This is a genomic window from Pseudomonas sp. NBRC 111119 (assembly GCF_001320125.1).
Taxonomy (GTDB): domain Bacteria; phylum Pseudomonadota; class Gammaproteobacteria; order Pseudomonadales; family Pseudomonadaceae; genus Aquipseudomonas; species Aquipseudomonas parafulva.
On the sequence record NZ_BCAV01000019.1, the window covers coordinates 115,344 to 204,571 of the forward strand.

82 protein-coding genes, 3 tRNA genes and 2 pseudogenes (1 of these 87 only partly in view) are annotated in these 89,228 nt (G+C 62.3%); 37 read left to right on the plus strand and 50 right to left on the minus strand.

The genetic code is table 11. The features are described from left to right. The 7 genes from APH25_RS07985 to APH25_RS08015 all read right to left on the minus strand — a co-directional run. Positions 1-1,346 carry the 5' portion of a bifunctional enoyl-CoA hydratase/phosphate acetyltransferase gene (locus APH25_RS07985; RefSeq protein WP_034033023.1) on the minus strand. It extends 70 nt beyond the left edge of the window, so the window shows 1,346 of its 1,416 coding nt (coding positions 1-1,346); it begins with the start codon at positions 1,344-1,346; its stop codon lies beyond the left edge, outside the window. Positions 1,347-1,475: 129 nt separating this feature from the next. Next, on the minus strand, positions 1,476-3,320 hold the full coding sequence (locus tag APH25_RS07990; RefSeq protein ID WP_235440670.1) for a triacylglycerol lipase: 1,845 nt from the start codon (positions 3,318-3,320) through the stop codon (positions 1,476-1,478). A gap of 135 nt (positions 3,321-3,455) precedes the next feature. Further along, entirely contained in the window at positions 3,456-5,000 is a 1,545-nt protein-coding gene (locus APH25_RS07995; protein ID WP_050159454.1) for an efflux transporter outer membrane subunit, read from the minus strand. A 14-nt stretch (positions 5,001-5,014) separates the two neighbouring features. Next, positions 5,015-6,130, minus strand: a complete 1,116-nt coding sequence (locus APH25_RS08000; protein WP_034033026.1) for an ABC transporter permease — start codon at positions 6,128-6,130, stop codon at positions 5,015-5,017. 5 nt (positions 6,131-6,135) lie between these two features. After that, on the minus strand, positions 6,136-7,266 hold the full coding sequence (locus APH25_RS08005; RefSeq protein ID WP_034033027.1) for an ABC transporter permease: 1,131 nt from the start codon (positions 7,264-7,266) through the stop codon (positions 6,136-6,138). After that, positions 7,263-9,056: an ATP-binding cassette domain-containing protein gene (locus APH25_RS08010; protein WP_034033029.1), complete on the minus strand. Its 1,794-nt coding sequence runs from the start codon at positions 9,054-9,056 to the stop codon at positions 7,263-7,265. Before APH25_RS08010 ends, APH25_RS08005 begins: the two co-directional genes overlap by 4 nt. After that, entirely contained in the window at positions 9,053-10,057 is a 1,005-nt protein-coding gene (locus APH25_RS08015; protein ID WP_034033031.1) for an HlyD family efflux transporter periplasmic adaptor subunit, read from the minus strand. Before APH25_RS08015 ends, APH25_RS08010 begins: the two co-directional genes overlap by 4 nt. A gap of 123 nt (positions 10,058-10,180) precedes the next feature. On the opposite strand from APH25_RS08015, the gene APH25_RS08020 reads away from it, so the two are divergent. Both APH25_RS08020 and APH25_RS08025 read left to right on the plus strand, forming a co-directional pair. Then, positions 10,181-10,840: a TetR/AcrR family transcriptional regulator gene (locus tag APH25_RS08020; protein WP_050159456.1), complete on the plus strand. Its 660-nt coding sequence runs from the start codon at positions 10,181-10,183 to the stop codon at positions 10,838-10,840. A gap of 93 nt (positions 10,841-10,933) precedes the next feature. After that, positions 10,934-11,824 (plus strand): LysR family transcriptional regulator, encoded by an 891-nt coding sequence (locus tag APH25_RS08025; RefSeq protein ID WP_034033034.1) that lies wholly within the window; start codon positions 10,934-10,936, stop codon positions 11,822-11,824. Positions 11,825-11,841: 17 nt separating this feature from the next. On the opposite strand, the gene APH25_RS24895 is transcribed toward APH25_RS08025, so the two are convergent. Next, positions 11,842-12,135 (minus strand): helix-turn-helix domain-containing protein, encoded by a 294-nt coding sequence (locus APH25_RS24895; protein ID WP_034033038.1) that lies wholly within the window; start codon positions 12,133-12,135, stop codon positions 11,842-11,844. Between the two features lie 104 nt (positions 12,136-12,239). Between APH25_RS24895 and APH25_RS08035 the strand changes: the two genes are divergently transcribed. Continuing rightward, complete coding sequence (locus APH25_RS08035) at positions 12,240-12,884, plus strand: substrate-binding domain-containing protein (RefSeq protein WP_034033039.1); 645 nt, start codon at positions 12,240-12,242, stop codon at positions 12,882-12,884. Positions 12,885-12,937: 53 nt separating this feature from the next. Here APH25_RS08035 and APH25_RS08040 read toward each other — a convergent pair whose 3' ends face one another. The 3 genes from APH25_RS08040 to APH25_RS08050 form a co-directional block, all read right to left on the minus strand. Then, positions 12,938-14,881 carry an integrase arm-type DNA-binding domain-containing protein gene (locus APH25_RS08040; RefSeq protein ID WP_034033041.1) on the minus strand — a complete coding sequence of 648 codons (1,944 nt, stop codon included), beginning with the start codon at positions 14,879-14,881 and terminating at the stop codon, positions 12,938-12,940. Between the two features lie 226 nt (positions 14,882-15,107). Then, positions 15,108-15,183 (minus strand) — tRNA-Gly (locus tag APH25_RS08045). Positions 15,184-15,187: 4 nt separating this feature from the next. Then, positions 15,188-15,263 (minus strand) — tRNA-Glu (locus APH25_RS08050). A 324-nt stretch (positions 15,264-15,587) separates the two neighbouring features. Between APH25_RS08050 and APH25_RS08055 the strand changes: the two genes are divergently transcribed. Continuing rightward, positions 15,588-16,355: a hypothetical protein gene (locus APH25_RS08055; RefSeq protein ID WP_028634787.1), complete on the plus strand. Its 768-nt coding sequence runs from the start codon at positions 15,588-15,590 to the stop codon at positions 16,353-16,355. 53 nt (positions 16,356-16,408) lie between these two features. On the opposite strand, the gene APH25_RS08060 is transcribed toward APH25_RS08055, so the two are convergent. After that, positions 16,409-16,891 carry a GAF domain-containing protein gene (locus APH25_RS08060; protein WP_028634786.1) on the minus strand — a complete coding sequence of 161 codons (483 nt, stop codon included), beginning with the start codon at positions 16,889-16,891 and terminating at the stop codon, positions 16,409-16,411. Beyond that, positions 16,888-17,778, minus strand: a complete 891-nt coding sequence (locus tag APH25_RS08065; RefSeq protein WP_028634785.1) for an ATP-binding protein — start codon at positions 17,776-17,778, stop codon at positions 16,888-16,890. The genes APH25_RS08060 and APH25_RS08065 overlap by 4 nt, the downstream gene beginning before the upstream one ends. A gap of 81 nt (positions 17,779-17,859) precedes the next feature. Between APH25_RS08065 and APH25_RS08070 the strand changes: the two genes are divergently transcribed. Then, entirely contained in the window at positions 17,860-20,214 is a 2,355-nt protein-coding gene (locus APH25_RS08070; protein ID WP_060481553.1) for a response regulator, read from the plus strand. Here APH25_RS08070 and APH25_RS08075 read toward each other — a convergent pair. Together APH25_RS08075 and msrB are read right to left on the minus strand one after the other, a co-directional pair. Continuing rightward, complete coding sequence (locus APH25_RS08075; RefSeq protein WP_060481554.1) at positions 20,204-20,692, minus strand: glutathione peroxidase; 489 nt, start codon at positions 20,690-20,692, stop codon at positions 20,204-20,206. The two genes, APH25_RS08070 and APH25_RS08075, sit on opposite strands and share 11 nt — an antisense overlap. A 14-nt stretch (positions 20,693-20,706) precedes the next feature. Continuing rightward, positions 20,707-21,102: a peptide-methionine (R)-S-oxide reductase MsrB gene (gene msrB / locus APH25_RS08080; protein WP_028634782.1), complete on the minus strand. Its 396-nt coding sequence runs from the start codon at positions 21,100-21,102 to the stop codon at positions 20,707-20,709. A gap of 167 nt (positions 21,103-21,269) precedes the next feature. On the opposite strand from msrB, the gene APH25_RS08085 reads away from it, so the two are divergent. Together APH25_RS08085 and htpX are read left to right on the plus strand one after the other, a co-directional pair. Next, entirely contained in the window at positions 21,270-22,481 is a 1,212-nt protein-coding gene (locus APH25_RS08085) for a pyridoxal phosphate-dependent aminotransferase (RefSeq protein ID WP_060481555.1), read from the plus strand. A 246-nt stretch (positions 22,482-22,727) separates the two neighbouring features. Further along, positions 22,728-23,615, plus strand: coding sequence for a protease HtpX (gene htpX, locus APH25_RS08090; protein WP_060481556.1), 888 nt, complete (start codon positions 22,728-22,730; stop codon positions 23,613-23,615). Positions 23,616-23,737: 122 nt separating this feature from the next. Here htpX and APH25_RS08095 read toward each other — a convergent pair whose 3' ends face one another. Further along, positions 23,738-24,388: a thiopurine S-methyltransferase gene (locus APH25_RS08095; protein ID WP_060481557.1), complete on the minus strand. Its 651-nt coding sequence runs from the start codon at positions 24,386-24,388 to the stop codon at positions 23,738-23,740. 101 nt (positions 24,389-24,489) lie between these two features. Here APH25_RS08095 and APH25_RS08100 point away from each other — a divergent pair, with 101 nt between their 5' ends. After that, positions 24,490-25,257, plus strand: a complete 768-nt coding sequence (locus tag APH25_RS08100) for a class III extradiol ring-cleavage dioxygenase (RefSeq protein WP_060481558.1) — start codon at positions 24,490-24,492, stop codon at positions 25,255-25,257. Between the two features lie 59 nt (positions 25,258-25,316). Here the strand turns inward: APH25_RS08100 and APH25_RS08105 are convergent. Continuing rightward, positions 25,317-27,030, minus strand: a pseudogene (locus APH25_RS08105) (DEAD/DEAH box helicase). A gap of 452 nt (positions 27,031-27,482) precedes the next feature. Next, positions 27,483-28,238 (minus strand): spermidine synthase, encoded by a 756-nt coding sequence (locus tag APH25_RS08110; protein WP_060481560.1) that lies wholly within the window; start codon positions 28,236-28,238, stop codon positions 27,483-27,485. Positions 28,239-28,353: 115 nt separating this feature from the next. Between APH25_RS08110 and APH25_RS08115 the strand changes: the two genes are divergently transcribed. Further along, positions 28,354-29,700, plus strand: coding sequence for a class II 3-deoxy-7-phosphoheptulonate synthase (locus APH25_RS08115; protein WP_060481605.1), 1,347 nt, complete (start codon positions 28,354-28,356; stop codon positions 29,698-29,700). 11 nt (positions 29,701-29,711) lie between these two features. Here APH25_RS08115 and APH25_RS08120 read toward each other — a convergent pair whose 3' ends face one another. Further along, complete coding sequence (locus APH25_RS08120; protein ID WP_060481561.1) at positions 29,712-29,930, minus strand: DUF1127 domain-containing protein; 219 nt, start codon at positions 29,928-29,930, stop codon at positions 29,712-29,714. A 96-nt stretch (positions 29,931-30,026) separates the two neighbouring features. On the opposite strand from APH25_RS08120, the gene APH25_RS08125 reads away from it, so the two are divergent. Next, entirely contained in the window at positions 30,027-30,878 is an 852-nt protein-coding gene (locus APH25_RS08125; protein WP_042141622.1) for a LysR substrate-binding domain-containing protein, read from the plus strand. Between the two features lie 10 nt (positions 30,879-30,888). Here the strand turns inward: APH25_RS08125 and APH25_RS08130 are convergent, their stop codons facing one another. Beyond that, positions 30,889-31,638 carry a sulfite exporter TauE/SafE family protein gene (locus APH25_RS08130; protein ID WP_028634772.1) on the minus strand — a complete coding sequence of 250 codons (750 nt, stop codon included), beginning with the start codon at positions 31,636-31,638 and terminating at the stop codon, positions 30,889-30,891. Positions 31,639-31,884: 246 nt separating this feature from the next. On the opposite strand from APH25_RS08130, the gene APH25_RS08135 reads away from it, so the two are divergent. Further along, positions 31,885-32,340 (plus strand): MarR family winged helix-turn-helix transcriptional regulator, encoded by a 456-nt coding sequence (locus tag APH25_RS08135; RefSeq protein WP_060481562.1) that lies wholly within the window; start codon positions 31,885-31,887, stop codon positions 32,338-32,340. A 69-nt stretch (positions 32,341-32,409) separates the two neighbouring features. On the opposite strand, the gene APH25_RS08140 is transcribed toward APH25_RS08135, so the two are convergent. Next, a complete protein-coding gene (locus tag APH25_RS08140; protein WP_028634770.1) occupies positions 32,410-32,982 on the minus strand; it encodes an elongation factor P in 573 nt (190 codons plus the stop codon). Positions 32,983-33,030: 48 nt separating this feature from the next. Beyond that, on the minus strand, positions 33,031-34,164 hold the full coding sequence (gene earP / locus APH25_RS08145; protein WP_060481563.1) for an elongation factor P maturation arginine rhamnosyltransferase EarP: 1,134 nt from the start codon (positions 34,162-34,164) through the stop codon (positions 33,031-33,033). A gap of 127 nt (positions 34,165-34,291) precedes the next feature. Here earP and APH25_RS08150 point away from each other — a divergent pair, with 127 nt between their 5' ends. The 4 genes from APH25_RS08150 (at position 34,292) to APH25_RS08165 (ending at position 38,594) form a co-directional block, all read left to right on the plus strand. Next, positions 34,292-34,672, plus strand: coding sequence for a hypothetical protein (locus APH25_RS08150; RefSeq protein WP_060481564.1), 381 nt, complete (start codon positions 34,292-34,294; stop codon positions 34,670-34,672). 2 nt (positions 34,673-34,674) lie between these two features. Continuing rightward, positions 34,675-35,145: a GreA/GreB family elongation factor gene (locus APH25_RS08155; RefSeq protein WP_060481565.1), complete on the plus strand. Its 471-nt coding sequence runs from the start codon at positions 34,675-34,677 to the stop codon at positions 35,143-35,145. A 55-nt stretch (positions 35,146-35,200) separates the two neighbouring features. Further along, positions 35,201-36,379, plus strand: coding sequence for an MFS transporter (locus tag APH25_RS08160; protein ID WP_028634766.1), 1,179 nt, complete (start codon positions 35,201-35,203; stop codon positions 36,377-36,379). Positions 36,380-36,461: 82 nt separating this feature from the next. Then, a complete protein-coding gene (locus tag APH25_RS08165; RefSeq protein WP_060481566.1) occupies positions 36,462-38,594 on the plus strand; it encodes a TonB-dependent siderophore receptor in 2,133 nt (710 codons plus the stop codon). A gap of 167 nt (positions 38,595-38,761) precedes the next feature. On the opposite strand, the gene APH25_RS08170 is transcribed toward APH25_RS08165, so the two are convergent. After that, a tRNA-Ser gene (locus tag APH25_RS08170) sits at positions 38,762-38,851 on the minus strand. Positions 38,852-39,050: 199 nt separating this feature from the next. Here APH25_RS08170 and APH25_RS08175 point away from each other — a divergent pair. From APH25_RS08175 to APH25_RS08185, 3 genes are all read left to right on the plus strand, one after another. Next, the gene (locus APH25_RS08175; RefSeq protein WP_028634764.1) at positions 39,051-39,740 is read left to right on the plus strand and encodes a crotonase/enoyl-CoA hydratase family protein; all 690 of its coding nucleotides are present in this window, start codon (positions 39,051-39,053) and stop codon (positions 39,738-39,740) included. Positions 39,741-39,809: 69 nt separating this feature from the next. Next, positions 39,810-40,523, plus strand: a complete 714-nt coding sequence (locus APH25_RS08180) for a 1-acyl-sn-glycerol-3-phosphate acyltransferase (RefSeq protein WP_060481567.1) — start codon at positions 39,810-39,812, stop codon at positions 40,521-40,523. 69 nt (positions 40,524-40,592) lie between these two features. Then, on the plus strand, positions 40,593-41,564 hold the full coding sequence (locus tag APH25_RS08185) for a magnesium and cobalt transport protein CorA (RefSeq protein ID WP_028634762.1): 972 nt from the start codon (positions 40,593-40,595) through the stop codon (positions 41,562-41,564). A gap of 31 nt (positions 41,565-41,595) precedes the next feature. On the opposite strand, the gene APH25_RS08190 is transcribed toward APH25_RS08185, so the two are convergent. Further along, a complete protein-coding gene (locus APH25_RS08190; RefSeq protein ID WP_060481568.1) occupies positions 41,596-42,327 on the minus strand; it encodes an amidotransferase in 732 nt (243 codons plus the stop codon). A 526-nt stretch (positions 42,328-42,853) separates the two neighbouring features. Between APH25_RS08190 and APH25_RS08195 the strand changes: the two genes are divergently transcribed. After that, on the plus strand, positions 42,854-43,654 hold the full coding sequence (locus tag APH25_RS08195; protein WP_060481569.1) for a cytochrome c: 801 nt from the start codon (positions 42,854-42,856) through the stop codon (positions 43,652-43,654). A gap of 36 nt (positions 43,655-43,690) precedes the next feature. On the opposite strand, the gene APH25_RS08200 is transcribed toward APH25_RS08195, so the two are convergent. The 4 genes from APH25_RS08200 to APH25_RS08215 form a co-directional block, all read right to left on the minus strand. Continuing rightward, positions 43,691-44,023, minus strand: coding sequence for a ribonuclease E inhibitor RraB (locus tag APH25_RS08200; RefSeq protein ID WP_060481570.1), 333 nt, complete (start codon positions 44,021-44,023; stop codon positions 43,691-43,693). Positions 44,024-44,198: 175 nt separating this feature from the next. Then, entirely contained in the window at positions 44,199-44,435 is a 237-nt protein-coding gene (locus APH25_RS08205; protein WP_028634758.1) for a hypothetical protein, read from the minus strand. 123 nt (positions 44,436-44,558) lie between these two features. Next, positions 44,559-46,616, minus strand: coding sequence for an LTA synthase family protein (locus tag APH25_RS08210; protein WP_060481571.1), 2,058 nt, complete (start codon positions 46,614-46,616; stop codon positions 44,559-44,561). 160 nt (positions 46,617-46,776) lie between these two features. Further along, entirely contained in the window at positions 46,777-46,968 is a 192-nt protein-coding gene (locus APH25_RS08215; RefSeq protein WP_028634756.1) for a PLDc N-terminal domain-containing protein, read from the minus strand. Between the two features lie 129 nt (positions 46,969-47,097). Here APH25_RS08215 and APH25_RS08220 point away from each other — a divergent pair, with 129 nt between their 5' ends. Then, the gene (locus tag APH25_RS08220) at positions 47,098-48,033 is read left to right on the plus strand and encodes a ZIP family metal transporter (protein ID WP_060481572.1); all 936 of its coding nucleotides are present in this window, start codon (positions 47,098-47,100) and stop codon (positions 48,031-48,033) included. A gap of 22 nt (positions 48,034-48,055) precedes the next feature. On the opposite strand, the gene APH25_RS08225 is transcribed toward APH25_RS08220, so the two are convergent. After that, positions 48,056-48,586 carry a hypothetical protein gene (locus APH25_RS08225; RefSeq protein WP_060481573.1) on the minus strand — a complete coding sequence of 177 codons (531 nt, stop codon included), beginning with the start codon at positions 48,584-48,586 and terminating at the stop codon, positions 48,056-48,058. A 59-nt stretch (positions 48,587-48,645) separates the two neighbouring features. Next, positions 48,646-49,170, minus strand: coding sequence for an ankyrin repeat domain-containing protein (locus tag APH25_RS08230; RefSeq protein ID WP_028634753.1), 525 nt, complete (start codon positions 49,168-49,170; stop codon positions 48,646-48,648). A gap of 270 nt (positions 49,171-49,440) precedes the next feature. Between APH25_RS08230 and APH25_RS08235 the strand changes: the two genes are divergently transcribed. Continuing rightward, a complete protein-coding gene (locus tag APH25_RS08235; protein WP_028634752.1) occupies positions 49,441-49,713 on the plus strand; it encodes a DUF3509 domain-containing protein in 273 nt (90 codons plus the stop codon). A 76-nt stretch (positions 49,714-49,789) separates the two neighbouring features. Here the strand turns inward: APH25_RS08235 and APH25_RS08240 are convergent, their stop codons facing one another. The 3 genes from APH25_RS08240 to aroC form a co-directional block, all read right to left on the minus strand. Beyond that, entirely contained in the window at positions 49,790-50,326 is a 537-nt protein-coding gene (locus tag APH25_RS08240) for an oxidase (RefSeq protein ID WP_060481574.1), read from the minus strand. A gap of 6 nt (positions 50,327-50,332) precedes the next feature. After that, positions 50,333-51,481: an MFS transporter gene (locus APH25_RS08245; RefSeq protein ID WP_060481575.1), complete on the minus strand. Its 1,149-nt coding sequence runs from the start codon at positions 51,479-51,481 to the stop codon at positions 50,333-50,335. 67 nt (positions 51,482-51,548) lie between these two features. Further along, positions 51,549-52,634: a chorismate synthase gene (aroC, locus tag APH25_RS08250; RefSeq protein ID WP_060481576.1), complete on the minus strand. Its 1,086-nt coding sequence runs from the start codon at positions 52,632-52,634 to the stop codon at positions 51,549-51,551. Between the two features lie 249 nt (positions 52,635-52,883). On the opposite strand from aroC, the gene APH25_RS08255 reads away from it, so the two are divergent. Both APH25_RS08255 and APH25_RS08260 read left to right on the plus strand, forming a co-directional pair. Continuing rightward, the gene (locus APH25_RS08255; protein WP_060481577.1) at positions 52,884-53,843 is read left to right on the plus strand and encodes an alpha/beta hydrolase; all 960 of its coding nucleotides are present in this window, start codon (positions 52,884-52,886) and stop codon (positions 53,841-53,843) included. 63 nt (positions 53,844-53,906) lie between these two features. Further along, complete coding sequence (locus APH25_RS08260) at positions 53,907-54,689, plus strand: hypothetical protein (RefSeq protein ID WP_028634747.1); 783 nt, start codon at positions 53,907-53,909, stop codon at positions 54,687-54,689. 34 nt (positions 54,690-54,723) lie between these two features. On the opposite strand, the gene prmB is transcribed toward APH25_RS08260, so the two are convergent. Continuing rightward, positions 54,724-55,632, minus strand: coding sequence for a 50S ribosomal protein L3 N(5)-glutamine methyltransferase (prmB, locus tag APH25_RS08265; protein WP_060481578.1), 909 nt, complete (start codon positions 55,630-55,632; stop codon positions 54,724-54,726). A 181-nt stretch (positions 55,633-55,813) separates the two neighbouring features. Between prmB and APH25_RS08270 the strand changes: the two genes are divergently transcribed. From APH25_RS08270 to APH25_RS08290, 5 genes are all read left to right on the plus strand, one after another. Further along, the gene (locus APH25_RS08270) at positions 55,814-56,404 is read left to right on the plus strand and encodes a cysteine hydrolase family protein (RefSeq protein ID WP_028634745.1); all 591 of its coding nucleotides are present in this window, start codon (positions 55,814-55,816) and stop codon (positions 56,402-56,404) included. A 61-nt stretch (positions 56,405-56,465) separates the two neighbouring features. Continuing rightward, complete coding sequence (locus tag APH25_RS08275) at positions 56,466-56,786, plus strand: hypothetical protein (protein WP_060481579.1); 321 nt, start codon at positions 56,466-56,468, stop codon at positions 56,784-56,786. 54 nt (positions 56,787-56,840) lie between these two features. Further along, positions 56,841-57,401: a Smr/MutS family protein gene (locus tag APH25_RS08280; protein ID WP_060481580.1), complete on the plus strand. Its 561-nt coding sequence runs from the start codon at positions 56,841-56,843 to the stop codon at positions 57,399-57,401. A 69-nt stretch (positions 57,402-57,470) separates the two neighbouring features. Then, positions 57,471-58,016, plus strand: coding sequence for a GTP cyclohydrolase I FolE (folE, locus tag APH25_RS08285; protein WP_060481581.1), 546 nt, complete (start codon positions 57,471-57,473; stop codon positions 58,014-58,016). A gap of 61 nt (positions 58,017-58,077) precedes the next feature. Next, positions 58,078-58,449 (plus strand): glutaredoxin, encoded by a 372-nt coding sequence (locus tag APH25_RS08290; protein WP_060481582.1) that lies wholly within the window; start codon positions 58,078-58,080, stop codon positions 58,447-58,449. Positions 58,450-58,464: 15 nt separating this feature from the next. Here the strand turns inward: APH25_RS08290 and APH25_RS08295 are convergent, their stop codons facing one another. Continuing rightward, positions 58,465-59,067, minus strand: a complete 603-nt coding sequence (locus APH25_RS08295; protein WP_060481583.1) for a glutathione S-transferase family protein — start codon at positions 59,065-59,067, stop codon at positions 58,465-58,467. A 147-nt stretch (positions 59,068-59,214) separates the two neighbouring features. Between APH25_RS08295 and APH25_RS08300 the strand changes: the two genes are divergently transcribed. Next, positions 59,215-60,405 (plus strand): benzoate/H(+) symporter BenE family transporter, encoded by a 1,191-nt coding sequence (locus tag APH25_RS08300; protein ID WP_060481584.1) that lies wholly within the window; start codon positions 59,215-59,217, stop codon positions 60,403-60,405. A 6-nt stretch (positions 60,406-60,411) separates the two neighbouring features. Here APH25_RS08300 and APH25_RS26230 read toward each other — a convergent pair whose 3' ends face one another. The 3 genes and pseudogenes from APH25_RS26230 to APH25_RS08310 form a co-directional block, all read right to left on the minus strand. Further along, positions 60,412-61,293 carry a methyl-accepting chemotaxis protein gene (locus tag APH25_RS26230; RefSeq protein ID WP_371262500.1) on the minus strand — a complete coding sequence of 294 codons (882 nt, stop codon included), beginning with the start codon at positions 61,291-61,293 and terminating at the stop codon, positions 60,412-60,414. Next, positions 61,273-62,358 (minus strand): annotated as a pseudogene (locus APH25_RS26235) (HAMP domain-containing protein); the annotation flags it as partial. The pseudogene APH25_RS26235 and the gene APH25_RS26230, both read right to left, overlap by 21 nt. A 197-nt stretch (positions 62,359-62,555) precedes the next feature. Continuing rightward, positions 62,556-63,317 carry an SDR family oxidoreductase gene (locus APH25_RS08310; protein WP_060481586.1) on the minus strand — a complete coding sequence of 254 codons (762 nt, stop codon included), beginning with the start codon at positions 63,315-63,317 and terminating at the stop codon, positions 62,556-62,558. Between the two features lie 175 nt (positions 63,318-63,492). Between APH25_RS08310 and APH25_RS08315 the strand changes: the two genes are divergently transcribed. Next, positions 63,493-64,494: an NADP-dependent oxidoreductase gene (locus APH25_RS08315; protein ID WP_082428240.1), complete on the plus strand. Its 1,002-nt coding sequence runs from the start codon at positions 63,493-63,495 to the stop codon at positions 64,492-64,494. A 43-nt stretch (positions 64,495-64,537) separates the two neighbouring features. Here APH25_RS08315 and pyrF read toward each other — a convergent pair whose 3' ends face one another. After that, a complete protein-coding gene (gene pyrF, locus APH25_RS08320; protein WP_028634735.1) occupies positions 64,538-65,239 on the minus strand; it encodes an orotidine-5'-phosphate decarboxylase in 702 nt (233 codons plus the stop codon). Between the two features lie 183 nt (positions 65,240-65,422). Here pyrF and APH25_RS24900 point away from each other — a divergent pair, with 183 nt between their 5' ends. Then, positions 65,423-65,590 carry a DUF2897 family protein gene (locus APH25_RS24900; RefSeq protein ID WP_082428242.1) on the plus strand — a complete coding sequence of 56 codons (168 nt, stop codon included), beginning with the start codon at positions 65,423-65,425 and terminating at the stop codon, positions 65,588-65,590. A gap of 138 nt (positions 65,591-65,728) precedes the next feature. Here the strand turns inward: APH25_RS24900 and APH25_RS08325 are convergent, their stop codons facing one another. From APH25_RS08325 to APH25_RS08375, 11 genes are all read right to left on the minus strand, one after another. Beyond that, positions 65,729-66,064, minus strand: a complete 336-nt coding sequence (locus APH25_RS08325; protein WP_060481588.1) for a ComEA family DNA-binding protein — start codon at positions 66,062-66,064, stop codon at positions 65,729-65,731. Between the two features lie 255 nt (positions 66,065-66,319). Next, positions 66,320-68,338, minus strand: a complete 2,019-nt coding sequence (locus APH25_RS08330; protein ID WP_060481589.1) for a nucleoside-diphosphate sugar epimerase/dehydratase — start codon at positions 68,336-68,338, stop codon at positions 66,320-66,322. Positions 68,339-68,440: 102 nt separating this feature from the next. Continuing rightward, positions 68,441-69,445: a glycosyltransferase family 4 protein gene (locus APH25_RS08335; protein ID WP_060481590.1), complete on the minus strand. Its 1,005-nt coding sequence runs from the start codon at positions 69,443-69,445 to the stop codon at positions 68,441-68,443. Further along, complete coding sequence (locus tag APH25_RS08340; RefSeq protein WP_060481591.1) at positions 69,442-70,413, minus strand: SDR family oxidoreductase; 972 nt, start codon at positions 70,411-70,413, stop codon at positions 69,442-69,444. Before APH25_RS08340 ends, APH25_RS08335 begins: the two co-directional genes overlap by 4 nt. Before the next feature lie 69 nt (positions 70,414-70,482). After that, entirely contained in the window at positions 70,483-71,592 is a 1,110-nt protein-coding gene (locus tag APH25_RS08345) for a glycosyltransferase family 4 protein (RefSeq protein WP_060481592.1), read from the minus strand. Beyond that, positions 71,589-72,731, minus strand: coding sequence for a glycosyltransferase family 1 protein (locus tag APH25_RS08350; protein WP_060481593.1), 1,143 nt, complete (start codon positions 72,729-72,731; stop codon positions 71,589-71,591). Before APH25_RS08350 ends, APH25_RS08345 begins: the two co-directional genes overlap by 4 nt. Further along, positions 72,728-73,624 carry a GDP-mannose 4,6-dehydratase gene (locus tag APH25_RS08355; RefSeq protein WP_060481594.1) on the minus strand — a complete coding sequence of 299 codons (897 nt, stop codon included), beginning with the start codon at positions 73,622-73,624 and terminating at the stop codon, positions 72,728-72,730. The genes APH25_RS08350 and APH25_RS08355 overlap by 4 nt, the downstream gene beginning before the upstream one ends. Continuing rightward, positions 73,624-74,655, minus strand: a complete 1,032-nt coding sequence (gmd, locus tag APH25_RS08360) for a GDP-mannose 4,6-dehydratase (RefSeq protein ID WP_060481595.1) — start codon at positions 74,653-74,655, stop codon at positions 73,624-73,626. The genes APH25_RS08355 and gmd overlap by 1 nt, the downstream gene beginning before the upstream one ends. A gap of 371 nt (positions 74,656-75,026) precedes the next feature. Continuing rightward, on the minus strand, positions 75,027-76,442 hold the full coding sequence (locus tag APH25_RS08365) for a TolC family outer membrane protein (protein ID WP_060481596.1): 1,416 nt from the start codon (positions 76,440-76,442) through the stop codon (positions 75,027-75,029). Then, on the minus strand, positions 76,439-77,764 hold the full coding sequence (locus APH25_RS08370; protein ID WP_060481597.1) for an HlyD family type I secretion periplasmic adaptor subunit: 1,326 nt from the start codon (positions 77,762-77,764) through the stop codon (positions 76,439-76,441). Before APH25_RS08370 ends, APH25_RS08365 begins: the two co-directional genes overlap by 4 nt. A 12-nt stretch (positions 77,765-77,776) precedes the next feature. After that, the gene (locus tag APH25_RS08375) at positions 77,777-79,576 is read right to left on the minus strand and encodes a type I secretion system permease/ATPase (protein WP_060481598.1); all 1,800 of its coding nucleotides are present in this window, start codon (positions 79,574-79,576) and stop codon (positions 77,777-77,779) included. A 530-nt stretch (positions 79,577-80,106) separates the two neighbouring features. Between APH25_RS08375 and APH25_RS08380 the strand changes: the two genes are divergently transcribed. From APH25_RS08380 to APH25_RS08405, 6 genes are all read left to right on the plus strand, one after another. Continuing rightward, on the plus strand, positions 80,107-80,985 hold the full coding sequence (locus APH25_RS08380; RefSeq protein WP_060481599.1) for a hypothetical protein: 879 nt from the start codon (positions 80,107-80,109) through the stop codon (positions 80,983-80,985). A gap of 17 nt (positions 80,986-81,002) precedes the next feature. Next, positions 81,003-82,445: a DUF4214 domain-containing protein gene (locus APH25_RS08385; protein WP_060481600.1), complete on the plus strand. Its 1,443-nt coding sequence runs from the start codon at positions 81,003-81,005 to the stop codon at positions 82,443-82,445. Positions 82,446-82,590: 145 nt separating this feature from the next. Beyond that, positions 82,591-85,062: a glycosyltransferase family 2 protein gene (locus APH25_RS08390; protein ID WP_060481601.1), complete on the plus strand. Its 2,472-nt coding sequence runs from the start codon at positions 82,591-82,593 to the stop codon at positions 85,060-85,062. Continuing rightward, positions 85,059-87,470 (plus strand): glycosyltransferase, encoded by a 2,412-nt coding sequence (locus APH25_RS08395; protein ID WP_060481602.1) that lies wholly within the window; start codon positions 85,059-85,061, stop codon positions 87,468-87,470. The genes APH25_RS08390 and APH25_RS08395 overlap by 4 nt, the downstream gene beginning before the upstream one ends. Positions 87,471-87,537: 67 nt before the next feature. Then, complete coding sequence (gene galE / locus APH25_RS08400; RefSeq protein WP_060481603.1) at positions 87,538-88,581, plus strand: UDP-glucose 4-epimerase GalE; 1,044 nt, start codon at positions 87,538-87,540, stop codon at positions 88,579-88,581. A gap of 22 nt (positions 88,582-88,603) precedes the next feature. Continuing rightward, positions 88,604-89,228, plus strand: a 625-nt coding sequence (locus APH25_RS08405; RefSeq protein WP_156333147.1) for a hypothetical protein, incomplete at its 3' end; no start/stop codon positions are given.

Consider the following 89,228-nt stretch of genomic DNA (forward strand, 5'->3'; position numbering starts at 1 on the left):
CGGCTGTCGGCGCGGCTGGTCAAGATCACCGGAACCTTGGCACCAAGCACGATGCCGGCACTGGCCGCCTGTCCGAGGTAGATCAATTGCTTGGCAAGCATGTTGCCGCTCTCCAAGTCGGGGACCACCAGGATGTCGGCCTGTCCTGCCACTGCCGAGACGATGCCTTTGGTTCGTGCCGCCACGGCCGAGATGGCGTTGTCGAACGCCAGCGGTCCATCCAGCACACCGCCGACGATCTGCCCTCGGTCGGCCATCTTGCACAGCGCCGCCGCGTGCAGCGTCGCGGGCATGGCCGGGTTGACAGTCTCCACCGCCGCCAGAATGGCGACCTTGGGATCGGCCACGCCGATGACGTGGGCCAGCTCGATGGCATTGCGCACGATGTCGGCTTTCTGCGCCAGGTCCGGTGCCAGATTGATCGCGGCATCGGTGACGATGAAGGGCCGGGGGTAACCAGGCGTTTGCAACACGAAACAGTGGCTGATGCGTCGCTTGGTGCGAAGCCGGCTGGCCGGTGCGAGGATGGCGGCCATCAGCTCGTCGGTGTGCAGGCTGCCCTTCATCAAGGCCTCGACCTCGCCATTGCCGGCCATCTCGACCGCGCGTTCGGCAGCTGCGTGGCTGTGCGGTACGTCGATGACCTCGATGCTGGTCAGATCCAGCCCGTGTTGCTGGGCAACCACGTCCAGCTTGGCGCGCGGGGCCACCAGGACAGGCTCGATCAGTCCGGCCCGGCGTGCATCCAGCGCGGCTGACAGGCTGGCTTCGTCGCAGGGATGTACGACCGCGACACGGATGGCGTCCAGCGTCTGAACGTGAGACAGCATGCGCTGCATGCTGCCGCCCACATCCACGCTCAGCCCGATATCGATCTGATCGTCGCCGCCGGGCACATCGCTGGGTGCCACCTCCACTTCGCCGTCGGCGACCGATATGCCGTCCTGGTTGGAGCAGGCACAGTGCAGGACCATGCGACCCGTTGCCGGATGGTGCTCGGTGACGGTTACCTCGGCCCGAAGGCGATCACCCAGACGGACCGGCGCCAGAAACCGCAGGCGCTGTCCACGGCAGACCAGACGGGTGCCGGACAGGCACTCGCCGATCGCCGAGGCGATCAATCCCCCGAGCCAGGTGCCGATGCCGACCCAGGCACTGCCACGCATGGAGGCCACGGTTCGCGTGTTCCCCTCTGCGGGAACGGTGTCACTGGCAAGCGCCACACCCAACTGAAGGTTGTCCAGGGTGAGCACACGCTCGACGCGCGCGGAGTGGCCCACGGAGATGCCGTCGGTACCGCGCTGCACTCCAGGCGGCGGGGATTGTTTGCTGGGATCGTTTGTCATGGTGTCGCACTCTGGTTGGCATATGGAGCAGGAGGATCTGTCGCCGGCGCGGCACCGCGCCCTGAGCACGGATCCCCCGAAGGCTCCCGTGCAACGGGGAACGGCTGTCTGGCCGACGTCTGAACAAGATCACTCACGCGTTGTGCTCCCTGGCCCCGGAATCGCCCGCTGGTGCTCGCGAAGAATGCGTCGCACCTCCAGGATCGCCTCCGGGGTCTCTTGCACGCTGTGGGAAAACGGGATGACCAGCTCCGATTGCGCGCCGGCAAGATGTGCGCTGCGGTATGGCACGAGGCCGTCATCGGAATCGACGAGGGCCCTGTCCGGCGTGTGGTTCGCAACGATGCTGTGGTAGCGCACGCTGGCAGAAATCGGGAGCTCGGCTGCGGCGCGGATGAAGGGGTCAGAATCCCTCAGGTTGTCGACCCCGTTGGGTAAGTAGGTCGGCAAGCTGGCTGGCGTGACCTCCTTGTCACCGATGACCTGCTGCAGTCGTACCGCCCGATTGACCACTTGTGCCGGCAACGTGATGAGTCCGGAGAGGAACCGCGAGAGCCGGTTGCCCGCGAATGGGGTCCCTCTGTGGGGCGCCGCAATGAAGATCGCGCGCGTCACGCCCGGGTATGGCTCGAAGCTCAAAAAGCCCTCGACCGCGGTTCGGAATCTCTCGAACCGCTCGCCCTCCAGTTGGCGGCCCGCCTTGACCGTATCGAGCAGCACACTGCCGGAGGACGAGACCAGCAATCGGCCCAGCACTCCGCCCATGCTGTGGCCGACGACGACAATGTCGCGCGAGGCGGCGGTGGCGCCCGAAGGATCGAAATGCTGGAAGGTCGCGGTGAGCGCGCTCCGAATCGCCGCGTGGTTGTACGCAAGAGGCGCATTGGTGGGGTAGTACACCTGCCAGACCTGGTAGCGCTGGCGCAACGCTTCATCGCCCATGATGTCATTGGCGACGTTGATCCAGGCCTCGGGACTGCTGGCCAATCCGTGCAGCATGATGATGACCCGGCGGTTGGGGTCGAAGGGCTGCATCAGATAGACATGCGGGGCGTCCAGGCTGCGGCTCCTGCCCAGGACCGTGCGCAGGGCCTGCACGGAAAACCCCGAGCGCGCCAGCCACAGACCGTAGGCGGAGGTGAAGTTGGCTGCGAGCGGCACCGAGGTGCCCTGGATCTGCAGGCCGTCGTGCCGGTAGGGGTCGTATCCGACCAGGGTGACTTCGCGAGCGCGAAGCACCTGCTCCAGCGTGCTTCCCGGAAAGGCCAGGATGGCCGTGACCGGCCGATATGGTGTCTCGCTATAGGCGTGCGCCGAAGCCGCGCGGTCCTCGTCCCCAGCACCGGTCGCCACCACGAGTTCGGCCCCGAAGCCGTCACGCCGGTAGATGCTTCGGATGCCCTGGAAGGTGAGCCGCGACGCCGGGAGCAGTTCGCTTGCACGTGGTGGGGGGCCGTTCTGGTACACGCCGGACATGTCTCCACGCAGCAGCCAATCGCCCACCTGGATGCTATCTCCGACATGCTGCCGCGCGTCGCGGTACTGCTCGAACAACAGCGCGGCCGCCTGCTGCGCCGCATAGTTGTAGTAGTCGCGAACTTGCGTCTGGCGATCCTCGAACGCCCGATCCCCCGGCAGGCGTGGGGTGAAGAACAGATAGGCGTAGGCATGGCGCGCCACCTGCAGATAGGCCCCCAACAGGCCCTCGAAGCGCTGGTGGCCGGTCACGCCTTGCCGCTCCTGGCGCATGGCTTCCTGCAACCACAGCTCCGCTGCCGTGGCGAGTTGACGTTCCATGCCAATGACATCGCTGCGCGTCAGCAACTGGGCGCAGTCGCTGACATTCTCCCGGCATCGCTCTGGCGAGATCGCAAGACTCGTGAGCACGTCGCGGGCCGAGGCGCTGAGCTTGCCGGTGGTCAGCACATCCCCGCGTCGCTGGGAGATGTAGTCCTCGGGGCTGACGGTTCCCACCTTGACACCGGCGCACCCCACACACAGCGACGCCATGACGGCCAGCAGGAGGCACCTGACGGGGCGTCTTTGCCTGCCAAGTACTCTCCTACGTGTCCGGGGCTGCGTCGCCAGTGTGTTGTGTGCCACGTCGTGTCATTCCCCTGATGTCGCAGCCGCCGTCGGCTTCTCAACCTGGGGGGCGTTGCCTACCACCTTCTGGATCGTCACGTAGCGGGTGTTCAGCCGCCCTTGGCTGGCCGTCAGGTCGCGGCGCGCCTGCAGGAAGCTGCGCTGGCTGTCGAGCACCGTGATGAAGTCGGCCGTCCCGCCGTCGTAGCGCGCCTGGGCCAGTTGATAGGCGTCTGCCGCACTGCGCACCCGGGCTTGCAATTGCTGCGCTTGCTGCTGCTCCGCGTTGTAGGCGCTAAGCGCGTCATCGATCTCCTGCCACGCCTGTAGTACCGTCTGTTGGTAGCTCACGGCCGCTTCCTGCTGCTCCAGCTCGCGCAGTTGCACCACGCTCCTGCGCCGGCCACCGTCGAACAAAGGCAGGTTCAGGCTGGGCCCGACCGACCAGGCGCGGCTGCCCCAGTCGGAGAACTCGCCACTCAGGTAGGACTCGTAACCAAAGCGCGCGCCAAGCCGGATGCTGGGGTACAGGTCCGCCCGCGCCACGCCGATGCTCGCGGTCGCCCGATGCAGCCGGGCTTCGGCGGCTCGGATGTCGGGTCGGCGCAGCGCCGCTTCCGAAGGCAAACCCAGCGCGAGATCGGGAAGCGCCGTCGTGCCGTCGCTGGCAGGGGGCGCTGCCAGCGTCTCGCGCAGCGCGCCGGGGCGCTCGCCCAGCAACAACGCGATCTGGTTGGCGCTCGCGCCTTCCTGGGCCAGCAGGCCGGGCAACTGCGCCTTGATGGCCGCAAGCTCCGCGCGTTGCTGCTCCAGGTTCAGGTGGTCGATGACGCCGCCATCCACCCGGGCCTGCAGGATGCCCAACCGATCCTCCAACGCCGTGATGTCCTCGCGCGCCAGGAGGATCTGGCGCTGCGTGGTGCGCAGTTCGAAGTAGTTGCGGGCCACATCGCTGACCAGTGTCAGCCGAGCAAGGTCCAGCAGTGCCGCCTGGCGGTCCACGTCGGCATCAGCGGCCTCGATGGAGCGCCGCACGCGCCCCCACAGGTCTACTTCCCATGATGCGTCGAAGCCGGCCTGATACAGCGTGAACGGCTCGCTCAACACATTCACCAGGCTCTCGCGATCGCCGCCGATCGCGTCGATCATGCGGGTGCCGGCACCGTACTCGCTCTGGCGCTGGCGATTGGCGCTCCCGCTGACACCTACCTCCGGCCCGCGCTGGGCGGCCGTCGTGCTGCGCTGGACGCGGGCCTGCGCAAAGTGCAGCGCGGCGGTCTGCAGGTCCGGGCTGGAAACCAAGGCCCGCTGCGTCAGGTTGTCCAGCACCGGATCGTTGAAGGCCTGCCACCAGTGCGGGGGCAGGGGCTGGTCGGCAGCGCCCAACGCGCGCAGGGAATCCTCGGCGCTGCGCCAGCTCGTCCAATCGTCCGGGGCCACGGGCGTCGGTTTCACGAAATCCGGCCCGACCGCGCAGCCGGCCAATGCCGCTGCCAGGGCCACCGCCAATGCGCAGTTCGCCAGGCCGCGGCGTGTTGGATGAGGAATGTGGCGCTGCAAATCGAACATACGGGTACCCGTGATCAAGAGAGACGGTTGCGGAACAGCCACGCCGCCAGCGGCAGCGTGATGGCGGCCAGCACGAGCAAGGGGATGAACTCCAGCGCCACGTCGCCGAAGCCCGCGCCTTCGAGATAGACGCGGCGCACGATGCTCATGCCGAACCGCAGCGGATTGACATAGGTGGCAAGCTGCAGCACTTGCGGCATGTTGCGCACCGGCGTGAGCAGGCCGGACAGCAGCATCAGCGGCATGATCAGCAAGAACGTGTAGAGCATCGCCTGCTGCATGGTCAGCGACAGGGCGGAGATCGACAGTCCGACCCCGACCGCCGCGATGGTGAAGGTGATGAGCCCGAGGTACAGCAGCCACACCGACCCGTTCATCGGGATCTCGAACCAGAACCGGATGATCAGGAAGATGACGGTGGACTGGATGAGCCCGACCAGGATCGCCGGGAGCGCCTTGCCGATCAGGATCTGCATCGGCGTGAGCGGCGTGACCAGCAACTGGTCGAACGTGCCTTGCTCGCGCTCGCGGGCCACCGACAGCGCCGATAGCAGCAGGGTCTGCATCATGCTCAATGCCGCGATCAGCGCCGGCATGAGGTTCCAGCGCGATTCCAGGTTGGGGTTGTACCAGGCGCGCCGCTCGATCGTGACGCCTTGTGCGCCGCTTCCGAGCGAGGCGTTGTAGTCGGCCACGATGGAGCCGACGTAGCCGGCGGCCGAGCCCGCGGTCGACGAATTGCGCCCGTCCAGGATGATCTGCAGAGGTGCCCGCTGTCCGGCCGCCAGGCGCGTATGGAAGTCCGAAGGAATGCTGACCACCATCAGCGCCTTGCCGGCGTCGACCTGGCCGGCGATCTGCTCGGGCGAGGTCAGCGTGGCCTCGCGTTCGAACACGCCGGTGCCGTCCAGCCGCGACAGCAGTTCGACCGACGCCGCGCTGCGGCTCTGGTCCAGCACGGCATACGGAACGTACTTGAGGTCGTAAGTCGCGCCGTAGCCGAACAGCAGGGCCTGCAGCAGCGCGGGCAGGAACAGGATGGCCCGGCTGGAGGGCTCCTTGACCAGCGCCAGGATCTCTTTTTTGACCAGGGCGCCGATCTGCGCGAGGGTGGCAATAAAGGACGTCATGGCGGTCAATCCAATGTCTTGCGCAGCGTGCGCCGCGTCGCGTAGGTCAGCACCACGGCGTATGCCGAGAGGATCAGCAGGCTGCGCACGATGGTGGGCCAGTGGTCGCCCGCTAGGAACAGCGTCTTGATCAGGCCCATGAAATGCGTGGCCGGCAACAACTGGCTGATCACCTGGATCACCACCGGCACGTTGCGCAGGTCGAACACGAAGCCCGACAGCATCATGGCGGGCATGAAGCTGGTCAGCAGCGCCATCTGGCTGGCCTGGAACTGGTTGCGCGTCTTGCCCGAGATGAACAGCCCCAGCAGCAGCGACACGGCGAGATACAGCATCGACGCCAGGACGATGATCCACAGCGAGCCGCGCATCGGCACCTCGAACAGGAACCGGGCGGCCAGCAGGCACAGCGTCAGGTCGATCGCGCCGATCGCCAGATAGGGCGTGAGCTTGGCGAGCACGAGTTCGGTCGGACGCACCGGCGTGACGAACAGCGATTCCAGCGTGCCGCGCTCCCACTCCCGGGCGATCAGCAGCGAAGTCAGGAAAGCCCCCACCAGCGTGAGCACGAGCACGATGAGGCCGGGGACCAGGTACCAGGAGCTGTTGTTGGCCTCGTTGAACCAGGTGCGCTGCACCACCTCAACGCTCGCGCCCGCTGGGGCCTTGCCGCCTGCGCGGTCTCCCTGGCGCTGCGCCCAGACGCCGATTGCACCGCTCACGTAGCCCTCGACAGCCGACGCGGTGGTCGACTCCACGCCGTTGAGCACGATCTGGATTGTCGCGTCGCCGGTCGCCAGGCGACGCGAGAAGTCCATCGGAATGCGCACGATCGCGTCGATCTCGCCGGCCCGCATGCGGGCTTCGGCCTGCGTCATGCTGGTGGTCAACGTCGGAGACAGGTAGGCGGAGCCTTGCAGGCCTGCGACGACCTCGCGTGCGGTGGGTGAGCTGTCTTCGAGCACCACCGCGATCGGCGCATTCTTCACGTCGAACGACAAGCCGTAGCCGAACAGCAGGATCAGTGCGACCGGAAGCAGCAGGCCGACGGCCAGGTTGCTCTTGTCGCGCAGCATCTGGCGCACTTCCTTGCGCAGCAGTGCGGTGAACCGCCTTGCGAAGCCGGAGGTGGTCACTTGTCCCCTCCTTGCGCGTGCCTGCTTTGGGCGCGGCCCTGTTCGACGACGGCGATGAAGGCACTGTTCATGTCGCCACCCGCTTCGCCGCCGGCTTGCTCTCGCACCTCTTGCGGCGTGCCGAGTGCCAGCATCTTGCCGGCGTCCTGGATCGCGATGCGGTCGCAGTACTCCGCCTCTTCCATGAAGTGGGTCGTGATGATGACGGTGACGCCCGACTGGGCGAGCGAGGTGATGGTGCGCCAGAACGAGCGGCGCGCCAGCGGATCGATGCCGCTGGTCGGCTCGTCCAGGAACAGGATCTCCGGCTCGTGCAGCAGGCCGGCCGCCATCGCCAGGCGCTGCTTGTAGCCACCCGGCAGTACCCCGCTCACGGCAGCGGCGTCCAACCCGAACTGTTCGATGGTCGCGGCCACCCGATCACGCATGGCAGCACCGCGCAGTCCGTAGGCGCCAGCGAAGAACTCCAGGTTCTCGCGCACGGTCAGGTTGCCGTACAGCGCGAACTTCTGCGACACATAGCCGATCCGTGCGCGCGCCTGGGCGCGTGCCGTGCGCAGGTTCAGGCTGGCCACTTCCAGGTGGCCGCTGGTGGCCGGCAGCAGACCACAAAGCATGCGGAACGTGGTGGTTTTGCCCGCGCCGTTCGGGCCGAGCAGCCCGAAGATCTCCCCGCGCGCAACCTCGAAGGATGTGCTGGCGACCGCGGTGAAATCGCCAAATTTGCGCACCAGGTCGCGCACGACGATCACCGGCTTGTCGTCGCTGCGCGCCGGCGCGACCTGCGGCGACGGCGCGGGCGCCTCGGCAGGGGCCTCCTTGTCCGCACCCTCGGCCTGCTGCTGGCGCAGCATCATCATGAACGCGTCTTCCAGGTCCTCGCTGCGCGGCCGGTGATCCAGGTCGCCGAGCAACGCATCGACGGCATCCGCCTGCGCCTCGGGCTGGCGAATGAACCACACCTCGCCGGCCTTGGGCACGGCGTCAATGATCAGCGCATCCTCATCGATCAGCCGCGCCTGCAGATCGCGCGCGGGCGTACCGGGTCGCGGTGTGGCGACGAAGGTGAGGCCGCGTGCGCGGCTGCGCAGCGCGTGCGGCGCCCCTTCGGCCAGCAACCGGCCCTCGTGCATCACGAACACCTGCGCGCAGCGCTCGGCTTCATCCATGTAGGCCGTGCTGACGATCACGCTGAGGTTCTCGTCCTCGACCAACTGCTGCACGATCTTCCACAGGTCGCGGCGCGACAGCGGATCGACGCCCACGCTGGGCTCGTCCAGCAGCAGCAAGTCCGGCGAGCGCACCAGCGTGCAGGCAAGACCGAGTTTTTGTTTCATGCCGCCCGACAGCTTGCCGGCCGGCCGTTCGGTGAAACGGGCCATGTCCGTCATTTCCAGCATGCGCCCGAAGCGCTCGCGGCGCACCTCCTGGGGCACCCCGTGCAGGTCGGCATACAGGTCCAGGTTCTCCTGCACGCTCAGGTCCTCGTACAGGCCGAATCGCTGCGGCATGTAGCTGATGCGGTCCTGGACCGACTGCGGATCCTTGGCGACGTCGCAACCCAGTACCTGCAACGATCCACCGTCGGGCGTGAGCAGTCCCGCCATCATGCGCATGAGCGTGGTCTTGCCGGCACCGTCCGGGCCGACCAGGGCGGTCAACTCGCCCGCCCTTATCGTCATCGACACGTCGTTTACCGCGCGCAACGGGCCGCCGCCCGGCGCATCGAAGGTCTTGCACAGGCCCTGAGCGTGGACCGGTGGGTGAACCGTTGCATTGCCCTCGTTCATCGCGCAGTGCCAGCCACCGCCAGATGGACCGTTGCCGGCTGCCCCAGCCGCAGCACGTCCTGAGGGTCGTCGACCAGCACTCGCACCTCGTAGACCAGGCTGGTGCGCAGTTCTTCGGTCTGCACCGATTTGGGCGTGAACTCGGCCACCGAGGAGATGTAGCCGATCTTGCCGGGGATAGGCTCGCCGGGGCGCCCATCGGCGACCACCTGTGCCTCCATGCCCGGCTTGACGCGGACCAGGTCGGGCTCGCCCACATAGGCGCGCACCCATTTGGGCTGGGTCAGCGCCAAGGCCAACACCGGACGTTGCGGCGTCGCCATGTCGCCGGGCTCCAGCAGCCGCGACCGCACCACCGCATCCGCGGGCACCTTCAACTCGCCCTGCGCGATCTGATGCTGAAGGAGCGCCAACTGTGCCTGCGCCGCTTTGAGCTGCGCCTGGGCGCCCGCGACTTCCTCCGCCCGGGGACCCAGTTCGGTCAGACGCAAGGCTTCGCGCTGCTCGGCGACCTTGGCCTGGGCGACCTGGTGATTACTCCTGGCGCGATCCAGGTCCTGAGCGCTGACGCCGCGCCCTTGGGTGTTGGCTGCGATGCCTTGCAGACGCTTGAGATCCTGCTCGGCTTGGGACGCATCCGCCTGCGCCGCGGTGACCCGACTGCGGGCCTGTGCGATCTCCTGGGGACGCGAGCCGGTCCGCAGCCGCAGCAGGGTCTGCTGCTGAACCTCGATCTGCGCCTGCGCCTGCTCCGCCTGCAGGGCCAGCGTGCGCGTGTCCAGCAGGCCCACAACCGCACCGGCCTTCACCCGGTCGCCTTCTTCGGCTCGCACTTCCGCCACGCGGCCACTGCCATCGAAGGCCAGCGAGATCTGGCGGATGTCCACATTGCCGTGCAGCACCAGCCCATCGTCACCGTCGCGCTGACTGAAGTGCCACGCAGCCCACGCCACGAGACCAACAGTGACGGCAGCGGCAAGGAGGATAAAAGGTTTCTTCATGTCAAAGGTCTCAGGAATCAGGATCGGACGGCAGAAGACTGCGGCGGGAGCGCCTTCATTAATTTGATTTTAGTTTTAAATTGGGTGAGAATGCAATCCATATCTGCTCTAGAGAGTCAAGGGATGAACAAGCCCGCACGCGGTCTTCGCTCGGATGGCGAAGCGACACGAGCCCGAATCCTGGAGGCCACAGGCGAACTATTCGCCACGACGGGCTACGCCGAAACCACCAACAAGGCCATCGCCGCCGAAGCGCGCGTGGATCTGGCCTCCATCAACTATCACTTCGGCAACCGCAGTGGTCTCTACCAGACCGTGCTGGCCGAGGCCCATCGGCGGCTGTTGGGAGTGAACGATCTGCGCGAACTGGTCGAGAGCGAGCTGGCGCCAACGTCGAAGCTGCGTTTTCTGATCGAGCAATTGGTCCAACGTGCGACCGAAGAGCCTCAAGCCTGGCACCTGCGAATCCTGGCCAGGGAAGTGCTGGCGCCGAGTTCACATCTGCAGGTGCTTTTTCAGAACGAAGCACTGCCGAAGATGGTGCTCGTCAAGCGCATGCTCAGTGAAATCACGAAGATCCCGGCTGAAGACCCCGCACTGACCAGGTGCCTGCTGAGTGTCGGCGCGCCTTGCCTGATGCTGCTGGTAGGTGGGCGCAGTTTTCCTGGACCTTTGCAGGAAGTGTTTCAGATGCCGCCAGCCACAGTTGTGGAACACCTTTTCCACTTCGCAATGGGGGGCATGCAGGCAATCGTCCAAGAATACGAGCAGGCGAAAAGCTGAGTCAGTCGTGAAGCTAACGCTAGGCTTAAACGGTAGTCCAACGAGGGATGACAGCGCAGGGAATTGGCATCTGCAACTAAAAAGGCGCTACAGATGGAGTTACGACACCTTCGATGCTTCGTTGCTTTGGCCGAGGAACTACACTTCACACGGGCTGCCGAGCGACTGCACATCGAGCAACCCCCCTTGTCCCGAGCGATTAAAGAACTGGAAGACGAGTTAGGAGTCGTTTTCTTCGACCGGGATAGACGGGGGACCCGCTTGACCCCAGCCGGTGCCGCCTTCCTGCAAGACATCCGTCGACTATTCATTATCCTCGAGCAGGCGCAAGACAACGCAAGGGCAATCGCGGCAGGTTTGCGAGGGAGTCTACGCATTGCTATATCTGACGGCGCTATTGATTCACGGCTGTCAGCTTTCCTAGCGCGTTGTCGCGCAGAGGAACCGGAGATCGAGATTCGCTTATGCGAAGTCCCCTTGGCCGAGCAGGTGCGAGGCCTGCGGGCCGGCGATTTTTCAATTGGCTTCGCACACGCTGCAGATGTCGGCGATGGCATCACTGCCCAAGCTATCTGGCACGACCCATTGGTAGTTGCCGTACCCGCCCGGCATGAGCTCCTCATCCACAAGGAGGTGCCGCTCGATGAACTCGGCAGCCATCCGCTCGTCTTGTGCGACCCACAGATATGTGAGGGCTACTGCCGAGAATTAGCACGGCTGCTTGGCCCTTTGGAAAATCGGCAGAACGTTGTCGAGCACGCAACCTCGTTAGACATGATGCTTACGCTGGTCGGCGCCGGTTATGGTGTCGGCTTCATGGCAGCCACCAAAATTCCGATTAGCCAACGACCGGACGTCGTGATTCGTCCCTTGGCCGTGGAGTCGGCGATCATCACAACTTATCTGCTTCGGCCCGACAGCGGCGATGTGCCGGCCTCACTGGAGCGGCTTATCGTTCGTCTACGCGAAGGTTTGGACGGATAGCTTCTCAGAAGTCAGCCTCAAACCTCGGCAGTAGGGGCCATATTGCGCTCCGTTGCAGCCATCAGTTTGGTGCCACTGATCCTGAGTGCCGCAGCAATCTTAAGTACCAAGCCTAAGGAGGGCAAATGCTCCCCCCGCTCGATCTTGCCCATGTGCGAACGCTCAATTCCGGCCAGTGCCGCCAGTTCCTCCTGAGCAACACCCTGATCCACACGAAACGCGCGTACGGCCTTCCCGAATGCCAGGGCTGGCTCGGCTTCATACCTGGTGGTGCCTGGGGGACGGCCTCGTTGAACAGTACGCTTCTGCATCAACAGAAGCGTCGAGCAGTCACGATAATTTAACCACGTTAAATTTAACTCACGGGTATCATACGGGGCTGTTTTCTTACTCAATTCTCTTCTTGGGGGCTCTTATGCACGACGCCACGCGTCGCCACCCCCGTCTCAGACTTGCCGTAGCACTGGGCGTACCCTCATCGCATCTTTCAGCGCTTCTCGCGCGACAACGCGCGGAAGAGCCAGACGTCGCCCTCTCGTTTTTTGAGGTTGCAGATGACGTTCTGCTTCAGGGACTTCGTGAAGGCCGCTACGACGCAGGGATGTCGCTTCAGGGGGCCAGCGACCCAGCCCTCAAGACGCAACCTTTGTGGGCCGAGAGCATGGCTGTCGCCGTGCCGCCGCGGTTGTATTCACAACTCGACAGGGCAAAGCTCACCATCGCCGATCTTCAGGACTACCCGATCTATCGCTGGCAGGCCGAGGATTGCCCTCTGCTGGACGAAAGACTGGCCTCCGTCATGCCACTGGACCAGGAGAACATCCTGCGGGTGACTTCATTCGAGATGCTGGCGCTATGGGTTGCAGCCGGCTACGGCGTCGGGGTATCCGCGCAATCGCGCATCGACCAAGGTCAGGGATGGGGGATCACCATGCGGCCGCTCTCTGACGGTCCCTATGAGATGGTGACGTATCTGCACCAGCCCCACGCGCAAGCCGACTCCATTTCGGAGCGGTTCGAGCGCAGAGCGCTGCAAATCACCGCGGCCGGCGCCACGTAACAGCGCCCCTATGGCCGGGGCCATTGACCCGACCATAGGATGATGATTGTGGGTCAGCCCCCCTCAAACACCACCGCGTTGTCCACCAGCTTACGGACGCTCTGCCGCACATCCTCGGGGATAGGCTGCAGGGCAACGGCCTCGGACTCCTCCTCATGGCGAGGATAGCCGCCCATAATGATCCGGATGATCACGGGCACATTGGTCGGCATAACCACATCAATGGCCGCGCGATCACCCAGGTCGGGGTGCGGCTGGGTCAGCATGCGGTATAGGTCCCACGAATCCGCGTGCGGGCACTGGTTCATGAGCGCCTGGGCCAGCCTGTGCTTGAGCGGCAGCAACTGCCAATCGGGAACCCGCTGCCCCCGGTTGCCCAGGCTGATGGACAGTAGCTTGCCCGCTTTCAACTCGCGGTTGATCTGGTCCTTGGACTTCCCGGCCAGCTTGCCGAACAGCGGGACCGGCAGATTGTTCGGCGACTCGTAGATGGCCAGCATTTCCGCGCGCTCGCGCTGGATGGCGGACACTTCCGGCTCCGGGGCATGCATAGGGGGTGGCGGCACCTGCGACAGTCGTCGGAACGTGCCTCCACCGTTGTTCGGGGTCACGACGATCGGTGTGGCCACTACTGGCGGCACACCAGGGATAGCGGGCTCGGCCACCGAGGGAACCGCGCCCACCGCTTCCTCCACTTCTGCCATCGCCGGCACCCCATCGATACGGATGGTCAGGTGCGCGCTCGCGGCTTCCAATTCGCCCTGTTCGAGCAAATCGAGGCGATCAGCCCAGTCCTGCATCATCCGGCGGCGCGGCTCCACGTACTTGGCGTGGTTGTAGGCCGAACTCACCTTGTTCGGATCTGAGTGCGAAAGCTGCGCGTCCACCCAAATCTTCGGGTACCCGATCTCGTTGAGTGCTGTCGAGATGGTGCCGCGGATACCGTGGCCGGTCAGGCGTCCTTCATACCCCATGAGCTGCACGGCCTTGTTGAGGGTGTTCTCGCTGATGCGCTTCTTGAGTTCGCTCCGATGCGACAGCAGGTATTTCTGCGCCGGCCGCATCACACCCAGGAGATAACGCACGATCTCGATGGCCTGCAGCGACAGAGGCACGATATAAGGTGGCACGTCCTGCGGCCGCTTGCCGGCCTTGCGCATTTCGTCCTGGAGCTGCTTAACGACCTGCGGCGGGATGATCCACAAGCCGCGGTCGAGATCGAATTGCTCAGGCTCGGCCAGCCGCAGCTCGCCCGTGCGCACCCCAGTCAGGAACAGCAGCCGGACGCCAAGCTGGGTCTGCCAGCCCCGGGGGTTGTAAAGCCGGAGCTTCTGAAGGAACTCGGGCAGCTCGGGTAGGTGCAGATAGGGGTTGTGGGCCACCGGGGGCTTGGGTTCGGCCACCACGTCCAGGTCCGCAGCCGGGTTGACTTCCAGCCCCTCGGCGATGACCAGGGCATAGCGGAACATCTGGTTGAACCAAGTGCGAACCTTCTCGGCGGTGGTGAACGCTTTGCGCTTCTCGATCGCCGCCACGACGCCCACGAGCTGGGGCCGGCGAATGTCGTAGATCGACATCTTCCCCAGGGTGGGCAGAACGTCCTTGTCGAAGATGCGCAGGATCTGCGAAAGCGTGCTTTGGCGGCCTTCCTTGAGTTCCTTGCGGCGATGCTCGACCCAGGCATCGAAGACATTCTTGAAGGTGTATTCGCCCGCCAGCTTGGCCGCGTGCCGGCGCTGGTCGCGTTCGATTTGGGGATCGATCCCCCTGGCGAGCAAGGCTTGAGCCTTATCCCGCTCGGCGCGAGCCTCGCGCAGGCTGAGGGCAGGATAGCCACCCAGGGACATGCGTTTCTGCTTGCCAAGCCAGTAGTATCGGAAGATCCACGACTTGCCGCCTGCGGCAGAGACCATCAGGCCCAAGCAGTCGTTGTCGGAGAGGGTGTAGCGCTTGCCGGTGGTCCGTGCCTGCCGGGCTGTCAGATCAGAGAGTGCCATTTCGAGGCTCCTAAGTTATGACTTAGGCCCTATGCTCGCCATGGTTCCCGCTCAGCCCCAGCAACTATCCGGTAACCGTCCCACCCGTATTCTTGTGCCTCAATTGGTCACTCAAAAATGGTAGCTGTGGGTGGATTTCCGTGGCGCTCGCTGGAATGAAAAAAGGGGCCGAAGCCCCTATTTTCAATGACTTACAGACGTCAGTAGAACTCTGTAGATCATAATTTGGAGCGGGAAACGAGACTCGAACTCGCGACCCCGACCTTGGCAAGGTCGTGCTCTACCAACTGAGCTATTCCCGCAATTTGGCGTCCCCTAGGGGACTCGAACCCCTGTTACCGCCGTGAAAGGGCGGTGTCCTAGGCCACTAGACGAAGGGGACACGCTGCTGGCATTGCTGCCTGCTTTCACTGCCTGCCGCGTTTCGCTGTGTGCTTTACGCTGCAAGTGGCGCGCATTCTATGGATGCTTCGGTGAGGCGTCAACCCCTTTGTAGAAATTTATTTAAATCAATGACTTCCGGGTTTCTACAATGCCCTTGAAGCAGGCCCTGATGCGTCTACGTTGATTTTTTGGCGTCAGGTCGGCGTTAATGTGCCAGCATGCAGTTCTGGGGCAGGCTGCCGATAAAAGGGAACCCGGTCAGGGGGCCTCGCGAGCAGCCTCGCCCCTACCCTAAGGCAACCTTTTTCATGAGGCATACACGGTGACACCACTTCTGATCACACTGCTCATCGTGGCGGGCATCGCGCTGCTGATCCTGATCGGCTACCTGAATAATGTCGTGGAGAACGGCAAGCTGGAGCGGGCCCGGATGAAGATCGAGCTGGCCGACCGCCTGCGCCGTTGCGGCGAGATCACCGAAACCTTCCCCGGCCAGTTCATGACGCCAGGGCTAAAACTGCTGCTGACCCGCCTTGAGCTCAACCTCAACCAGCGCCAACTGGGTGTGGACAAGCACAACGCCCAGCTCAAGGCCCGTATCGCCGAACTTGATGCCTTGATCGCACAGGGGGACAAGATCCCGGTCAACAACCCGCCCAACCCGATCCTGACCGAGGTCAAGGCCAAGGATGTGCGCTTTCTGCTCGAGGCACTGCACAACCAGATCACCCGCGCGGCGCAGGAAGGCTTCTTGCCCGCCCCCGAAGCCAAGCATTGGCTGAAGGAAATCCGCCACATCCTGGTGCTGCTGCATATCGAGTTCTTTAATAACCTGGGGCAACAGGCCCTGCAGAACGAACAGCCCGGCCAGGCGCGCCTGGCCTTCGAGCGCGGCGTGCAGTACCTGCGCAAGCAGCCAGAACCCAAGCTATACGAAGAACAACTGACGTACCTGGAGAAACTGCTGGCCCGGGTGAACGCCCAGGTGCTGGACCAGTTGGCGCCTGCCGAGAACGAAGAGAACGAGCTGACTGAAGGCCTGAAGACCGACGACGAGGAAACCTGGAAGAAGAAGGCCATGTACGACTGACCCCCATGCCCGCACGGGCGCTGCGCTAGCGCCCAGTACAGGCGATTGGCCGGTCAGCAGTCTGTCAATTCGAGGAAGATGGCGGCAAGGCGCTCAAGCCCCGCCTGGTCCGCTTCACTGAAACGCCCAATGGACGGGCTGTCCAGATCCAGCACCCCGATCAGGCGGCCGTCCTTGATCAGCGGGATGACCAGTTCGCTGTTGGAAGCGCTGTCACAGGCAATATGCCCCGGGAAGGCATGCACATCCTCCACCCGCTGGGTTTTACCGGTGGCCGCGGCCGCGCCGCATACCCCCTTGCTGAATGGAATGCGTACGCAGGCTACCTGCCCCTGAAACGGGCCAAGCACCAGTTCCTGGTTGCGGTTCAGATAGAAGCCGGCCCAGTTCAAGTCTTCGACCTGGTGGTAGAGAAACGCCGAAAACTGTGCGGCGTTGGCGATGAAGTCACGCTCGTCGGCAAACAGCGCCTGCACTTGCGCCGCCATCAGGGCATAGCCGTCCAGGCCAGTGCCAGTGGCTTTGAGGTCGATCATTTACTTTGCTCCAGCAATTGCAGCCCAACCCAGTAGCGGGCGAACTGATAGGCACAACGGCCATTACGGTTACCGCGGCCGGTCGCCCAGCGCACGGCGAGTATGTCGAGTTGTTCGTCACGCTGCCAGGCCAGGCCCGCAGGCCGCGCCAACTGCTCGATCCAGTGCTCGACCACATTCAGGAAGTGGTCCTGGGTAAACGGGTAGAACGACAGCCACAGGCCGAAGCGGTCAGACAGGGCAATCTTGTCCTCTACCGCTTCGCTGGGGTGCAGCTCCCCGTCCACGCGCTTCCAGTTCTCGTTGTCGCTCTCTTTTTCCGGCACCAGGTGGCGGCGGTTGGAGGTGGCGTAGAGCAGCACGTTGTCGGGTGCCTGTTCCAGCGAGCCATCGAGCACGCTTTTGAGCACCCGGTAATCGCCCTCCCCGGCCTCGAACGACAGGTCGTCACAAAACAGCACAAAGCGTTGTGGCAGCGCGTGCAGCAGTTCCACCACCCGAGGCAGATCGGCCAGGTGGTCGCGTTCGATTTCGATCAGGCGCAGGCCGGCCCCGGCGTGTTCGGCCAGCAGGGCACGCACCAGCGAAGACTTGCCAGTACCGCGCGAGCCCCACAGCAGCGCATGGTTGGCGGGCAGGCCCTGGATGAACTGATGAGTATTGCGGCCCAGTTGCTCGCGTTGCTGGTCGACGCCGATCAGGTCGCTGAGGCGGATGTCCAGGCTGACCTCAAGGGGCAGCAGGTAACCGCTGCGCCCGTCGCGCTGCCAGCGTGCGGCCAGGGTGGTAGACCAGTCGATAGCCGGGCGCTCGGCCGGCAACAGGGGTTCGAGGCGCGCCAGCACCGATTCGGCGCGGTCCAGGAAAGCGATCAAGCGGGCGTCCATGACGACTCCTGACAAAGGGGGGGACAGACCAATCAAGCCTGAATGGATGACAAGCCCACCAGCAGCCGGGGTTGATCGGCTATGCTTGCGCAGCGCAAGGCACGTAGAACCGGCTCGGGACCCATGGATATCAAGTTCACCAATCGCCTGTCATACAAGCAAGCCCGGTTGACAGTCCTGGTCGGCTTCATCCTGGGAACATTGCTCAGTCTCATCCAGATCGGCATCGATTATGCCAGTGAGGACGCGTCGATCAACCGTGAAGTGCGCGCCCTGCTGCAAATCAGCCACAACACCGCCTCGCGCATTGCCTACAACATCGATTCGGAACTGGCCCTGGAACTCACGCGCGGGCTGCTGCAGTCTCCGGCAATCATCCGTGCACGCCTGATCGACAACAACGAAACGGTGCTGGCCGACGTGGAGCGGCCGCGCCAGCAGGACCGTTACCGGCCGCTCAGCGACTTTCTGTTCGGCGAACAGCGCCAGCTGCGCGAGCGCCTGTTTCTGACCCACATGCCCGAGGAATACCTGGGCACGCTGTACCTGGACGTAGACACCTACACCTTCGGCCGGCGCTTTCTGGACCGGGCCGGCATCACTTTGCTGACCGGCTTTGCCCGTAGCCTGGTACTGACGGGCATTCTGCTGGCGCTGTTCTACATGATGCTGACCAAGCCCCTGGTCACGGTGATTGCTGCGCTCAGCGGCAGCGACCCGCGCAAGCCAAGGCAAACCCGTGTGCAGTGCCCACCCGGCCACGAGCACGACGAGATCGGTGTGCTGGTGAAAGTGGCCAACCAGCAATTCGTCAGCATGGCGACGGAAATCGAACAGCGGCGCACTGCCGAAAACCGCCTTACGCAATACCTGAACGAGCTGGAAGACATCGTCTCGGCACGCACCGACGAGCTCAAGGCCAGCAACAGCAGCCTGAGCCTGTCCAACCAGGAGCTGGAACAGGCGCGCCGCCGGGCACTGGACATGGCGCAGGCACGCGCGGCGTTTCTGGCCAACATGAGCCACGAGATCCGCACCCCGCTCAATGGCATGCTCGGCATGATTGCCCTGGCCCTGGATAACCCTTCCCCGGATGAACAGCGCCAGCAACTGGCCATCGCCCACGACTCCGGTAAAGTACTGGTGGAGCTGCTCAACGATATCCTCGACCTGTCCAAGTTCGACGCCGGGCAATTAGAGCTGGAGCGCATCGCCTTCGACCTGGCTTCCATGGTTGAGGACACGGCCAGCCTGTTGTCGCAGAACACTGCGCAAAGCGTAGAACTGACCTGCCTGATCGCCCGCGACTTCCCGGCCAGCGTGCTGGGCGACCCTACACGGGTAAGGCAGATCGTCAGCAACCTGTTGTCCAACGCACTCAAGTTCACCCGCTTCGGCCGCGTGGACGTGCACCTGGTGACCATCGTCGGCGGTGTACGCCTGGAAGTACGTGACACCGGCATCGGTATCCCCGAAGAGGCTCAGGCGCGGATTTTCCAGCCCTTCACCCAGGCCGGTGCCGGCATTACCCGCCAGTACGGCGGCACAGGCCTGGGGCTGGCACTGACACGCAACCTGTGCAAAGCCATGCATGGCCACCTGCATATCAAGTCCGAGCCGGGTTTTGGCAGCCGCTTTACCGCGGAACTGCCCTTGGTCGAATATGCCAGTGCCATCCAGCCGGCAGCTCTACACGGCAACGTGGCGGCACTCAGCGCGAGTGGCAGCGGGCTGCACGAACTGCTCGAGGGCCTGTTGCCCGGCTGGGGGCTGAGCTATCAACGGCATGACGATGCCGCCACCCTGCCAGGCAACATCGACCTGCTGATCGTCGACGACGTGCAGGCACTGGCTGCAGTGCGCAAGGCCATGCCAACCCCGATCCTGCTGGTGACCGCCTACGGCAACTTTCTACCCGGCGAGCAGGCCATTGCCCTCACCCCCCTGCACCAGTTGGCACGGCCACTGGCGCGGGCGGCGCTCTACCAGACCCTGCGCCGCATCCTGCAGGGGCAGGAGGCCGAGCACCCCCTGGCCAGCCCCGCCGCCACTCCGGCGCAAGGCCGGGCGCGCATCCTGTTGGTAGAGGACAACCCGGTCAACCAACTGGTGGCCAAGGGCATGCTGGCCAAGCTGGGCTGCCAGGTGCAACTGGCCACCCAAGGCGCCGAGGCGCTGACCCTGCTGGAACAGCAAGCCTTCGACCTGGTATTGATGGACTGCAACATGCCGGTGATGGATGGCTACGAGGCCACCCGCCACATTCGCCAGAGCGGACGCTGGCCCAACCTGCCGATCATTGCGCTTACCGCCAACGCCATGCCCGAAGAGCGCGAGCGTTGCCGTGCAGCGGGCATGGACGACTACCTGGCCAAGCCGTTCCGCCGCGAAGACTTGCAGGCACTGATCGACCAGTGGGTACCGCTCAACGGCTGAGCAGGCGTTCGATATCGGCTTCGAGCGCCTGAGGCTTGGTGGTGGGTGCATAACGCACCACCTGGCCCGTGGCCGGGTCCACCAGAAACTTGGTGAAGTTCCACTTGATCTTCTGGCTGCCCAAAATGCCAGGGGCACGCTGCTTGAGTTCGACGAACAGCGGGTGGGTGCCGGGGCCGTTGACCTCGACCTTGCGAAACAGCGGGAAGCTCACGCCAAAGTTGCGCTCGCAAAACTGCGCGATGTCCCGCGCCTCGCCTGGCTCCTGCTTGCCAAACTGGTTGCAGGGAAAGCCCAGTACCACCAGCCCACGGTCGCGATAGGCCTGCCACAGCTGCTCCAGGCCTTTGTATTGCGGGGTAAAGCCGCACTGGCTGGCGGTATTGACCACCAGCAGCGCTTTGCCAGGGAAGTCGCCCAGCTGCTTGTGCTCGCCGCCCAGAGTCACACAGGGAATGTCCAGCTTCAAAGCTGCCATGATCGGGGCTCCGTTCAGTCGCGGGGGCGCAGGTCGATGCACACCGAGTTGATGCAGTAGCGCAGGCCGGTAGGTGCCGGGCCATCGGGGAACACATGGCCCAGGTGCGCATCACAGCGGGCACAGGTGACCTCGGTACGGATCATGCCGTGGGACGTGTCGCGAATTTCGATCATGGCGCTGTCTTCTATCGGCGCGTAGAAACTAGGCCAGCCACAACCGGAATCGAATTTGGTCTGCGCGTCGAACAGCGCCAGCCCGCAGCAGATGCAGTGGTAGATGCCATCGCGGCGCTCGCTGTTGTACTTGCCGCTGAAGGGCCGCTCGGTGCCCTTGAGCCGGCACACCTGGTATTGCTCGGGGTCGAGCATCGAGCGCCATTGTTCCAGGGTTTTCTCGATCTTTTGCATGGGGGTACCTCGGCAGGCTTAATTTCACCGTACGCCGTCTTTTCCGGGGCGCGGGTGGCACGTATATTAGTTGGCTTCGTGTGCCAGGCGTTCAGTCTGGCACCCGCTTTGTGCCCTTACAAACCTTTCGGCAGGGCGTAGCGCGTTTTCTCAATCGGGATTCCATCATGCAGTTCAGCAAATCGAACAAGCTCGCCAATGTCTGCTACGACATTCGCGGCCCAGTGCTCAAGCACGCCAAGCGCCTGGAAGAGGAAGGCCACCGCATCCTCAAGCTGAACATCGGCAACCCGGCGCCGTTTGGCTTCGAAGCGCCGGATGAAATCCTTCAGGACGTGATCCGCAACCTGCCCACTGCCCAGGGCTACAGCGATTCCAAGGGCCTGTTCAGTGCCCGCAAGGCGGTGATGCAGTACTGCCAGCAAAAGGGCATCGAAGGCGTCGGCATCGAAGACATCTACCTGGGCAACGGCGTGTCCGAACTCATCGTCATGTCGATGCAGGCCTTGCTCAACAACGGTGACGAGGTGCTGATCCCGGCGCCCGACTACCCGCTGTGGACCGCAGCCGTGAGCCTGGCAGGCGGCAAGCCGGTGCACTACCTGTGCGACGAGCAGGCTGACTGGTTCCCCGACCTTGCCGACATCACGGCCAAGATCACCCCGAACACCAAGGCACTGGTCATCATCAACCCCAACAACCCCACGGGCGCGGTGTATTCCACCGAGCTGCTGCGCGGCATGCTGGAGCTGGCACGCCAGCACAACCTGGTGGTGTTCTCGGACGAGATCTACGACAAGATCCTCTATGACGAAGCGGTGCACATCAGCACCGCTTCGTTGGCCCCCGACCTGCTGTGCCTCACCTTCAACGGGTTGTCCAAGTCGTACCGGGTGGCGGGTTTCCGTTCTGGCTGGTTGATCATCTCGGGCCCCAAACACAATGCCCAGAGCTACATCGAAGGCATCGACATGCTGGCCAACATGCGCCTGTGTGCCAACGTGCCAGCCCAGCATGCCATCCAGACTGCGCTGGGCGGTTACCAGAGCATCAACGACCTGGTGTTACCGCCGGGGCGCCTGCTGGAGCAGCGTAACCGGACCTACGAGCTGCTCAACGACATCCCCGGGGTGAGCTGCGTGAAGCCGATGGGCGCGCTGTACGCCTTCCCGCGCATCGACCCCAAGGTCTGCCCGATCTTCAACGACGAGAAGTTCGTGCTGGACCTGCTGCTGGCTGAAAAACTGCTGATCGTGCAGGGCACTGCTTTCAACTGGCCGTGGCCAGACCACTTCCGCGTGGTGACGCTGCCACGGGTAGATGACCTGGAAGCGGCGATTGGGCGGATCGGGAATTTCCTCAAGGGGTATTCGCAGTAGGGTGTGACGGTTTTTTGGGGGTGGCGCGTGGATGGCGCGCCGCGCTCGACCTCGACCTCACAGCAGCGCCTCAGACAGGCAATGTTTCTTACATCCTGCAACGCTCTATCCCACAGCCACCACCCCCGCCTCTGCCATACTCCGCCATACACAGTTTGAAATAGTCCGCCGATTGAATCGGAACGGCAGGCCCCTTATATACCCCGCAGTAAGCGACAATTCATCCGTCAGGAGAACGTAACAACCATGATGCGCATTCTGTTGTTTGTGGCCACCAACCTTGCGGTGGTGCTGGTTGCAAGCATTACTCTGAGCCTGTTCGGTTTCAACGGGTTCATGGCCGCCAACGGGGTTGACCTGAACCTCAGCAGCTTGCTGGTGTTCTGTGCAGTCTTCGGCTTTGCCGGCTCCCTCGTTTCGCTGTTCATCTCCAAGTGGATGGCGAAGATGTCGACCGGCACGCAAATCATCAGCCAGCCGCGCACCCGTCACGAGCAGTGGCTGCTGCAAACGGTCGAAGAGCTGTCCCGCGAGGCCGGTATCAAGATGCCCGAGGTGGGTATCTTCCCGGCCTACGAGGCCAACGCTTTCGCCACCGGCTGGAACCGTAACGATGCCCTGGTGGCCGTGTCCCAAGGTTTGCTGGAGCGTTTCTCGCCTGATGAAGTGCGCGCCGTACTGGCCCACGAAATAGGCCACGTCGCCAACGGCGACATGGTCACACTGGCACTGGTGCAGGGCGTGGTGAACACCTTCGTGATGTTCTTCGCCCGTATCATCGGCAACTTCGTCGACAAGGTGATCTTCAAGAACGAAGAGGGCCAGGGCATCGCCTACTACGTGGCCACTATCGTTGCGGAGCTGGTGCTGGGCATCCTGGCCAGCATCATCGTGATGTGGTTCTCGCGCCGTCGCGAGTACCGTGCTGACGAAGCCGGTGCGAGCCTGGCCGGCACTTCTGCAATGATCGGCGCGCTGCAGCGCCTGCGTGTGGAGCAAGGCCTGCCGGTGCACATGCCCGATACCATGAAGGCCTTCGGCATCAATGGCGGCCTCAAACAAGGCCTGGCCGGGTTGCTGATGAGCCACCCACCCCTGGAAGACCGCATCGACGCCCTGCGCCGTCGCGGCTGATCCAGCGGCCAATGCATAAAGGGCGACTACGGTCGCCCTTTTTGTTGCGCCAGTGCCGGCCCATTCGTCCACCCTGTGGGAGCGGGTTCACCCGCGAATGGGCCGGCACAGGCAACCCTGCATTACCTCCTGACCTTGTACACCCGCTCAAGCAGACTCGACACCCCGGCCTGCTGAAACTTGAGGCTCCCCTCAATCACCTCAGCCTGTTCCAACGCTTCCACCTGCCAGCCAGCAAACCCCTGCCGCAACTCGTCATCCCCCACCGAGAACGGTGGGCCGCCCAGCAACGACTGGTCGTAATCCAAGGTCACGACCAAGCCACGACAGCTTTCCGGCAACAGCGCCGAAAGCGCCTGCAGGTAGGCCGTGCGCATGGCAACCGGCAGGGCAATCAGTGCGGCGCGATCATAAAATGCTGCACAGTCCCGAACGTCCTGGGCCTGCAGCGCAAAGAAATCCCCGCACCACAACTCGATCCCTGCATTGCTCCACACTTCAAAGCCATTGTGCTGCCGCACCTGCGGCTGCAGCCCATGCTCGTCAAAAAATGCCTGCACTGCCTGGCGTGACAGCTCCACGCCCATCACCTCATGGCCCTGCCCTGCCAACCAGGCAAGGTCGAGGCTCTTGCCACACAGCGGTACCAGTACACGGCTACCGGGCCTTAACTGCAGGCCCGGCCAGAACGCCTGCAAGTACGGGTTCACCTGCGCTTGGTGAAAGCCGATCTGATTGTTCGCCCAGCGTTGCTGCCAGAAAGCTGGCTCCATGATCACTCCCAGTTTTTAGATGGTTTACCGGTAAAACTTGGTTTGGAATTCGATCTGAAGTTGGTCGAAGATGATCGCATCTTACCCCTCAGGACCCCGCCATGCTCCCTAGCCTGTTCATTTCCCATGGGTCACCCATGCTTGCCCTGCAACCCGGCGCCAGCGGGCCGGCGCTGGCCGGCCTTGCCAACGCGCTGCCACGGCCGAAGGCTATTGTGGTGGTTTCGGCGCACTGGGAAAGCCGCGGGCTGCTGGTTACTGCCAGTTCACAACCAGAAACCTGGCACGACTTCCATGGGTTTCCACCGGCATTGTATGCCGTGCAGTACCCCGCGCCAGGCGCACCCGAGCTTGCAGACAGAGCCTGTGCCTTGCTGGAAGCAGCCGGGCTATCGGCACAACGGGACGCGCAGCGCCCGTTCGACCATGGCGCCTGGGTACCCCTGTCGCTGATGTACCCCGATGCACGCATTCCGGTGGTTCAGGTGTCGCTGCCCAGCCATGGCGGGCCGGCCTTGCAGGTCAAGGTGGGGCAGGCACTGTCGCGCCTGCGTGAGGAAGGCGTGCTGCTGGTAGGCTCAGGCAGCATCACCCATAACTTGGGCGAGCTGGACTGGCACGCCGGGCCCGAGGTGATCGCGCCCTGGGCATTGGCGTTTCGGGATTGGGTGGTGCAAAAGTTGGAGGCTGATGACCAACCTGCATTGCTGGGCTACCGCCAGCAGGCGCCATTCGCCCAACGCAACCACCCCAGTGACGAACACTTGCTGCCCCTGTTCTTCGCCCTTGGCGCAGGGGGCGAGTTCAAGGTGGTGCACCAAGGCTTCACCCTGGGGGCCCTGGGCATGGACATTTACCGGTTCGGCTGACCCCCACCGCAGGCAAAAAAATCCCCGAACCAAGTCGGGGATTTATCACAGCGCCAGGATCAGTCTTCGCGGTAGCGACGCAGCTTCAGCTGCTTGCCGGCTACGCGGGTGTCCTTGAGCTTGGCCAGCAGCTTCTCGAGGCCGTCTTCCGGCAGCTCGACCAGGCTGAAGCTGTCACGCACCTGGATGCGGCCGATGGCATCACGCGCCAGGCCACCTTCGTTCAGGATCGCACCCAGCAGGTTCTTGGCGGCGATACCATCACGGGCACCCAGGGCGGTACGGCAACGCACACGGCCTTCGGCCAGTGGCAGCGGTGCACGGCGCTCGCGCTCGCCGCGTTCACCACGGTCGCTGCGCTCACCGCGCTCGGTACGCTCACCCCGTGGGGCGAAGCTCGGTACCAGCGGTTGCTCGCGCTCTACAGCACCCAGGTCAAGCGCCTGGCCGTTGGTGGCCTTGCGCAGCAGCGCAGAAGCCAGGGCGCGGGCGCTGCAGCCCAGGTCGGTGGTCAGGCGGTCGAACAGCTCACCGTGGGTGGCTTCTGCTTCGGTAACCAGCGGTGCCAGGCTGGTGGTCAGCTTCTTGATGCGGGCATCCAGCACGGCCTGGGCGTTAGGCAGACGCGCTTCGGCAACCTTCTGCCCGGTCACGCGCTCGATCACCTGCAGCATGCGGCGCTCACGCGGGGTGACCAGCAGCAGGGCACGGCCATCGCGACCGGCACGGCCAGTACGGCCGATACGGTGAACGTAAGACTCTGGGTCGTACGGCATGTCAACGTTGAACACGTGGGTGATGCGCGGTACGTCCAGGCCACGGGCCGCAACGTCGGTGGCCACCACGATGTCCAGGCGGCCATCCTTGAGCGAGTCGATGACGCGCTCACGCTGGTTCTGGGCGATGTCGCCGTTCAGCGCGGCAGCCCTGTAGCCCTTGGCTTCCAGCGCAGCGGCCAGGTCCAGGGTGGCTTGCTTGGTGCGCACGAAGGCGATCAGCGCGTCGAACTCTTCCACTTCCAGCAAACGCAGCACAGCCGGGATCTTCTGGTCGGCGTGCACCATCAGGTGGGCCTGGTCGATCGCGGTGACGGTCTGGGTTTTAGTCTGGATCTTGACGTGCTTGGGTTCGCGCAGGTGACGCTCGGCGATCGAACGGATCGACGACGGCAGGGTGGCGGAGAACAGCACGGTCTGACGGGTAGCCGGGATGGCATCGAAGATCACTTCGAGGTCGTCCATGAAGCCCAGCTTGAGCATCTCGTCGGCTTCGTCCAGAACCAGGTACTGAACGGTCGACAGGACTTTCTCGTCACGACGCAGGTGGTCACACAGGCGGCCCGGGGTGGCCACGACGATTTGCGCGCCGTTGCGGATTGCGCGCAGCTGTGGGCCCATCGGGGCACCACCGTACACGGCAACCACGTTCACGCCAGGCATCTGCTTGGCATAGGTTTCGAAAGCGGTAGCAACTTGCAGCGCCAACTCACGGGTTGGCGCCAGGATCAGGGCTTGCGGTTCGCGCTTGCTCACATCGATCTTGTTGAGGATCGGCAGGGCGAAGGCAGCGGTCTTGCCGGTGCCCGTCTGCGCCTGGCCGATCATGTCGTGACCGGCGAGGATGATCGGGATCGATTGTTGCTGAATGGCGGACGGCTCTTCATAGCCGGTAGCTACCACAGCAGCAACAATGTTCGCATTGAGATCGAGAGCGGCGAAGCCGCCGGTTTCCTGGGTCATGGGTCTGCCTCTAGGTGCATCCGCAAAGACCCATGCTCCAAAGCTGCACAAGCCATGAAAGACCGACAGGTCACCCAGGCAGCTTTGGCGGCGGGGATTTGCGAAAACGATTGAAAAAGAATACGTGGGAAGGTCCGCCTAGCGGACGTGCAGCCGAAGCTGGACTCGGAGGATTTGCACCGCCTGATTTTGAGGTCCGCTAAAAGACCGGCGCGTACTATACCCGAAATAGCGCATTACGTGAGGAATTTTTTCAGCGTGCAGCGGCATTGCCGGGCCATGGGGCAGCAGAGGGCTGAATCGATTCCCTTAGACGTACTGCGCTGGCCTCTTCGCGGGTAAATCGGATCGCCGCACCGCCGCTCCCACAGGGACAGCCCAACCTTTGGAAGTATCTGTCCTCCACAAAATCTGGATGCTGGCCCGATCCCTGTGGGAGCGGCGGTGCGGCGATCCGATTTACCCGCGAAAAACCCGGCGCAGGTTTCAGGTGGCCGGGCGAATCTCGCGGATCAACCCGTCAAGGCTATAGCCCAGGCGCGGCGCCAGTGCTTCGGCGCGGGCGCGCAGGCTGTCGAGGTCAAGCGCCTGGTCCAAGTCTGCCGGCACCAGCAATATCACGTTGCCCTCCTTCACCGGCAACTCCCAGTAATGGCGATGGTACAAACCCCGCAGCAGCGCCGCCCCCAGCGGCTTGCCATCGTCGGTGGCCCATTGGTTGATCACCAGCCAGCCACCGGGGTTGAGCTGCTGCTGGCAACGCTCCAGAAACCCCCATGCCAGGTGCCCCACGCCCGGCCCATGGTCGGTGTAAAGGTCAACGAACACCAGGTCGGCCTGCTCGGCAGTGGGCAGCAGCTCCAGCGCATCGCCGATGCGCACATAAAGCCGCGGGTCGTCATCCAGGCCCAGGTGCTCAATGGCCAGGCGCGGCACGTCCGGGCGCAGCTCGATGGCCTCGATGTCCTCCAGCGGCAAAAATTTCATGCACGCCTGGGTCAGCGTACCGGCGCCCAGGCCAAGAAACAGCGCGCTCTCGGGCTGCTCATGGCACAACGCGCCCACCAGCATGGCACGGGTATAGTCGTACTCCAGCCAGCTGGGGTCGGCAGTGAACACACAGCTCTGCTCGATGGCATCCCCGAATTCCAGAAAGCGGTAGTCATCCACCTCGTACACGCTGATGACGCCGAAGGCATCCTCCACACGTGCCAGTAGCCGCTCCTGACGTTCCGCTTCCATGTTCCACACCCACCCGCGCAAAAGGGGGATTGTCCGCCAACACCCTCGCTGCAACAAGCGCAGCGCCAACTGTTAACATGGCGTCAAGCCTGCAACCTACATGACCGAGCCTGACATGAACCAACCGTGGAGCCCTGCCAGCTGGCGCACACTGCCGATCCAGCAGCAACCGACCTACCCCGATGCCGCGCACCTGCTCAAGGTCGAGCAGACCCTGGCCAGCTACCCGCCTCTGGTGTTCGCCGGTGAGGCACGTGAATTGCGGCGCCAGTTCGCCGAGGTGACCGAAGGGCGTGCCTTCCTGTTACAGGGCGGGGACTGCGCAGAAAGCTTCGCCGAGTTCTCGGCGGCCAAAATTCGCGACACCTTCAAGGTGCTGTTGCAGATGGCCATTGTCATGACCTTCGCGGCCGGCTGCCCGGTGGTGAAGGTAGGCCGCATGGCAGGCCAGTTCGCCAAGCCGCGCTCGGCCGGCGACGAGACCATTGGCAACGTCACCCTGCCCGCCTACCGTGGCGATATCGTCAACGGTATCGGTTTTGATGCAAAAAGCCGCATCCCCGACCCTGAGCGTTTGCTGCAGGCCTACCACCAGGCCACCGCCAGCCTGAACCTGCTGCGCGCCTTCGCCCAGGGCGGTTTTGCCGACCTGCACCAGGTGCACAAGTGGAACCTGGACTTCATTGCCAACTCGGCATTGGCCGACAAGTATCACCAACTGGCCAACCGCATCGACGAAACCCTGGCCTTCATGCGCGCCTGCGGCCTGGACACAGCCCCCCAACTGCGCGAAACCAGCTTCTTCACCGCACACGAAGCGCTGCTGCTCAACTATGAAGAAGCGTTCGTGCGCCAGGACAGCCTGACCGGCGATTATTACGACTGCTCGGCACACATGCTGTGGATCGGCGACCGTACTCGGCAACTGGACGGTGCCCACGTGGAATTCCTGCGTGGCGTGCACAACCCGATCGGGGTGAAGGTGGGGCCGAGCATGGACCCCGAAGCCCTGCTACGCCTCATCGACATCCTCAACCCGGCCAACGACCCGGGCCGCCTGAACCTGATCGTGCGCATGGGCGCAGGCAAGGTGGGTGACCACCTGCCGGGGCTGATCCGCGCCGTGGAGCGCGAGGGGCGCAAGGTGCTGTGGAGCTCCGACCCGATGCACGGCAATACCATCAAGGCCAGCAGCGGTTACAAGACCCGCGATTTTGCGCAGATCCTCGATGAGGTGAAGCAGTTCTTCCAGGTGCACCAGGCCGAAGGCAGCCATGCAGGCGGCATCCATATCGAAATGACCGGGCAGAACGTCACCGAATGCATCGGAGGTGCGCGGCCGATCACCGAAGATGGCCTGTCGGACCGCTATCACACCCATTGCGACCCGCGCATGAACGCCGACCAGTCACTGGAGCTGGCATTCCTGATCGCCGAAACCTTGAAACAGGTAAGGCGCTGACCGGCCACGCTTCACTTGTGCAACGGGTCGTCCCAGAAGTGCCGCTCGCTTTCCTGATGGATATCTGCACGGCTCAGCCCCAGGTCGTGCAGCGTTGCGTCGCTGAGGCTGGCCAGTTCCCGGCGCTGGCGGTGCAGTTCCAGCCAGCGAGAGGGGCGCTGCAGGGCTGCACGCAACAGATGCTTGAATGAAGAGGCCGGTGCCGGGATAGTGCTGTAGTTACCTTTCATCGTGAAGCCCTCCGTGTCGATGGCTTCAGTCTCGCGCCGGGCTTAAGATCAATCCAACGAATGTTTCTTATGCAAAGCATCTCGGAGATTGATGCAATGTCCCAGTACCAGAGCCTTGATGCAGATGTACTGCGCACCTTCGTGGCCATCGCCGACCAAGGCGGCTTCACCCGCGCAGGGGAAGTGGTCAACCGCACACAGTCTGCTGTCAGCATGCAGATGAAACGCCTGGAAGAAGACATCCTGCAGCGCCAGCTGTTCGAGCGCGACGGCCGGCAGGTGCGGCTTACCGCCGAAGGCCAGGTACTGCTGGGCTATGCCCGCCGCATACTCAAGCTGCACGGGGAAGTGTTCAATACTCTGCGGATGCCGCACATGGTCGGGGTGGTGCGCATCGGCACGCCGGATGACTACGCCATGCGCTTTCTGCCGAGCATTCTGTCGAGCTTCGCCAAGGCCTACCCGCTGGTACAGGTAGAGGTGCATTGCGACACGTCCCGGCAACTGATGCAGCGCCAGGACCTGGACCTGACCATCGTCACCCGCGAGCCCGGTAACGAAGTGGGCCAGCTGTTGCGCCAAGAGCGGCTGGTGTGGGCCGCGGCCGAAGGCTTCTGCCCCCAGGAGCAGCGGCCCATGCCCCTGGCATTGTTCAACACCGAATGCTTCTGCCGCGCCTGGACCTGCAACGCCCTGGAGGCACAGGGCATCGACTACCGGGTTGCCTACACCAGCCCCAGCCTGTCGGCGATCTTCGCCGTGGTGACCGCTGGCCTGGCGGTGACTGCCCAACTGCAGAGCCTGATCGGCGGCAACATGCGCATCCTTGGCGAAAACGAGGGGTTGCCGCAGCTGCCCCTGGCCAACGTGATGCTGGTGCGCAGCCCAAGCGTTGCATCGCCCATTACCGACTGCATGGCCGACTACATCATCGAAGGCTTCAAGTAGCCGCCACGGACTACAGCTCGAAGCCCAGCATGATGGCGCACACCACCAGGAACACGCAGAACATGCCACGCAGCACTTTTTCGGGTAATGCGTGGGCCAGTTTTACGCCCCAGCTGATGCTGAGCAATCCGCCCACCGCCAACGGTATGCCCACTGCCCAGTCCACACTGTGGTGCACGCCGTAGGTCACCAGTGTGACCAAGGTACTGGGCGCCGCCAGCGCCAGTGATAGCCCCTGTGCCACCACCTGGGTAGTGCCGAACACGCTGGTGAGCACTGGCGTAGCCACTACCGCGCCGCCGACGCCGAACAGCCCGCCCATGGTCCCGGCAAAACTGCCCAGCACACCCAGCCAGGGCCAAGGGTGGCGCATTTCGGCGCTGGCTGGCGCCACCTTCATGAACAGGCGTGCGATATTCCAGAGCGCCAGCGCGATGAGAAAGCCGACGAAGCCCAGCCGCATCGAGTGAGCATCCAGCCCAACCGCCCAGATGGACCCTAGCCAGGCAAATACGAAGCTGCACAACGACAGCGGCAAGGCATGGCGCAGTTCAATACGGTTGCGCTGGTGGTAGCGCCACAGCGCCAGCAGCACGTTTGGCACCACCATCACCAGCGCTGTGCCTTGGGCCAATTGCTGGTCCAGGCCAAACAGCACGCCAAGCGCCGGAATAGCGATCAACCCACCGCCAATCCCGAACAGCCCACCCACTGTGCCCAGGCCTGCGCCCAGCACCGCATACAACACCCACTCGATCATCCCGGCTCCGCTTCAACACGCTATCAAGGCGGCCATGCTAGCGACTGCAAGGCGGCAGGGGAACGCAAATACGCAGTGTCGTGAATTTGAAACGAACTCTGCTGGCGTATTGCTGCTCGAATTCTTCAAGAGCCGCTTGACCCTCGTCCCAGCCGGGCCGCGGGCGCTGCGCAGTGAATGACGCTGGTAGTGAGCGCACCAACCATCAGCGTGCGAGATTCTTATTCGACGAATTCAAGGACCTGCATGAACGCCGACACCAAAGCCACTGGCGCCGAGCTGCTCCTGGACAACCAGGTCTGCTTCGCCCTGCACTCCACCTCGTTGCTGATGACGAAGGTCTACAAGCCGCTGCTCCAAGCCCTCAACCTCACCTACCCCCAATACCTGGCCATGCTGGTGCTGTGGGAACATGATGGGCTGACGGTGGGAGAGATCAGCCAGCACCTGCTGACAGACCCGGGCTCACTCACCCCTTTACTCAAACGCCTGGAAAGCGAAGGCCTGCTCAAGCGCACCCGCAGCCGGGAGGATGAGCGGGTTGTGATGGTGCAGCTGACCGACAAAGGGCGTGCGTTGCAGGAACAGGCCAAGGAGGTGCCGCAACGCATCCTCGAAGCCAGCGGGCGCACACCCGAAGGGTTGCAGAAATTGCAGCAAGACTTGCTGGCGTTGCGCGATCGGCTGCACAAGAGCCTGTAGCGAGCAGAGCTTTCAGTTGTGCAAAAAAAACCCGGCAAGCGCCGGGTTTTTTGCGTTACGCAAGAAGGCTTACTTCTTGGAACGGCCTTTGTACACGCCACCTTCGCGAGTGTCGATGTCGATCCACTCGTCGATGTTGATGAAGTCGGCAACCTGCAGTTCGGTACCGTTCTTCAGCTTGGCAGGCTTCATGACCTTGCCCGAGGTGTCGCCACGTGCAGCGTTCTCGGTGTAGACCACTTGGCGGCTGATGGTGGTCGGCAGTTCAACCGATACCAGGCGGCCTTCGAAGAACACGGCTTCGCAGACGTCTTCCATGCCTTCTTCGATGAACGGCAGAACGGCTTCGATGTCCTCGGCGTTCAGCTCGTACATGGTGTAGTCGGTGGTGTCCATGAAGGTGTACGAGTCACCGCTGATGAACGACAGGGTCGCTTCTTTGCGATCCAGGATCACGTCGTCCAGCTTGTCGTCCGCACCGTACACGGTTTCGGTCTTGTAGCCGGTCAGCAGGTTCTTCAGCTTGGTCTTCATGATCGCGCTGTTGCGACCCGACTTGGTGAATTCGGCTTTTTGTACCAGCCACGGGTCGTTATCGATCCGCAGTACGGTGCCGGGCTTCAGTTCTTTACCAGTTTTCATTACGCAGTATCCGAATCTGGATGGATTTATAAAAATCGAGGCCGCATATCATAGCCAATTTCGGTAAAACTGTACCAGCGTCATGGCAAGGTCCGGCTGGGCGGCCTGTTTTGCACACCATTGGCGGGCGTGGGCCTGCAGTTCCGGCCAGTGCACCATGAACCCGCGCCAGGCGGCGTCCATGTCCTGATGCATGTTCCAGGCACGCCACAGGGTCAGCAGCGCGTGCGCGGCAGGCTCCGACAGGCCTTTGCGGTAAATCGCCAGGAACGCCTCGAGTTTTTCCCAGTGGGCGTTCTCTTCCTGCACGTAGATGTGCCACAGCATGGGCCGCCCGGCCCACTGTGCGCGCACGAACGAATCTTCGCCGCGCACGGCGTTGAAATCGCAGCACCACAGCAAGCGGTCGTAATCGTCCTGGCTGACGAAAGGCAACACTTGCACGGTCAACGTGCCACGCTGGTGAATGGCGCCTGCCACCAGTTCAGGCTCATTCAGCCAGGCGCAAAGGTCAGGCACGATGCGGCCCTGGGGCACCAGCATGTGGCTGGGGTTGGCCGCGTTGGCCAGGGCGTCCAGCCAGCCGCCCAACTGCGGGTTTTCGTAGGCGAACAGCGAAATCAGTGCGGCGCCGGCCTGGGGCTGCACCCCAAGCCTGGCAAGGTGCCCGGCGCGCTGGGCAGGGTCGGCCTCGAACGCCTCGCGGCGGGCCAGCAAACCGGCCTCACGCAGCAGGCCGCCCGTACGCTCGGTAAACCCGGGGAAGAAAAACACGGTGCGCAACCCATTGGGTTTGGGTGACGGCAAGCCATGGCAGCCCTCGACCCATTCTTCGGCGCTGAGGTATTCCAGGTTCAGCCACAAGGCTGGGGCCGGGCGGCTGCACAAGGCTTCGACATAGGCGTCAGGCAAGCGGCAACCGAACGCGGCAATCACCACGTCTGCCGTACCCGCGGGCGCCCACTCGGCCGGCCAGTGAAGCACCTCGACCCCCTGTTGCATTTGCCGGGCTGCGCCCAGGTCGGCCCCGGGGCACAACGGCACGAATGCCCGCAGGTCATCCACCCACAGGCGCACGGCCACCCCATGCTCGGCAACCAACTGGCGAGCCAGGCGCCAGGTGACGCCGATATCGCCATAGTTGTCGACGACCGTGCAGAAGATATCCCAGGTGGCTTTCACGTGCCCCGCCCTCGCCCATGCCCAAAGCGCGAATTCTGCGCATAAACTAAGGCCAGCGAAAGCACCGTCGCGGATTATTACCCTGCCCATGCGACAATGCGCCCATTCTGATGCACAGGAGACTGCCATGCCCCGCCCACGCGAATTGAGGATTACCCTCAGGCCTCTGCCTTTGATACTCAGCGTCGCGGTAGGCCTGTGGCTTGGCGCTGGCGCCATTGCATTAAGCATCTGGGCTGCATCGTTCCTATGGCCAGAGCCACCACGGCCATTGGACGAGGCCGCCAATACCAGCGCCCCGCATACAGCGCCCCCGTCAGCGGCTGCCGACGATTCCCAAGCGCGCATGTTCGAGCAATATAAAAAGGGGTTGCAGAAACAGGCGGCAGAAGCCGCCCAGGGCGACCCGCGCAACCTCGACAGCCCCAAGTGCCAGTTCTGGCTGCAACAGAACCGCACGGCGCCCACCGACAAAAGCCAGGCCAACGTGCTGGAGTTCTGCTACTGATCATGAACAAGCCGCTTTTACTGGCACAGATCGTCGCCACCCTCGAGCGTGACCTGGACGTGCTGACCCGCGCCGCGCAAACCGCCTACGAAACGGCAACAGCCGAAGAAAACGTTGCCGAGAACAAGTACGACACACTGGGCCTGGAAGCTTCATACCTGGCTACCGGCCAAGCGCGCCGCAGCGCCGAGATCCGCCAGGCGCTGCTCGGCTACCAACAACTGCTGCTGCGCGACTACGACCCGCAACGTGGCGTTCAGGTAAGCAACCTGATCACCCTGGAGGATGAAAAGGGAGCCCGGCAGCAGCTGTTTCTGGGCCCCGCAGCCGCTGGTTTGAAGATTGCCGACGGCACCCAGGCAACCACCGTGATCACCCCTCGCTCGCCGCTGGGCCAGCAACTGATCGGCAAACGCGTTGACGATGAAGTGACGCTTGCCGCACACACCCTGGTGATCGTCGCCGCCACCTGAGCTACGACGCCTGCCCATAGCCACCTTTGTTTACACTGCCCGCCAAGAGACCCGTATGACCAACCCCACGCTCAGCCGCGCCCTAATCCTGCTGATGGCCACCGCCACCGGCCTGGCCGTGGCCAGCAACTACTACGCCCAGCCGTTGCTGCACAGCATTGCCGAACAGTTCGGCCTGAGCACCGCGGCTGCCGGCAGCATCGTCATCGCCGCGCAGCTGAGCTACGGCGCCGGCCTGCTGTTGTTGGCGCCCTTGGGCGACCTGTTCGAGCAGCGCCGCCTGATTACCGTGATGACCGCCATCGCCACCCTTGGGCTGATCATCAGTGCGTGCGCCCCGAGCCTGCCCTGGCTGATTCTGGGTACCACGCTTACCGGGCTGTTCTCGGTGGTGGCGCAAATTCTGGTGCCCATGGCCGCGTCCCTCAGCGCGCCCAACCTCAGGGGGCGCGCGGTCGGGACGCTGATGAGCGGCCTGTTGCTGGGCATCCTGCTGGCACGCACCGCAGCCGGCTTCATGGCCGAGCTGGGTGGCTGGCGCAGCATCTATGTGCTGGCCGCCGTGCTGATGGCTATTACTGCACTGGCCCTGCACCGCAACCTGCCACAGCACCACAGCCATGCCGGGCTGAAGTACCCGGCGCTTATCGGCTCGGTGTTTCGGCTGTTTGCCCAAGAGCCAGTGCTGCGCCTGCGTTCGCTGCTGGGGTTGCTGGCATTCAGCCTGTTTGCGCTGTTCTGGACGCCGCTGGCGTTCCTGCTGGCCAGCGAGCCCTACCATTACTCCGACGCGGTGATCGGCCTGTTCGGGCTGGCGGGGGCCGCGGGCGCGTTGTCGGCCAACTGGGCGGGCCGCCTGGCAGACCATGGCAAAGGGGCGCTGGGCACCACCGTAGGCCTGGTGGTGCTGTTGCTGTCCTGGGTACCACTGGGGTTCGCCCAGCAGTCGCTGGTGGCGTTGCTGCTGGGGGTGCTGATGCTGGACCTGGCGGTGCAACTGGTGCACGTCAGCAACCAGAATGCCGTTATCGCCCTGCGGCCCGAGGCCCGTACGCGGCTTAACGCGGGGTATATCACCTGCTACTTCATTGGCGGCGCCTTGGGCTCGCTGCTGGGTACGCAGCTGTTCCAGCACCATGGCTGGCCGGGCATCGTGGTGGCAGGGCTGGCGATTGGCACCTTGGCGCTGCTGGTGTGGGGCCTGGCCCGCCGCGCAACGCCAGCCATGGCCTGACCCCAACGGCGCGCACTGATCGCTTCGGGCCGAAGGCGGCTGCTAAGATGCCGCCTTTTTCTTGGCCTTCAGGAACCTCGACATGCCTGCGTGCAACCCTCGCCTGCCCTTCAGCCTGCTCAGCCTGGGCCTGGCCTTGCAGTGCCCCAACGCCCTTGGCCAGGGCAGCCTGGAGCTGGCGCCGGTGCAGGTGTCCGATACGTATGCCGCAGGCAGCTACCAGGCAACCCAGGCCGCGGTCGGCGGCTTCCAGCCGGGCCCGACGCTGGATACCCCCGCTTCGATCAGCGTATTCAGCCAACAAATGCTGGAAGACCGCCAGATGCGCCTGCTCAGCGAAGTGCTGCAGGGTGACGCCGCAGTGGGCGAGAGCTATGCGCCGGTGGGCTACTACGAGAACTTCAATGTGCGAGGCTTTGAGCTCAATGCTGCCAGCAGCTACCGCGTCAACGGCCAGACCGTGGTCGGCGAGCAGAATGTGGCGCTGGAAAACAAGCAGCAGGTAGAGCTATTGAAAGGGTTGTCTGGCTTGCAGAGCGGTGTGTCCGCACCCGGAGGCCTGATCAATTATGTGACCAAGCGGCCCGAAGCGGTGCGCAGCGTCACGCTGGCCGGCACCGACCAGGGTGGGCGCTACCTGGCCACCGACCTTGGCGGCTGGTTCGGCAGCGAGCGGCAGTTCGGCCTGCGTGCCAACCTGGCGCACGAGACCATCGGCTCGTATGTGGAGCACGCCGATGGCAAGCGGGACTTTGCCTCGCTGGCGTTCGACTGGCAGCTCAGCCCTGCTGCCACCTTGCAGCTCGATGCGGAATACCAGCACCGCGAACAACGCTCGGTGCCGGGCTATCAGCTACTGGGTGGCCGCGAAGTGCCCCATGGCATAGACCCCCATGACCGCCTGGCCTATCAGGGCTGGGCCAAACCGGTACAGAACGACTCCCTGAACCTGGGCGGGCGCTTTGAGTACCGCTTCAGCGACGCATGGGCCGCCACGCTCAGCGGGTCCCGCAGCAAAGCGGTCATCGACGACTACAGTGCCTTTGCCTGGGGGTCGAGCGAAGGTGCGTTCTTCTCCGGCACCGGCGACTACGACATCTACGACTTCCGCAGCCCCGATGACACGCGCCGTATCGATGAAGTGCAGGCCACCCTGGATGGGCACTTCGATGCGCTGGGCGTGGGCCACGAGCTGACCCTCGGCACCAGCGCCCAGCGCCGTACCCAGGACCAGCGGCCCTATTACAACGCGTGGCTGGGTACCGGCAACATCGCCACCGGTGCCCCGGCCCTGGCGCCATCGAGCAACCCGGTGGGCGCCAGCAAGCGGCGCCTGGACAGCCGCCAGTACGGGCTGTTCGTCACCGACCGCATCCATTTCAGTGAGGCCTGGCAAACCGTGCTGGGCGCCCGCGAAGTACGCCTGGACGAACGAACCTGGGACCAGGACGGTGTTGCCGGGCGTCACACCCAGCAGTACCAGTTGCTGCCCAATGCGGCGCTTATCTACAAACCGCAGCCGGACACCACCCTGTACGCCAGCTATGCCAAGGGCCTTTCTGCCGGCGGCACAGCGCCGTGGTTTGCCAGCAATGCTGCCGAGATACTTGCCCCAACCCTGTCGCGCCAGCTGGAGGTGGGCGTGAAGCACGACTGGCAAGGCCTGAGCCTGAGCGCTGCCTTGTTCCAGATACGCCAGGCCTACCAGTACGCAAGGCCCGACGGCGGCGGCAGCTTCACCTACGTGCAGCAAGGCCAGCAGAAGAACACCGGGCTGGAGCTGGGGGCCACTGGCTGGCTTACGTCCAACCTGCAGGTGCAGGCCAGCGCAGCCGCCATTCGCGCGCGGGTGCAGGGCAGCGGCACTGAGGCCTATGAAGGCCACCAGGCGATCAACGTACCCAGGTTCCGGGCGGCCGTGTATGGGGAGTACAGCCTGCCGGTGCCGGGGCTGGCGCTGCTGGGCGGCGGGCGCTACAGCGCCAGTAAGGCGGCAAGCAAAAACGGCGACGTGAAGGTGGGCGGGTATGCCGTATTCGACCTCGGCGGCCGCTACCGCACACAGGTGGGTGGGTATGACACGGTGCTGCGGCTGACGGTGGATAACCTGTTCGACAAGCGTTACTGGCGCGATGTGGGGGATTACCTGGGGGACAATTACCTGTTCCAGGGTGCGCCGCGCACCGCCCGGCTGGCGGCAACGGTTAGCTTTTGATACTAAGGCACTGGGTGAGTGGGGATGGCACCGGCTGCGCCGGTGTTCGCCGGTAAACCGCCTCCTACAGGATTGGGGCGGGTTTCACCGCCCTCCTCCAGCCCTCACAAAACAGCCAATAACAAAAAGCCCCCGGGCTTTTCAGCGCGGGGGCTCTTCGTAGAATGTGGCGGTGAAGAAGGGATTTGAACCCTTGATACGATTTCTCGTATACACACTTTCCAGGCGTGCTCCTTCGACCACTCGGACACTTCACCGTTTTCCCTTCAAGCCTTTCAGCCTGTCGAGGCGCGCTAATTTAGTGGAAGGTCTTTTCTTTGGCAAGCATTTTTTTCAAATTTTTCATGTATTTGCATCAGAAGCCCGGCAAGGGCTGACTGGCCAGTCAGCCTTGCTGCTTTACCTGGCCTTCGGCGCTGGGTAACGTCATCGCCACGCCAATAACAGGACTGCGCCATGAGCGAGCTGATTACCTACCACGCCGAAGACGGCATCGTCACCCTGACCCTGAACAACGGCAAGGTCAACGCCATCTCACCGCAGGTGATCGCCGCCTTCAACGAGGCCCTGGACCGTGCCACCGAGGCACGCGCCGTAGTGATCATCACCGGCCAGCCCGGCATTCTGTCTGGCGGGTACGACCTCAAGGTGATGACCAGCGGCCCCAAAGAAGCCATCAGCCTGGTCACTGCCGGTTCCACCCTCTCCCACCGCCTGCTGTCGCACCCCTTCCCCGTCGTGGTGGCGTGCCCGGGCAATGCCGTGGCCAAAGGCGCCTTCCTGCTGCTGTCGGCCGACTACCGCATCGGCGTCGAAGGCCCGTACAAGGTCTGCCTGAACGAAGTGCAGATCGGCATGACCATGCACCATGCGGGCATCGAACTGGCCCGGGACCGCCTGCGCCGCTCGGCCTTCCACCGTTCGGTGATCAACGCCGAAGTGTTCGACCCACAGGGCGCGGTGGATGCCGGCTTCCTCGACAAGGTGGTGCCGGCCGAACAACTGCACGACGCCGCCCTGGCCGCTGCACGCGAACTCAAGAAGCTGAACATGCTGGCCCACAAGAACACCAAGCTCAAGGTACGCAAAGGGCTGCTGGATGCGCTGGAGAAGGCTATCGAGCTGGACCAGCATCACATGGGCTGACCGCCTCTGTTTGCCCCAGCCAGTGCACAGCCGTACACTGACGGGCGACTGTCTGGTGTGAGTCGTACCATGCTCTACTGTGTTCGCATGTTCCTATTGGGCCTGCACTTTCTGGCCGTGGGTGCCATCGGCCTGGTCATTGGCTTGTGCCGCCCGTTCAACCCCGCCAACAGCCGGGTGTTCGCACGCCTTTACAGCGTGCCAGCCACTTGGCTGATGCGCGTCAAGGTCAAGGCGGAGGTGGGCCCGCTGTGGGACCAGCCGCCTGGCTGCGTCATCGTCGCCAACCACCAATCCAACTTCGACCTTTTTGTACTGGGCCAGGTGGTACCGCAGCGTACCGTTGCCATCGGCAAGAAAAGCCTGGGCTGGATCCCGTTGTTCGGCCAGTTGTTCTGGCTGGGCGGCAACGTGCTGGTCGACCGCAAAAACGCGTACCAGGCGCGCAAGGCCCTGCAAAAGACCACCCGCGTACTGCAGAACGGCACGTCCATCTGGATATTCCCTGAAGGCACGCGCAACCCCGGCGACACGTTGCTGGCCTTCAAGAAAGGCGCGTTCCACATGGCGATTGCGGCAGGCGTGCCGATCGTGCCGGTGTGCGTGAGCCGCTACGCCCGGCGCCTTGACCTCAACAGCTGGCACCCGCGCACGGTCAGCGTGCGCTCACTGCCCCCCATCGCCACCGCGGGCATGACCCAGCAGGACCTCCCCGCACTCATCGAGCAATGCCGTGCGCAGATGCAGCAATGCATCGACCACATGGAAGCCGAACAGGCCTGAGCCCGGTTGCTCTCTGGGCGGGGAAGGACCAAGCTGTAGCCCGTGTTCAACCGGAATAAGCGGGCAACCATGGGGCGAGTCGTGGCATCGGCGGTGTACACCGCCGGCAGAAAGGTCACCAACATCAGCATCGATGAAGGCAGCGAATGGGCCCGCAAGCCGGGCCATTTCGTGTGGATTGGCCTGGAGGAACCCAACGCCGAAGAACTGGCCAACCTGCAACGCCAGTTCAACCTGCACGAACTGGCCATCGAAGATGCCCTGGAAAAGCACAGCCGGCCCAAGCTGGAAACCTTTGGCGATGCACTGTTCATCGTCACCTACTCGCCGGTACGCCACCAGGGGCGGCTGGAATTCATCGAAACCCATATTTTTGCCGGCAACGGCTACATCATCACCTGCCGCAACGGCCATTCGAAATCCTATGCCCTGGTGCGCCAGCGCTGCGAGGCCAGGCCGCTGCTGCTGGAACACGGCGAAGACTTTGTGCTGTATGCGCTGCTGGATTTCGTGACCGAGAACTACCAGCCGGTGAGCGAAGCCATCCACGCCGAGATCGAAACCCTTGAGCAAAGCGTGCTGGGCGGCTCGCTGCAGGAAAACGACATACGCCGCCTGCACAGCCTGCGCCGGGATATCCTGCGCCTGCGCCGCTATGTGGCGCCGATGGTGGAAATAAGCGAGGAACTCCAACGGCTGAGTTTCCCCTTCATCGACAAGAACATGCGCCCGTACTTTCGCGACGTGCAAATTCACGTGACGCGGCAGATGGAAGACTTGTCGAGTATCCGCGACATCGCCAGCCAGACCATCGAGATCGGCATGCTGCTGGAGTCGTCACGCCAGAGCATCGTGCAACGCAAGTTCGCCGCCTGGGCGGCCATTTTGGCCTTCCCTACGGCCATCGCGGGCATCTACGGGATGAACTTCCAGAATATGCCAGAGCTGAACTGGCACTATGGCTACTTCACCGTGCTGGGGGTGATCGGCCTGGGTTGCGTAGGGTTGTACGCCAGCTTCAAGCGCTCCGGCTGGCTTTGAGGTGGTCAGGGCCGCAGCGCGGCCCTGCGCCTTACGCGGCGTCGTGTTTACCGACAGGCTGCTGGATAAACCGCAACATCCACTCACCCACCAGGTCGCCCTGGTGCTCGGTGGCCAGGCTGGCGATTGCGCGTTGATACACTTCATCGCCCAGGTGTTCCTGCCGCGCATTGAGCAACGCCCGTGAATAGTCGTTGACGAACTCTGGGTGGCCCTGGAAGCACAGCACCTGGTCGCCGATGTGGTAAGCCGCATTGGGGCAGAAGTCGCTGGATGCGATCACCGCCGCGCCTTCCGGCAGTTCGGTCACCTGGTCCTGGTGGCTGATGAGCAGGGTGAGTTCTGGCACCTGCGGGATCATCCATGGCTGCTGGGTCGCCAGCGAGTACCGGTGGGTACCCACACCCCAGCCCTGCTCCGCCCGCTCGGCCTTACCACCCAGGGTCAAGGCCAGCAGTTGATGGCCAAAACACACACCTAGCAACTTTTCACCGCGCGCGTACAGCTTCAGCAGGTAAGCCTTGAGAGTTTGGATCCAGGGATCGGAACCGAACGAATCCGCTTTGCTGCCCGTCACAAGGTAGGCGTCGAAGACTTCGTCGTCGGCGGGGTAATCGCCGTTCATCACGTTGTACACGCTAAATTGTGCCGCGATGGGCTGACGCGAAAAGAGCTGCTCGAACATCCTGCCGTAGCCCTGGTACTGGGCGGTCAGCTCCGGTCGCAGAACATCGGTTTCAAGGATGCAGATGCGTAACGACATAGGGTTAGTCCTGAACGACATGGGTGGGGGTCAGGTGTAGAGCGTGACGCGAAAGGCACGTACAAGCAAGTAGGCTGCACTGACGAACGGTCACAATCGCTAGTCGCCGGCAGCAGCGTCGCGCAAGCGTCTAGCCAGAGCATGGCACGGAGCACAGCGCCCTCTACATAGCCAGAAATAATCAGCAGGCATCCACTTAGAACAAAGGGTTCTCAATCATGGATAACGCAGGCCCTACTGTTGGTTGTATATCACGTAACACGAGGCAAGCAGTCACCCCGCAACACGGTGCCACTGTGATCGACCCGAAGCGCGACAAGGAAGCCAACGGGTATTCAGGAATAACAACAAGAAGGGGGTCAGCCATGTTCAGACATTCAAAAGTTCGCCAGGCCGGGCTCATACTCTTCGCCACCACCTTGCTGCTGATCTTGCCGAACCTCACACGTTTGTTCGGTTGAGCGCAGCGCTGGCGCCAACGGGCGACGCACAGGTAACCTGCCGGCCTCACTGGTCGGAGCTTTCCATGCGTTACTGCCTCATGCTGCTTGCACTGGTTGCAGGCCTGCCCGTCTGGGCTGCACAGCTGCACCTCGAATTAGGCACCGGTGAACGCCAATGGAGCAGCGAAGCGCTGCTGGCTCACCCACAGGCGCAGGCCATTGCGGTCGACCACGATGTCTCGTACAAGCGGCCTATGCACTACCGGGCAGTGCCCCTGAGCGCATTGCTGGAGGGCATTGGCCCTGATGATCATCTGCAGGCCGTTGCAAACGATGGCTTCGCGGCAGAAATGCCGGCCGCACCCTTGCTGCAACAGGGCCCGGCCAGGGCGTGGTTGGCAGTGGAAGACCCGGCCCACCCCTGGCCGGCCCTGGGCAAGGGCAAGGGCAGTGCCGGGCCGTTTTACCTGGTCTGGACCCACCCACAGGCAAGTGGCATACGGCCAGAGCAATGGCCATTCCAGATCGCGACGCTGCGCAAGCTTGCGCCCGTGCAAACGCGCTTCCCAGCGCTGCTCCCCGACCCGCAACTGCCTGCGCAAAGCCCCGAAAAGCGGGGGTTTGCCCTGTTTCAACAAAACTGCCTGGTGTGTCATACCCTCAACGGCGCCGGTGATGGGCAAGTGGGGCCAGACCTGAACATCCCGCACAACCCTACGGAATACTTCCAGCCTGCCTACCTGCGCATGCTGATTCGCAACCCGCAAAGCGTGCGGCATTGGCCCCAGGCCAAGATGCCGGGGTTCACAGTTGATGTGCTGAGTGAACATGACCTGGATGAACTGTTGGCCTACCTGGCCCATATGGCTGGGCGCAGGCCGTGAAACCCAGGGCCGCGCGGCGACCCTGAACGCCATGGATCAAGCGGTAAGCCGCTCCTGTTTGACGCCCCACCCTTCCACTTCACCCCCATAGGGTGTCACCAGCTGTTCGAAGGTTTCCTCGAAATCGCCGATGCCGCCGTGGGTGGCGTACATGACCTTGCTCAGCTCCAGGTGCCACCCCCCATCGCCCAGCTCGGTGACTTGGGCATTGAGCGACTCGCCCCGGAACTGCGTGGCTGCACGCCGCGCCGCAGCCTCGTCCGGGAACACGGCATAGAACTCGATGGGGTGAATTTGAGTGAAGTCGAAACCGCCTGCCTTCATCTGACGCAGGACGTTGATGCTGATGTCGTCGTTTTGGCTGCTCATGAATCGTCCTCCTGAGTAACGCGATGGATAGACTTTCCGTGCACTACGCACCTGCCGGTAATGGCCTGGCAGTTCGAGCTGTTGCAAGACGCGAGTTGAAGAGGTGCCTGCCCGCAGAACGGCAGGCACCTTCCAGCAGCGTAGTGCCCTTGCAGACACCACGCAAACCTGTGGTTCAGGGCGCTTCGTGGATACTGGTGATGGTGACGCCGCTGTGCTCCTTGAGCCAGCGTGCCGTGGGGGAAATGGCCCGGTCCTGAAAATCGTTGAGGTCCAGCTCATCCATGACCGGGAACAACTGCGTGCGTATCGCACGTGCGGCGTCTTCCTCGCTGGGGCAATGTTCGGCCTGCAGCACGATCGAAGACGGTGCGCCTTTCTGGTCGGCAAAGATGACTTCCCACTCTTTCATCGAACGAGCCCTCTCAATCAAACGACATCTGGTTTGCGATGCCTGAATTACTGACCTTGGGCCTGGGAGAATGTTCAGAAAGTTGCGGGCTGCCTGAGGGGCAGCCCGCTGCCTGTTAGGGCGCTACTTGGGCGTGCCGTGCACGACCCCTGCGGTGTTGTCCAGCAGGCTCTTGGTGGCGGTCTGAATGAAGGCTTCCAGCTGCTTGAGCATCTGCGGCTGGTCCGGGCTTTCGATCAGCTCGGCCTTGAATTCACGGCCCAGCTGGTAGCGATACAGCCGCGGGTTCATGTCCTTGGACTCGATCAGCACGCGGTCGCCCTGCACCAGGCCGACGATCTGCTCGCTACCAGACGGCTTGATCATGCCCACGCCCTGATCGCCTGCAGGCAGGTTGAGCAGGTCACGGCCCCAGCACTGGTGACGGGTTTCGCCACCCAGGCGGCCCATGATGGTGGGCACGATGTCCACCTGGGTGCCGACGGTGTGGTTGACCGCACCGAACTTCTCCTGGATGCCTGGTGCAATGAGCAGCAGCGGCACGTTGAAGCGGCCCAGGTCCAGCTCGGTGACCTGCTGGTGGTTACCGAAGCCGTGGTCGCCAACGATCACGAACAGGGTGTCCTTGAAGTAAGGCTCCTTGCGGGCCTTCTCGAAGAACTGGCCCAGCGCCCAGTCCGAGTAGCGCATGGCGGTGAGGTGCTCGTCCAGGGTGCCCTGGCCGGTGACTTTCTCCACCGGCAGGTTGGCGGGCAAGGCGTACGGGGTGTGATTGGACAGGGTCTGCAGCAAGGCGTAGATCGGCTTCTTGCCGTCATGCTTGGCCAGCTCCTGGTTGCCACGGTCGAACATGTCCTGGTCGGACACGCCCCAGGTGGGGTCGGAGAACACCGGGTTGACGAAGTCGTTGCGGCCAATGAACGTGGTCATGCCCTGGTTACCGAAGAACCCGGACTGGTTGTCCCAGGCAAAGTCACCGTTGTACACGTAGACGTCGTCGTAATCCCGGGCACTGAGCAGCGCCGGCAGGCCAGACAGCTTGTGGCCCCCTTCCGGGGTTTGCATCAGGTACTCGAAGCCCGGCAGGTTGGGGAAGCACGCCATGGTGGCGAACATGCCCTGGTGGGTATGGGTGCCATTGGAGAAGAATCGGTCGAACAACAGCCCTTCCTTGGCCAGCTTGTCGAAGTACGGGGTGATGTTGTTGGGGCTGCCCAGCGCGCCCACCGAGTGGCCGGCAAAGCTTTCCATCAGGATCACCACCACGTTCTTGATCGGCAGCGTGTTTGCGGCAGGGGGCAGGAAGTCACGGCGCACGGCGGCTTCGTCGGCATCCACCAGGGTGTCGTTGGGCGTCAGCAGTTGCTGGCGCACGGTCTGGGTGGCCACGCCCTGCTCCAGCACCGGCTTCCAGATGTTGGCGCGGTCTTCACCGAAACGGCTCTTGGCCGCATCGATCAGCGTCAGGGTACCGTTCAGGCCCAGCTGGTTGACGAAGTTGGAGTCGGTGGTGAACGCATCCCCCCATCGCATCGGTGGGCCCTGGCGCAAGGTGCCACGGGCGGCGACCACGGCCACCAGCAAGATCACCATGAACACCGCCAGCCGGTTGTACCAAGGGGCGACACGCTGCACGCCATCACCACGGGTAGCGCGGTCGACACCCTTGAACAACAAGCTGAGCAGCCAGGTGCCGAATGCCCAGGCCAGCAGGTAGCGCACCACCGGGAAACCGTACCAGAGCATGCTCATGACGGTCTTGGGGTCTTCCTTGATGTACTGGAACACCAGGCCGTTCAGGCGCTGGTGGAACTCGCGATAGAAGTCCAGCTCCATCAGGCCGAGGAACATCACCACGCTGGATGTAAGGGTGAGCCAGAAGCGGAACACCCCGCGCCGCGCCATGGCCCACGGGCTGAGCAACGCCAGCAGCAGCGGCACGCTGATATACACCACCACCCGCAGGTCGAAGCGCAACCCGTTGAGGAAGCCCTCGGCAACGGTTGCAGCAGGCGTGTCGCCGACCATGTCGCTGTTGTAGACCAGCAGCGCAAGGCGCACGAGGCTGAGCATCAGCATGATGACCAGCGCGCTCAACAGCGTGTAGGCCAGGTGGGATTTGAGGGTGGGCGAGAACGACGCTCGCGCGCCCCATTGCTTCAAGGCGTCCGGGTTGGCCATGAACGGGAAGGTCCTAGAATTGCGGTTTGCGAAGAGCGCGACGGCCGAGAGCCGTCGCAGCATTGTGCGGGAGCGGATTCTGTTTAAATCATTGTGAAAATTTTGTCACGGCCCGATTGGCCATTGGCGGCACTGCGGCCGGGTGCCCGGCCGCCAACGTTCAGATACGCACGTTGCCGCGTGGGCCGGCGATGGCCCATATCACCAGGCCAACCACGGGTAGCAGCGCGATCAGCAGTATCCACAGCACCTTGCTGCCCACCTCGTTGCCGCTCTTGATCACGTTGAGAATGGCCCAGATGTCCAGCGCCAGAATGATCAGGCCTACCAGGCTGTTGAACGTCGATCCCATGCCATGTACTCCAGTTCAGGGGGTTGATGCTGCATAGCATAGCCAGCTATTACGTCGATAGAGCGGAATCCTTGGCGCCAGGCTCGGGTCACTGCTTAGACTGCCTTGTCTTTTGAACCCGAGGTTTGCATGCCCCCTGTACACAGTCACAGCGCCGCCGCTTCCCCGCTGAGCGCCTGGCGGCAACACATCGCCAACAACCCATGGGTAGGCGCCGGCCTTGTTCTCAGCTTGCTGGCGGTGCTCGTGCTGCTGGGCGCCAGCCTGTGGAATGCCGTGCACGGCGACCATTCGCAGCACCTGCACCTGGCGGCGGTAGGTGGCCTGGCAGGGTTCGGTGCCACGGCACTGGGTGCAGTATTGGCGGTGGTGCTGCGTGACGTGAGCACGCGCAGCCAGGATGTGATGCTGGGTTTCGCAGCAGGCATGATGCTGGCGGCCAGTTCGTTCTCGCTGATTCTGCCGGGCCTGGATGCCGCGCGGGATATCACCGGCAGCGGCCCTGCTGCGGCGTTCGTGGTGGTGGTCGGGATGGGCCTGGGGGTTTTGCTGATGCTCGGGCTGGACCGCTTCACCCCCCACGAGCATGAGCGGGTGGGCGTGGCCGGCCCGGAAACCGAGCGGTTCAGCCGGGTGTGGCTGTTCGTGCTGGCGATCACCCTGCACAACCTGCCCGAAGGCATGGCGATAGGTGTCAGCTTCACCAATGGCGACATGAACATCGGCCTGCCGCTGACCACCGCCATCGCCATCCAGGACATCCCTGAAGGGCTGGCGGTTGCACTGGCTTTGCGCGCTACCGGGCTTTCGAACCTGAAGGCCGCCCTGGTGGCGATAGGGTCCGGGCTGATGGAGCCCTTGGGTGCAGTGATCGGCCTGGGCATATCCACGGGATTCGCGGTCGCCTACCCTATCAGCATGGGGCTTGCAGCCGGGGCGATGATTTTTGTGGTCAGCCACGAGGTCATCCCGGAGACCCACCGCAATGGCCACCAGACCTCGGCAACCCTGGGCCTGATGGGCGGCTTTGCAGTGATGATGTTCCTCGATACCGCACTGGGCTGAGCCCCGCGCCTGTGCACGTCGCTTAGACGTGCACGGCAACCTTCAACGCTTCCAGGGCAGGTTCAACCTTGATGCCCAGCGCCGCACCCAGTTCCGTCACCCGCGCCAGGTCATGCTGGCCGACTATCACCATTTGCAGTTCGTCATCGAGCAATTGGCTGAAGTTGAGCAGCACGTAACCCCCTGCTTCCTTGTTCAAGGCACCCATCTGCACCTGGATGCGGTTGAGCGCGGTCAGCGGCTCGGTGCGTGCCAGTTGCTTGGGCTTGAGGGTAAGCGGCACGCTTTGGTCAAACGAGCCGCTGATGTGCTCGAACAGCTCCTGGTAGCTGTCGGCCTGGAAGACCACGGTATCGGGCAAACTGCCGAGCACTACCCACTCGCCCAGGGGCATCGGGAAGCTGTCGTCATAGTTGATGTCGGGGTTGGCGGCAAGAAATGCCGCCGGGTCGGCGTAGGCCTGGGCAGCCTCATCGGCAATGCGCTCGATATCGGCCTCACGCATGCAGCCTGCGCCAATGAGGCTGATGAATTCGAGCAACTGAGTTTTCATGAACGGGGCCTGCGGCGGGTAAAAAGGTGCCAAGGATAGCCGCAAATGCCCCCGTGAGGTTAGCCGGCCAGCGCTTGCAGGCGCGCCGCAGCGTCTACTGCGCCCATGGTGTGGGCCGCAACAAGGGCAGTGGCACCCCGTGCATCCTGGCGCGCCGGGTCTGCGCCTTGGGCCAGCAGGTAGTCGAGGATCTCCAGGCGGTTGAACATGGCCGCCAGCATCAGCGCCGTGCGCCCGTCCTGCGCGGCTGCATCTACCGGTACGCCGTTCTCGAGCAGCAGGCGGATCATCGCCATGTCGCCCTTGAACGCGGCCCCGGCAATGGGCAGCTGGCCGTTATCGTTGGCGATCAGCGCATCGGCACCGTGGGCCAGCAGCACACGCACCGCATCATGGTGGCCGTGGTAGCTGGCCAGCATCAACAGGGTATCGCCCTTCTGGTTGCGCAGGTTCACGGGCAGGCCGCTGGCGAGCAAGCGCTCGAGCATCTCGGCGTCGCCCTGGCGGGCGCGGTCGAACACTTGTTCGGCAAAGGCGGCGGCTTCATCGGCGGTCATTTGAGAGGGCGCGGCTTGGGTCTGCATGGGGGAACCTCCTGGCAATAATCGGTGCCTAAGTGTTTGTCAGGCCCCGGTTGCGGGTCAAAGGTTCAGAATCTATCGCTGCGATAGCCCAACGCGCCCCGCCGTGCAAAATGCACTGTGCAAATTGCACGACCTTGCAGCTTGCACGGAGCTCCTTCTTGAAGTAAGCCGCAAGTCCTTGATTTACAAGAGTTTTGGCAGTACCCAAAAGCTGGCACGGTCACTGCAATCTACAACTCCACGATTGCCCTACACCTGTCAGGAGTTGCCATGAACCTTATCCAGGAAAAATTCGTTTCGGTCTTTTCGGCTTACCAGGTTGCTACCCAGCCTCGTCCGGACGGCGGTGTTCTCCTGACCCTGCGCGCCGCTGACGGCAAGGTAACCCGCCGTGTGCTCACCTACGGGCAACTGCACAGCGCCGAGCAGCTGTCCTGGGCCATCAGCGCCATCCGCCGCGACCTGGCCGAGCAAGCCAGTGAGCTGCCGGTGATCAGCATGCTGCAAAGCCAACAACGCTTCGCCCTGCCGACCTACCGCTGAGTGGTCGCCTGCCTGAGCTGGCCTGTTGGCGGGTGACTCCCGATGGATTCACCCTCGAACAGACCAGCAAGGCCCATCAAAGTTCGTCGATTCCCAAAAACGCCCATGCGGCGTCATCGCCCGTATATAACGGATTTGCACTCTGCTCGCTCGCATAGAGCCTGAACGCAAGGCAAAACGGGGTTTCGCCCAACCCCACCCAGCGCCGCGTGTTCGCCGGTATGGTCAACTGATCGCCTTTCTCGCACACCACTGAATACACCCACCCGCCCAAGCGCAAGCCCAGTTGCGCACGGCCGCTGATCACCGCAAACACTTCTTGGCCGTTATGGGTGTGCTCTTCCCGCAGCGCTGAGGTGTCCCCCTGCTCGCCGTCGCGGTTCACCAGCCGATAGACGGAGCTGGCGTGGGTAGCCATGAGTTGGTCAAGGTGATCACCACATGCGCCCAGCACATCTGCCTCGGCTGTGCCTGGGCGTATCCGAAGACCATGCTCAGCGTGGATCAAAGACACCCCGTGCTCGGCCAGCGCCGCCTCGATGTCTTCCCGGTGGGTCAGCACCTTGTTGGGCAATGCCGGGCTGGAAGGGTCAAATACGCAGAGAATGCTCATCAGCGGTCAGGTCCTGGTCGGTTGCGAACGGGTCGCCATGATAACGGCTGCAGCCAGCGCCGAGGCGCTGGCCAAACCAAAGGTGAAGCCTGGCCCCAGCCATGTCCAGCTGTAGCCCGCGTACAGCGCGCCAAGCGCCCCGCCGGTGCCTGAAAGCGCGGCGTAAAGGGCCTGGCCCTGACCTTGCTGGCGCGGCCCGAAACTGGCCTGCACGAATGCGATGCTGGCGGCGTGAAAGCAGCCGAAGGTGGCAGCATGCAGCAACTGTGCGAACACCAGTACCCCAGGCTCCGCCGCCAGGTTACCCAACAGCAACCACCGCACGACCGCCAGCACGAAGCTGGCCAGGAGCACCCGCTGGATACTGAACCGCGCGAACAGGCGGCTCATGGCCATGAACATCAGCACCTCAGCCACCACGCCCAACGCCCACAGCAGCCCGATGGCGCCGCGGCTGTAGCCCAGGTGTTCCAGGTGCAAGGTCAGGAAGGTGTAGTAAGGCCCGTGGCTCAGTTGCATCAGTGCCACGCACACATAGAACGCCACCACACCGGGCGCGCGCAGCTGGTGCAGAAAACCGCCCGCTTGGCGGCGCTCGCCCTGCTCGACCGGCTGGGCATTGGGTACCCACAGGCTGGCGGCGACGATGCCGGCCATGATGGCCACCAGGGCGACCGGGTAGATGTCCAGGCTCAACCACTCGAACAGGCGGCCTAGGCCAACGACGGTCAGGATGAAGCCAATCGACCCCCAGAGGCGTACCTGGCTGTAGCGTGCGGTTTGGCCATGCAGGTGTGCCAGTGTGATGACTTCGAACTGGGGCAGCACTGCATGCCAGAAGAACGCGTGCAACGCCATGACCAGTGCCAGCCAGGCGTAGCTTTTGCCCAGAAAAATCAGGGAAAAGGTCGCCAGCGTGCACAATGCCCCCAGGCGCACGATAAGCAGCCGCTGGCCCGTGCGGTCCCCCAGCCAGCCCCACAGGTTGGGGGCGATGCAGCGCATCAGCATGGGGATGGCCACCAGCTCGCCAATACGTGCCGGCGTGAAGCCCAGGTGGTCAAAGTACAGTGCCAGAAACGGCGCCGTGGAGCCCAGCAGGGCGAAATAGAACAGGTAGAAGCTGGACAACCGCCAGTAAGGGATCGCGGGCATGGGATGGCCTTTGTGGCCTGCTGCGGGTGCTCCGCTAGGCGAAACACCCGGCACGGGCGGGTAAACGCTAGCGCAGTACGGGCGTGGCGACCTTGACGTCGGCGTTCTGTGCGCGGTGGCGCAGCAGGTGGTCCATCAGGGCAATGGCCATCATCGCCTCGGCGATCGGCGTGGCGCGGATGCCCACACACGGGTCATGCCGGCCCTTGGTGATGACCTCCACGGGGTTACCGTGCACATCGATGGAGCGGCCTGGCACGGTGATGCTGGACGTTGGCTTCAAGGCCAGATGAGCGACGATTGGCTGGCCGGAAGAGATGCCGCCCAGGATGCCACCGGCGTTGTTGCTGAGGAAACCTTGCGGGGTCATCTCGTCACGGTGCTCGGTACCGCGCTGTGCCACGCTGGCAAAGCCCGCGCCGATTTCCACGCCCTTGACCGCATTGATGCTCATCAGGGCATGTGCAAGCTCGGCGTCCAGGCGGTCGAAGATCGGCTCGCCCAGGCCAGGCATCACGCCTTCGGCGACCACGGTGATTTTGGCCCCGACCGAGTCCTGGTCACGGCGCAGCTGGTCCATGTAGGCCTCAAGCTCCGGCACCTTGCTGGGGTCTGGGCTGAAGAAAGCATTCTGTTCTACCGACTCCCAGGTCTTGAACGGGATCTCGATCGGGCCCAGCTGGCTCATGTAGCCACGCACCGTGATGCCCTGGGTAGCCAGGTACTTTTTGGCGATGGCACCGGCAGCCACGCGCATGGCGGTTTCACGGGCCGAACTGCGGCCACCACCGCGGTAGTCACGCTCACCGTACTTGTGGTGGTAGGTGTAGTCGGCGTGAGCGGGGCGGAACAAGTCCTTGATTGTGGAGTAGTCCTTGGACTTCTGATCGGTGTTGCGGATCAGCAGGCCGATCGAGCAGCCCGTGGTACGGCCTTCGAACACACCGGACAGGATTTCCACCTCGTCGGCTTCCTGGCGCTGGGTGGTGTGCCGGCTGGTGCCGGGTTTGCGCCGGTCGAGGTCGTGCTGCAGGTCGGCGAGGGAGATTTCCAGGCCTGGCGGGCACCCATCGACAATGGCGACCAACGCCGGGCCATGGCTCTCGCCTGCGGTGGTGACAGTGAACAGCTTGCCATAGGTATTGCCGGACATGGACGCTCCGCGAGATCTGCCTGAGATGAACGAAAGGCGGCAGTATACAGGATGGGGCCGGGAGGTGGCGCGGCGTACGAACCAGGCGGTCGCGCGCGCCTGTTACAGGCGTGACTGGCCCGAAACAAATGTAGGAGCGAGCGCAGCTCGCTACTACATTTAGAGCGCGATGGCGGGGCGGGCCCGCGCAGAACCTTCCACTGCGCGTAAGGTCAAAGTGCTATCCCCCTACCCAAGTAGCCCCGCACCATGCCGCGCCTTGTCGCCCTGTTGTTCCTGCTGTTCACTGGCCTGGCCCAGGCCGCCACCCCTACCGTCCTGCAGCGCCCCATCGACCTGGATACCGGCCAAGGCATATTGCACGGCAGCCTGCTGCTGCCCCAGCAGGCTACACCACCGCCGGTGGTGCTGATCATCGCAGGCTCCGGGCCCACCGACCGTAACGGCAACAACCCCGCTTCCGGCCGGGTCGATAACCTCAAGCGCCTTGCCCTGCTGCTGGCCAACCAGCACATCGCCAGCGTGCGCTACGACAAACGCGGCGTGGCCGCCAGCCAACCCGCCACCCCAGACGAGCGCGACCTCAGCGTGGAGCGCTACGTGGCCGATGTCGTGGCCTGGAGCCACAAGCTCAAAGCCGACCCACGCTTCGGCCAGCTGATCCTCATCGGCCACAGCGAAGGCGCACTCATCGCCAGCCTTGCCGCCGAACAGGCCGGTGCCAGCGCGGTGATCAGCCTGGCCGGCAGCGGACGGCCCATGGCTGACGTACTGCGCGAGCAATTGGCCGAACGCCTGCCCCCTGCTCAACTCGCCCGCGGCAGCGAACTGCTTGACCGCCTGCAGGCCGGCCAGACCAGCCTGGACGTGCCGGCGCCCTTGCGCCAAGTGTTCCGCCCCAGCGTGCAGCCCTACCTGATCACGTTGTTCCGCCAAAACCCGGCCCAGGCCTTCGCCCGCCTCACCGTGCCGGCGCTGATCGTGCAGGGACGCAACGATGTGCAGGTGGATGTGGCAGACGCCGAACGCCTGAAGGCGGCCAAGCCCGATGCCCAGCTGGTACTGATTGACGGCATGAACCACATGCTGCGTATCAGCCCCAAAAGCATGAGCCAGCAACGCGACAGCTACCTGAACCCCGAGCTGCCACTGGCCCGGGAGCTGGGCGAGCAGATCGTCACGTTCATCCAGCACCTGCCGCCTGCGTAATGCCCGGCCTCAGGTCTGCGCCCTGCCTGCCGATACAACAGGCATAGCCAAGGACATGCCCTGATGACCACAACACCTACTGCCACAGAGCCGGCCGAAGACCCCCAGCCAACCCCCGCCCTGCCCTGGGCGGACCTGGCCGTCGAGCATTACCAGTTGCTGCGCCTGGCCGCCCTGCCCATCGACCGGGCCACCGGCCCACGGCCGCTGCGCTACGTGCAGTTCGGCCATGCCGAGCGCCACGACACCGAACACAGCCTGCTGCGCATGCACATCCAGCTGCCCGGCCAGAAGGTGCACAAAGGGCAGAACCGCCTGGACATCCGCGTGGACCACCGTGAAAAACGGGTGCGCATCGGGGATGAGCACGGCTTGCAGCTGGAACCGGTGAACCGCGGCCTGGGGCGTTTTTTGCTGGCACAGGCCGCGCAATGGCTCAAACGCAGGTGGCCCAGCTACCAGGTGGAGGAATTCAAGCTGCCCAGCAAGGACGCCCTGCAGGAGGAATCACGCCTGCGCCGTGACCATTGCCTGCGCGGCGCGGGCCTGGAAGTGGAATACGAAGAAGGCCAGGTACTCAAGGGCCACACTGTGGCAACCACCGCCGGGCAGTTGCCAACCACCTGGAACAGCGAGCGTGTCCAGCAGGTGGGTATTCTGGAGGCTGCGCAACTGTTGCAGCAGGCAGAGCAGCAACTGCAGGAGACCAGCGCCCAATTGCGCGAACGCGACGAGCGCGTGGCCAAGTACCAGCGCGAAGACAGTGGCTTGCGCTTCACCATCACCTGCCTGGTAGCGTTCGCGCTGTTCCAGGCAGGCCTGCTGATCTGGATCGCCACGCGCTAGCCAACAAGGGGCCGCGGCACAGCCCCCACGCGGTTTAGACCTTGGAAGCGAACAACGCCTGATGCTGGCGGCACTGTTCGGCGGTGAGCATGAACACCCCATGGCCCCCGCGCTCGAACTCCAGCCAGGCGAAGTCCACTTCCGGGTACAGTGCTTCGACATGCACCTGGCTGTTGCCCACCTCCACAATCAACAAGCCCTTTTCAGTGAGGTGGTCAGCTGCCTCGGCCAACATGCGCCGCACCAGGTCCAGGCCGTCTGCACCGCAGGCCAGGCCAAGCTCAGGCTCGTGGTGGTATTCGGCAGGCATGTCGTCGAAGTCTTCGGCATCGACGTAGGGCGGGTTGGACAGGATCAGGTCGAAGCGCTGCCCTGGCAGCCCGGCAAAGCCGTCGCCCTGCACCGTGTACACTCGCCCGTCCAGGCCGTGACGCTCGATGTTCTGGTTGGCCACTTCAAGGGCCTCGAACGACAGGTCGCCCAGCACCACTTCGGCCTGGGGGAACACATCCGCCGCCACGATACCGATGCAACCGGACCCCGTGCACAGGTCCAGAATGCGCGCAGGCTCGCTGGCCAGCCACGGCTCAAGGCGGTTTTCCAGCAGTTCGCCGATGGGCGAGCGCGGCACCAGCACACGTTCGTCGACGATGAACGCCATGCCGCAGAACCAGGCCTCGCCCAGCAGGTACGCCGTAGGTACGCGCTCTTCGATACGGCGCTTGAGCAGGTGCTGCAATTGCACGCGCTCGGCGTCTTCGAGCATGCAGTCCAGGTAGCTGTCGGCCACTTCCCACGGCAGGTGCACCGCCCCCAGCACCAGCAGCCTCGCCTCGTCCCAGGCGTTGTCGGCCCCGTGGCCGAAGAACAGCTCATGTTCGTGGAAGCGGCTGACCGCCCAACGGATGTAGTCGCGCAGCGTGCGCAGACGGGATGTGATCACGGGGTACTCCTAATTCAGACCGTACAAAAGTCTAACAGCCCAAGCCGCTGATTTGTTCCCTCGGATCGCCTGCGAGGTAGCCACAGGCCAGTAACCACGCCACTTGCGATGTCAACCATTCCCATTGGCGCGCAGGCAGGGGAGAATAGGCCCATAAAAGCCCTACACCAAGGAGCCCTTGATGTCCGTTCCAACCACGATGTTCCGCCTCACTGGCCGCGATTACCCGCCGGCCAGGCTGAGCCATGCCAGCCTGATCATCATCGATGCGCAAAAGGAGTACCTCAGCGGGCCCCTGGCGCTGTCGGGCATGGACGAGGCCGTGGCCAACATCGCCCGGTTGCTCGACGCCGCGCGCAAAAGCGGCCGGCCAATCATTCATGTTCGCCACCTGGGCACCGTAGGCGGCCGCTTCGACCCGCAGGGCCCGGCCGGCCAGTTCATCCCCGGGCTGGAGCCGCTGGAAGGCGAAACCATCATTGAAAAGCGCATGCCCAACGCGTTCAAGAACACCAAACTGCATGAAACGCTGCAGGAGCTGGGCCACCTGGACCTGATCGTGTGCGGTTTCATGAGCCATTCCAGCGTCAGCACCACCGTGCGCCGGGCCAAGGACTATGGTTACCGCTGTACCCTGGTGGAAGATGCCTCGGCCACCCGCGACCTGGCGTTCAAGGACGGGGTGATCCCGGCTGCACAGATCCACCAGTGTGAAATGGCCGTGATGGCCGACAACTTCGCCTGCGTGGCGCCCACCGCCAGCCTGATCTGAGGGCGCGGAACCCGCGGGGCCGGTGCAAGTCCAACTGCCCACAGGCACAGAGGAGAGCGGGATGAAGCTCAAAGGCAGTATCGACGCCAAGCGCTTGCGCCCGCGCCAACCGCGTCACTGGGGCGCCCGTCTGGGGGCTGCCCTCTCGGCCCTGCTGGCAACGCTTGGCGTGCTGCTGGCCATGGCCGGCGTGGCCGGCCTGCTGGGCAATTACCCGGCCCTGGCAGCGCTCAATGCCAACAAACCCCTGGCAGGCGTACTGACCGCGGCGGGGCTGCTGTTGTTATGGCTGGGGGTGCGGTTCTGGCGGCTCAGCCGTATCCGCCTGCGCCGTTCACGGGAGCTGAACCTGTCGCCACACCTGATGAAAAAGCACGATTGACCTCCGCATTGCACTGCGCAGTCGCGTAAACTACGCGGCCCACGTGGAGGCATCATGCAAGACGACGATTTTTCCCTGTTCAAAGCCGAAGTGCGCGGCGTCAAGCCGATCAAGCACGACAGGGCCGAGGTCGGCAAACCCAAGGCCGATCGCCAGCAACTGGCCGGCCTGCGCCAGTCGGCCACCGTGCGCAGCGACAAAGCCTTGGTCATCGATGGTATGTCCGACCAGTTCGTCATCGACGTGGGCGCCGAGGACGAGCTGATGTGGCGATGTGACGGTGTGCAGGAAACCCAGCTGCGCAAACTCAAGCTTGGGCAGATCCCGTTCGAAGGCAGCCTTGACCTGCACGGCATGACCGTGGAAAAGGCCCGGGAAACCCTGTGGGCCTTTATCGCCGAAGCCACACGCCTCGAAGTACGCTGCGTGCGCGTGACCCACGGCAAAGCGGCGCGACTGGACGGCAAGCGCCCCATGATCAAGAGCCACGTCAACACCTGGCTGCGCCAGCACCCCCAGGTGCTCGGGTTCGCCTCCTGCAATGCCCGCCACGGCGGCACCGGGGCCGTCTACGTGATGCTTAAACGAACCATGCTTGAAGGCCGGGACGAGTAACGCCGCGCTTGCAGCGCCGCCCTCGCCGCCGTAACCTTCATTTTTGCGATTTTTCCAACAGGTAGATCCATGTCCCTGGAACAGAACTACACCGAGATCCTCAGCCAGATTGGCGAGGACGTCTCCCGTGAGGGCCTGCTCGACACGCCCAAGCGGGCTGCAAAGGCGATGAAGTATCTTTGCCGCGGTTATGAACAAACACTGGAAGAAGTGACCAACAACGCGTTGTTCAGTTCCGACAACAGCGAAATGGTACTGGTCCGGGATATCGAGCTGTACTCGATGTGCGAACACCACATGCTGCCTTTCATTGGCAAGGCCCACGTGGCCTACCTGCCCAAAGGCAAGGTGCTGGGCCTGTCCAAGGTGGCGCGCATTGTCGACATGTACGCCCGCCGCCTGCAAATCCAGGAAAACCTCAGCCGCCAGATCGCCGAGGCCGTGCAGCAGGTCACTGGTGCTGCAGGCGTTGCGGTGGTTATCGAAGCCAAGCACATGTGCATGATGATGCGCGGTGTAGAGAAGCAGAACTCCAGCATGATCACTTCGGTGATGCTCGGCGAGTTCCGCGAAAACGCGTCCACCCGCGGCGAGTTCCTCAGCCTGATCAAGTGATTGGCTGCAAGCCCCAGGCCGACCCTTGCCGGGTCGGCTTTTTCATTTCAGGAGTTGCCCCATGATCGTCAAAGCCCTGCGGGTCGGCCTCGGCCAGCTCATCGTCTTCGCAGACTTGATCAGCCGCCCAGCCAAGCTCATGCGCGAGCCGGCAGCCCAGGCCCGCGTCGCCGAGGCGGCAAAGGGCCTGGCGCTGTACCAGTTTCATGCCTGCCCGTTCTGCGTTAAAACCCGCCGCACCCTGCACCGCCTGAATGTGCCGGTGGCACTGCGTGACGCCAAGAACGACCCACAGCACCGCCAGGCGCTGCTGGAAGGCGGTGGCCGGGTGAAGGTACCGTGCCTGCGCATCGAGCAAGATGGCAATGTGACCTGGATGTATGAATCCAAGGCCATCATCGCCTACCTGGATGAACGCTTCGCTGCCGGCTAACGCTGGGTCCGCCCCTTACCCCACCATCGGCACATGCCGCGGGTGGCTGCTGACGCGCTCGAGCCAGGCGCGTACCGCCGGGTAATCCGCCAGGTCAAAGCCGCCTTGGTGGGCCACATGGGTGTAGGCGTACAGCGCCACGTCGGCAATGGAGTACTGCTCGCCTACCAGGTAGGGGGTCATCTGCAGCTGCCGCTCCATCACGCGCAGTGCCTTGTAGCCGCCTTTGTGCAGTTTGCGGTACTCCTCCAGCCGCGCTTCGGGCAAGCCCAGGTAGAACTGGATGAACCTGGCCACGGCAATGTACGGCTCATGGCTGTACTGCTCGAAAAACTGCCACTGCAGCACTTGGGTGCGCAAGCGAGGCTCGGTGGGCAAGAACTCGCTGCCATCGGCGAGGAAGTTGAGAATGGCGTTGGACTCCCACAGGTAGGTGCCGTCTTCCAGCTCCAGAACCGGCACCTTGCCGTTGGGGTTCATCGCCAGAAACGTCGGGGTTTCGGTTTCGCCCTTGAGAATGTCCACCGGGTGCCACTCGCAGGGTCGGCCCAGCAGGCTCAACATGAGCTTGACCTTGTAGCAGTTGCCCGACTGGTAGTCGCCATACACCTTGTACATCACCCCTCCCCCTGCAAAGCAGTTGTGCAATAGCGCCCAATAGTTGGCGACTGTACGGTTAAAAGCAATCGCCGCTGTATGACAAACCTCGCCGCGGCTGGCGGTAGTCTGAAAAAAACTGCTTACACCCTGACAAGGATCTTGTTCATGCCCCATGCCACCCCCGCACGCCTGAGGCCCCTGGCCGATACCTCGGCATCGGCCATTGTCGCCGGCTTCATTGCCATGCTGACAGGCTATACCAGCTCGTTGGTATTGATGTTCCAGGCCGGCCAGGCAGCCGGGTTGACCACCGCGCAGATCTCGTCGTGGATCTGGGCGCTGTCGATTGGCATGGCAGTGTGCAGCATCGGCCTGTCACTGCGCTACCGCACCCCCATCACCGTGGCCTGGTCTACACCTGGCGCAGCGCTGCTGATCACCAGCCTGGGTGGGGTGAGTTACGGCGAAGCCATCGGTGCCTACATCACCTGCGCCCTGCTGGTGCTGGCCTGCGGGTTGACTGGCAGCTTCGAGCGGCTGGTCAGACGCATCCCAGCGTCCCTGGCCTCGGCACTGCTGGCCGGCATCCTGTTCAAGATCGGCAGTGAAATCTTCGTCGCGGCGCAGCACCGCACCTTGCTGGTGCTGGGCATGTTCTTCAGCTACCTGCTGGTCAAACGCCTGTCGCCGCGCTACTGCGTACTGGCGGCGCTGGTGGTGGGCACTGCGTTGTCCGGCGCCTTGGGCCTGCTGGACTTCAGTGGCTTTCATCTGGAGGTCGCAAAACCGGTGTGGACCCCCCCCAGCTTCTCGCTGGCCGCCACCATCAGCATCGGCATCCCCTTGTTCGTCGTGGCGATGACCTCGCAGAACATGCCGGGTGTGGCCGTGCTGCGCGCCGACGGCTACCAGGTCCCGGCCTCTCCGCTGATTTCCGCCACGGGGTTTGCTTCGTTGCTGCTGGCACCGTTCGGGTCACACGGGGTCAACCTGGCGGCGATCAGTGCGGCCATCTGCACAGGCCCGCACGCCCATGAAGACCCTGGCAAACGCTATACCGCTGCGGTGTGGTGCGGGCTGTTCTATGGGATCGCCGGGGTATTCGGCGCAACGCTGGCCGCACTGTTTGCCGCCCTGCCCAAAGAGCTGGTGCTGTCGATCGCCGCGCTGGCGCTGTTCGGCTCGATCATGAACGGGCTGACAGTAGCCATGAGCGAGGCCCGCGAACGAGAGGCTGCGGTCATCACCTTCATGGTCACGGCGTCAGGCCTGACGCTGTTCTCGATCGGCTCGGCGTTCTGGGGCATCGTGGCCGGGGTCTTGGCACTGGTGATCCTCAACCCCCGCCGCGCCTGACACGGATCACAACCGAAAATGGCCCACCATGCCCTTGAGGTCGGTGCCCAACTGCGCCAGCTCCACACTCGACTTGGCGCTGCCCTGCATGGCCAGCGCCGCCTGGTCGGCGCTGCTGCGAATCTGCGTGACACTGCGGCTGATTTCTTCAGCCACCGAGCTTTGTTCCTCTGCCGCTGCCGCTATTTGCTGGTTCATCTGTTGAATCAATGACACCGCCGCCGCAATGCTGCCCAGGGCACTTTCAGTGTGCAGCGCATCGGCCACCGCCAGGCGTACCAGCTCGGTACTGCCCCTGATCTGGGCCACCGACTGCTGGGCGTTGCCACGCAAGCTGGCCACCAGGGTTTCGATCTGCTCAGTGGACTGTCGGGTACGCCGCGCCAGGGCACGCACCTCGTCGGCCACCACGGCAAAGCCCCGCCCCTGTTCACCGGCACGGGCTGCCTCGATGGCCGCATTCAGCGCCAGCAGGTTGGTCTGCTCGGCCACGCTCTTGATCACCTCCAGCACATCGCCGATGGTGTGAATTTCGGAGCTGAGGCTGTCGATGCCGGCACTGGCCGTTTCTGCCGCCGCCGCCAACTGCTCGATACGCTGTATGCTCTGGCGCACCACCTGCTGCCCGGAATCGACCTTCTCATCCGCCGCCTGGGCCGCCTGCGCGGCCTCTTCGGCGTTGCGCGCCACATCATGCACGGTCGCCGTCATCTGCTGCATGGCGGTGGCCACTTGTTCGGTTTCTTCTTTCTGGCTGCCCACCTCACGGTTGGTCTGCTCGGTCACGGCTGACAGCGCCTGGGCGTTGCCGGCCAGTTGCTCGATACCTTGCTGCAACCCGCTGACGATGCCCGACAACCCTGCCGCCATCTGCTGCATGGCCTGCATCAGTTGCCCCACCTCGTCACGGCGCGGGGCCGGCGCCTCGAATGCCAGTTCGCCGTCAGCAATGCGCCGGGCACGAGCGATCACGTGCTTGAGCGGGCCGACCACGGCGCGGGTAATCAGCCAGGCGGCCAGAATGCCGACCAGCAGCGCCAGCCCCGTGGCCACGGCAATCGCCACCGCACTGCGTTGCAGGTCACCCTGCAGGGCCTGCTCCTGCCCCAGGTAGGCCTGGTCCACCCGGCCGGTTACCTGTTCGGCACTGGCCTGCAACTGGCCCTTCAGGCCCTGCTCCAGCGCCAGCTGATCGGTGTATTCATTGAGCTTTTCAGAGAAGCTGCCGATATGCCCCCCCACTTCGTTGAGCACGCTTTGGTAACCGCTGTCGGTCACCGCCGCCTGCAGTTGGGTCACGAGGGCTGCTGCTTCGACCGTTTGCGGGATGCGCGCTTGGCTCACGTCATCCTCACCTTTGCGGCTTTTGTCCAGGCGCACCCGCGCTTCATCCATGGCCTGCAACATCAGGCGCGACACCTGGGCAACCTGGGCGGCCTGCTCCAGAAACTCGCCACCCTGCTGCCCTTGGGACTGCTTGAGCGTATACACCCCATCGTCGGCCAGGCCTGACTGCAGCACATCGAGGTTGTTGGCCACACTCGATACCGACCAACTGGCGGTGTCCAGCGCCAGCTCCTTGGCCTGCACCGCCCCTACGAACGCTTCGAATGCCTTGCCGTAGGCCGCCAGGTCGGTTTCCGCTGCCGCCAGCGCCGGCTGTTCACGTGCGCGCTCGGCCAGGCCCTTGAGGCCACCACGCAGCGCCTCGGCCTGCTTGATGTCGGAGCTGAGGGCAAAAGACTGCTCGTGCTGGCGCAGGCGCAGCAGGTCGGTGTTGAACTGCGCCAACTGCCTCAGGCTGTCGAAGCGCTGGCCAACGCTGTACAGGGCAGCAATGCCGATAGCGGCCACTGCCAGGGTCAGCAATAGCACCAGGGCAAACCCCAGGGTGAGTTTGCGGGCCATGCCCAGGTTGGCCAACACACCCTGCTTGCTCGCGCCCATGCCCATTCCCCTTCTGTGTGTCAGGTTATGCCGAAGGCCAAGGGTGGCAACGTTGCCAGCGTCGGAACAAGGGCCTGACGTCAGAATAGTGTCAAATAGCTATGAACGTGTCGCTAACAGCTTGCCGGAGGTCGCCTGGCATGTTGAATGAAGGTTGGGGCGCGGGAATATTGCCCCTCAGCGACATCGTTAGCGCTGCAGGTTCAGATCGCCGTGGCTCCACCGTCCACCGTCAGGCAATGGCCCGTAGTGAATGCCGCCCCGTCGCTGCACAGGTACAGCACGGCGCTGGCAATTTCTTCGACTTTGCCAATACGCCCCACCGGGTGCATGGCGGCGGCAAACTCTGCCTTGCGGGGGTCGGCTTCGTAGGCGCGCCGGAACATGTCAGTGTCGATAACGGCGGGGCATACGGCGTTTACCCGCACGCCTTTTTTGGCGTACTCGATGGCTGCCGACTTGGTCAGGCCAATCACCGCATGCTTGGACGCACTGTAGATACTCATTTTGGGCGCCGCCCCCAGCCCCGCCACCGAGGCGGTATTGACGATGGCGCCGCCGCCTTGGGCCAGCAGCAGTGGCAGCTGGTACTTCATGCACAGCCATACCCCCTTCACGTTTACCCCCATGATCGCGTCGAACTGCGCTTCGCTGCCCTCGGACAGGCGGCCCTGTTCGATCTCGATGCCGGCATTGTTGAAGGCATAGTCCAGCCGGCCATAGGTCGCGATCAGGTGTTCGTGCATCTGGCGCACTTGGCCTTCGCGGGTTACGTCACACTCGATGAACAGGGCCTCGCCGCCTGCGGCGCGGATCTGCGCCACCGTGGCTTCGCCGCCCACGGCATCCAGGTCAGCCACCACCACTTTCAGGCCCTCGCAGGCGAATGCCAGGGCCGTCGCCCGGCCAATACCGGCGCCGCCACCGGTGACCAGGGCCACCTGGCCCGCAAAACTCATGCTCATCGCCTGCTCCTGTGAGGGTGTGAAGGAGTTCAGAGCATAGTCAGCCGCTGACCGGGCGGGCAGCATCATCACATGAGCATTTGTGACATCATGCTTGTCAGTGATGTTACGCACTGCGTTTCATCAACAAGGTAAATTGGCCGTCTGACCCTTTCATTCTTCTCTAGGAGCCATCATGACCCAGACCAACCGCCGCTTCCTGCTCGTAAAACGCCCGGTCGGCGCCGTGCGCCGCGATGACTTCGGCTATGAAACGGTGCCCGCCGAACAGCCCGGCGAAGGCCAGGTACTGGTGCGTAACCTGTACCTGTCACTGGACCCGGCCATGCGCGGCTGGATGAACGAAGGCAAGTCCTACATCCCGCCGGTGGCTCTGGGCCAGGTGATGCGCGCCCTGGGTGTGGGCGAAGTGGTTGCCTCCAACCACCCGGGCTTCAAGCCCGGCGACCATGTTGGCGGGGCCCTGGGTGTGCAGGATTACTTCACCGGGGACGCACAGGGCCTGCATAAGATCGACCCCAACCTGGCCCCCCTGCCCCGCTACCTGTCGGCGCTGGGCATGACCGGTATGACGGCCTACTTCGCCTTGCTGGAAGTGGGCCAGCCGAAGGCCGGTGACACGGTAGTGATTTCTGGCGCTGCCGGTGCGGTGGGTAGTATTGTGGGCCAGATCGCCAAGATCAAAGGCTGCCACGTGGTAGGCATTGCTGGCGGCAAAGAGAAGTGCCAGTACCTGAAAGACGAACTGGGGTTCGACGGGGTAATCGACTACAAGGCCGAAGACGTACTGGCAGGCCTGAAACGCGAGTGCCCCAAAGGCGTGGACGTTTACTTCGACAACGTAGGCGGCGAGATTCTGGATGCCGTGCTTACCCGCATCAACTTCAAGGCGCGTATCGTGATTTGCGGCGCCATCAGCCAGTACAACAACAAGGAAGCCGTGAAGGGGCCGGCCAACTACCTGGCACTGCTGGTAAACCGTGCGCGCATGGAGGGCTTTGTGGTGATGGACCATGCCAAGGATTACGGCAAGGCGGCGCAGGAAATGTCCGGCTGGCTGGCCAGCGGGCAGGTCAAGAGCAAGGAGGATGTGGTGGAGGGGCTGGAAACCTTCCCTGAGACGCTGTTGAAGCTGTTCAACGGTGAAAACTTCGGGAAGCTGGTGCTGAAGGTGTGAATGCGTGGGGGCTGCTGTGCAGCCCCGCTTTTATCGCGCCAGCTTAGCCGCGAATTTCGGCAACCACCGCTGCCAGGGCCTGGGCCGGGTCGGCAGCCTGGCTGATGGGGCGACCGATTACCAGGTAGTCAGAACCTGCATCCAGTGCCTGGCGCGGGGTAAGGATGCGGCGCTGGTCGTCCTGGGCACTGCCCGCCGGCCGAATGCCTGGGGTTACCAATTGCAGGCCTGGGTGCGCTGCCTTCAGTGCTGGCGCTTCCAGTGCCGAGCACACCAGGCCGTCCATGCCGGCCTTCTGCGCCAGCGCAGCCAGCCTCAGCACCTGCTCCTGCGGGTCAACGTCCAAACCGATGCCGGCCAGGTCTTCACGCTCCATGCTCGTAAGCACGGTCACGCCGATCAGCAACGGCTGTGGGCCGCTGCGCTTGGCCAGCTCCTCACGGCACGCCGCCATCATGCGCAGGCCGCCCGAGCAATGTACGTTGACCATCCACACGCCCATCTCTGCCGCTGCTTTTACCGCCATGGCCGTGGTGTTGGGGATGTCGTGGAATTTCAGGTCCAGGAACACTTCGAAGCCCTTTTCACACAGGGTTTCGACAATGCCCGAAGCGCTGCTGGTGAACAGCTCCTTGCCAACCTTCACCCGGCACAGCGCGGGGTCTAGCTGGTCAGCCAGCTTCAGGGCGGCCTCACGGGTGGGGAAATCCAGGGCGACGATCAGGGGCGTCTGGCAGGCGGACATGGGCACGGTCTCTTGGCAAGTCGAAAACGGCGCGCATTGTAAACGATGTGGTGCGGGGTTGGGGGCTGCGGTTGATGGAAATGGCCAAGCGGTGAAGCGCGCCACGGCTGTACCATGGAACCAACAAAGCGCGTTGCCGATCAAAACCGGTAACTACGCTGCCATCCCGCAAGGAGAACGACAATGCCCTGGTATGCCTGGCTGATCCTGTTAGTAGCCCTTGGCTCCATCGTCGGCGGGCTGATGATGCTGCGCGACACGGCCAAGAAATTGCCCCTTACCGATGAGCAGCTGCGCAAGGTGCATGAGCGCAATGCCGAGGCGGATGCCAAGGATGCTCAGAACCGTTGAGTGGCATGTGTTTGTGTAGGAGCGAGCGTAGCTCGCGATGGGGTGCGTAGCGCCCCCGGCGATAGTGGCGGCGCAGCTACAGGGGTGGGGGTGCTTTGCACCCCATCGCGAGCTGCGCTCGCTCCTACATGTGCGGGGTTACTCGACGGTGACCTTACCGCGATTGCGCTCCAGCAGCGCATTGCCGATGCCCTTGATTTCCAATAACTCATCCACCGAGGCAAATGGCCCGTGGGCTTCGCGGTACGCCACGATGGCCTCTGCCTTGGCCTTGCCGATACCGTTCAGTTCTTTTTGCAGCGTAGCCGCATCGGCCTTGTTGATGTCCAGGCGTGGCAGCGCTTCAGGGTGCTGTTGGGCGACCACCTGCAGCGGCTCCAGTACCGATGGCGTGCTAGCCGGTGCGGCGCTGAGGGAAAACGACAGGCTGGCGAACAGGGGCAGTAGCAGGTACGACAATACGTTGTTGCGCATGGTGAAACTCCTAGGGTTGATTCAGTGTGCGGCAGCTTTTCCTTCGGCTGCGCAGACAACCCTAGCGGTGAAACCCGGCGTTAAACAGGTAGCAGGCGGGGTGAACGGTTACCAGTTAAGACACGCACCCATAAAGGTTTTCTTACCCGGAGCGGATGCCTGTTTGAGCTTTCGGCGAGTCTGCGGGCCGCTCACCAGCGGCCCGAACGCATCTCTGACAGGAGTGCGCTTGTAGTCCTACACCCCACGCCGTCTTTATCTGTCCACCGGCCCCTGGCGGCGTTGCAGGTACACCCAGTCCACAATATCGCCCTGTGGTGAATAACCGCTTACCAGCTCACGCAGCAACTGGCGCACCCGGGTGAAATCGTCTTCAGCCACGGCAGCCAGCAGCGCCGTCAGGCGTTCGCGCAGCAGCTCCCACGCCACGAAGTCCTCGTTGGCCACCATGATCATCGGGTGAGCGGTGGGCGCCACGTCATCACCGATCAGCAATTCTTCGTACAGCTTCTCGCCTGGGCGCAAGCCGGTGAAGTCGATGGGGATATCCCCCTGGGGGTTGGCGGGGCTGCGTACGCTCAGGCCAGACAGGTGAATCATCTTCTCGGCCAGTTCGACAATGCGTACCGGCTCGCCCATGTCCAGCACGAACACATCACCGCCCTGCCCCATGGCCCCCGCCTGCACCACCAATTGCGCGGCTTCGGGGATGGTCATGAAGTAGCGGGTGATCTTGGGGTGGGTCACCGTCAGCGGCCCACCGGCCTTGATCTGCTGGTGGAACAGCGGAATCACCGACCCCGACGAGCCCAGCACATTGCCGAAGCGCACCATGGTGAAGCGGGTTTTGTTCACCCGGGCAATCTTGTTGCAGTCGCCGTACAGCACCGGGGCAGCTTCGCGGCTGAGCGCCTGCAAAATCAGTTCGGACAGCCGCTTGGTGCTGCCCATCACATTGGTGGGGCGCACGGCTTTGTCGGTGGAGATGAGCACGAAGTTGGCCACCCCCGTCTGCAGCGCCGCCTGGGCTGTGCACAGGGTGCCGTAGACGTTGTTGAGGATGCCTTCGGCGATGTTGTGCTCCACCATGGGCACATGCTTGTAGGCGGCGGCGTGGTACACCGTGTCTACCCGCCAGGTGCCCATCACGTCGGCCAAGTGCTGCTGGTTGCGCACCGAGCCCAGAATGGGCAGCAGCTGCACGGTCAGCGACTCACGGGCAATACGTTGCTCAAGCTCGCTGAGGATGCTGTACAGGTTGTATTCGGCGTGGTCCAGCAGCAGCAGGGTCTTGGGCCCAAGGCCGATGATCTGCCGGCACAGCTCCGCGCCTATGGAGCCACCGGCACCGGTGACCAGCACCACCTGCTTGTGCACACAGCGCTCCAGCAGGCCGTCCTGGGCGGGCACAGGGTCGCGGCCCAGCAGGTCGGCGATGTCCACGTCCTGGATGTCATCCACCTTCACCCGCCCGGTGGCCAGGTCGGCGAAGGCTGGCACGCTTCGGACATGGAGGGGGTAAGGCTCAAGCAGCGCCAAAATCTCCCGGCGCCTGGCGCGGGTGGCGGATGGCAGCGCCAGCAGCACCTCCTGTGCGCCGGTTTCTTTCAGCATCTGCTTCAAGTGCTTGGGCTTGTACACTTGCAGGCCGGAAATCACCCGGTTGGCCAGGTCACCGTCGTCGTCGATGAACGCCACCGGCCGCATCACCCGGCCCATGCGCAGGGCCGCCAGCAGCTGGTTACCGGCTGTACCGGCACCGTAGATGGCGACCTTGATCATGCCATCGTCGCGGTTGGCAAACGGTATCTGGTGGGCACCGGTGAACCAGTCACCCAGAAAGTACTGGCGCATGATCAGGCGTAACCCGCCGATGATGACCATGCTGAGCCACCAGTAGTTGAAGATGATCGAGCGTGGGACCACTTCCTGGTGGTTGCTGTGCCAGTACACCAGCACCGCCAGAATCAGTGCCGACAGGGTAACGGCCTTGATGATGGTGACCAGGGCGTCGTTGCCGAAGTAGCGCATGACGGCGCGGTACATGCCGAACCGGATGAACAGCGGGATGGCAACGCAGGGGGCCACCATGAACAGCCAGGTGTGTTCGACGATGGGGTTGTACATTTCGTCGACGCCCAGGCGCACGATGAATGACAGCCACAGGGCAAGCCAGATGAGCACTACATCGGTGCATACCTGGATGAGGCGCTTCTGTCGGCGGGACAGGTTGACCAGGTATTGGCGTAGCCTGTCGCTTTTCGCATTGCTCATGGGGCTTTCCTCATGGCAAGAACACCTCGGGTGAAGCCGTTGGGCGCTGCGGTATCAGCAGCGCTGAGAAACGCTGGGTGGCGCCTGTAGTGCTGGAGCATCCTATTCTTTTTCCCCTGCATGGTAGGCGATTGCCAACAGTATCAGAGGCGCATAGGCCACCAAGGTTCCCCATGCCCCATCGAGTTTGAATACCACGACCACCACAGCGACCGGCAGCAGCCAGCCCAGGTTGATGGCCGCCACCGTCAGGCTTACCGGGCGATGGCTGCCGTGACGCCGCGAAGCGTACTGGTAGGCGTGGCTGCGGTGCGCTTCGTAGACCTTCTCGCCGCGCAGCAGGCGCCGGCCGAGGGTGAAGGTGGCGTCGACCACGAATACACCCAAAAGTATTAACCACCCCCAGAATAGTAGCGGGTTTACCCAACCTGCCAGTAAAGCCAGCAAACCGAGTGCCATGCCCAGGAACCCGCTGCCGGCGTCGCCCATGAAAATGCGCGCCGGGGGGAAGTTCCACATCAGGAAGCCGGCCACTGTGGCAGCCAGCAATAGCGGCAGCCAGGCTGCGCCGGGCGTACCCACCAGCCAGAACAGCAGCGTACCGCCCAGGCACACGCAGATGGCTTCGATACTGGCGATGCCGTCGATGCCGTCCATGAAGTTGTAGAGGTTGAGCAGCCAGACCAGGTACAGCAGGCCCAGCGGTACGCTCAGCCAGAGCGCGTGCACCGGCCACCCGAAGATATCAATGGGTGGCATGCCCCCCATCCAGGCCAGCCCCCAGGCGGCAGCGGCGAAATGGCCCAGCAGGCGCCAGCGGGCGGCGATATGCCCGTGGTCGTCCATAAAGCCGATGACGGCCACCAAACCGCCCGCCCCCAGCACAGCTACCAGGGCTGACGGGTCTACTGCCCCCCAAAGCGCAAGCCCTAGTGCACCCACCAAAAACGCAACGACGAACGCCAGGCCGCCACCGCGCGGCGTTGGCAGCGTATGCGAGCTACGTGCATTGGGCACGTCCAGCAGGCTGCGAGCCAATGCATAGCGCCGCAGCGCACCCGTCATCAGCCAGGCTGCCAGGCCTGCAATCACAATCAGCCAAATCATCGGTGGTGAGCTTCCAGAAAAGATCGGGCAGCCAGGGTCAGGCCTTGCTGCAGCGTGTAAGGGGGGTGCCAGCCCAACAGTTCGCGGTTCTTGGTGATGTCCACCTGCAGCGAGCCCAGCAAGCGCTGCGCCAGGTCCCGACGGCCCAGCAGCGACGCGGCAGTTTTCAACAGCGCGGCGGGTACCGGCAGGAGCCTTGCTGGCCGGCCCATCGCTTGGCCCAAGGCCCGCAATAGCTGGCTGAGGGAAACATCGTCGCCATCGCTGGCCAGGAACGTCTGGCCCGCGGCGGCCGGGTGACCGATGCAGGTGGTGATCAGATCAACCAGGTTTGCCAGCGATACCAGGCTGCGGCGGTTGTGCACCGCGCCCAATGGCAACGGCACACCGCGGTGCACCCAGCGCATCATGCTGAGGAAGTTGGCCTTGACACCGGGGCCGTACACCAGCACCGGGCGAATCACCACTACCTCCATGCCAGTGCTTGCAGCCAGCGCATGCAGGCCTTGCTCGGCTTCGTGCTTGGACACGCCGTAAGCATCCTGGGGCGCAGGCTTGTCATCGGCCCGCAACGGCCTGCCTGGCTGGCTGGTTTCACCGTTCACCTTGATGGAGCTGATGAAAATGAAGCGCCGCACACCGGCGGCGGCAGCCTGCCGGGCCAGGTTCAGCGTACCTTCCACATTGACCCGGCGAAATTCGTCAAGGCTATCGATGGCAGTTTCCTGCATCACGTGCACGCGCGCTGCGGCGTGGACCACCACATTGATGCCAGCCAACGCTGCTGCCCAGTCTGTGGCTGCGTCCAGATCCTTTACAATGACTGACTGCATTGCCGCAACGGGAGCCATTGCGCCACTGCGCAGGGCCGCACGTGTAGCCACCAGGCCGCTGTCAGCCAGTTGCCTGCACAGGGCACCGCCGACAAAACCACTAGCACCGGTAACGAGTATTGCGGGTCGTTCCATGAAATTCGTTCTCGATTCGCCCAGGCGTCATTAAAGAGCTTGCGCGCCTTGTTTGGCCGTGTATCGCTGCTACAACAAGCTGCGGTAAAGCTCGGCATACGCACTGGCCATGGCCGATGCCGTAAAGACCTCTTCGTACCGTTGCTGCGCCTTCCCACCCATGGCCCGCGCCATCTCAGGGTCATCCCATAGACGCTGCATGGCCTGGGCCAATGCGGCGCCATCACGCGGCGGTACAACCAGGCCGGTCTGGTCGGCCAGGTTAATGAAGGTAGTGCCTGAGCCCATCTCGCAGGAAATCAGCGGTTTGCCGTACATGGCGGCCTCTAGCAACGAAATGCCGAATGACTCGGAACGCAGGTGCGACGGGAAGGTAAAGGCATAGCACAGCTCCAGCAGTGCCACCTTGTCCTCGTCCGGCAGGCCACCCAGAAATTGCACCTGCTGCAGGCCGGCATCCGCCGCCTGTTGCCGCAACTGAGCCTCAAGGAAGCCACCGCCCATGATCACCACCGGCAGGCCGCTGATGCGCGCCGCCTCCAGCAGGTAGTCCAGCCCTTTGTAATAGCGCAGCGCACCAACGAACAGGAAGAACCGCTCTGGCAGGCGTGCCCGCCAGTGGGCGAGCTTTTCCACGCTGGCCTGCGGGTAGGTGGACCTGTCCAGACCATAAGGGATGATCGACACCTTGTCCTTGAACTGCGTGAGTACCGGGCTATGGGCGGCGTAATTGGGTGAAGACGCCACCACCCGATCGACGCTGGCAAAAAAGCGGTTCATCAAGGGTTGATACAACTTGAGCAGCCACTTCTGCTTGACGATGTCCGAGTGGTAGCTGACTACGGTCGGCTTGTTCACGCCGGCCATGAAGTGCACCAGGTCCATGTACGGCCACGGGAAGTGGAAGTGAACAATGTCGGCCTGGCTGGCCAGCTCGCGGAAATCCTTGAACGCAGACAGCGAAAAGCCCGTGGAGGCTACATGCAGGTCAAGCTTCGAGCGGTGGGTCAGGTGGCTGGCCACGGGTTCGTTGCGCGCAGCCCCGCGGCTACTCAAGTACAACACTTCAGGCTGGATGCCATGGGCTTGGGTGCCCTCGGCGATCTGGAAGATCACCTGCTCGATGCCACCCATGGAGTCCGGGTAGTACGTTTTGAAAAAATGCAGAACCTTGATCATCGTGCCCTGACCGCTTTGTAAACCTCGAGGGTGCCTTGGGCGCAGCGCTCCCAGGAAAAACCACCGGCATGCGCCAAGCCTTGCGCCACAGCTGCCTCGCGCCAGGCTTCGTCTTCCAGCCCGCGCTGCAACAGCGCTGTCAGCCCTTCCACATCATCCGGCGCGCACATCAGCGCTGCCGGGCCGGCCACCTCCGGCAACGACGAACTGTTGGAGCACACCACCGGCACACCGGAACTCATCGCCTCCAGCACAGGCAAGCCAAAGCCTTCGTAATGCGAGGGGAAGGTGAACAGCCTGGCGCCGGCGAACAGCAAGGGTAGGTCTTCGCTGGGGGCAAAGCCCAGGTAGCGGGCCCAGCCCTGCTGCTGAGCCTCAGCGATGCGGGCATGAATGGCCTCGCTGCGCCAACCGTGGTAACCGGTGATGATCAACGGCCAGCGGCGGCGGAGCGCCAGGGGCAGCCGGCCATAGGCCTCCAGCAGGTTTTGCAGGTTCTTGCGCGGCTCGATGGTGCCGACGAACAGGCTGTAGCCGCCCGGCTCCAGGCCGTGACGGGCGAGCCCTTCCCGCAGCTGCGCAGGGCTGCGGGGGTGGAACTCGGGCGAGCTGGCCAAGGGCACGGTATGAATGCGCTCGATGGGCCAGTTGAAATAATCTGCCAGCTCTTGCCGGGTATAAGCCGAGTCGGTGATGAGCGCATCGGCGCGGTCCAGCGTGAGCGTGAGCTCTTTTTGCAGGTAGCGCGCCAGCTGAGGGGTGTGACAGTGCGCCCAGGTGAACGGCGACAGGTCGTGGAAGGTCGCCACGCTACGGCCGGCAAATTTCGGCAGGTAGTAGTTGGGGCTGTGATAGAGGAAGTCATCATGCCCGCGCAGTGCCCGTTGCCGCAGGTAGGGCATCAGGCGCCGATAGGCCTCCACAGCCAGGGCGTTTTTCTGCACGAAGCGCTTGAGCCCGTGCACCGCGTCCGATTGCTGAGCCGGTTTGGGCAGCTCGGCCAGAAACCTGCGCCCGGCAAACAGGCGCAGTTGGCTGATGCCACTGCTGTGTTGCAACCGGCTGGCCAGTTCGTAGGTGTAGCGGCCAATGCCGGTCAGTGGGAAGCGTACGGGCTCAACGGAAAGAATGACCTTCATTTACCTGCAAGCATCCAACCCAGCGTTTTATCCAGCGCAGGCGTTTCCCAGCCAGGCACTAGTGCGCGCAGGCGGCTGTTGTCGCCGCACAGGGTTTTTACTTCGTTGGCGCGCACGAACGCAGGGTTTACCTGCACATCCAGCGTATGGCCGGTAATGGTTTCGCACTTCGCAACCACTTCGCGCAGCGAATGGGTAATGCCTGAGCTTACGTTCACCGTCTGGCCGACCGCACGTGCCTCGATCAGGCCGCGATAAGCTCGCACCACCGCACGCACATCGCTGAAATCGCGCCACACATCAAGGTTACCCAGCTCAATGGTGCTTGCCTTGCGCTGGAAGTGCGAAACGATCTTGGGCAGCAGGAAGTTTTCAGCCTGGCCTACCCCGGTATAGTTGAACGGACGCGTGATAACGATAGGCAGCCGGTCGCACCATAGCCGCGCCATATACTCCATCGCCAGCTTGCTGACGGCGTAGTCGTTGGCAGGCGCAGGTGGCGTCTGCTCGTCCAGCATCCCTTCGGAAACATTGCCATAAACATTGGCGCTGCTGGCAACCAGTACACACTCAGGTGCCTTGCCGCAGGCCGCAATGGCTTCGAGCAGGTTGCGCGTGCCGATCAGGTTTACCTGATAAAACGCCTCGGCAGCGCCATGCCCGACAAACGCAATGGCAGCCAGATGCACGACCACATCTGGCTGCACTTCGGCCAGCAACGCGTGCAAGCCAGGCCCATCAGTAAGATCAACCTGGTGGTAGTCGGGCTCTGCCAATGGCTGGCTCCCGGTACCGATCACTTCATAGCCATGGGCCCGCAGTTCAGCCGCCATATAGCGGCCCGTAAACCCATGTACCCCGGTGATTAGCGCGCGTTTGCTGGCCATTTGCATCAGAACGAGAACCCTTTTTCGTTACGACGCAGGTCGGCTTCGACCATCATGCGGCACAGCTCTTCCAGGCTGGTTTTAGGCTCCCAGCCCAGCACTTCTTTCGCTTTGGCTGGATTGCCGATCAGCAGCTCGACTTCGGCCGGGCGGTAGAATTTCGGGTTGATCACTACCAGCACCTTGCCGGTGGCAGCGCAGGTGCCCTGCTCTGCTTCGTCCTTACCGGCCCAGTTGATCTCGATGTCAGCTGCCTTGAAGGCCATGGTGACGAAATCACGTACGGTTTCGGTGCGGTTGGTGGCCAGTACGAAGGTGTCTGGCTCGTCAGCCTGCAGCATGCGCCACATGCCTTCGACGTACTCTTTGGCGAAGCCCCAGTCGCGCTTGGCGTCCAGGTTGCCCAGTTCCAGCTTGTCCAGCAGGCCCAGCTTGATCTTGGCGACCGAGTCGGTGATCTTGCGGGTCACGAACTCACGGCCACGCAGGGGCGATTCGTGGTTGAACAGGATGCCGCTGGTGGCAAAGATGTTGTACGACTCGCGGTAGTTGATGGTCATCCAGTGGGCGTACAGCTTGGCCACACCGTAGGGGCTACGCGGGTAGAACGGGGTGGTTTCGACTTGCGGAATTTCTTGCACCTTGCCGAACATTTCCGAGGTGGAGGCTTGGTAGAAGCGTACCTTCGGGTTGACGATGCGGATGGCTTCCAGCAGGTTGACCGCGCCCAGGCCGGTGATTTCGGCGGTGGTCAGCGGCTGTTCGAAGGACACGCCTACGAAGCTTTGCGCGGCGAGGTTGTAGACCTCGGTGGCTTCGGTGGTTTGCAGCAGGCGGATGCTGGCCGACAGGTCGGTAAGGTCGTACTCGACCAGGTGCAGGTTAGGGTTGGTGTGGATGCCCAACTCCTCGATGCGCCAGAAGTTAACCGAGCTGGTGCGACGGTAGGTGCCGTACACCGTGTAGCCTTTCTCCAGCAGCAGTTCCGCCAGGTAGGCGCCGTCTTGACCAGTGATCCCAGTAACGATTGCTTTCATGCGACTTAACCAACTCCGATAGTGCCGTGCGGGCATGTGTGATTATTGGGCGTGACGCGGCGCTTCCAGCCGCGCGCATTCAGTTCGATGCCGCAGTATACATAGGTCGGGGGGACTACTCGACTTGCAAACCACCGAAGCACCGGACGCCGCTGGTCAGGCCTTGTTGAACGGGTTAGGAACCGGTGGTGGAGAATAAGTTCCGGGGCAAGATATCGCCAGGGTGGCTGGTGTAGGAATGTTCCGAACCAGATCGGTGGAGCGGGACTGTGGGGGCGTTCGCCGTGAGGGATATGGCGGGTGTCAGAACGAGCGCCGCCCCGGGCGGCACTCGGTCTATCAGGCAAAGGCCGTATTAAGGCGAACCCCCATCAACGGCGCGCATCCAACCGAGCCACATCGCCCCCAGGCAAGCTGGTTTCCGGCACTGGGCTCAACCACACATTCACGTTATCCACACTTTCCTGATTCAACTCCCCCGCCCAGCGGTTCAGCAAGAACAGGTTGGTGATGAAGTCATACTGGGTTTTAAGCAGATCACGCCGGGCCTTGAATTCGTTCTGCACGCTGGTCAACACATCCACCGCGTTCACAACGCCATAGCTGAAGGCCTTTTGTGCCGCGACGCTGGATTGTTGGGCAGAAGACAGCGCATTGCGGTTGGCGCGGATTTTCTCTACGGCAGCCTGGGCGGTAAGGTAGGCAGTGGTGGTTTCTCTCACCACCTGACGGCGCACGCCTTCAAGCTGCTCTTCCGCTGCCAGTTGCTCATCGTACAGGCCGCGCACCCGGGCAGAGGTCGAACCACCACTGTAGATCGGGATTTTCACACCCAACGTGGCGACGTAGCTGTCGCTGCGTGGCGCCTGGGTGTTGTCGTAACCCTGGTCACTCTGCTGGGCGCTGAGGCTCAGGGACAGCTGCGGGTAATGCTCGCCCTTCCCTTCGCGCACTGCAGCCATGGCCGCTTCGGCACCACTTTTGGACGCCTTGAGCTGCGGGTTGGCTTCAACTGCCTGGGTGATCCACTGTTGCAGGGGGCGCGTGGGCGCCTGCAGCGCTACGTCGTTACGTACACGGCTAAGGGGCTCGGTGATAGGCCGGCCTACCACCTCGGCCAACGCCTCGCGGCTGACCTGCACCTGATTGCGCGCATCAACCTCCTGGGCAGCGAGAAAATCGACCCGCGCCTGCATGTCCAGCTTGTCGGTGATCTTGGCCATCTGGCGGTCGAACATGCTGCTGACCCGGTCCAGGTTTTTCTGGGTGGCACGGCGTTCGGCTTGGACCAAGGCCAGTTCGTCGTCGGCAGCGAGGGCTACAAAATAGCGCTTGGCAAGATCAACCGTCGCTTCGGCCAGCGTGTCTTCGGCCTGCTGGCCTTTCTGCTCGTTGACGCTTTTGGACTTTTGGTAACGCTCCCAGGCCGGCTTATTGTACAGGTACTGGGTAAGGCTTAGGGAGTAGGTTTCGTTGTTGTAGATGTCGCGGGCGGTTTCATTCTTGCGCAGGACGCGGCTGGTGTTTGCGTTGGCAGACACCTGCGGCAGCAGGCCGCCTAGGGCTTCGCGCTGCTGGGCGGTGGCCGAGCGTGCACGGGCATACGCGGCGAGCACTCTTGGGTCTTCCAGGCGAGCCTCACGATAAAGGCCCGCCAAGTCCAGCGTATAGGTCGAAGCCGATACCGCCTTTGGGCGCTCGCCAGCTAAGCCTTTTTCATCAGCAGCAACCGCCTGCAAGGCGACCATGCACATCAGCATTCCAGGTAGCAAACGCGGCACAATCATTCCTCGATCAGCGATTCGGCGAACATGTTGCGGGCGGGTTTCAACAGGTACTGCAGCATGGTGCGGTCACCGGCATTAATAAGTACCTCGGCAGGCATACCGGGGTGTAGCTTGCGATTGCCGAGCTTCTTCATGCCATCTTGGGTCACCTGCACACGCACCAGGTAGTAAGCATCCCCTGTACGCTCTTCAGTCAGGCTATCAGCAGAGATGCGAACCAGCTTGCCCTCGATAACCGGCGTGGTCGCCTGATTGAAGGCGGTAAAGCGGATGTCTGCGGTTTTACCTAACTCCAGGCGGTCGATATCACGGGTGGCTACTTTGGCTTCCACCACGAGCTCCGACTGCGCGGGCACAATATCCAGAATCGGCGTTGCCGCACTGATAACGCCGCCAATGGTGTGCACCTTCATATCAAGCACCATCCCGCTCTCTGGTGCACGAATCACCACACGAGACAGGCGGTCACGCAAAGCGGCTTCTTTCTCCTGAAGATCGAAGACTTGGGCCTGCACATCCGAAAGCTCCTTGGCCACATCAGAATCGAATTTCTTCTTCAGTTGCACAATCTGCAGCTCTGCTTCACCAATTTGCAATTTAGTCTGGGTGATGCCCGAGCGGTGATCGGCCACTTCAGTTTTCAGCATGTCCAGCTTGCGCTCCTGCTCAAGCATGCGCTGGTTATCCACAAAACCTTCAGCCAACAGCTCTTTGAGCTGCTTGATTTCACCGGTATACGATTTTTCCAGCCCGCTTTTGGTACCGATCATGTCGTTAAGCCCAGCAATTTGCTGCTTCATCTGCTGAATGCGTTCGCGGTTGACGGAGATCTCACCCTGCAGGGAATTGCGACGGGCCATAAATACCTGCTGCTCACCCGCCATAGCTTCCTGGGCGCGATCAGAATCAGTACCTTCCATAGTGACCGGCGGGATTGAATCCAGCCCATCGCGCTCGGCGCGTAGCCGCGCTTCTTTATAACGAGCCACGATCAACTGGTTACGGGTGGACTCGTATTCAGCGCTGAGCTGGGACTCATCCAGCACAATCAGTGGGTCACCTTTCTTCACCAAGTCACCATCGCGGGCAAGCAATTCTTTTACGATGCCGCCCTCCAGATGCTGCACGGTCTTGCGATAGTTCTGGACGGTGACTACGCCTGAACCGTGCACGGCGTTGCTCAACGGCGCAAACGCCGCCCAGCTACCGAAGATACCGAAAGTGACAAATACGATAGTCAGGCCAATACGGCGAATGCCTCGATCAGAGGTAGGCATGTCATCGAAGTTATGGTCGAACGCGGTAATCGCTTTACTGCTCATCTAGAAGTCCTTTCAAGCGCCGGTGCTGGTCGAAGGCGCAGGCGCAGGAGCCGGTGCCGCAGGTGGTGCCGCGTTAGGGGCAGCAGGCGGCTGCGCCGCGGCTGGCTGGGCCACGCGCTGCTGGGCCTTGGCCTGCTGTGCCGCCAGCTCTGCGATAACCCGGTCGCGTTCGCCATACAGCGAAATGGTGCCTCCTGCCATGACCAGAATGCGGTCAAGCCGCGTGAGGATGTTAGGGCGGTGCGAAACGATAAACACCGTGGCGCCGGTTTCTTTCAGTTTTTGGAGCGCTACGCCTAATGCACGCTCACCAATGTCATCGAGGTTTGAGTTGGGTTCATCTAGGACGATCAGGCGCGGGTTACCGTAGATGGCACGAGCGAGGCCAATACGCTGACGCTGTCCGCCCGACAGGTTGACCCCATCACTGCCGATGACCGTGTCATAGCCGTCCGGCAGCATCAGAATCATTTCGTGCACGCCAGCCATTTGCGCAGCGTCTACGACCTTGTCCGGGTCCACCTTGTCAAAACGGGCAATGTTTTCGCTGATGCTGCCTTCAAACAGCTCGATGTCCTGAGGCAAGTAACCCACATACGGGCCAAGCGCTTGCTTGTCCCAACTGGCTATATCCGCCCCATCAAGACGTACCACGCCGTGTTGCGGCGGCCAAATACCCATCAGCGCACGCACCAAGGTGGACTTACCAGCGGCACTTGGACCCACGATGCCAACAATAGAGCCTGCCGGGGCTACAAAACTGATGCTGCGTATCACGGGCGCTTTAGCACCTGGTGGTGCAACGATCAGGTTCTCAACCTGGATATGGCCTTCTGGTGCAGGCAGGGGCATGCGCTCAGGCTCGCTGTTCAAATCATCCATTACCTTGTTTAGCCGCTCGTACTGAACCTTCGCAGCGACAAACCCCTTCCAGCTGCCGATCATCTGATCAATCGGCGAAAGTGCGCGACCCAGCAACAAAGAACCTGCCATAAGCAGGCCTGGGTTGATTTCGTGGGTAATAACCAGGTAAGCGCCAATGGCCAGCATTATGGACTGTGACCAGATGCGGAACGTTTTGGATGTCGAGCTGACCACCCCGCCTTTGTCGCTGGCATCGGACTGCAACAGCATGATGTTGCGTTGGCGTTTGGCCCAACGGTTCATCAGCGTGTCCAGCATGCCCATGGACTCGATGACTTCAGCATTACGCAGGGTTTTAGTAGTCACCACATTGGATGCCACGTTTTCCTTGTTGGCGGTGGCCAAGGCGCTCCCTGTCACCTTGTGATTAACAACCGCCAACACCGTCAGCACCAACCCGCACATCAGTGTCATCCAGCCGAACCACGGATGGAAAAGGAACATGACGATGGTGTAAATGGGGAACCAGGGCGCGTCGAAGAAAGCAAAAAGACCAGGACCGGTGAAAAACTGACGCAGCGAAGTGAGGTCGTTCAGCGACTGAGCTGTAGCATCTGAGCCACCGCTGTTGAGCGCGCGTTTGAAGCTTGCCCTATACACATCGCGGCTCAACAGTACGTCCAGGCGATTACTGATCCGCACCATGATGCGCGACCTCACCCACTCCAGTGCACCCATTGTGATGACCAATATGGTCAAGATCAGGGTGAGCATAAGGAGGGTTGAAGTACTACTGGAAGGAACGACGCGGCCAGACACCTGAATCATGAAAAAGGTGGGCACCAGCATCAGCGCGTTGACAAAAAAACTAAAGAAGCCTACCGAAAGGAAGCTGCTTTTGCAGGCTTTGAGGGCGGCTTGCAGATTGTTTTCGGATTGATAACTCATGGCGTCCGTACTGAGAATGGCGAAAGCGGCGGGCAGTGTACCACCCGGCCGGGAGGGCAGCGTGTCAGATTGTTCCCCTGTCCACTTCGTTCAGCGACGAACTGCACCTTTTAGATGAAATTTGCCGAACAGGGGTGTTATGGCTTCCCGACTACGACTAAACGGTGACCAAGCGACAAACGGCGGCGGCCGCCAGAGCCGAGGAAAACCGGCGCCAAAAAAACCACGATCACCAGAAAAAAACCACCCCCTCAAGATAATGCTCTGACTCCGTAGAACTTTTTGGAGTGCCAAACTCTCCAACCGAAACGATCAGGTATAGCCAGAACTGCGCTACCGATCACCGCGGTTATAGCTAAGTTCCGCACACATATGAAATTTTTTTTAGATTTCTTGGTTGACATCCCCTCCCCCGGGCGGCATCTTCGCCTCTCGCAGGGAGCCTTCAATGGCCATTTAGTGTATGCACGGGTTTGAGCACGTTAGCTACCAGTGTCACTGCTTAAAAGGAGCTTAACAACGCCATGTCTATGCCTTCGCACACCCTTGATGGCTTGAAAATCAGCTCTCGGGTCACACTGCTCGAACCGGGCATGTACATCTTCAGGTATGCCTCGCAGCCCCCCGCAGACAAGCCCGTTTGCATCGCCCTGCAGCAAGCGCCCCTGGGCAAAGGTTCTATCGATTTCTTCCCCGCCGAAGGCGTCAGCAAGAACATGCTGACCAAGCTGGGCGACACCATCGTTGCGCGCGTGAAAGCCGGCGTAACTACTGTGCTGATCACTGAATACCACATGTTCGACGCAGTGATTGACCCGGTTGATTTGCGCATCGATCGCATCGACACCTCGCCGGCCATCATGCGTACGTTCGCCGTGGTTGCCACCGAACCCGCCCAAGCGCTACCCACTGACGCAACCCCGCTTCCCGTCAAGATTACTGCACACATGCAGCAGTCTGGCGAAGTCGTGTCGGCGCATGGCTATGTGGGTGCGCCCAACAGCACCGAATTTATTGAATGCTTTGCAATAGACCTTCCGAACAAGCCTGCCGGAGTCGACCTGCTTTATACCTGCATGGTGGCCGGCTCCGGCCCCAGCCGCAATGTATCCACCGGCACCACCGTTGGTGCCCGTGGCCAGGGTTTGCCCCTGATATGCGTAGGCTTCAGCCTGGTAGGGCCCCTGCGCAAGCACTATGAATTAACCGGCCTGCTCGCATTTGGAAATGCGGAACCTCAGCGCCTGGTCACCAATCAGATGATGCACGGCCCCACCGGCAATGAGCCGCTGGTGGCGTTGCACCTCGCCGTAACCCCCGTAACGAAGATGAACGCTGCCCGCCTTAAGTCTCCGTGGGAAAACTCTGCGTCACAGCAGAATACTATTGCAGCAGGCCAAACGGCTTGAAGTAACAGGAAGACATCATGCAATACGATAGCCCTCAATCGAGCAGCGATCTGCAAGCTACCCTGAGCGCAGACAGCGCCAACCTTTCCGACACCACCCTGGCGGCCATCAACAGCCTGCTGAACCTGGACACCGTTGACACCGTCGGCATCGCCGGCATCACCGGCAACACCGTTCAGCTGCCAACCACCGGCACTGCCGACATCGTCCTGGGCGAAGTCGAAGGCGCCAAAGGCGACCAGGTTTCTGTTGACCTGTCCGCTGCAGAAGCTGCTGGCGTCAGCGCTTACGTGCTGCAGAGCGATGCCAACCTGGTTGTTGACCTGCAAGGTCAAACTGCCGCTGGCGACGTTCAAACCCTGGCTGCTGCCATTGCCCCAGCCGCTGTCGACACCTCGGCCATCGAACTGGTAGTTGCTACCGGTAACGGCGACGACGTGATCACCGTCAAAGGCGACCAGAACACCCTGATCGATGCTGGCGACGGCAACGACACCATCGTGACTGGCAACGGTAACAACACCGTTATCGCTGGCAACGGCAACAATAACATCACCACCGGTTCGGGCGATGACACCATCATCCTGAGCGGCAGCAACCACGCTGACATCGTCAAGGCCGGCGCTGGCTACGACATCGTGCAGCTGGACGGCTCGCGTGATGACTACACCTTCACCGTTGGCAACAACTACAACGTCAACTTGACCGGCAACCAAACTGCCTCGATCACCGACGCTGAGTTCCTGACCTTCGTGAACGGTGACACCACCGAAACCGTAGCACTGGCTCACAGCGACGCTGAAGCTGCTGCCCTGCGCCTGTACCAAGGCATCCTGGGCCGCGACGCTGATGCTGGCGGCGCCAAGGCATTCACCGGCCTGGTGAACGACGGCACTTCGCTGACCGACATCGCCAACCAGTTCCTGAACTCTGCCGAGTTCGCCGGTGCTGCCAACGAAGCCAGCATCAACAACCTGTACACCACCCTGCTGGGCCGTGCCGCTGACGCTGCTGGTTCCGACGCATGGGAAGCTGTACTGGCCAACGGCGGCACTCTGGCTGACGTAGCAGCTGGTATCGCTGTGTCCCAGGAAGCTCAGGAGCGCGATGCTTCGAACGGCGACTTCGTCCGTGACCTGTACACCAGCGTTCTGGGCCGCGAAGCCGACGAAGCTGGCCTGGACGCTTGGGTATCCCAGCTGTTCAACGGCACCAGCCGTGCAGACGTTGCCAAAGGCATCGTTGGCTCGGTAGAAGCTGCTGACAAGTCCAACAGCGACTTCATCGACGCTCTGTACCAGTCTGCTACCGGCCGCGCTGCCGATGCAGAAGGCAAAGCTGCTTGGGAAGCTGTACTGGACAACGGCGGCACTCACGCCGACGTCGCTCTGGGCATCGTTGGTTCCGCCGAAGCCATCGCACACATCGACAACGTCGTTGTGCTGCACGGCCAGGTGTAACTAGCCCTGTCGTAGCGAAGCGTACGCCCGGCCGCAAGGCCGGGGGTATGTGAAAGGGGGCGGCTTTCGGGTCGCCCCTCTTTTTATTATCTGTAGCCAAGCCAAGCTTATGTCCAGACAACTCGACCATGGGCGAGAGACGCTCATGGACATCTTCCACCGCCACCGTCAGGCCAACGAGCACGACGCGGCGGCAACTGCACTCGAACGTGCGTTGCAGATTCCCGAGTACCGGGCCGAAGCACTCGTATGGAAAGGCATCGCGGCATTGCCGCAGACGCCCGAGCTGGCTTTTTTATTTTTTGCCAATGCCGCCAAGGCGTTGCCCGAACGGGCCGACGTCCATGCCCTGGTAGGGCGCAGCCTGCTCGCACAGGGCCGCTGTGAGATGGCGACGCGTTACCTTACAAATGCGTGGAAACTTCAACCCAACGATCTCGCCCTGAGGCTGACCCTTTGGGAGGCTCGTGGCCGGTCAGAAACACCTGCTGAGTTGCGGCGCATGATTCTGGCCCACTTGCCCGACATCCATACGGGCAAGGAGCTGGAAGTGGTACTGAGGCTGCTCGCTGCGCAAAGCGATGCTCCGGGTACCATCGGCGTGGTGCGCTATCTGCCCGAGCAGAAGGAAATCCAAGGGTGGGCAGTTGATCTGCAAAACCTGCAAGCACCCGCAGCACTCGTTATCGAAGCCAATGGGGCGCGGATCAATGCAACGGCCAACACCGCCCATCCGTTGCTGAGCGCTGCGGGGCTGCCGGCTACCCACGGTGGTTTGCGGGTGAGCGTGCCTAACCCCACTCCTGCGGTGCACCTTCACTTTGCCAACGGCACGCCTCTGCTTGGCAGCCCGGTTTACGCAATGCCGGTCTTCGTTCCACCTGCCAGCGTTGGTGGCGGCGAAAACAACCCAGTGGACGTACTGATTCCGGTCTACAACGGCCTTGAGGAAACCCTGGAGTGCATCAACAGCGCGCTGGACGCCCGCAAGCTGAATCGCACCCCGCACCGACTGGTGGTCATCGAAGACAAGACGCCCGTCCCTGCGCTGGCCAAGGCACTCAAGGTGCTGGCTGCCAAGGGCAAGATCACGTTGATCAACAACGCGGTTAACCTTGGTTTCATCCGTACCATGAACCGCGCCATGGCACTTAGCCCAAACAAAGATGTGGTGTGGCTCAACGCTGATACCCGCGTGCACGGCGCCTGGCTGGATCGGTTACGTGAAGTGGCTTATAGCGACGAACGCATTGCATCGGTAACGCCGTTCACCAATAACGGCGAGCTGATGAGCTTCCCCCGTAGCCAGATCTGCCATGAGATGCCCAGCGCCAAGGCCCAGGCCGAACTGGATGAACTCGCCCGGCAGGTGGCCAGCCCACCCGTTGAAATCGAGACTGGCTGCGGCTTTTGCCTGTACATCAAGCGGGCTGCACTGGACAAGGTCGGCTATTTGGACGAGGTGCACCTGGCCCGGGGCTACGGTGAAGAAACCGACTGGTGCCTGCGCGCTCGCAGCCACGGCTGGCGCCACATGGGGGCGCCTAACGTATTTGTGGCGCACCAGGGCGGTATTTCGTTTGGTGCAGAGAAGGTACTGCGTGTGGCGATGAACAACGCCACACTGCGCAAACGCTACCCCGACGCATCGGCGCGCTATAAAGCATTTTGCCTGCGCGACCCCATCAAACCTGCACGCCAAACCCTGCAGCAAGCTCGCCTTGAGCACTTGGCGCGTAAGCCGGCAAGTCAGCGGAATGCATGCTGGCAAACGGGTACTGACCATACACTCCGCATTCACGATGGCTCCATGCCAGAAGCCGACTTCAGCCTGAGTTTTCACCAGAGCAGCCACAGCACCTGGGTGCTCTTGACCGCTCCATTGAGCCCACTACCGCTGAGTCTTGAATTCGATGTGCCGAACGATTTGGCTCGATTGGTCGAGTGCCTGCGCAATCTACCGATACAGGCAATCGTGTATGAGCACTTGGCGCGGTGCCCCGTGGGCTTATGTGATCTGCCGGCAATGCTGGACATTCCGTATAGCATCCAGTGCCGTGATGACCGCTTGCTGGATCAACAGGGCGATTACGACTGGCAACGGTTTGCCCGTGAGGCCGCAAGCGTCGTGGTGCCGAGGCCCGCGCTGAAGCCCATCTATAGCGGTGCGTTACCGGACGCCAAGATCATGGTGAAGGCAACCCCGGTTGAAGATGAGGCTCCCACGCATGCGCCTCAATCGCTGATGATCGGTGACAGCCTGCGCGATCAGGGGACTTCGCTTGAGTGGCTGGATGCCGCTCGTCACATCAGCCAAACCCGGCTACCCATCAGTTTGCTTGTGCACATCGATAGCCCTTCGCTGGATCAGTTGCAGGCCACCGGTAGTGTGAGGTTTTTACCAGAAGTGGAAGGCCTCAGTCTGGCCGAGCGTGCCCAAGCCGCTGGCTGCGATGGTGTACTGAGTCTGACCATGAATTCTGGCAGTGGCTGGATGGCGCCAGGCTTGGCGAAGCAACTGGGCGTACCACTGTTTGCCAGCCCTACCCCCCTGCGAAGCGACGACGGCTCCATCGACCTTAACAATTTGCCATTCACCCTGAGCCCGACCCAATGACCGAACACGCTATGGAAAAACCGCAGATGGAAGTGTCCGTCACTCAACCTGACTTCAGCGGGGCCATACTCGGTCTTCAAGGCGATGTACTGCACGGCTGGGCGATGGACAACTCGCAGCACGAGTACCGTCCGGTTGTGGAGGTTTTCATTGATGGAGCAAGCGTGGCGCTTGTGCGGGCTGACCAATACGAGCCGACTGCGCCGACGGGCGACAAGTTCCACGGCTTTGCGGTGCATCTTCGTCAAGGCTGGCTTGACGACGCACGGTTGATTACCGCTCAAATTGCTAATCATACGTTCGTATTGAAGGGGCAACTTTCGCTGCCGGTCCCGCCTAGTGAGGACAGCGCAGGTATCGCGTCCCAGGTTTGGCACACGGGCGGTCTGCGTGTGGCTGGCTGGTGCTGGGATCCGAAATCACCTAATCGGCACGTTGAAGTGACGGTGCGAGAAGGCGACCGAGTAATTGGTACGGTTGCTTGTGACGAACACAATCAAGCCTTGGCCTATCGAACGTCCAGTAAACACGGCTTCTCTATCGATCTACCCTGGGAATTGGCCGACGGAAGGATACATGTGCTTGATATCGTCAACGATCTTGGCCACGCACTGGCAGGAAGCCCCATTCGCCTGTGCTGCCGGCCAGAAGGTATAGAGGGACTGCTCAAGCAACTGGACACGACACATGATAGTGCGACGCTAACCCTGCTTTCTCAAATCGCCAAGGAACAAACCTTACGCATGCCTAAAAGCACGGGTTGGCAGCAGTATCCCCAGTGGTTTGAGGCATTCCAACGTCTTGATAATCTGCCAACGCCAAGCCCTAAGGGCACGCTGGGATTGCTGATATTGAGCGATGGCGATAATGCGCTGGAACTGATCACCCTGAGCAGCCTAGGGCGTTGCCGAAGCAGCATTTACAAAGAGGTTACCAGCACGCCTGACGATATATTGCTAGCTGTGGCGCAATTGCTTGAAGTCGGCTGTGATCGCATCTTGCCGATGATAGCAGGTGATCGTCTAGCACCGTTGGCATTGGCGCACTTGAGCGCTTTGCTAGACGATGGCAGCGTATGGGCATATTCAGATTGCGACCGTGATGGTCCACAGGGTGAGCGCAGTTTGCCATGGCTGAAGCCAGTATGGGACCTAGACCTGTTCATCGGCGCAGATATCTATTCGCCTGGGGCGATATTCAGCGCCGACATTCTTAAACAAGCGATAGCGTTGCTAACGGCTAATGCAAGCCACCGGCCTATAAATTGGCACGATCTCATGGCCGGGGTTGCATTGGTAACGGATCATGCCGATGCGCGGGTTACCCACCTGCCGCGCGTACTCTACCATCGTGCTTTCCACGCACCCGCAAGCCCTGAGCAAGCCCAGCCGTCCTCACAAAGGCAAGAGGCTCTCAGCTGGCTATGCCGACAACTGGCCCCAGGTGCCACGGTTAGCCAAGTGGCAGATTATCCAGCGCTGTTCAGGGTGCGCTGGCCATTGCCAGCCGAACTGCCCCGTGTAAGCCTCATCGTGCCAACGCGGGATCAGTACAAGTTGCTGCATGCTTGCATTGAAGGGCTACTAAACGACACGGACTACCCTAATCTTGAAATCATCGTTGTCGACAATCAATCAAGCGATCCAGTAACGCTGGCGTACCTCACCGAGCTTCGCGACCGCGGTGTCAAGGTGCTATCCCACCCCTACCCCTTCAATTACTCGACTATCAACAACCGCGCAGCAAGCGTTGCTAGTGGCGAAGTGATCGGTTTGGTTAACAACGATATCGAAGTACTCGAAGGCGACTGGCTCGAAGAGCTGGTATCGCAGGTGTTGAGGCCAGGTGTTGGCGCCGTTGGCGCCAAGCTGCTGTGGCCAAACAAAATGGTGCAGCATGGCGGGGTGGTCGTGGGAGTCAACGGTTTGGCTGCGCACGCAGGCAATAATTTGGAGCAGCGTGACCCTGGATACATGGGGCTGAATCAGATCACCCGCCGGCAAAGCGCTGTGACGGCTGCATGCCTGCTATTGCGTAAAGCGGTCTTTGAAGCAGTAGGCGGACTGGATGAGCATGCGTTTCCGATCGCATTTAACGACGTCGACCTGTGCCTGCGAGTTCGTCAACAAGGATTGGATTTGGTTTGGAGCGCGTCCGCACAATTAACACATGCAGAATCAGCTAGCCGTGGAAAAGATCACACACCTGAGCGGCAGGCCCGAGCGAGGCGTGAGCAGCAGTGCTTTATCGATAGGTGGTCCAGCACACCAACTACAGATGACTACTACCATCCAGCGCTGAGCGCAGACTATCTGAGTGGTCCCTATGGCGGGTTGGCACTGGCGCCCTGTATTGGTAAGAAACGATATAGGCCTACCACAGCCCCAATTATTAAAGCTCAGGACTAGCGCTAATGACGAACGCGCTGTATCAATTTTCCTCGTATGTCGCTGAGTCACAGTAAGGACTTATCTTATGAACAAAATTATTTTGGTGACCGGTGGCGCTGGCTATATAGGCTCTCATGCGGCCCTTGCATTGCTTGAGGAAGGGCATCAGGTTGTAGTGCTGGACAACCTTTGCAACAGCTCGGCGGCAGCCTTAGAGCATATTGAAAAGATTTGTGGTAAGCGCGTTGACTTTATGGAGGGTGACATCCGCGACAGTGACACGCTGGACCGAATCTTCGGCAGTTACGACATAGATGCGGTTTTCCACTTTGCCGGCTTGAAGGCAGTCGGAGAGAGCGTCAAGGAGCCCGCCAAATATTACGAAAACAATGTAGCAGGCACCTTAACCCTACTGCAAGCGATGGCAAAGCACTCCGTATTTAACTTCGTATTCAGCTCCTCTGCTACGGTATATGGAAATCCGCAGCAGATGCCCATACGCGAAAGTACAGAAGTTGGCAGGCCAACTAACCCCTATGGACGCACCAAGCTGATCATTGAAGACATGCTTAGAGATTTCAGCGCATCAGACGAACGCTGGAACATCGCACTGCTGCGCTACTTTAATCCAATCGGTGCTCATGAGAGCGGACTAATGGGTGAACACCCTCAGGGAATCCCGAACAATTTGCTGCCTTATATCAGCCAAGTAGCAATCGGATCCCTCGAAGAACTGAAGGTTTTTGGCAATGATCATCCAACGCCTGATGGAACGGGAGTGAGGGACTATATTCACGTGGTCGACTTGGTAATAGGTCACTTGAAAGCTCTTGAGTACATAAGCCAGAACAAAGGCCTTCATGTATGGAATCTCGGCACAGGAACGGGGTACAGCGTTTTAGACATTGTTAAATCTTTCGAACGTGTAACTGGGCAGTTGATACCCTATTGCTTTGCTCCACGGCGTGCGGGGGACGTGGCTGAGAGCTGGTCCGATCCGGCCAAGGCTCAGCAGGAACTCGATTGGACGGCCGCGCGCAATCTCGAAGACATGATCCGAGATACGTGGAGGTGGCAAGTAAATTATCCTGCTGGATACGCACAGCACGCGTCCGGTCAGAATCAGTAAAATTCACCTCTGGGAAATAAAAGTGAATACAGAAACCGTGGCCCCTGAGCCTAACCAAACCCAATCAGCTTCTCCAGTGGTGCTTCAAGATATAAGAGCACAGCCGGTCGCGCTGAGCACTAAAAACGGCTCCAAGAAGTTCATCATCAAGCTGGATGAAGTCGAACAGGATGAGGGCAGAGTCAGCCTGAGTGTGTGGGCTACACAGCCGAATGTGCAGTTTTGTCTCGCGACGTCTAGCAAAGCATTTCAATTCAAAACTACCCATATTGCTCGGCCTGATGTTGAAGCATCACTGGCGGGCGGCCAGAATCAAAAGATTACAGGCTATCGGTTGATTGCTGAGCTATCTGCACCCTTAGCGGAAGATGCCTATCTCACATTTAGCTTGGAAGGCAAAATTTACGCTTACAAGCTTCCATTGAAGAAAGTATTTTCTGCAACTTGGGATATTGCTGAACTTCCACTAGAAAGCTCTACCCAAGCCAAGGCCCATATTGACCTATGCGGAGCCATTCTCGGAAAGGTGGGCGCCTTGTCGGGGTGGAGCATCGCCAAACCTGGGGTGACGCTATGGCTTGTGGATAGCAAGGGTAACAAAAAGAATCTGTCCGCCTGTTTGCGCTACCACAGGGATGATGTCGCTA

Bases quoted from the DNA above. Each gene is read 5' to 3' on its own strand.
- APH25_RS08020 (WP_050159456.1), top strand. From the start codon at position 10,181: ATGAACAAGCCCGCACGCGGTCTTCGCTCGGATGGCGAAGCGACACGA.
- APH25_RS26230 (WP_371262500.1), bottom strand. From the start codon at position 61,293: ATGCAGGCCATGCAGCAGATGGCGGCAGGGTTGTCGGGCATCGTCAGC.
- APH25_RS08345 (WP_060481592.1), bottom strand. From the start codon at position 71,592: ATGATCAAGGTTCTGCATTTTTTCAAAACGTACTACCCGGACTCCATG.
- APH25_RS08395 (WP_060481602.1), top strand. From the start codon at position 85,059: ATGACCGAACACGCTATGGAAAAACCGCAGATGGAAGTGTCCGTCACT.
- APH25_RS08190 (WP_060481568.1), bottom strand. From the start codon at position 42,327: ATGTCGTTACGCATCTGCATCCTTGAAACCGATGTTCTGCGACCGGAG.
- APH25_RS08390 (WP_060481601.1), top strand. From the start codon at position 82,591: ATGGACATCTTCCACCGCCACCGTCAGGCCAACGAGCACGACGCGGCG.
- APH25_RS08235 (WP_028634752.1), top strand. From the start codon at position 49,441: ATGAACCTTATCCAGGAAAAATTCGTTTCGGTCTTTTCGGCTTACCAG.
- APH25_RS08220 (WP_060481572.1), top strand. From the start codon at position 47,098: ATGCCCCCTGTACACAGTCACAGCGCCGCCGCTTCCCCGCTGAGCGCC.
- APH25_RS08010 (WP_034033029.1), bottom strand. From the start codon at position 9,056: ATGAACGAGGGCAATGCAACGGTTCACCCACCGGTCCACGCTCAGGGC.
- APH25_RS08335 (WP_060481590.1), bottom strand. From the start codon at position 69,445: ATGATTTGGCTGATTGTGATTGCAGGCCTGGCAGCCTGGCTGATGACG.
- APH25_RS08155 (WP_060481565.1), top strand. From the start codon at position 34,675: ATGAACAAGCCGCTTTTACTGGCACAGATCGTCGCCACCCTCGAGCGT.
- APH25_RS08120 (WP_060481561.1), bottom strand. From the start codon at position 29,930: ATGAAAGGTAACTACAGCACTATCCCGGCACCGGCCTCTTCATTCAAG.
- APH25_RS08135 (WP_060481562.1), top strand. From the start codon at position 31,885: ATGAACGCCGACACCAAAGCCACTGGCGCCGAGCTGCTCCTGGACAAC.
- APH25_RS08115 (WP_060481605.1), top strand. From the start codon at position 28,354: ATGAACCAACCGTGGAGCCCTGCCAGCTGGCGCACACTGCCGATCCAG.
- APH25_RS08225 (WP_060481573.1), bottom strand. From the start codon at position 48,586: ATGAAAACTCAGTTGCTCGAATTCATCAGCCTCATTGGCGCAGGCTGC.
- pyrF (WP_028634735.1), bottom strand. From the start codon at position 65,239: ATGTCCGCCTGCCAGACGCCCCTGATCGTCGCCCTGGATTTCCCCACC.
- folE (WP_060481581.1), top strand. From the start codon at position 57,471: ATGTCCCTGGAACAGAACTACACCGAGATCCTCAGCCAGATTGGCGAG.
- APH25_RS08310 (WP_060481586.1), bottom strand. From the start codon at position 63,317: ATGAGCATGAGTTTTGCGGGCCAGGTGGCCCTGGTCACCGGTGGCGGC.
- APH25_RS08385 (WP_060481600.1), top strand. From the start codon at position 81,003: ATGCAATACGATAGCCCTCAATCGAGCAGCGATCTGCAAGCTACCCTG.
- htpX (WP_060481556.1), top strand. From the start codon at position 22,728: ATGATGCGCATTCTGTTGTTTGTGGCCACCAACCTTGCGGTGGTGCTG.
- APH25_RS08125 (WP_042141622.1), top strand. From the start codon at position 30,027: ATGTCCCAGTACCAGAGCCTTGATGCAGATGTACTGCGCACCTTCGTG.
- APH25_RS08025 (WP_034033034.1), top strand. From the start codon at position 10,934: ATGGAGTTACGACACCTTCGATGCTTCGTTGCTTTGGCCGAGGAACTA.
- APH25_RS08075 (WP_060481554.1), bottom strand. From the start codon at position 20,692: ATGGCAGCTTTGAAGCTGGACATTCCCTGTGTGACTCTGGGCGGCGAG.
- aroC (WP_060481576.1), bottom strand. From the start codon at position 52,634: ATGTCCGGCAATACCTATGGCAAGCTGTTCACTGTCACCACCGCAGGC.
- APH25_RS08040 (WP_034033041.1), bottom strand. From the start codon at position 14,881: ATGGCACTCTCTGATCTGACAGCCCGGCAGGCACGGACCACCGGCAAG.
- APH25_RS24895 (WP_034033038.1), bottom strand. From the start codon at position 12,135: ATGCAGAAGCGTACTGTTCAACGAGGCCGTCCCCCAGGCACCACCAGG.
- APH25_RS08240 (WP_060481574.1), bottom strand. From the start codon at position 50,326: ATGAGCATTCTCTGCGTATTTGACCCTTCCAGCCCGGCATTGCCCAAC.
- APH25_RS08270 (WP_028634745.1), top strand. From the start codon at position 55,814: ATGTCCGTTCCAACCACGATGTTCCGCCTCACTGGCCGCGATTACCCG.
- APH25_RS08315 (WP_082428240.1), top strand. From the start codon at position 63,493: ATGACCCAGACCAACCGCCGCTTCCTGCTCGTAAAACGCCCGGTCGGC.
- APH25_RS08380 (WP_060481599.1), top strand. From the start codon at position 80,107: ATGCCTTCGCACACCCTTGATGGCTTGAAAATCAGCTCTCGGGTCACA.
- APH25_RS07995 (WP_050159454.1), bottom strand. From the start codon at position 5,000: ATGTTCGATTTGCAGCGCCACATTCCTCATCCAACACGCCGCGGCCTG.
- APH25_RS08165 (WP_060481566.1), top strand. From the start codon at position 36,462: ATGCCTGCGTGCAACCCTCGCCTGCCCTTCAGCCTGCTCAGCCTGGGC.
- APH25_RS08000 (WP_034033026.1), bottom strand. From the start codon at position 6,130: ATGACGTCCTTTATTGCCACCCTCGCGCAGATCGGCGCCCTGGTCAAA.
- APH25_RS08175 (WP_028634764.1), top strand. From the start codon at position 39,051: ATGAGCGAGCTGATTACCTACCACGCCGAAGACGGCATCGTCACCCTG.
- APH25_RS08015 (WP_034033031.1), bottom strand. From the start codon at position 10,057: ATGAAGAAACCTTTTATCCTCCTTGCCGCTGCCGTCACTGTTGGTCTC.
- APH25_RS08230 (WP_028634753.1), bottom strand. From the start codon at position 49,170: ATGCAGACCCAAGCCGCGCCCTCTCAAATGACCGCCGATGAAGCCGCC.
- APH25_RS08260 (WP_028634747.1), top strand. From the start codon at position 53,907: ATGACCACAACACCTACTGCCACAGAGCCGGCCGAAGACCCCCAGCCA.
- APH25_RS08100 (WP_060481558.1), top strand. From the start codon at position 24,490: ATGCTCCCTAGCCTGTTCATTTCCCATGGGTCACCCATGCTTGCCCTG.
- APH25_RS08205 (WP_028634758.1), bottom strand. From the start codon at position 44,435: ATGAAAGAGTGGGAAGTCATCTTTGCCGACCAGAAAGGCGCACCGTCT.
- APH25_RS08280 (WP_060481580.1), top strand. From the start codon at position 56,841: ATGCAAGACGACGATTTTTCCCTGTTCAAAGCCGAAGTGCGCGGCGTC.
- APH25_RS08330 (WP_060481589.1), bottom strand. From the start codon at position 68,338: ATGAGCAATGCGAAAAGCGACAGGCTACGCCAATACCTGGTCAACCTG.
- msrB (WP_028634782.1), bottom strand. From the start codon at position 21,102: ATGCAAAAGATCGAGAAAACCCTGGAACAATGGCGCTCGATGCTCGAC.
- APH25_RS08140 (WP_028634770.1), bottom strand. From the start codon at position 32,982: ATGAAAACTGGTAAAGAACTGAAGCCCGGCACCGTACTGCGGATCGAT.
- APH25_RS08095 (WP_060481557.1), bottom strand. From the start codon at position 24,388: ATGGAGCCAGCTTTCTGGCAGCAACGCTGGGCGAACAATCAGATCGGC.
- gmd (WP_060481595.1), bottom strand. From the start codon at position 74,655: ATGAAAGCAATCGTTACTGGGATCACTGGTCAAGACGGCGCCTACCTG.
- APH25_RS08210 (WP_060481571.1), bottom strand. From the start codon at position 46,616: ATGGCCAACCCGGACGCCTTGAAGCAATGGGGCGCGCGAGCGTCGTTC.
- APH25_RS08365 (WP_060481596.1), bottom strand. From the start codon at position 76,442: ATGATTGTGCCGCGTTTGCTACCTGGAATGCTGATGTGCATGGTCGCC.
- APH25_RS08180 (WP_060481567.1), top strand. From the start codon at position 39,810: ATGCTCTACTGTGTTCGCATGTTCCTATTGGGCCTGCACTTTCTGGCC.
- APH25_RS08160 (WP_028634766.1), top strand. From the start codon at position 35,201: ATGACCAACCCCACGCTCAGCCGCGCCCTAATCCTGCTGATGGCCACC.
- APH25_RS08275 (WP_060481579.1), top strand. From the start codon at position 56,466: ATGAAGCTCAAAGGCAGTATCGACGCCAAGCGCTTGCGCCCGCGCCAA.
- APH25_RS24900 (WP_082428242.1), top strand. From the start codon at position 65,423: ATGCCCTGGTATGCCTGGCTGATCCTGTTAGTAGCCCTTGGCTCCATC.
- APH25_RS08340 (WP_060481591.1), bottom strand. From the start codon at position 70,413: ATGGAACGACCCGCAATACTCGTTACCGGTGCTAGTGGTTTTGTCGGC.
- APH25_RS08350 (WP_060481593.1), bottom strand. From the start codon at position 72,731: ATGAAGGTCATTCTTTCCGTTGAGCCCGTACGCTTCCCACTGACCGGC.
- APH25_RS08325 (WP_060481588.1), bottom strand. From the start codon at position 66,064: ATGCGCAACAACGTATTGTCGTACCTGCTACTGCCCCTGTTCGCCAGC.
- APH25_RS08300 (WP_060481584.1), top strand. From the start codon at position 59,215: ATGCCCCATGCCACCCCCGCACGCCTGAGGCCCCTGGCCGATACCTCG.
- APH25_RS08035 (WP_034033039.1), top strand. From the start codon at position 12,240: ATGCACGACGCCACGCGTCGCCACCCCCGTCTCAGACTTGCCGTAGCA.
- APH25_RS08370 (WP_060481597.1), bottom strand. From the start codon at position 77,764: ATGAGCAGTAAAGCGATTACCGCGTTCGACCATAACTTCGATGACATG.
- APH25_RS08355 (WP_060481594.1), bottom strand. From the start codon at position 73,624: ATGCAAATGGCCAGCAAACGCGCGCTAATCACCGGGGTACATGGGTTT.
- APH25_RS08070 (WP_060481553.1), top strand. From the start codon at position 17,860: ATGCTTGCGCAGCGCAAGGCACGTAGAACCGGCTCGGGACCCATGGAT.
- APH25_RS08245 (WP_060481575.1), bottom strand. From the start codon at position 51,481: ATGCCCGCGATCCCTTACTGGCGGTTGTCCAGCTTCTACCTGTTCTAT.
- APH25_RS08185 (WP_028634762.1), top strand. From the start codon at position 40,593: ATGGGGCGAGTCGTGGCATCGGCGGTGTACACCGCCGGCAGAAAGGTC.
- APH25_RS08130 (WP_028634772.1), bottom strand. From the start codon at position 31,638: ATGATCGAGTGGGTGTTGTATGCGGTGCTGGGCGCAGGCCTGGGCACA.
- APH25_RS08200 (WP_060481570.1), bottom strand. From the start codon at position 44,023: ATGAGCAGCCAAAACGACGACATCAGCATCAACGTCCTGCGTCAGATG.
- APH25_RS08060 (WP_028634786.1), bottom strand. From the start codon at position 16,891: ATGATCGACCTCAAAGCCACTGGCACTGGCCTGGACGGCTATGCCCTG.
- APH25_RS08150 (WP_060481564.1), top strand. From the start codon at position 34,292: ATGCCCCGCCCACGCGAATTGAGGATTACCCTCAGGCCTCTGCCTTTG.
- APH25_RS08110 (WP_060481560.1), bottom strand. From the start codon at position 28,238: ATGGAAGCGGAACGTCAGGAGCGGCTACTGGCACGTGTGGAGGATGCC.
- APH25_RS08255 (WP_060481577.1), top strand. From the start codon at position 52,884: ATGCCGCGCCTTGTCGCCCTGTTGTTCCTGCTGTTCACTGGCCTGGCC.
- galE (WP_060481603.1), top strand. From the start codon at position 87,538: ATGAACAAAATTATTTTGGTGACCGGTGGCGCTGGCTATATAGGCTCT.
- APH25_RS08215 (WP_028634756.1), bottom strand. From the start codon at position 46,968: ATGGGATCGACGTTCAACAGCCTGGTAGGCCTGATCATTCTGGCGCTG.
- APH25_RS08295 (WP_060481583.1), bottom strand. From the start codon at position 59,067: ATGTACAAGGTGTATGGCGACTACCAGTCGGGCAACTGCTACAAGGTC.
- APH25_RS08375 (WP_060481598.1), bottom strand. From the start codon at position 79,576: ATGAGTTATCAATCCGAAAACAATCTGCAAGCCGCCCTCAAAGCCTGC.
- APH25_RS08085 (WP_060481555.1), top strand. From the start codon at position 21,270: ATGCAGTTCAGCAAATCGAACAAGCTCGCCAATGTCTGCTACGACATT.
- APH25_RS08195 (WP_060481569.1), top strand. From the start codon at position 42,854: ATGCGTTACTGCCTCATGCTGCTTGCACTGGTTGCAGGCCTGCCCGTC.
- APH25_RS08065 (WP_028634785.1), bottom strand. From the start codon at position 17,778: ATGGACGCCCGCTTGATCGCTTTCCTGGACCGCGCCGAATCGGTGCTG.
- APH25_RS08290 (WP_060481582.1), top strand. From the start codon at position 58,078: ATGATCGTCAAAGCCCTGCGGGTCGGCCTCGGCCAGCTCATCGTCTTC.